The organism is Nocardia sp. NPDC047038 (assembly GCF_040644075.1).
GTDB classification, from domain to species: Bacteria; Actinomycetota; Actinomycetes; order Mycobacteriales; family Mycobacteriaceae; genus Nocardia; species Nocardia sichangensis.
Window position 1 is genome coordinate 1,211,505 of sequence record NZ_JBEYVQ010000001.1, and the last position, 113,765, is coordinate 1,325,269.

The following is a 113,765-nucleotide window of genomic DNA, read 5'->3' on the forward strand; positions in this document are numbered from 1 at the left end:
ACCAAGAACTTCCGGAACTACTGCGGACCCGCGGGAGATCCGAGCACCAGATCGGTGATCAACAACACGAACGTCGAGTTGCTGTTCAGCTCCGGTTCCAACTGTGGCGGCGGACAACCGTACCGTTACGTGGGGCCGGGTAAGCAGGTGGAGGATCTGGGGTTCGACGCGCTGTCCGTGACTTGGTGCCCCAGCTGCTGAGCAGCGCCTCTCGCGTCGCTCGCCGAAGGTGAGTGAAAGGCGGCGCATCGATCGAATGCCGACCGGCCGGTGGTGTCCTGCACACCACCGGCCGGTCCGCGTGATCGGGCTTCGTTTCGCGCTGTCATTGTGGCGTTTCACGAACGCGGCCGGGCTCGGATGGCGGTCGGACGAACGTGGCGGCCCGGTCGTTGCCTGCCGATTCGACCAGGTAGGTTGAACCCCATGTCGAACATCACATCCCGGTCGGTCCTGGTGACCGGCGGAAACCGCGGCATCGGACTCGCGGTCGCGCAGCGTCTGCTTGCCGACGGTCACAAGGTGGCCGTCACGCATCGTGGCTCGGGGGTGCCGGACGGCCTGTTCGGTGTGAAATGCGATGTGACCGACAGCGAATCGGTGGACGGCGCCTTCGCCGAGGTGGAGGCGCACCAGGGTCCGGTCGAGGTGCTGGTGGCCAACGCGGGCATCACCGACGACACGCTGCTCATGCGGATGAACGAGGAGCAGTTCACCCGGGTGCTCGACGCCAATCTGACCGGTGCGTTCCGGTGCGCCAAGCGCGCGAACCGCGCCATGCTGCGCGCGCGCTGGGGCCGGATGATCTTCCTCGGCTCGGTGGTCGGCATGAGCGGCCAAGCCGGTCAGATCAACTACGCCTCCTCCAAGGCCGGTGTGATCGGTCTGGCCCGCTCGATCACCCGCGAGCTCGGCTCGCGCTCGATCACCGCGAATGTCGTCGCCCCGGGTTTCATCGAGACCGACATGACCGCCGACCTGCCCGAGGACGTGCGCGACATGGCCAAGAAGTTCATCCCCTTGCAGCGGCTCGGCCAGCCGGAGGACATCGCGGCCGTGGTCAGCTTCCTGGCTTCCGAGGACTCCGCCTACGTCTCCGGCGCCGTCATCCCGGTCGATGGCGGCATGGGCATGGGCCACTGACCACACCGAACGCGTAGCGCGGCCGGTCCAGGCCGCCCGCAGCCAACCCCACATTCGAATTTCAGGAGAACCGAGAACTCATGGGCGGACTGCTCGAAGGCAAGACCATCCTGGTCACGGGCATCATCACCGACTCGTCGATCGCGTTCCACGCGGCGGCCGTCGCGCAGGAGCAGGGCGCGAAGGTGCTCATCACCGGCATCCCGGAGCGGCTGCGGCTGATCGACCGGATCGCCAAACGCCTGCCCCAGGAGGTCCCGCCGGCCATCGGGCTCGACGTGACCAGCGAAGAGGATCTCGCAGGCCTGGCCGACAAGCTGCGGGAACTGGCTCCGCAGGGGATCGACGGGGTGCTGCACTCGATCGCGTTCGCGCCACGCACCCTCATGGGGCCGGAGGCTCGGCCGTTCCTCGACGGCCCGGGCCCGGATGCCGCCAAGGCGTTCGAGATCTCGGCGTGGAGCTACGCGTCGCTGTCGCGCGCGGTGTTGCCGGTGATGAACGAGGGCGGCTCGATCGTCGGCATGGACTTCGATCCGCGCACCGCGATGCCGTTCTACAACTGGATGGGCGTAGCGAAGGCCGCGCTGGAGTCGGTGAACCGGTATGTCGCCCGCGAGGTGGGCGCGGCGAAGAAGATCCGGTCCAACCTCATCGCCGCGGGGCCGATCAAGACGCTGGCCGCCAAGGCGATCGCGGGCACCGCGACCGACGACGCCGCCAAGCTCAATCAGCTCAACGTCTACTGGGACGGCGCCTCGCCGATCGGCTGGGACGTCGACGACCCCACGGTGGTGGCGAAGTCGATCGTGGCGCTGCTGTCGGACTGGCTGCCTGGCACCACCGGGTCGATCATCTACGTCGACGGCGGAGCCAGCCACAACACCTGGTTCCCGGAGAACATGGCGATCAACTGAGCCGATCGGATGGGAGACACCGTGGTTCGAACCGCCGACGCGCTGCTGCTGCTGTCCTTCGGCGGTCCGGAGCGTCCCGAAGACGTGATGCCGTTCCTGGAGAACGTCACCCGGGGCAGAGGAGTGCCGCGTGAGCGCCTGGAAGCGGTCGCCGAGCACTATCTGCACTTCGGCGGTGTCTCGCCGATCAACGCGCTCAATCGCGACATCATCACGGCGGTCGAGGCCGAACTGGCCGCCGCGGGTATCGAGCTGCCGGTGTACTTCGGTAACCGGAACTGGCATCCCATGGTGGAGGACACCGTCGGGCGGATGGCCGCCGACGGTGTCGGCGCCGCACTGGTCTTCCCGACTTCGGCGTGGGGCGGCTACTCCGGATGCCTGCAGTACCACGAGGACATCGCCCGGGCGCGTGCGGCTTTCGGTGCGGGCGCGCCGGGACTGCTGAAGCTGCGTCAGTACTTCGATCACCCGCTGTTGATCGAGACGTTCGCCGATGCCATTCGCGCGGCGCGCGATCGGCTCCCGGCCGGGCAGCACGCCGCGGCAAGGCTGGTGTTCACCGCGCATTCCATTCCGGTGTCGGCCGATGCCGCCGCGGGTCCGCCTGCCGACGGCGGCCGGCTGTACAGTCGTCAGGTCGCCGACGCGGCCCGATTGTGCGCCGCGGCAACCGGTTTCACCGATTACGACCTCGTCTGGCAGTCGCGTTCGGGTCCGCCGCAGGTGCCGTGGCTTGAACCGGACATCGTCGACCACCTGGACGATCTCGCGGCCAAGGGGGTCGAGGCCGTGGTCGTCTGTCCGGTGGGCTTCGTCTCCGACCATCTCGAAGTCATCTGGGATCTGGACAACGAGGCCGCGCGGAAAGCCGCCGAACTCGGTATGGGCTTCGCGCGGGCCGCGACGCCGGGAAGCGATCCGCGTTTCGCGAAGCTGGTCGTCGAACTGGTGTCCGAGCAGTTGCGCGGAGCCGAACCCCGGCGGCTCGGCGCGGTGCCCGGCTACGGCTGCACGCGCGACGGCGCGCCGTGCGCCGTCGGCTGCTGTGCGGTCACGCGCCGTCCCACTGCTGGGAATTGAGGAGGAGCGGTCGCGGATAGCATCGCCTGCGACCGATCGCCGAATCTGACTTCTGGGGGGTACCTCTAGATGACCTATGCCGACATGCTGACCAATGCCGCCGCGCTCGATCCGCACGCCTGGTCCGACACGAACGTATGGACCGTGGCGCTCGACGTCACCGAGGCCAGGCGCCGTGGTCGCAGCGGTGGCGGCGGTGGTTTCTCGATCGGAGGTCTGCTGCTGTGCATCGGGGTCGTCGCCGTGGTCATCGGGCTCGTGATCTGGCTGAGCAAACGGAACAAGTCGAATCAATCGAACCAGCCCCAGCAATATCCGCAGCAGCAGTACCCCCAGCAGTATCTTCCGCAGCAGAATTTGCAGGGACAACCTCAGTATCCGGCGCCGCAGTACCAACAGCCCTATCCGCCGCAGGGGCAACAGCAGTATCAGCAATATCCGCCGCAGCACCAGTACCCGCCGCAGCAGCCGCCGTACCCGCCGCAGCAGTGAAACTCGCCGCAGCAGTAAAACTCGCCGCGCCTGCGACTCAGAAGCCCGGGCTGGTCAGGCGGGTGTAGACAGTGGGGAAGCCAGGGCGGGCCGCGCCTACGCCCCAGGATGTGAGACCGGCAAGTCGCCCGTCGACGAGAATCGGGCCGCCGCTGTCGTACTGGGCGGTGTCCGCGGTGGGAGTGCCCGCGCAGAGCATGGTGTACGGATCGAAGGCCGGACCGTAGGCGGTGGCGCACTCACCATCGGCGGCCAGTGGTACGTTCGCCGCGCGCAACCGGGTGTTGGTCTCGTCGGTTTCGGAGGTCGCGCCCCAGCCCAGGATGGTCGCGTTGCCCGAAGTGGGCGGGGCGACGGTGATCGTCGGACCGGGCTGCGGCTCGTCCAGGGTGAGGATCGCCACGTCGTTGCGATACGCGGTCGTCATGTCCAGAACGGTTGCCAGGAAACCCGGATGCATGCGAATGTTCTTGACATGCACGGTTTTTCCGTCGCTTCCGCGAAGGTCGTCACGGCCGAAGGTGACGGTGAGCGTTTGGGTCAGCGTCTGTGCCAGGGCCACGCAGTGCGCCGTCGTGATCACCTGGTCCGGTGCGACGAGCGCGCCGCCGCAGAACTGCCCGGAGGCGCGGGTGAGTAACAACGGCGTGCCGATGGCCGCCAGCCACGGATACTCCGATGTCGTCGCGTCGGCGCCGCCCACGATCGCCGAGGCCGGGGCGTGCAGAGTGAGACCGAACAGAACAGTCGCGATGGTGACGGCGGCCATGCGGCAACGATGGGAAAAAGGCATCTCACACCGCCCCGGCATGATGTCAGCGGCTTCCGCGCGCGGAGGCGTGCACGGCGACCAGGCGCGCGGCGCGGATCGCGTCCCACAGCGGCCGCAGCAGCGATTCCTGCGCACCGATCGCGCTGGCGGAGGTGGGCGCGGAAGCGGGCTCCCGCTGCGCCACCGTGAGGATGGCCGCGACATGATCGGCGGTGTCGAGAATGCGCCTGGCGCGCAATGAAATCGACTCGGGATAGTCGTGCCGCGAATAGTCGGCCAGTTCGGCTTCGATGAGCTCGCGGGGATCGGAGTCGGGCGCGCCCAGCGATGTGGTGTGCAGCTTCATCAGCGCGTCGGCGGCATCGCGAACCGCTTCGCGCATCGCGTATTCGGCTTCGCCGAGGGACATGTCGGGGCCGGGCGCCGAGGGGATGGGCGCACTGTAGACGGTCCACTGCAGCGTGTCGTCCTCGGCCCAGCGCGGGATGAGGCCGGTGCCCTCGGTGCCGGGTACGCCGATCAGCATGCCCTCGCCCGCCTCGATCGCGTCGGCGGCGAACGCCGTGCCCGCGGGGACGCCGCGGATGTCTCCTGGGACCGGGAGCACCAACCGCAGTTGCGCGCCGGGTTGCGCCATCGTCTCGCGAATCACCTTGAGCAGTGCCATGACTCCGCTCCCCGGCAGGTTGCCGTGGGCGGACCAGGGTAGGTCGGTGCGGCCGCCGGTGAGCGGATCACCAGCCGCGATGGTGTGCTTCGGCGCCCACGCGTGCAAGGCGGCCAAAACGTCGTCGGGCGCACTGCAGCCGGCCAGCCAGGAGCTCGCCCACACCGTCAGCGTCGCACTTGGAGAGCACATAATTATCGAGCATAAAGGGTGGGCGCTACCGGTGGGCATCCATACGCAAGGGCATTGGTGAGCAGCACGGAAACCGTGGGCGCCGCGCTGCCCGCGCCGAGCGAGTCCGTGCGGATACCGTCCGGCATCGGAGCGGGGCGCTCATCCTCCGCCGTCGCTAGTCCGGCTCGGTGACGAAATCTATGAGTCGTTCGACCGCGCCGATGAGTGGCGTCTCCAGGTCGCGGAAGGAGGACACCGCCTCGTACACCTTCCGCCAGCCGTCCTGCGGGGAGCCCCAGCGCAGGCGTCGGCAGACGCCGGTCTTCCAGTCCTCGTCGCGCGGCACCCGCGGCCACTCCGCGATGCCGAGGGTGGCCGGGCGCACGGCTTGCCAGACGTCGACGAACGGGTGCCCGGTCACCAGGACATGCGGCCCGAGCCCGGTGGTCAGCTGGGTCTCCTTCGATCCGGTCACCAGGTGGTCGACCAGCACGCCGACCCGCCTGCCCGGGCCCGGCCGGAAGTCCGCCAGCCGAGCGGCAAGATTGTCCAAGCCTTCCAACTGCTCGACGACGACGCCCTCGACGCGCAGATCGTGGCCCCACACCCGCTCGACCAGCGCGGCGTCGTGCACGCCCTCCACCCAGATCCGGCTGCCACGGGCGACCCGGGCGCGCAGGCCCTCCACCCTGGTGGAGCCGGAGGCCGAGCGGTTCGGCGTCTGCGGCGCGGCGGCCCGCGGCCGCACCAGCGTCACCGGCTCGCCGTCGATGAGGAACGCCGCCTCGCGCAGCGCGAACAGGCGCACCGTGCCGCGAGCGTCCTCCAGCTTCACGAACTCGCCGTCGTAGCTGCGATCGAATCCGACCACCGCGCCGCAGAATCCGGTGGCGGCATCCTCGACCACCAGGTCGCGTTCCGCGGTGACCGTCGGCACCGCCCTTTTCTTCGATCGAGGATGCCCGGAGAAGATGTCGCCATACCTGTCACGCCCGCTCACCTGCCTGAAGCTAGCACCGCCGCTGTGGCTTTCGGCGGACCAGGGGCACCGCGCGTCCACGCGTGGAATTCATCGGGAGTACTCGTCGATGATGCGCCCGAGATCATGATCCGCGCACTACAGTGGTCGTGTGGCCGCAATTTTTTGGCTGGTCGCGGGCATTCTGCTCGCGGCGGCGGAGATGCTCACCGGCGACCTCACCTTGCTGATGCTCGGTGTCGCCGCGCTGGGCACCGCGGGTGTCAGCGCGGCGGCGGATACCTCCATCGTGGCCGACGCCGTCGTCTTCGCGGTGATCTCGGCGGTGCTGCTGCTCGGTGTGCGCCCGATCATCCGGCGTCGCTACGGAACTCCTCCGCCCACGCCGACGAACGTGGACGCCCTGCCGGGCAAGACCGCTCTGGTGCTCGAGCAGGTGGCGGCGCACTCCGGCCAGGTGAAACTGAACGGCGAGGTGTGGACCGCGCGGCCGATGGACACGACCGAAGTCTATGAACCGGGTACGACCGTTTATGTCATGAAGATCGACGGCGCGACCGCCGTCGTCTGGAAGGGGCCTTGATGGCTGTACTGATCGTTGCCGCCGTCCTCATCTTGCTGGTCGTGGTGGTGGTCTTCAAGTCGATCGCGCTGGTGCCGCAGGCCGAGGCCGCGGTGATCGAGCGGCTGGGGCGGTATTCGCGGACGGTTTCCGGCCAACTCACGTTCCTCGTGCCGTTCGCCGACCGCGTCCGCGCCAAGGTGGATCTGCGGGAGCGGGTGGTGTCGTTCCCGCCGCAGCCGGTGATCACCGAGGACAACCTCACCCTGCACATCGACACGGTGGTCTATTTCCAGGTGACCAGCCCGCAGGCGGCGGTGTACGAGATCAGCAACTACATCGCCGCTGTCGAGCAGTTGACCGTCACCACACTGCGCAACGTCGTCGGCGGCATGACGCTCGAACAGACTCTCACCTCACGCGACTCGATCAACGGCCAGCTGCGCGGCGTGCTGGACGAGGCGACCGGGCGCTGGGGACTGCGCGTCGCGCGGGTCGAGCTGAAGAGCATCGATCCGCCGCCGTCGATCCAGGAGTCGATGGAGAAGCAGATGAAGGCCGATCGCGAGAAGCGCGCCATGATCCTCACCGCGGAGGGGCAGCGCGAATCGCAGATCAAGACGGCCGAGGGCTCGAAGCAGGCGCAGATCCTGTCCGCCGAGGGCGCCAAGCAGTCGGCGATCCTGTCGGCCGAAGGCGAACGGCAGAGCCGTATCCTGCGGGCACAAGGTGAGCGCGCCGCCTCCTACCTGCAGGCGCAAGGCCAGGCCAAGGCCATCGAAAAAGTCTTCGCCGCCATCAAATCCGGCAAGCCGACGCCGGAATTGCTTGCCTACCAGTACATGCAGACGCTGCCCATGGTCGCGCGCGGTGACGCCAACAAGGTGTGGCTGGTGCCGAGCGATTTCGGCAAGGCGCTGGAGGGGTTCGCGAAGAGCTTCGGCACGCAGGGCGAGGACGGTGTGTTCCGGTACGAGCCGCCCGCCTCCGACGGCGCGGAAGCAAAGCCCGAGGACGACTCCGATGTCGCGGACTGGTTCGACACCGCGCCCGACCCGACCATCGAGCGCGCCGTGCGCGCCGCCGAGGCCACGGCGCGGACCCCGGTCGAGGGACTGACCCCGACACCACCCCCGCCGGCGTTCGAACCTTCGCCGCACCAGCCGGTCATCCCTCCGCAGGAGGCTTTCCCGGCTCAGCAGCCGCCGCCGCAGCAACCTCCGGCCCAGCGCCCGGACGACCCGCACGGCCGTCCTTGGCAGCCGCCGGAGAACTTCACGAAATAACCTCGCGCCGACGCCGCCCCGGACTCCGCCCGAGTTCGGGGCGGTCGCGTCGGCGCGGCCGGATCACTCAGCCGGGCAGTCCGGCGGCGCGGATCGCCGGGACGACGACATCGGCGATGCCGCGCATGCCCTGCGGGTTGAGGTGGTAGGGCAGCAGCGTCTCGGTGGCGAGGACGGGCTCCATCCAGCGGACGCCGACGGGCGCGCACGCGTCGCGGCCCTCCGATGCGGCGCTGGTGTCCACATAGATCGCGCCGTGCGCGGTGGCGACGCGGGACACCACGGAATTGAGATGATCGAAGGCGGCTTGGATGGGCGCGGCGTCGGACGGGCGGAGACCTACCAGCGCCGGGCAGCCGCCGTCGCGCACGTAGCGCGGCCAGCCGTCGACGACGATCAGCGCGTGCGGCGCCCGGGCCGAGATCTGTTGCAATGCGGCCGCGTAAGGCGCCGCGATCGCATCGATGTCGACGTCCCAGTCCGGACCGGCGCAGGTACCGGCCCCGGAGAGGCCGTAGACGTGGCAGGCGACGATGTGTTCGGCCATCAACGCGTCGTTGGCGCCGATGTGCACGGTGACCAACCTGGTGGCGGGGCCGAGCGGATCGAACTGGGGCGGAATGCCCGGCTGCTGCGGGGCGGTGAGGTCCGCGATGAGGGCGGAGTTGCAGGTGCGGTCGTCGATCCGCAGGCCCAGGTCCCGGGCGACCAGTTGCGGTGTGTTCGCGGTCGAGCGAAGGCATCGGAACGGGGCCGAGATGTCGAAGTTCCGCACGCCCGTGGTGGCCGCCCCGGAATCGCCCACGGCGACGTATTCGGCCCCGCCGATGGGATCGGCCGCGGCGGGGAAGGTGGCGCCCACGGCGATCAGGCAGGCGGTGACCGCTGTGGCCCGCGCAAGATTCGTCATGTCGTTTCTGTCCGTCCATTCGTCGGCGCGCTCACGAAACATGTACGTCTCTCCGTGCCGAACGCTACTCGCCGGAGGCGTGCCCGCGGGTGGAATCGGGTGGCAGACTGCGAGGTATGACGACATCTGGATGGGCCGATGTGGACAGCTACCTGGTGGAGACACTGGTGGCGGATCCCGATTCCGACGCGGCGCTGGAGGCGAACAAGGCGGCCGGCCTGCCCGCGATCGACGTGTCACCGCCGCAGGGGAAGTTTCTCCATCTGCTGGCCAGGACGGTCGGCGCGCGACGCGTGCTGGAGATCGGCACGCTCGGCGGATACAGCACGATCTGGCTGGCCCGCGCGGTCGGCCCCAAAGGGCGGGTGGTCACGCTCGAGTTCGCCGCCCGGCACGCCGAGGTGGCGCGGGCGAATCTGGACCGTGCGGGCGTCGGCGACCGAGTGGAGATCCGGGTCGGCGCCGCGCTGGACAGCCTGCCCGTGCTCGCGCAGGAGGATCCGGAACCGTTCGACTTGGTCTTCATCGACGCCGACAAGGTGAACAACGCGAATTACGTACTGTGGGCGCTGCGGCTGACCCGGCCGGGCTCGGTGATCATCGTCGACAACGTTGTGCGCGGCGGCACGATCGCCGACGAGCGGTCCGAGGACCCGAACGCGCAGGCCAGTCGCGAACTCGTCGAATTGCTCACCGCCGAACCGAGCCTGGACGCGACCGTGGTGCAGACCGTCGGTGCGAAGGGCTGGGACGGCTTCGCCTATGCCGTGGTGAACGGCGACGACGTGGAGTGAGTCAGGGCTCCAGCACCACTTTGCCGGTCGTCCCGCGCGTTTCCAGCGCGCGGTGCGCGGCGGCCGCGTCGGCGAGCGCGAAGCGCTGGATGCCGGGTCGCAGCCGTCCGGCGATCGCCTCGGCCATGGCGAGGTTCTCCAGGACGCGCAGATCGCCGCCCGCGCGCGCCAGCATCGGCGGACCGATCACCGTCTCGGAGGTGATACCTCGTTCGGTCAGTTCTGCAGCGGAGAGCCGGACCGGCCCTTCGTCGTTCGATGTGCCGGACCAGCCATAGACCAGATGTTGGCCGCCCGGTGCGAGCAGATCGATTCCGGCGCGGGCGACCGCGCCGCCCACCGAGTCGAACAGCACGTGCGCCCCGCGGTCGCCGATTCGAGCGCGGACCCGGTCCGGCCAATCCGGCAACAGATAGTCGACCGCCAGGTCGGCGCCATTGTGTCGCACCTGATCGACCTTCGCGGGGCCACCGGCCAACCCGATCACCGTGGCTCCGGCATTCTTCGCGAATTGCACCAGCAGCGTGCCGATGCCGCCCGCCGCGGCCGTCACCAGGACGACACTGCCGGGCTTCAGTTCGGTGAACTGCAGGATGCCCATGGTCGTTCGCCCGGTGCCGATCATCGCCACCGCCTCCGCCGCATCGAGGTTCGCCGGAATCTCGTGCAGCCGGGCCGCGTCCGTCACGGCGAATTCGGCGTAACCGCCGGGCACCGGGCCGAGATGGGCCACCACCTGCGCGCCCAGCAGGCCCGCATCCACATCGGCGCCCACGCGGTCCACGGTGCCCGCGACTTCGCGCCCGGGGATGGTCGGCAACTGCGGCAGGGGAAACGGCCCGGGCTCGCCCTTGCGCAGGGCGGTATCGACCAGGTGCACACCGGCCGCCGCCACCGCGATGCGGACTTCGCCGGGGCCAGGCACCGGATCGGGAACGATTTCGTAGCGCAGGTTCTCGGCCGGGCCGAAAGCGTGGAGGAGGACGGCGTGCACGGTGGCTCCTGTTCGTTGGCGTCGCCGGTCAGCCTCCAGCATCAAGTTAGGTTGAGGTCAACCGGTCGCGCCGGGCCGCCCTGGCCTGGAAGCCGTCGCAGAGCGCGTCGAGCCCGTCGTAGAGCAGCTCCTCCTGGGTCAGATCGCGTACGCCGCTGCCGGCGAGATCGGCCAACGCGGAGGGGACCGGTCCCTCTGCTGTGCCGTGCAGCAGCGTCCGCAGCCCGTTGTCGCCCGCGGGATCCATGCCTTTGCGCGCCATCAGCTCGGCGCTGATCTCGGGCAGCGTCGCGCCGGAGATGTAGTTCCAGACGGTGAAGGACATGCCGGTCGCCTCGCGGGTGGACACGCCGAGTTCCAGGAACCCGTCGACCAACCAGGCCAGGCAGGCCAAGCTCTGCGGCCCGAAGCTGTAGCGCGGAGTGGCGAAGGTGAGCAGCACCCACGGATGTTGCCGGTACAGGGCCCAGTCGATCTCGGCGGCGATGCGGACCCGGTCGCGCCAGGTCCACCGCTGTCCCTCGGGGGAGGGGTACGGGTTGCGCCGGGCCACTTCGTCGGTCATCAGCGCGAGCAGTTCGTCTTTGTTCGCGACGTGGCGATATAGCGACATGGCTCCCACCCCGAGCCGATCGGCGATGCGCCGCATGGACAGCGCGTCCAAGCCTTCGGTGTCGGCGAGCTCGATCGCGGTGTCGATGATGGCGGCGCGGTGCAGCATGCGTACACTGTACCCGGAATCATGCGTACGACGTACGCGTCATGGAGAGGATGTTCGGTGATGACAGACGTGCAGCCGGTCCGGACCGAGCCGGCCACGACGGGCTCGCGGCGGGCCTGGCTGGGCTTGGCGGTCCTGCTGCTGCCGGTGCTGCTGGTTTCGATGGACATCTCGGTGCTGTTCCTCGCGCTGCCGACACTGACCCTCGATCTGGATCCGTCCGCGGACCAGCAACTGTGGATTCTGGACATCTACGGCTTCCTGATCGCGGGCCTGCTGATCACCATGGGGAATCTCGGCGACCGGATCGGGCGGCGCAACATCTTGCTGACCGGCGCCGTGGTCTTCGGCATCGCGTCGGTGATCGCGGCGTTCGCGCCCAGCGCGGGCGTGCTGATCGCCGCGCGGGCGCTGATGGGCATCGGCGGCGCGACGTTGCTGCCGTCCAGCCTGGCGCTGATCTCGAGCCTGTTCCCGGACGCGCGGGAGCGAGCGGCCGCGATCGGCGTCTGGACGGCGTTCTTCGCGGGCGGCTCTGCTGTCGGACCGATCATCGGAGGCATGCTGCTGCACCAGTTCTGGTGGGGCTCGGTGTTCCTCATCAACATCCCGGTGCTGCTGGTCCTGCTCGCGTTCGGCCCGTTCGTGCTGCCGGAGCATCGGGCGGGAGTGCGGGGACCGCTGGATCTGCCGAGTGTCGTCCTGTCGATCGGCGGCATCCTGCCGGTGGTGTACGGGATCAAACACGCCGCCACCAAGGGCATCGATGCGCAAGCGATCGTCGTCGCGCTGGTCGGCGCGGTGATCCTGACCGTTTTCGTGCGCAGGCAGCGACAGCTGCGTGAGCCCCTGCTCGATCTGCGGCTGTTCGCCAGGCCCCAGTTCTCGGTGGCGATCGGCGCCAGCCTGACCGGCATGATGTCGCTGGCCGGCCTCAGCTATCTGACCAGCGTCTATCTGCAATCGGTGACCGGGCGCACGCCGCTGGCGGCGGCGCTGCTCGGCATCCCCATGGCGATCGCGGTCTTCGTCTGCTCGGTGGGCGGCGCCCGGGTCGGGCATCGCTTCGGCGCCCGCGCGACCTTCGTGTTCGCCTTGCTCGCCTCCGCGGCGGGCAACCTGATGCTGCTCGGTGTCGGCGCGCACGACGGACTCGGCTGGTACCTCGCCGGTTCCACGATCGCCGGAATCGGCTACGGTCTGGCCTTCACGCTGGTGTCGGAGGTCTCGGTGTCCTCGGTGCCGCCGGAGCGGGCCGGGTCGGCGGTAGGTATCTCGGAAACCAGCTTCGAACTCGGCAATGCGCTGGGTCTCGCGCTGCTCGGTTCGCTCGCGGCGCTCATCTTCCGGTCCGGGGGCGACTACGCGGCGACGCTCGGCGAGACCATCCAGCAGGCCGGCGGGAACGCGGCGCTGATCGAGGCGGCGCGCGGATCCTTCGTCGACGGCATGCACGTCGCGGTGGCCGTCGGCGCGACGGTGCTCACGGCGATGGCGCTGATCGCCCGCTTCGCCGCTCCACGTTCGCGCTGAGTTGTGCGGCCGGGATCAGTGGCCGAAGACGGACGTCATGATCTCGGCCGCCCAGCGGTTCATCGGCCGGACGATCGTGCCGTGCACCCAGCGGACCGGGCGCACCACCACAGCGAGCCAGACGACGGCGAAGGCGGCGAACACCGGGCGCAGCACGTAGCGGTACAGCGCGCGGCACGGCAGCACCACGAGCACACCCACGATGAGCGTGGCCACACGCCACCCGTAGCGCGCGGTCACGCGCACCGCTTTCCAGAGCGGGTGCAGCACCCAACGCCACAATTGCGACAGGGGCCAGACGATCAGCCATTTGACGGTCTGGTGGCAGACCCAGGCGATGGCATATGCGATCGGATACACGACCCAGCGCAGCAACCAGGCCCCAGCGGGACGAATCACTTTGCGCCACAGGAAGACCTCCACCGCACGCCGCAGTGGTCGCAACAGGTGTTCCAGCAGGAGCGACAGCAGCGGCGTGAGCACCAAGCCCCACAGCAGATGCTGCACCACCCAGCCCCACAGGAAATCCTTCACGACGATCCACGCGGGCCGCAGCACCCAGTGCCGGATCAGCTCGGCTGCCGGGACCAGCAGATGTCGCGCGATGTACCCGAGCGCCGCCGCCGTGGCGCGGCACAGAAGCAGAACGCCCTCCCACAGCAGACGGATCGGAACCAGCACCACGATCGCGATCGCGCGCGCGATCCACTGTGCGGCAGATACTCGCGTGTCCGGCGTCGACACCTCGTTTCCCCCTCGGTAGATGCACCGGGCGTAGCCCAGGTGAAGAAGTTTGTGCGCCCGCAATATTCGAACACATGACGCAAGTGCCGCCGCGTCCGATTTCGACACCTTGCCAACCTATTTCGATCCGCAGATCCTTGTGGTCACGCCCACGACCAGCCGGTGCGTCACCAGGGAGGAATTCATCGCCGCCGCTCGCGCCAGGGCGCACGGACTCGCCGCACCGCGCGCGACGCTGGCCACCCAGTCCACCATCGCGCTCGGCGGGCACTGCTGGCTCAGCTCGGCACACTGGACGATGGCCCTAGGCGACGCGCCCACCCTCGACCTCTACAGCGATTTCCTGGTCCGGCGCGCCGAGGGTGAGCTGAGCATCGCCGCCTACCTCGCCCGCCAAGACCTGCCGCGGCTCGTGCGGGACATGTCCGGCGCGGACCGGAACCTCCGCGAAACGACCGGGACATCCATCCGACACGCCGGGACATAGGATCGACGGATGCGCGAATCCGCTGCGATCGGTCCGGCCGCCTCCGGTCTCACGACGGTGCTCGCGCTCGCCGACTCACGGTTGCCGATCGGCGGCCACGTGCACTCCGGCGGTGTGGAAGAAGCCGTCGCGTCCGGCTTGGTTCGCGACGTCGTGACGGTCGAGCTGTATCTGCGCCGCCGCATCCGGACCTCGGGGCTGGTGACCGCGTCGCTGGCCGCGGCGGTCTGCGCGGGCGAACTGGATCCGGCGCGGGCCGAAGCGGAAGCCGACGCGCGCACGCCCGCACCCGCGGCGCGGGCCGCTTCCCGTGCCCAGGGCCGCGGTCTGTTGCGCCTGGCGAAACAGCTGTGGCCCCGGCACGATTGGTCGCCGCTCGCCGCGACACCGCATCTGTCCACGGTCTTCGGAATGGTCGGCGCGGCCGCCGCGGTGCCGCCCCGGGAGATCGCCGGTGTGGTCGTCTACACGACCCTCACCGGCGCCGCCACCGCGGCCCAGCGTCTGCTGGCTCTGGACCCCGCCGCGATCGCCGCGTGCACGGTCCGGCTGGCCGACCTGTGCGATCGCGTCGCCGCCGAGGCCGTGACCGGTCTCGCCGCGATGTCGGACCCGCTGCAGGACGTGCTCGCCGAGCGGCATCGGCAGCGGGACATGCCCCTGTTCGCGAGTTGACGCCCCGGAAGAAGGAGACCGCCCCATGCCCCCGCATCTGATCGACGGTGAGCCGCACGACCACGGGCAGGAGCGGCCGAAACGGGCCCGCACGCCCGGGGAGGCGCTGCGCATCGGCATCGGCGGCCCGGTCGGTTCGGGCAAGACCGCACTGGTGGCCGCGCTGTGCAGGCAGTTGCGCGACGAGTTGTCGCTGGCGGTACTGACCAACGACATCTACACCACCGAGGACGCCGACTTCCTGCGCAGGCACGCGGTCCTGCCGGACGAGCGGATCACCGCCGTGCAGACCGGCGGCTGCCCGCACACCGCCATTCGCGACGACATCACCGCCAATCTCGACGCGATCGACGATCTGGTCGCCGCCAATCCGCCGCTGGACCTCATCCTGGTGGAATCCGGCGGCGACAATCTGACCGCGACGTTCTCCTCCGGCCTGATCGACGTGCAGATCTTCGTGGTGGACGTGGCGGGTGGCGACAAAGTGCCGCGCAAAGGCGGTCCCGGCGTGACGTTCTCGGATCTGCTTGTGGTCAACAAGACCGATCTGGCGCCGTTGGTCGGCGCGGACCTCGGTGTGATGGAGCGTGATGCGGCGCGGGTGCGTGCGGACCGGCCGACAGTGCTCGTCTCGCTCACCGAGGATCCCGCGGCGACGCCGGTGCTGGCCTGGGTACGCGAGCAATTGCGCGCGGTCGCCGAGCAGGACCGGGCGGGCGCCGGCGAATCCGCCGCCGCGCACTGAGTGTCGCCGGTGCGCACGCAGCTACGCATCGTCGCTCGCCCAGGGACGCTTCCGGAGATTCATGCCAGCGGCGGGTTGTCGGCCCGCCGCACCGGACCGCGTGCGGTCCATCTGATCGGCACCTCCGCCACGCCGCTGGGCGGCGACGAACTCGACATCGCGATCGTGGTCGCGCCGGGTGCCGAACTGGTGGTCCGCTCGGTCGCGGCGACACTGGCACTGCCGGGCGCGGCGACGCCGCAATCGTGCGGACGCTGGCAGCTCGAGGTCGGTAGTGGCGGAGTATTGGATTTCGATCCCGAGCCGATGATCGTCGCGGGCGGTGCGCGGCACCACACCGTCACCACGATCCGGCTGGATTCCGGCGCCCGGCTGCGCATGCGCGAACGCGTGCAGATCGGCCGCGCGGGCGAGGACGGCGGCGTATGGCGCGGTGACCTGATCGCCGATGTCGACGACACGCCTCTACTGCGCCACCGGCTGGCGCTGGGCGCGGACACAGCGGCCGATGACGCGCTGTCCGCGCCTCGCGCCCTGGAGAGCGAACTCGTCTATCCGGACGAATGTGCCGCGGCGACAACGGGTTTGACGCAGACTCGGCTGCCGCTGGCGGCGGGTGGCAGTTTGTTCACCCGCACCGGGGCGCTGTTGGGCGTCTCCGGGGTGGAGCATGCCGAGCCGCGGCGCTGATCAATCGTTTCGTTCGACACAGGTGTAATCCGGCCGAGAGCTGGAGATAGAAAGGGTGGGAGCCCGACAGCGTCGTCGGGTTCCCACCCTTTCCGGCTCGCTCGTCGGAAGCCCCATCCGATCAGCCGTTGGCCGTCTCCGGGGCCGTGTCTGCGGCCTCCGGAGCTGTGTCGGTGGCTTCCGAAGCCGGGGCGGTGTTCTCCGGGGCCGGATCGACCGCCTCCGGCGCGCCCTGCGCCCGGGGAGGTGCGCTCAGCGCGTGCACCGCACCGAGTCCCGCGCCGATCCCCGCACCGATGGCAGCCAACGGGGCGGCCATCAGGGCCGCGCCGTAAGCGGCCCCGATCGGGCCCGCGGCGAGACCGATCGGCGCGAACGGCAGACCGATGGCCAGGGCGAGACCTCCGCCGACGGCCGCTCCGAACAGCGCGAACGGACTCGCGAACGCGGCGCCCGCCGCGGCGCCGATGGCGGCGGCGCCCACGGTCTGGCCCGCCACCCGATCGGACCTCGTGCGTTCCATCCCGATCGAGTCGAGGTACGTCGCGATATTCGCCTCGGCCATCGCGGCGCCGTCGTTGAGCTGGATCGCCTGCTCCCGGTAGAGCCAATCCGGTGCGTCGACCTGCACGTCTCCGAAGCGGAGCTTGTGCGGCGGCGGCGCGATCGGCGGCACGGGGGCGACGGGAACGGGGCCGTGCAGCCCTTCCAGCGGGGCCAGATACTTCGGATTCGGCAACGGACGCGCCCACTGCAACGAACTCAGCGTGTCGTCCGGAATCCGCACACCTTCGTACGGGCGCACGTTCGGCGCCTCGGCCGCGGGCCACTGGGCCGGCTGATCGGTGGGATCCGTCCGGGTCACCGGAACCCGATCGGGTGCCGCGTTCGCGGCGCCGGTTCCCACCAGCGCGAGAACGAGAGGAACCGTTCCCACGGCGACGAGAGGACCCAACTTCGCCCGGTGCGGTTTGGGTGCTCGGTGCTTGCCTGTGCCCATAGATCACCTTTCATCCGAAGGAGACGTCGACGCCCCACATTCGGATCTGCCGGTGACCTGGATTGGTCGAACGCGCAATTACGGCGGGATCAGCCGGCTTTCGCGTCGGTATGCGCCTTGTCCACCGCGACCCGGCTGTTGGTGGAAGCGCCGAGAGCGGCGGCCAGTTGTTCGGCGTCCTCATCGTCGCCGTTGCTGATCGCCTCCAAGGCCAATCGTGCGAACACCCACTGCTCGGTGGCCGCCATCTGTCCGCGGCTGCGGCCGAGGAAGGTGACGAACCACTGGATGACGGTGATGATCCGGCTGCGGTAGCCGACCAGGTAGTACAGGTGCAGCGCCAGCCAGGCCAGCCACGCGATGAACCCGCCGAACTCCAGCTTCCCCACCTGGCAGACGGCGCTGAATCGCGAGATCGTGGCCATGCTGCCCTTGTTGAAGTACTTGAACGGCTTGCGCTCCTGCGGCGTCTGGCCTTTCAGCCCCGCGGTGATCTGCCGGGCGGCGTAGGTCGCGCCCTGGATCGCGCCCTGCGCCTGCCCCGGCACGTTCGGCACCGACATCAGATCGCCGACCACGAAGACGTTCGGGTGGCCCTTGACGGTGAGGTCCGGCTCGACCACGACCCGGCCCGCGCGGTCGACCTCCGTACCGTCGGACTGGTCGGCGATCAGCTTGCCCAGCGGGCTGGCCTGCACGCCCGCCGACCACACCTTGCACGCCGACTCGATGCGGCGGATCGTGCCGTCGGAGTCCTTCACCGTGACGCCGAACGCGTCGACATCGATCACCATGGCGTTGAGCTGGATCTCCACGCCCATCTTCTCCAGGCGCCGCTCGGCCTTGCCGCCCAGCTTCGGGCCCATCGGGCCGAGCACCGCGCCCGCGCCCTCGATCAGCACCACCCGCGCGTCGCGCGGATCGATGTTGTGGAAGGTGCCCTCCAGCGTGCGGTCGGACAGCTCGGCGATCTGTCCGGCCAGCTCGACGCCGGTCGGGCCCGCGCCGACGATGACGAAGGTCAGCAGCCGGTCGCGCTCCTCCTGAGTGGTCGCGAGCTCGGCCTGCTCGAAGGCGCCGAGGATCCGGCCGCGTAGCTCGAGCGCGTCATCGATCGTCTTCATGCCCGGCGCGTAGGTGGCGAACCGGTCGTTGCCGAAGTAGGACTGCTGCGCGCCGGTCGCGACGATCAGGCTGTCGAAGGGGGTGACGGTGTCCTGGTCGAGCAGGCGCGAGGTGACCGTCTTGGCGGTCAGGTCGATGTCGGTGACCTCGCCGAGCAGCACCTGCGCGTTCTTCTGCTTGCGCAGCACCAGCCGCGTGGCGGGCGCGATCTCGCCGACCGAGAGGATGCCGGTGGCGACCTGGTAGAGCAGCGGCTGGAACAGGTGGGTCGAGGTCTTCGAGATCAGCGTGATGTCGACGTCGGCGCGCTTGAGGTGCTTGGTGCCGAACAGGCCGCCGAAGCCCGAGCCGATCACCACCACCCGGTGCCGGCCGTTCTCGACAGTCTGAGTGCTCATCGTCCTGCTCCTCGATGGACCTGGGGGTCGTCCCCGGCGGGGGTTCCTGACAGCTAAACCGTAGCCGTCGAGTCGGGCACCGTCACGACGAGATGTCCGTTCCTGGCGTGTTGCGGTGCGATATCTCACTGCCGCCGGGCCGGGGCGGGGAGGATCGTCGCGACCGAACCGGCCGAGCGGGCGAGGTCGAGAGCCTACGATGGTAACTGTCGCTCAGGGAGGATTGCCATGGTCGCCGGTGACCGTGCGATCGGCCGGAAGCCCAGCGTGCGGGCCGATTCGGAGAACATCGCGCTGATCGAGGTACCGCACGGCCATCTGATCGATCGGGCGCTGGGATTGTTGCCGGAACGGCGCCAAGTGCTGGCCACCCCGCCGCGGGGCAGCGACACCGTCGCGGTGCGCGGCGATGCCGGGCTGCCCTACCTGGGCCGGGCGTTGCACTACATGCGCTGGGGCCCGGCCGAGATGATGGAGCGTTACCGCAGGTACGGACCCGTCTCGCTGAACACATCGCTCGGTGTCGACCGGGTGCTGGTCGCGGGACCGGACGCACTCGACGAAGTACTCGGGCACCGGCGCCGTGACTTCGGCCAGGGCTGGGACTACTTCATCGGCCCGTTCTTCCGGCGCGGCTTGCTGCTGCTGGAATTCGACGAGCACAAATTCCACCGCAAGATCATGCAGCAGGCGTTCACCAGGGACCGGCTGGAAGCGCACCTGGCGGCGCTGACGCCGGTGGCGCGGGAGTACATCGCACGCTGGGTGCCGGTAGGGCGCGACGCCGAACGCACGGTGCGGCTGTATCCGGCGATCAAGGAGCTGACCCTCGAGATCGCCGGCGAGACGTTCATGGCAGTCGATGTCGGCCCGCGGCGCGGCCAGCTCATCGACGCGTTCGTCGACTGCACGCACGCGGGGCTGGCGATCATCCGGCATTCGGTGCCGGGCGGCAACTGGCGGGCCGGGCTGCGCGGCAGGAGAGTGCTCGAGGACTACTTCACCGCGATGCTGCCGGAGAAGCGCCGCGTCGAGACGGCGGACTTCTTCTCCGGGTTGTGCCACGCGCGCAGCGAGGACGGCGGCGTCTTCGGTGACGCCGACGTGGTGAACCACATGATCTTCCTGATCATGGCGGCGCACGACACCACGACGACGACCGCCACCGCCGTCGCGTACTACCTGGGCAAGCACCCGGAGTGGCAGCAGCGGGTGCGCGCCGAGGTGCTCGACATGGACGCGCGCCTCGGCGACGGGCCGCCCGCCATCGCGGACCTGGAGGCGCTGCACGATCTGGATCTGGTGGTCCGGGAAAGCCTACGGCTGATGCCGCCGGTTCCTGGACTGTCGCGCCGCGCCGTGCGTGACACCGAGATCGCAGGCCACTACATTCCGGCCGGCGCCCCGGTGGACCTCGCCTACCAGGTGAATCACTTGCTGCCCGAACTGTGGACCCACCCCGAACGCTTCGATCCGGAACGATTCGGCGAACAGCGGCGCGAGGACAAGTCGCACCGCCTCGCGTGGATGCCGTTCGGAGCGGGCGCGCACAAGTGCATCGGGATGCACTTCGGCACGTTCGAGGTGAAGACGGTGACCGCCGCCCTGGTGCGTGCATACGAGTGGCGGATACCCGAGAAATACCGCATGCCCTGGGGATTCACCACGATTCCCTTCCCCAGGGACGGTGCGCCGATGACGTTGCGCAGGCGCGCGGCCGCCTGAGCGGCCGGGCGGTCAGCGGCCCGCGAGCAGGATCTCCGCGAGCTTGGTGTCGGTCTCGGCGCCTTCGGTGTAGCCGCCCGCGTCACCCAGCGAGCTCATTATGGCCAGGGTGTAGCGCTCGCCCGGTCCCGCGAAGCCGACCGAGTTGACCACCCAGCCGCCCTGTTCGGCCGACCAGCCGTTCTTCAGTCCGGGACGCATGCTCGCGCCCGCGCCCCACACGCCCCAGTGCTGGTTGGAGTCCACCGCGCGCATCCGGTCGACGAGGTAGTTGCGGTCGTCGGGATGCATGCGGTTGAGGACGTTGTCCATCAGGCGGTCGAGGTCGGCGGCGGTGCACTTCTGGAACGACCAGTCCGGGAACAGCGCGGTATTGGTCGGCTGGGGAACCAGCGAAGTCATCCCGTTGGCGCGGAAGGCGTTGTTGAACGCCATCCGGTCGATACCCGAGTACTTGGTCCAGAGCAGGTCGGCGGCGCCGTCGTTCGAGGTCGCGAGCATGCCCTCCATCAGACCGCGGTCCTCGGGAGTCAGGTTGATGGCGCCGGTCCGCGCCCGGTTGAGCAGGTCCGCGGCGATCGCGAGCTTGATCGTGGAAGCGGTCCAGACCGCGTTCTCGGCGTTGGCGTTGGCGTAGACCCCGCCGGACACCCGGTCGCGCAGGACGTAGCCGGTGACACCGGGACGGTTGTTGAGGTAGGCGTCGGCCTTCGCGACGCGGCTGCTCAGATCGCAGTCGAAGCCGGGCAGGCAGCCCTGCGTGTGCGCGAGCGGCACCGCGCCCGCGGTCGGGAGCGCGGCGGGCAGGCTGGGAGCGATGATCGCCGCTGCGGCGAGGACACAGGCGGAAGCGGCCACGCGGGGAACGGTTCGGGTGGCGGGGGACGGATAACGCACGAGGGATGACGATCGCACATCGCGGGTCCGGACGCACGTCTTGAGCTCGGATCCAGGGTGTGCTAGCGCCCGTTCCGGCTGCTTGCGCCGCAGTGGAATTCGATCGTCACCGCCGGCCAGGCACGTCAGCGGAAGGCGGCGCGCAGTTCCTCGACGGTGCGTCCGTTGAGCCGGTAGCAGTGCTCGAAGGCCTCGGTGTGCCGGTCCCTCGGCCAGGAATGCAGGACTACGGTGCGACCGTAGTGGCGCGAGTTGATCAGGTCCCAGCGGTCACCGATCCGGCGGACCGTGAATCCGCCTTTCGGAAGCAGGGGAATCACCATCGCATCCATAGAACGCGAACCAGCCTTTCGGTGCAGCTCTCTCGTTCCGCCCCGGTGCAAGCTCTCCTCCCCGGTGCAGCACTGTCGCACATCGCCGCGGCGGCGCCCGCGTGACACGTCGGAGTAATCCGTTCTGGTGTGGTCTATTTCACTGGACTCCGGATGGGGCGGTGCGATTGCACGTCGGTCGCTGGGCGTATAAACGTGCACGAAGTCCGAGGCCGGGCAGCCGGACACCACCGATCGAGAGGGCGCAGATGCCGCTGCACATCCACCGTGCCGAGCGCGCCGACGTCCTCGCCCGTGCGCTCGCCGGGGTGCTGGCGTCGCCGCAGGAAGACCCGTTCGCGGCCGAGGTGGTCGCGGTGCCGGCGAAAGGCGTGGAGCGCTGGCTGACGCAGACGCTCTCGGGAGTGCTCGGCGCGGGCGGAGCGGCCGACGGTGTGTGCGCCAACATCGCCTTCCCCTCGCCTTCCGCGCTGGTCGCGGAGGCGCTGGCCGCGGCGAGCGGGGTGGCGCAGGCGGAGGATCCGTGGGCGCAGGAGCGGGCGGTGTGGACGCTGCTGCGGGTGATCGACGCCTCGCTGTCCGAGCCCTGGTGCGCGGTGCCCGCCAGGCATCTCGGCGCAGGAGACGCCACGGGCGGCGAGCACCGCGCCGGACGGCGTTACGCGACCGCGGCACAGGTCGCCGCGCTGTTCGACAGTTACGCCGCTCAGCGTCCGGCGCTGATCACCGAGTGGGCGGCGGGCCTCGACACCGATGGCGCGGGCGCTCCGGTACCCGACGACCTGCTCTGGCAGCCGATGCTCTGGCGCGGGCTGCGCGCCGAGATCGGGGCGCCGAGCCCGGCCGAGCGGCTCGACGCCGCCTGTGCCCGGTTGCGTGCGCGTCCGGATCTGGTCGCGCTGCCGCCGCGATTGTCGCTGTTCGGCGTGACCCGGTTGGCCGGCGACCAGTTGGCCGTGCTGTCGGCGCTGGCCGCCGGCCGCGACGTGCACCTGTGGCTCGTGCATCCGAGTCCGGTCCTCTGGTCGACCCTGAGCGAGCTGCCCCCTGCCCGCACGCGCGCCGAGGACCGCAGCGCCACGGCGGTCACCCATCCGCTGCTGGCGGGACTGGGGCGCGACGTCCGGGAGTTGCAGCAGCGGTTGGCCGCGTCCGCCGTCACCGGAACCGACACCTATCATCCGATCAGCGAACTCGATGACGTTGCGGCACAGCATGATTCGTCCATGACCTTGCTGCGTGCGCTACAACGGGGTATCCGGGACGACCAGTGGCCCCCGGCGGCGGGGCAGGTCGGCGCCGACGGCACCGTGCAGGTGCACGCTTGTCACGGCCCCGCACGGCAGGTGGAGGTCCTGCGGGAAAGCCTGCTCGGGCTGTTCGCGGCCGACGAGACGCTGGAGCCGCGTGACGTGCTGATCATGTGCCCGGAGGTGGAGGCGTACGCGCCGCTGGTGCGCGCGGCATTCGGGCAGCGCGCGCCGGGATCGCCGGAGACGCAGAGCGATTCGGAGCATCCGGCGCACCGCTTGCGGGTGCGCCTGGCCGACCGGGGACGCGGGGTGACCAATCCGCTGCTCGCGGTCATCGCAGTGCTGCTCGAGCTGGCCGACGGCCGCGTGACGGTGACCCAGGTGCTCGATCTCGCCGCCGCCGAGACGGTCAGGCGCCGTTGCGGGTTCGATGACGACGACATCGAGCGATTGCGCGAGTGGGCGGCCGAGTCCGGGGCGAGGTGGGGCATCGGGCAGCGTCAGCGCCAAGCGTTCGGGCTCGCCGATTTCGCGCAGAACACGCTGAACAGCGCGGTGGACCGGATCCTGCTCGGGGTCACCGCTGGCGAGACCTCCGACGATTGGCTCGATCTCGCGCTGCCCTTGGACGACGTGGACAGCAACGACGTCGATCTGGCCGGACGCTTCGCGGAGTTCGTCGACCGGCTCGCGGTGTGCCTGCGCGACCTGCGCGGCCCCCGTCCCGCGCACGAATGGGCGGCCGCGCTCGGCCGCGCGCTGGATCTGCTGACCGACGTGCCGGACGCGCAGGCCTGGGTGCGTACCGAGGCCAGGCAGGAACTCGCCGCCGCCACCGACCACGCGGGCGAGGTGTCGTTGCGGCTGGCCGACGTCGGTGTGCTGCTGCGTTCGCGGCTGGCGGCGCGCCCCACGCGGGCCAACTTCCGCACCGGCGAGCTGACCGTCTGCACGATGGTGCCGATGCGGTCGGTGCCGCACCGGGTGGTGGCGCTGCTCGGCCTGGACGACGAGATGTTCCCGCGGGCGAGCGCCGCGGACGGAGACGACGTGCTGGCCCGCGAACCCCTACTGGGCGAACGCGATCCGCGCAGCGAGGACCGGCAGCTGCTGCTGGACGCCGTGCTCGCGGCGCGGGACACGCTGCTGGTGTTCCACACCGGCGCCGACCCGGTCAGCGGGGCGCACCGGCCGCCCGCCGTTCCGGTCGCCGAGCTGCTGGACGCGCTGCGGGCCCACGTCGGCGCCGCGGCGATGCGCTCGGTGGTGACGCGGCATCCGCTGCAATCCTTCGATCGCCGGAATTTCCGGGCCGAGCAGCCGTTCAGTTTCGACACGGTGGCCCTGGCCGGCGCGCACGCGGCCGATGGACCCGCGCTGCCGCGTCCCGGATTCTTGGCCGCGCCGCTGCCCGCCGCGCAAACGGCGGATGTCGCGCTGGCCGATCTGATCTCGTTCGTGGAGCACCCGGTGCGCGCTTTCCTGTGGCAGCGGCTCGGTCTGCGGGTTCCTGAGCACGACGAGGACATCGCCGACCGGCTGCCCATCGAGCTGGACGGCCTGGCCAAGTGGGAGCTGGGCGAACGCCTGCTCGCGGCCCGCCTGACCGGCGCGGATCCGGCCGGGCTGCGGGCGGCGGAGTGGCGGCGCGGCACGCTGCCGCCGTTCGGATTCGGCGCCGCCGTGCTCGACGAGGTGGAGCACACCGTGGACCGGTTGGTGCGCGCCGCACAAGCGGACTACGCGGGCCCGGCGCGCGCGGTGGACATCGCGGTCGACCTGGGCAACGGGCGGCGGCTCACCGGCACCGTGCCCGAGGTGCGCGGCGACACCCTGGTCCGCACCACCTTCTCCCGGCTGGCCCCCAAACACCGGATCGGAGCGTGGGTTTCGCTGCTGGCGCTGACCGTCACCGAGGACCGTTCCTGGCGGGCGGTGAGCACCGGCCGCGGCCAATTCGGCCGTCCGACCTGGCGCTGCGAGCTCACCGCACCCGACGCGCCCGCGGCCGGGGAGATCTTGCGCAGGCTCGTCTCGCTGCGCGACGAGGGCCTGACCGAACCGCTGCCCGTCGCGCCCGCCGCCACCGCGGTATACGCCGAACGTCGTTTCCGCGGCGCGAGCACCGACGACGCGATCGCGGCGGCGGAGCGCGAATTCAACGGCGGCCCCAACGGTCCGGGGCCCTTCGGCGATCACACCGACCGCCACCTTCGCTACGTCTGGGGCCCGGCGCCCCGGCTCGAAGACCTCATGGCCGCGCCCGCCGCGGCGGGCGAACCCGGCGAGAGCACCCGCTTCGGCGCGCTGGCCCGGCGGATGTGGGCCCCGTTGCTGGCCGCGGAAAGCCAGGGCCAGCCGTGACCGATCGCGAACCGACGCGGCACGTGACACCGGAATACGCCGCCGCGGCGCGTGTCGGTCGCCGGTGGGCGGCCGGGGGCGCGGCAGAATGTCAGCCCGGACAGTCGTTTCGGGTCCGTGTGACGTGGCCGGTCACCAGGACGAGCGCGACGTCCGCCGAGTGTGTGACCACCGGCCGCGCAAGAGGGAGGCGCACATGACCGTGCAGGAAACCTCCTTCCCGGCAAACGATTTCGATGCGGCCGCGTTCGAACCGTACGGACCGCTGCCAACCGGCACGACCGTGCTGGAGGCCAGCGCGGGCACCGGCAAGACCCACGCCATCGTCGGTCTCGCCGTGCGCTATGTCGCCGAAGCGGGTGTCGAGGTGTCCCAGCTGCTGCTGGTGACCTTCAGCCGCGCGGCGACCCAGGAGCTGCGGGAACGCACCCGCGACCGATTCGTCGCCGTCGCCGCGGGATTGACCGACCCGGTCGCGGCCAGGGCGCACGCCGACGAACTGGTCCGGCACCTCGCGCAGGCCGGCGAAGACGAGGTGCGTTCGCGGCGGCGACGGTTGCTGACCGCCCTGTCGGATTTCGACGCGGGCACCATCGCCACCACGCACAGCTTCTGCCAGCGCATGCTCGACGAACTCGGCCTCGCGGGTGAACACGACCCGGGCACCAGGCTGGTGGAGACCGTCGACGATCTCGTCGGCACCGTCGTCGACGATCTGTATCTCAACCGCTACGCGCGCGGGGAACCGCCGTTCTCGGTGAAGGAGGCCCGCACGCTCGCGCTGGCCGCCGTGCGGGACCGGCATGCGGCGCTCGAGCCCGACGGCGAGACCGGCGAGCGGGTGGCGTTCGCCCGCGCCGTACGCGCGGAGACCGAGCGCCGCAAGCGGCTGGCCGGGCTGCGCGACTTCGACGACCTGCTGGTACTGCTGCACGATGTGCTCGCCGACCCGGAGCACGGCCCGCGCGCGTGCCGTCGCATCCGGGCGCGCTACCGCGTCGCCCTGGTCGACGAATTCCAGGACACCGACCCGCTGCAATGGGACATCTTGCGCAGATCGTTCCACGGGCATGCCACGTTGGTGCTGGTCGGTGATCCCAAACAGGCGATCTACGCCTTCCGCGGCGCGGAGGTGCTCAGCTACCTGGACGCGGTGGCGCACGCCGACGTCCGCAAAGAACTCACCACGAACTGGCGCAGCGACGCCGGACTGCTCGCCGCGCTGGATCACCTGCACGGCGCGGCGGCCCTGGGGCACGAGGAGATCCGCGTCTATCCGGTCGCCCCGACCAGACCATGGTCCCGGTTGTCCGGACCTTCCGAACTCACCACGCCGCTGCGGGTCCGGTGCCTACCGCGCACCGGCGCGGGACCGCTGAACAAATCCGGCTTCCCGGCCGTCGGGCGCATGCGGGCCAAGGTCGCCGACGATCTCGCCACCGATATCGTGCGCCTGCTCGAATCCGGTGTACAGCTGGATGGGAAAGCGGAAACGGTACTGTCCGAAACCGATTCGATCGCGGCGGTCGACACGGCGCGCAGGCCGATCGGACCGGGCGACATCGCGGTACTGGTGCGGACCCGCTCGCAGATCGATGTGGTGCGTGCGGCGCTGGACCGCGTCGGCGTCGCCTCCGTGCTCGCGGGCGGTATCAGCGTCTTCGCGACCGACAGCGCCACCGACTGGCTGTGGGTGCTGCGGGCGCTGGAACAGCCGCATCGCGGCGACCGGGTGCGGCTGGCCGCGTGCACACCGCTGTTCGGTGTGACCGCGGCCGAGATCGACAGTGAGGGAGCCGATCTGGTCGGCCGGGTGAGCGCTCAGTTGCGTGAGGCGGCGCGGCTGTTCACCCGCGCGGGATTCGCGGCCGTGTTCGAGAAGATCGCCACCGAAACCCGCCTGGCGCCGCGGCTGCTCGCCGTGGAGAACGGGGAGCGGCAGCTCACCGACCTGCGGCACCTCGCGCAATTGCTCGACCAAGTCGCGCTCACCGAGGGACTCGGGCTTACCGCGCTGACCCGGTGGCTGGCCGACCGCGTGCGCGATCCCGCCTCCGGCGCCGTCGCCGACCGCAGCCGCAGGCTCGACCGGGACGCCGCCGCCGTCCAGATCGCCACCGTGCACGCGAGCAAGGGACTCGAATTCCCGGTGGTGTACCTGCCGTTCGCCTGGGACAGCGCGAAGAACCCCTATCCGGCGACGTTGCTGTTCCACGCCGACGACGGTGCGCGCGTGCTGGATGTCGGCGGCGCGGACGCTCCCGGATACGCCGAACGCAAGGCGCGCAGCGAAGCCGAGGAGGCGGGGGAGGAACTCCGGCTGCTGTACGTCGCGCTCACCCGCGCCATGTGCCAGATCGTCGCGTGGTGGGCGCCCGCGATCACCACCGCGGCGTCGCCGTTGCACCGCATGGTGTTCGGCCGCGCCGATCGTGGCGCGGCCGTCGCCGCCCGAGCCGCGGTACCCGCGGACACCGTTGCCGCGCAAATGCTTACGACGTGGGCGCAGGACGCGGGCGCGGCGATCTCGGTGACGGCGGTGGCCGGGACCGACGGCGTCGCGATCCGGCGAGCGCGCACCGGGCCCGCGCCCGGCGCACTGGCCGCGGCCCGCTTCGACCGGGCGCTGGACCAGCAGTGGCGGCGCACCTCGTACTCGGCGCTGACCGCCTCCGCGCACGGCCCGGCGGCGCCCGAACCCGACAGCGAACCGGAGGGCGCGCCGGGGCCGGGCGACGAGCCCGCGGGCGCCTCCCTCATCGGCGCGGCGGAGCCGGAACCGTCGGGCGCGGCGTCGCTGATGAACGCGCTGCCCTACGGCGCGGAGTTCGGCACTTTGGTGCACGGCGTCCTGGAGCGGATCGACACCGGTCGTCCGGATCTGGCGGCCGAGGTGCGCGATCGGTGCCGCGAGGCGGTGGGCGAACTGATGGCCGATGTGGATACCGAAGTGCTCGCGATGGCGCTGCTGGCGGTGCTGCGTACTCCGCTCGAGGGTGGCTGCCTGGCCGGCATCGCCCCTGGCGACCGTCTCAGCGAACTCGAGTTCGAATTGCCACTGGCGGGCGGGGACCGCGTCGGCGCCACCGCGGCGACCCTGCGGCGCGTCGCCGAGTTGCTGCGTGAGCACCTTTCGGTCGACGACGACTTGTTCCCCTACGCCGAACAGCTGGCGGCGCTCGAAGACATACCGCTGCGCGGTTACCTGACCGGCAGCATCGACGCCGTGCTCCGCGTCGCGGGCGACGCGCACCCGCGATTCGTCGTCGTCGACTACAAGACCAACCGGCTCGGCACGGGTGATCTCACCGTCGCGCACTACACCCGCGACCGCATGGCCGCGGAGATGCTGCGTTCCCACTATCCGCTGCAAGCGCTGTTGTACTCGGTCGCGTTGCATCGATATCTGCGCTGGCGGTTGCCCGGCTACGACCCGGCCCGGCATCTCGGCGGAGTCCGATACCTGTTCGTGCGCGGCATGATCGGACCGGAGACGCCTGCGGGCTGTGGCGTCTTCGACTGGCATCCGCCCGCCGATCTGGTCGTGGCGCTGTCGGCGCTGCTGGCAGGGGAGGCGGGGCGGTGACCTCGATCCAGGTGGCGCAGCGCGGAACCGGTCTGCTGCGCACGTTCAACGAGGCCGGTGTGCTCTCGGCCGCCGACGTGCACGTGGCGCTGCGGTTGGGTCGGCTGGGCCGGGAATCGTCGGAGCCGGTGCTGTTCGCCGCGGCGCTGGCCGTGCGGGCGGTGCGCTCCGGCTCGGTGTGCCTGGAACTGCACCGGATGCGGGAGATCGGCGTCGACGCCGACGAGAACTGGGACGCGGGCATCGATCCGGCGACGCTGCCGTGGCCGGACATCCCGGCCGTGGTCGCCGCGCTGCGGGTGAGTCCGCTGGTGCGCGGTGGACCGGCGGGTCCGTTGCGGCCGCTGCGACTCGTCGAATCCCAGGGGCCGGGCGATTCCGGTCCGCTGCTCTATCTCGATCGGTACTACCGGCAGGAGCAGACGATCCGGCGGGTGCTCACCGAGCGCTCCGCACACCATCCGGTGGTCGCTCCCGGCATCGTGCGCCGCGAACTGGACCGGTTGTTCGACGCGTCGGCGGGCACGGCGCCGGATCGCCAGCGCCTGGCCGCCGCGCTCGCCGCGACACATTGGACCACCGTGGTCGCGGGCGGGCCCGGCACCGGCAAGACCCACACCATCGCGCGGATCATCGCCTTGCTGTCCGCGCACCGCGAGACCGAGCCGAAGTTGCCCGCGCTGCGCATCGCGCTGGCCGCTCCCACCGGGAAAGCGGCGGCTCGCCTCCAGGAAGCCGTTCGCGAGCAAGCGATTTCGCTCGGATTGCCCGAACTCACCGCCGCCACCTTGCACCGGCTGCTCGGCTGGCAGCGCGGCCGCAGTACCCGGTTCAAGTACCACGAATTCAACCGGCTGCCCTACGACGTGATCGTGGTCGACGAGACCTCGATGGTCTCCTTGACCATGATGAGCAGGCTGCTGGCCGCGCTGCGCCCGGACACCCGCCTGGTCCTGGTGGGCGACCCCGACCAGCTCGCCTCGGTCGACGCGGGCGCGGTGCTCGCCGACCTGGTCGCCGGACCCGTCGCGGCCACCCCGAATCCCGTGCTCGACGAGATCCTCGGTCCGGAGGCGACCGGCGAGCACGCCGAGGCCCTGACCGCGCTGGAGCGCACCCGCCTGCGCGGCGGCATCGTCCGGCTGACCCGGGGCCGCAGGTTCGGCGGACGGATCGCCGACCTGGCCGTCGCGGTGCGGGCGGGGGACGCGGACGCCGCGCTCGAGCTGTTGCGCGCGGGCGGCGACGAATTGTCGCTCAGCGCGCCCGACGAGCTGACCGCGGTTCGCGCCGACGTGGTGCGGGCCGCGACGACGGTGACCGCCGCCGCCCTGGACGGCGACGCGACGGGCGCGCTGCACGCGCTGGAAACGCATCGCCTGCTGTGCGCGCACCGGCAGGGGCCGTTCGGCGTGGAGCGCTGGGACCGGATGGGCGCGGAGTGGGCCGCCGCCGCGGGGGCGGGCCCCGATTCGCAGCAGGCGCCGTGGTATCCCGGACAACCGCTGCTGGTCACCGCGAACGATCACGAGGCGCGGATCTACAACGGTGACACCGGCGTCGTCGTGCGGATGCCCGACGGCTCGCTGCGCGCGGCGCTGCAACGCGGCAGCGAACCGTACCTGGTGCATCCCACGCAGTTCCCCGCGGTCGTCACCGTCTTCGCCATGACCATCCACCGCAGCCAGGGCAGCCAGTACGACACCGTCTCCGTCGTCCTGCCCGAGCCCGAATCCACCTTGCTGACCAGGGAATTGCTGTACACCGCGATCACCAGGGCACGCCGCCACGTCCGGATCATCGGTACCGAGGAGTCCATCCGCGCTGGCATCGCGCGGCGGGTGCTGCGCGCCAGCGGACTGTCGCGCCGGGAAGGGCCCCGATGACGGGATCTCACATTCGCGGCGCCCGCGGCGTCTACCTGGTGTGAGCCTGCCCCCGTTCGAGGAAATAGTGGCCGAATACGGCCCGATGGTGTTGCGCGTCTGCCGGGCGGTGCTCGGCCCGTCCGACGCGGCCGACGCCTGGTCGGAAACGTTTCTCTCCGCGTTGCGGGCGTTTCCCGGCCTTTCCCCGGACACGAACATCGAGGCATGGCTGGTCACCGTCGCGCATCGCCGCGCGATCGACGTCGGCCGGGCGCTGACGCGCGCTCCCGTCCCGGCAGAGACGTTGCCGGAACGTCCCGCCACCGCCCCCGGACCCGCCGACTACGACCCCGACCTATGGGCCGCCCTGCGGGCACTGCCGACCAAGCAGCGCCAAGCGGTCGCCTACCACTATCTGGCCGGGCTTCCCCACGCGGAGATCGCCGAATTGCTCGGCAATTCTCCGGACGCCGCCCGCCGCGCCGCCGCGGACGGCCTGAAGACCCTGCGCAAGCTCTACCCGAAGGACGAATCATGATGGCCACCCTCGATCACGGTGACGGGTTGTCGCGCGCGCTGACCCCGGACGCCGACCTGCTCGCCACGCTGCGCGCGCGACTGACCGCCGAGGCCGACGCCGCGGGCCTGCTCGATGTCGCCTACCGCCTGCTGGAGACCCCGGTGGGGACGTTGCTGCTGGCCGCGACGCCCGCTGGACTGGTCCGCGTCGCCTACCCGACCGAAGACCACGACGCGGTACTCGCCACACTGGCCGCGCGGATCAGTCCGCGGATCCTCGCCGCGCCCGCCCGCTTGGACGTGGCGGCCCGGCAGATCGAGGAATACTTCGCGGGCCACCGGACGCATTTCGACCTGCCGCTGGATCTGCGGCTGGCCGCCGGGTTCCGCCGCCAGGTTATCGAGCACCTGCCCGCCATCGGCTACGGACAGCGCGCGAGTTACGGCGCGGTGGCGGCGGCCGTCGGGAACCCGCGCGCGGTGCGCGCCGTCGGCTCCGCCTGCGCGCGCAACCCGCTGCCGGTGGTGATCCCGTGCCACCGGGTGGTACGCGGGGACGGGTCCATCGGACAGTACGTCGGCGGCGTCATCGCCAAGCACGCGCTGTTGGATCTGGAGGCGGCGGCATGAGCGAGCCGAGCACCGGAACCGTTGGGGACGGTCACCGCGCGGAGCGTCGTGCCGGGCCCGCTCCCGTCCCGGGGCGGGCCGAAGCCGCCGCCCTGGCGGATCGCGTCGACGCCCAGCCTTGGCGGACGCTGCTCGCGGAAGTCGACGCGCACGGCTGCGCGGCGACCGGGCCGATTCTCACTCCGCAGGAGTGCGCCGAATTCACCGCCATGTGGGACGACCTGACCCGGTTCCGATCCACCGTCGACATGGCGCGCTATCGATTCGGCGAAGGCACTTACCGCTATTTCGCGCATCCGGTGCCCGATCCGATCATGGAACTGCGGGCGGCCTTCTACCGAAAACTGTTGCCGCTGGCACGTTCCTGGGCCGATCGCCTCGGCGACCCGGTTCCGTGGCCGGAGGAGTTCGGTGATTGGCTCGACATCTGTCACGCCGCGGGGCAGACCAAGCCGACTCCGATCCTGCTGCGTTACCACGCCGGTGACTGGAACGCCTTGCATCGCGACCTGTACGGCGAGCTGGTCTTCCCGCTGCAGGTCGTCATCGGGCTGGACCGGCCGGGGATCGACCACACCGGCGGGGAATTCCTGCTCGTGGAGCAACGCCCGCGCGCTCAGTCGAAAGCGACCGTGTCGGTGCTCGAACAGGGGCACGCGTTGGTTTTCACCACCCGCGATCGGCCGACGCCATCCAGTCGCGGCTGGTCCCGCGCCCCGATCCGCCACGGCGTCAGCCGCGTGCGCAGCGGTGTGCGGCACACTCTCGGTCTCGTGCTGCACGACGCGGAATAACCATCGTGTACACCTTGCTCGACGGCGACGGCCGACCCTATCGGAGCATCGTCCCCGCGCGATACGGCGGCCACCGTCGCAGCCGCATCTACGGCCGTCTGGACTGCCCTTCGGCGCTCCGTGCGCTCGCCAGGGGCGCCTACCGCACGCATCGCGTCTTCTTCGCGACCGAATCCGACGCGATCTCCGCTGGCTACCGGCCTTGTGCGGTCTGCATGCCCGGGCGGTACGCCGCGTGGAGGAAAACGCGCTGATCGCGGATCGCGCCAGAGCCCGCAGCGCCGATTCGAACAGGGGCCAGTTGCTGTGCGGGTCCTGCCGCCAGCAACCCCAGGATCTGGTGCCGCTGGGGCGGAGTAGCTACGCCTGTTCCGGTGCGCCGGTACGCGCGGGCTCGTCACGGACCCACGCGTCGGTCTGGGTGAGCCAGAACAGATAGGCCAGGGCGGGCAGGACCGTGACGGCAGCGACGGCGACGACGGCGAGCAGCCCCACCAGGGTTGCTCGTGCACCGGCGGCATCCGCGATGAGCACCTGATCGACGAGAATCCATGGTGTCTGCGCGACGGCCCACCCGATGACGATCGCGGCGACCGCTACCGTCGCGGGAACGCGCGCCCACCCGAATCGGCGGCGGTACACCAAGGTCAGGGTGAGCACCCCCGCGGCCGCTGAGACCGCGATGAGCGGAAGGGCGCGCCCGAGGAGTCCGGCACCGAGGGTAGGTGCGTCGTGACGGATCGGCGCGATCGCCGCGATCGCGACCGCCCCGGTCACGCCACCGACGATCAGTGTGCGCAGGCGCAGGTATCCGGCGAGGGCGTCGTCGCCCGAGCGCGCGGCGTCGGCGGTGAGGAAGACGCCGGCCAGGAATGCGGACGTCCCGACCGCCAGAACACCGCCGAGAATCGAGGTCGGATTCAGCCACGACCGCAACCGGTCGCCGTACCCGTCGGCGGGCACCCGGCCGGAGGCGATCGCGCCGACCGCGGTGCCGAAGAAGAACGGCGTGATGAGCGACGCGCCCGCGAACAAGGCGCCGAACAAGCGCGCCTGGCGCAGCGTCGCGGAGTACTTGCGGAACGCGAAATTCGCCCCGCGCAGCACTATTCCGAGCAGCGCCAGGCTCATCGGGATGAACAGGGTGGTCATGACGGCGGCGAACACCGCAGGGTAGGCGGTCCAGAGAAACACCAGAATATAGATCAGCCACACGTGGTTGGCTTCCCAGACCGGTCCGATGCTGTGGTCGATGAGCACTCGCAAGCGGCTGCCGCGCCGGGGTCCGCCCGCGGTCAGGTCCCAGAATCCGGAGCCGAAATCCGCGCCGCCGAACAGCGCGTAGAGCACCACCCCGGTGAACATCGCGGTCGCGACGACGTCCGAGAGATCCATCGGTCACGGCTTTCCGACGCTGCGGGCGCGCTGCGCCTGGTCGACCGGCGACGCGCCCGGTCCGTAGGGGGCGGTGATGGTCGCGGTGCCGGTGCGCCAGCGCCGCGCCATGGAACGCAGGACGACGATCGCGCCCACCGTCATCCCGGCATACACCAGCAACACGCTGACATAGGTCCACCACAAGCCGGTGCTCGTGCTGGCGGCGTCGGTGGTGCGAAGGACCCGCCAGACCGTCCACGGCTGACGGCCCACTTCGGTCGCGATCCAGCCGCATTCCAGCGCCAGGATCGCCAACGGTCCGGCGGCCACCGCCGCGCCCAGGAACCAACGTTCGGCCAACGGGTCGTGGCGCCGCCAGCGCAGCAGCCAGAACACGATCACCATGAGCGCGAGCAGGGTGCCGATGGCGACCATGGTCTGAAAGGCGAGGTGGGTGACGTTGACCGGCGGCCGATCCGCCACCGGTACCGAGTCCAATCCGGGTACCGGGGCGGTCAGCGAGTTGCGGGCGATGACGGAACCCAGCCGGGGGAGTTCGAGCGCTCCCCGCACCTCTCCATCGACGAGAACGCCGCCCAATCGCAGCGGGGCGGGCCCTTCGGTGGTGGCGGCCAGTTCGAACGCGGCCAGCTTCGACGGTTGCGTATCGTGCACCCGCATCCCCAGCACGTGCCCGAGGAGTGGTTGGGCGAGCGCGGCGACGGTCGCAAAGACGAACGGGACCGTGAACCCGAGCCGGTGATGAGGGTCGCGACGTCCACGCAGCAGACCGGCGGCATAGACGCCGGACACGAGGAATCCGACGACCATGAAGGCCCCGACCCACATGTGCGCGAACTGCAGGTACACCCCGCCGTTGAACATCGCACGCCACGGATTCACCTCGGTCACCTCACCGTCGGCGAGCCGGAATCCGGTCGGGTTGTTCATCCACGCGTTGACGCTGACCACACAGAAGGTGCCGACCACCCCGGCGGCCCCCATCGGCACGAGCATGGCAAGGTGGCGGCGCGGCGGCATGCGACCCCACCCGTAGAGGTAGATGCCCAAGAAGATCGCTTCGATGAAGAACGAAAGCCCTTCGAAGGCGAACGGCAAGCCCAGCACGTCGCCGAAGCGGCCCATCAGCCCCGGCCACAAGAGCCCCATTTCGAAACTGAGCACCGTTCCGGAGACCGCGCCGATGGCGAACAAGATCGCCGACACCGTCGCCCACCGCTTCGCCAAGCCCAGTGCCACGGGGTCGTCGTCAACGATGCCACGGCGATGCACGACGTAGATCATGGCGGGAAAGGCGACGCCGAAACAGGCCAGCACGATGTGCCAGCCCAGTGAGAACGCCATCTGCTGGCGTGCGGGCAGCAGGCCGGGCGGCCCTTCGCCCGACGCCTGGTAGAGCGCGACGAGCGTGCTCGACACGATGCGGGCCCCTTTCCCTCGGTCTCGACAGCCGCATGCCTGCGCCACGCACGCTCGGCTCTCAGCCGGGGTATCCCCTTCGCGCTGTATCAAGCCTGGATCACACCTACCGCCGATGACGACTACGATTGCCTCGCCTACTGACAGCAACGTCCATCCCGACCTGCACACCGGCGCCGCGGAACTGCCGCGCTGGCAGCACGGATGTGTGGCTACACCGCCATCCGCGCCCCCGGCTACAAGACACTCACCGCTGGGCAACCGGTCGTGTTCACGGCCGCCGACACCAACCGCGGACCCGAAGCCACCCAGGTGCTGACCTACACCCGCACCCACACCACCCCCGCGCCGCACGACCTGCCGCGACCGCATCGATCCAGCCGCCGATGCCGATTGCGGCTGCGGCCGGGGCGATAGCCACAAACCTTGTGGCTGCAGCGGGCCCGCCCGCACCGAAGATTTCGACGGTGCGGGCGGGTCGCTCCCAACCAGGTATCGCAGGATGGCGGCCCATGTAACCGCTTCGTCAGCCCAGCAGCGCCGGGTGTTCGCCCTCGGCGATCTGCTGAGCGGTGGCATATGCGAGGTGCAGGAAATCGGCGCCTGCCAAGGCGGCCGCGGCGTCGGTCAGCACGCGCGTCATCCGCGGCGCGAAAACGTGTCCGATGGTCAAACCGGTGATCGCCCATACGTCGAAACAGAACGGGCAGCTGAGCAACTCACCGATGCTGCGCCCGATGCCGTCGGTCGCCTTCGGCTCCTCGGCCACCTCTCCGGGCCCACCGTCAGCTGCGACCGGTCGCGTGAACGCTGCGCGTACCGGAGCCGTCACCGCGGCCTTCGTCCCCAAGCGGGACAGCTTGTGCGTGGCGAACGCGGTGACCACCAGATCACGGATGGTCATATCGCGCGGAAGCTTGCGACCTGTCGCGTTCCCGAGCAGTGCGACCACCGCCACTGCGGTCGCGTAGGCAACCATCGTGGCGGCATAGCCACCCACGGGACGAGAGTTGTCGGTCACCGCCGGAATTCCGCGGGCATATCGTGAACGATCAGAAGCGCGCGTCGCATCACAGCCTCCTCTTGGCACCCTGACGAATCTCTTCCGGCCTACCCTGGCCGCGGCCCGGCAAACCGCCGGGGGAGTCGGGGGAGGGGTCTGCGGTCCCTCCCCCGATCAGGAGAAGAGTGACGGGACTACGAGAGGTTGTTCCTGCGGCGAGCTGTCATCCCTGCGTGCCACATGGTGTGGCGGTGCGCGTGGAGCAGATGTTCGCTGGTGCTCGCAAGCGCCTGGTACAGGGGGCGACCGCCTCGCCGCGGAACCGGTTTCTCAGTGGAATGCTGGCATCACCTCCTTCTTCCGAACTCCGTCACTGTGCGGTGGCGGTTGCGCGGAGGACCGCGTTCGGTGGCAGGCCCCGCTTCGGGGTGCCACCCGTGCGTCCCGAGCGTGTCCCGGCCGGGACGGGGGCTCGAGGCGCGCCGCGGTCCCGGCGCGGGCATGGACGGGTGCGCCCGCCCGCGTAACCGGGCCCCTGCCTCGCACAGGATCGCGTCCACCTCGGCGAACAATCGTTCGAGGTCGGGATCCAGCAGCCAGGCGTCGCACTCGTCGAGTGACCGCGGACGTACAGCCGAATCGGGCATGACGACGTCTCCCGTCCCGGGTTCAGGCGTCGATCGCCTTGTGCCCGTTGCCACGAGCGACCTCGATCTTGCGCGGCTCGGGCCGGTCTGCCAGCGGGATCGTCAGACGGAGCACGCCATCGGCGTAGTCGGCGCGGACCTGGTCGACGTCGAGGTCGTCGCCGAGGAGCAGTTGGCGGCTGAACTCGCCGCGAGGCCGCTCGGTGGCCACCATCTCGCGACCGGCGTCGAGTTCCGGCCTGCGCGCGCGAACGGTCACGACGTCGCGCTCGACATTCAGGTCGAGAGAATCCCGATCGATGCCGGGCGCGTCGATCTCGACGACGAACTGGTCGCCCTCACGCCAGGCGTCCATGGGCAGGACCGCCGGGTGGGCCGCTGTGCCGAACACCTGCTGCGTCCAACGTTCCAAATCGCGGAACGGGTCAGTGCGCATCAGCATGGTCGTCACCTCCAACTCACTCTATTCTGCATAGAACGAATCAGATAAGTTGTGCCATTGGACACAGATTTCTTATAGCACTGATTTGAGTGTCGCGCAAGTACCCGGTCGAGAAACCCGGCAGACAGCCAGTTCCCGCCCGTTGTCGCACATCCGCAGGCGCGGCTCTGCGCCATCCCCGTCGGCGTGTCCGGCGTATGGGACCCGGAGCCGAAGCCGCCGTCCACCTCATGTCGGCCGAACGCGTGGCTGGCGCAACACACGATGTGATGCCGCGCTGCGACGGTCCTGCCTTGCGGATCCGGGGTCGGCGGCCGGCGAGGAATGTGTCGCCCTCGCCCCCGCCGGTCCGAGTCGATGTACCGACCTGATGCGGATCAGCTCGCGGCTCGGTCCGGGAAGCGGAGTACGAGACCAGCGTCCCAGGCGCGGTCGATGATGTCGGCGATATCGATGTCGCGTATGCCGCCGAACGCGGGGCCGGCGAACAGTTCGTCGATGTAGCGCAGGATGTGCTCGGCCACCGTGGATTCGACCCGGCCGACGCCTCCGGCGAGTCGGGATGTGAGGTCGCGAGCGCGCACCCTGATGGTGAGGTCTTCGGCGTGGACCTCGTCGGTCCGGAGGAACAGTCCGCAGGGTTCGCGGGGAATCAACGCGAGCCGGATCAGTACGCGGGCCGCGCCGATGTATCGCAGCGTTCGACCGGGCAGGCGGACGCGCAGGTGCAGCAGGATCGGCACCGCGATCGTCATATCCCAGGGTCCGCAGTCGCATCGCACGGCGTGTACGGGTCCGGCTTCGGCGATCGCGGTGGCGCGCACGAGTCCGTTCAAAGCTACCGGCACCGGCCCGATCTCGATGCGCTCACCCACGATCCGCGCGACGACGTCGGCGATTCGTTCCGGAGTTGCCGCGGCACGTAACACCCTGTCGGCGAAGTCCCTGCGCGACAGAACGTTTGCCGGCGCGCTGCCGGGTGCCGTGTCGTGATGTTCGGCCATGTCGCTACCTCCGTCGTGCGCGGTGACCGGAAGACGGGTGGATACACCGCAGGTACGTGGCATCTACCCCGTCGGCGCGATCTCAATCGAGCGAGCCGCCGCACCGGCTACGGCGGCTGACCAGCCGGTGCCCGATCGTTTGGGCATGTGCGAAGGGGGTACGGCCCGAACACATTTGCTCGCTCCGCCGACACACAGGTAGGCAAGTGGCCTGGGCGGATCACATCGGCGCGAGACGGGCCGCTACCACCGAGGAATACCGGCCGAAGTATCGAAGGGCGTGATCACGACCATGGACGACCATGTACCGACTGTCGGTGTCGAAGAGGAATTCCTGCTGACCGACCCCGAAACCGGCGCCCCCGCACCGGCCAACATCCGAGTTGCCGAAGCGGCGAAGAAGGCGGACATCGATCTGCAGTTGGAGCTGACCAGCTGTCAGGTGGAAACCAGTAGCGGGGTGCATTCCGATATCGGCGACCTGCTCACGGAATTGCGCACGCTGCGTAGGACCGTCGCCGAATGCGCGGCCGCCAATGACGCTCGGCTCCTCGCTGTCGCGGTGCCCCCGACCGTGCCCGAAGGGTTCCCGGTCACCGATACACCTCGATATCGGCGGATCGCCGACAGCTTCGGCATGATCGCCCATGAACAAGGGCTTTCCGGATGCCATGTGCATGTCGGTGTGCCCGATCGCGAGACCGCGATACTGGTCGGCAATCACGTGCGTCCGTGGTTGCCGGTATTCCTCGCGTTGACCGCCAATTCGGCGATCTACCGTGGCAGCGAGACCGGATACGCGAGTTGGCGCAGCATTCTGTGGCGCCGCTGGCCCAGCGCGGGACCGCCGCCGTACTTCGCCTCCGTCGAGGACTACGACGCGATCGTCGCGACAATGCTCGCCAGTGGCAGCATTCTCGACAACAAGATGGTGTACTGGGATATCCGGCCCTCGGAATCGTTTCCCACCGTCGAAGTGCGGGTCAGCGACGTACCCGCCACCGTGGAGGAAGCCGCGCTGCTCGCCGCCTTGATCAGGGCCACCGTCACCATGGGGGTGCGGGCGATCGAACAGGGTGAACCCGCCCCGCCCGTCCCTGCCGAAGTACTTCGCGCCGCCTACTGGAACGCCGCGCAGTCGGGTTTGGACGGCGACGGACTCGATCCCGTCGAAGGGCGTGTGGTTCCACACCGAGATTTGCTGGACGAACTCGTCGCGCACATCGAGCCCGCGCTGCGGGACTTCGGTGACCAAACCTTCGTCACCGAAGCGATCGCCGACCTCGGCAAGCGTGGCAACGGCGCCCGACGCCAGCTCGAAGCGCTGCGTAAGCGTCATGAGATCGGCGACGTGGTCGATGAACTGGCACACGCAACCCTGGAAGGGTGCGCCTGACGGCGCTGATCGCTGATCGCCCCAGAGCCGCTAGCGCAGAACGGATTCGAACAAGGGCCAGCTGTTGTGCAGGTCGTGCTGCCAGTAGCCCCAGGAATGGGTGCCGCTGGGCCGCAGATCGAAGGTGGCGGGGACGCCGAGTTCTGCGAAGCGGTCGCGCAGTGACCTGGTGCAGCGGTCGGAGACGGCTTCGAGCATGCCGCCGATGGCCAACTGGTCCGCCATCTTCGCGGGGTTGCCGTCGATTCCTGTGCTGTGCGGCTGGTCCAGCGGGCCCGCCTGCCCGTTTCCGGCGGCCACGTAGATCGTCGTGCCGCGCAGCCGATCCGCGTGCACGTAAGGATCGTTGGCCGCCCAGGCCGGATCGCCCGGCGGTCCCCACATGTTCGCCACCGTGCCGCCTTCCGCGGTGACGATCGTGGCCACCATGGCCTGTCCGGCGGGGTCGCTGGTGCGTACGCAGCCGCTGTAGGAACCGATGGCCTTGTACAAACCCGGTGCGGCCATGGCCAACTGGAACACCGAGGTGCCCGTCATCGAGACTCCGGCGATGGCGTTGGCGCCGGTGCCGCCGAAGGTGGCGTCGATGATCGGGGGAAGCTCGCGGGTGAGGAACGTGGTCCAGCGCGGACGGCCGAGGACCGGGTCGTCGGCGCGCCAGTCGGTGAAGTAGCTGCCCGCGCCTCCGACCGGGACCACCACGGTCACCTGCCGGTCGGCGAAGAATCGGTCGACGTCGGTCCGGTCGGTCCATCCGTCGCCCGCGGTGCCGCCGTCGATTCCGTTGAGCAGATACAGCACCGGAGCCGGACGGGACGGGTCCGGGCGTGGCAGCACGATAACCGATACCGATACGCCCATCGCGGGGGAGAAGACGGTCAGCTCGACGGCTCGCCCGTGTGCGGGTCGCAGCGGGGGTGGCTCGGCGACCGCCGAGCTTCCGGAGCAGATCAGCATCAGCAGTGCGAAGAGCATTGCGCGCCGGACTGTTCCGCGTGAGTCGCGGCACAGTCGAGGGAACGCCATGCGCTCGACGCTAGGTTCCGCCGCACCGGGATCGCAATGGTCGCGCGCCCGGTTTGGGAAATACGGCAAATAGTCTACGAATCGAATTGGTAGGAAACACAGGATAACTCGAAAATCCGGCGGGTGGGCCGCCCGATGTTATTGACTGCGAATTCGAGCCCTTCTACCCGGGGCCAGGAGTCGATATGCCCGGATATTCGCATCGAACAGGCGCGGTACTCGCCGCGGTCCTCATTTTCACCTGCGTGATGATCGCCGCACAGCCGGTGGCCCGCGCCGATCCATCGCGACCCGTCGCGGCGGACGGCTCGCGAATAGTGGAAAACCGGGTCGAATCCGACCGGCAATCCGAGCTCGAGGTGTACTCAGCGGCGATGAACAGCGCTACGCGAATTCGGGTGCTGCGCGCGGCCGATCCGGACACACCGGCGCCGACCTTCTATCTCCTCAACGGCGCCAACGGCGGTTCGGAGGGGAATTGGCTCGACGGCACCGATCTCGTCGACTTCTTTCGCGACAAGCAGGTGAACGTCGTGATCCCGTTCGGCGGTGCGGGAAGCTACTTCACCGACTGGCGCAGCGACGACCCGGTCCTCGGCAGGCAGCGCTGGTCGACCTTCCTCACCGAAGAGCTGCCACCGCTCATCGACGCCACCTTCAACGGCACCGGGACGAACGCCATCGCGGGCATCTCGATGGCAGGCACGTCGGTGTTCCAGTTGGCCATGGCCGCACCGGGTTTGTACAAGGCCATCGGTTCCTACAGCGGTTGCGTGCGCACCAGCGACCCCGCCGGGCAGGCGGTGGTTCAGGCGGTGGTCACGCAGCAGCGTGGCACCGTCGCCAACATGTGGGGGCCGCCGACCGATCCCGCATGGCGCGCCAACGATCCGTACCTGCACGCGGACCGGCTGCGCGGCACCGCCATCTACGTTTCCACCGGTACCGGGCTGCCCGGCCCGAAGGACGACTTCGAGGGCGCGCACGGCGACCTCGCGCACCTGCTCTACCAGCTGGTATTCGGGGCACCGTTGGAGGCGGTGGCGAACCTGTGCACGCACCAGTTGCAGGACCGGTTGCGTCAGCTGGGTGTCGCCGCGACCTTCGACTTCCGGCCCAACGGCACCCACTCCTGGGGTTACTGGCATCAGGACCTGCGCAATTCGTGGCCGATGATCGAAGCGGCGATCCGATGACCCGCAAAGAGGCTGCGGTGGCGCTCGGATCGTTCGGGGCGTGCCTGATCTCGGTCTTCATGCAGATGATCGATGTGACGATCGTCAACACCGCCCTCCCGGTCGTCACCGCGGAGCTGCGGGCGTCGCGGTCCGAGCAGTTGTGGGTGGTGGCCGGGTACTCGCTGGCGTTCGCCTGCGTGCTGCTCACCGCCGCTCGCGTCGGTGCGATCGTCGGCCGCCGCCGGATGTTCCTGTGGTCGGCGGTGGCCTTCACGGTGGCCTCGGTGTGGTGCGGGATGTCCACCACCGCGATGGAACTGGTGCTCGCCCGGATCGTCCAAGGCGTGGCGGGCGCGGGGATGGCGGCGCAGACCATCGCCATCATCACCGCGAGTTTCCGCCGTGAGCATCATCAGTACGCCTTCGCCGCGTACGGCGCGACAGCGGGTTTCGCGGGAATGCTCGGCCCGATCCTGGGCGGCGCGCTGATCACCCTTGATCCGTTCGGGCTCGGCTGGCACGCGATCTTCCTGATGAATTTGCCGTTGGGTGTGGTGGCGATCGCGCTGGCCGCGGGCTACCTGCGATCGGGCCCGGCGAGGGATCGGGAGCCATTGGATCTGCGCGGGGCCGTGGTGGCCACCGCGGCGCTGTTCGGGCTGCTGTTCGCGCTGTCGGACAGTCAACAGGCGGGCTGGCGGGCCCTGCACGGGGTGTACATCGCGGCCGCGGTGGTGCTCGGCGCGGTGTTCGTGGCACACGAGCGCGCGACGCGCCGCCGAGGCGGCCGCGCGCTGGTGCGGCTGGACCTTTTCGCCGACCGGGGATTCGCGATCGGATCGGCGCTGGTGGCGATCTTCTTCGGCCTGTTCACCGCGTTCGTGTTCGCCGTCTCGATCCTGTTGCAGGACGTGCTGCGGTTCTCCGCGCTGCGTACCGGGATCGCCATGACGCCGTTCGCCCTCGGTGCGGGCGCGGGTGCGCTGCTGTCACCGATCCTGATGCGCCGCTGGGGGACTCGAGCGCTGGCCGGCGGTATCGCCGTTTTCGGCGGCTGCGTCGCCGTGGGAGTGGGATACCTGTACGTAGGGGATGGCGCCGTGAACCTTCCGCTGGTGCTGGGGCCGACGTTTCTCGCGGGCCTCGGCGTCGGGGTCTTCGGCGTGCCGCTGCAACCGCTGATGCTGGCGGAATTGGACGAGCAGGCCATGGGCGAGGCGTCGGGCGTGCTGCCCACCATCGAGCAGATCGGCAATTCGGTCGGACTGGCGGTGCTCAGCGCGCTGTTCTTCCGCGCGCACACGCTGCCGGGCAGCATGATCATGCTCTCGGCCATCGCCGTCGCGGCTCTCGGCCTGGCCGCACTGGCGCTGGCGCTGCCGAACCGCGCGCGTGCGGCCACGAGTCCGTTCAGTTGGTCGATCGCGGGCTGACCGCGAGAACTCGGCGAGGCTCCCCCCGGGTGTCGGCCGCGCTCCACGCTGGGGGTGCCCCGGCCGTTCGAGAACTACGGGTGTTCGGCGCCGTGGACGGATTCGGTGCGTGGCTCCTCGGGTTCCGGAGACGTTCGGTGCGGGCCGCCGCGCCGCAGCCAGGACGGAGCCCACCAGCAGGCGTCGCCGAGCAGGCGCATGGTCGCGGGCACCAGCAGCATCCGCAGGATCGTCGCGTCGATGAACAGCGCCGCGACCATGCCGTAGGCGATGTACTGCATCATGACCAGATCCGACAGCGCGAAGGCTCCCGTCACCACCAACAGGATCAGGGCGGCGGCGGTGACGATCCAGCCGGTGCGGGCGATGCCCGTGCGCACCGCCTCGGTGGTCGTCGCGCCCGCGGCCCGCGCCTCCACGATGCGGGCGAGCAGGAATACCTCGTAGTCCGTGGACAGCCCGTAGATCACGGCGACGATCAGCACCAGTACCAGCGCCATGATCGGCTGCGGGGTGAACTCCAGCAGCCGCGCGCCGTGACCCTGAACGAAGATCCAGGTCAGGATGCCGAGCGTGGAGCCGAGCCCGAGCAGATTCAGCAGCGCGGCCTTGAGCGGCAGCACCAGGGAGCCGAAGGCCAGCACCATCAGCACGGTGGTGACCAGGAAGACGAGCGCGATCATCAGCGGCATCCGGCGCAGCAGCGCGTCGACGCTGTCGCGCTGAACCGCGGGCTGCCCGCCGACCAGCACCGTCGTTCCCTTCGGCACCGGCATGGAACGCAGATAGTCGATGGTCGCGTTCGCGTCGTGCGCGTCCCGCAGCACGGTCGAAGTGGTGAAGACGCTCGGATGCGCCGGTCCCTGCACCGCGCGCGGGAACGGCGCGATGAGTCCGGGGGCTCGTCCGGCCTGTGCGACCACCGCGTCGATATCGGCGGTGTTGTGGGTGATCAGTACCAGATCGACCGGATTGATCTGCCGCAGCGGAAAGACTTGATCGAAGTGCTCTTGCGCCGTGCGGGCCGGATGACGGGGCGGCAGGAAGCGCTCGGAGATGCCACCGAAGGCCACGTCGCGCACCGGGGCGATGAGCAGCACCAGGACGGCCACCACGGGAACCGCCACGGCCAGAGGCCGTTTCATCACCCATCCGGCGACGCGGCCCCACGGATTGTCCGCCTCTCGATCGCCGGCGCGGCGCGCGTGGAACCGGTTGAAACCCAACCAGTCCACGCGGCGGCCCAGCACGGCCAGCATGGCGGGCAGCAACGTGATCGAGATCAGCGCCGCCAGCGCCACCGTCACCATCGCACCGAGCGCGAACGAGCGCAGAAAACCTTGCGGGAACAGCAGAATGGCGCCCGCGGCGACGACCACGATGCTCGCGGAGAACACCACGGTGCGTCCGGCGGTCGCGACCGTTCGCCGCACGGCCTCGGGCACCTCGCGGCCGTCGGCCAGTTCTTCGCGGAACCGGCTCACGATGAACAGACCGTAGTCGATGGCCAGGCCGAGGCCGACCATCGAGACCACCGGCGAGACGAAGGAGTTCACCTCGACGACGGTGGTCATGGCCCGAATGACCCCCCACGCCCCCAGCACGGTCAGTCCGCCGACAATGAGCGGCAGCGCGGCCGCCACGACGCCGCCGAACAGGAAGAACAGCAGCACCGCCACGGCGGGAACGGCGAACAGTTCCATGCGACGCTGATCGTGGGCCATGGTGTCGTTGAGGGCGGCCGCGACGGGTTGCCCGCCCGCGACCTCCATGTCGATGCCAGGTATCCGGAACTGGTCGGCGACTTTTCGGTAGTTGCGCATGATCTCCGTGTCGTCGCTGCCGCGAATGGCGACGGAGGCGAAGGCGTAGTCGCGGGCTTCGGAGCCGAAGATGTCCGGTAGGTGCAGCCCGGTGTCGGTGGGCCAGTAGGTGGCGTTGATCTTGCCGATCCGGTCCGGAAAGCGTTGCGGCAGGCTGTTCAAGTGACCCACGACCGTCGCGGCGAAGGCGGGGTCATCGATCGTCTTGCCTGCCGGGGCGCGATACAACAAGAGCACATCGGCGATGTGGTCGTGGCCGAACGCCTCGTCTTTGAGCCGGACCGCCCGCGCGGATTCCGAAGTCGGATCGTTCCACCCGCTGACGCTGAGGTGCTCGTCCAACCCGAGGCCGTACGCACCGAGCGCGAGCAGTGCGGCGACGACGAACCCGATGACGGTGAACCGCCGCCGGACGAGCGTATCGGTCCAGTGCGTGAACTCGGCGAACAATGCCGCCTCCTAACCGGTGACATCGTATTTCGGCGAGGCCGGGAACGGTTGAAACCTAGCAATACCAAGGCATTTCACCGGCAGACGATCCGGAATTTCGAGATGCCACAACTCGGTTCGCAAGCGGATTGTGAAGTCTCCCTGAGCCCACGACGGCCGGTGTGGCGGCCGTTACGCTGGGCCGGACGCCAAGTGTGCACAGGCTGATTCGTGAATCGCCGGAAAAAGAATGGCGATCGAACTGGATCCGACCCGGAGGATGTGCATGTCGGATATTGCAATTGTCGGCATCGGCTGCAGGTTTGCGGGGGGCATCGACTCGCCCGAAACCTTTTGGGAATTCGTCCTGGACAAACGGGACGGCGTGGTCGAAATGCCAGCCGATCGCTGGGATTACCGCCGCTACTACGATCCGGAACCGCGTACGCCGGGGCGCAGCTACACCAAGCGCGCGGCGTTCATGACGATCGACCCGTGGGAATTCGACCCGGACTTCTTCGGCATCTCCCCTCGCGAGGCGACCGTGCTCGATCCGCAACAGCGGCTGATGCTCGAGGTGACCTGGGAGGCGCTCGACGACGCCGGGATCGCGCGCCGCGCGGCGGGCGGCTCGATCGGCGTCTACGTCGGCGGATTCGTGGTGGACCAGTCGGTGATCGGCGTGGTCGGCCCGGCTCTGTTCCACACCGACATGCACACCCCGGCCAGTGCGTCCTACACCATGCTGTCCAACCGGATCGCCTACGCGCTCAATCTGGTCGGACCCGCGCTCACGGTCGATACCGCGTGCTCGTCGTCGCTGGTCGCGTTTCATCTCGCCTGCCAGGCGCTGGAGAACGGCGACTGCGAGGTGGCACTCGCGGGCGGCGTGAACGTGATGCTGCAACCGGAGACCTTCGTCCTGATGTGCAAGGGCGGTTTCCTGGCCGCGGACGGCCGCTGCAAGTCTTTCGACGCCTCGGCCGACGGCTACGGGCGGGGCGAGGGCGCGGGCATGGTGGCGCTGAAGAAGCTCGACGACGCGGTCCGCGACGGCGACCGGATCTACGCGGTGGTGAAGGCGACCGGTTCGAATCAGGACGGCCGCACCACCGCGATCACCGTGCCCAGCGCCGAAGCCCAAGAGGCACTGGCGCGTTCGGTGTGCGGCCGCGCTGGCCTCGCGCCGGAGACGATCACCTACGTCGAGGCGCACGGCACCGGCACGCTGGTCGGCGATCCGGTCGAGTTGCGCGCGCTCGGCCGAGTGTTCGGCGCGCCCGCGGGGCGCACGGGCTCACTGGGCGTCGGCTCCGTGAAGTCGACACTCGGGCACACCGAGGCCGCGGCCGGTATCGCGAGCGTGATCAAGGCGGCGCTGGCGATCCGGCATCGCACCATCCCGCCGCAGGGCTGGCTGGACCAACCCAATCCGGACATCCCGTTCGACGAGTTGGGATTGCACGTCCAGCTCGAGGCGGAGCCGCTGCCCGCCGATGCCGAGCCGATGACGGTCGCGGTCAACGGTTTCGGCTACGGCGGCACCAACGCCCACACCATCCTGCAGGAGTTCCGGCCGAACGCCGCTGAACCTGTCTCGCCCCCGCGGCACTTCGGCGTCCTGCCGATCTCGGCGCGCAGCACCGGCGCGGCGCGGGCGCTGGCCGGTCGATTCGGCGATCTGATCGCCGCGGGCGCCGACCCGGAACAATTGGCCGAGGCCGCATGGACGCGCATGGCGCACCATCAGTACCGCACGGGCATGCTCCTCGGCGACACCGCCGACCTCGTCCGCGATCTGCGCTCGTTCGCCGCGGGCGAGGGCCGCGACGCCGCGCGGACGATCGTGGCGCGCACGGCCGAACCGGTGTTCGTGTTCTCCGGCATGGGTCCGCAGTGGTGGGGGATGGCACGCGAATCGCTCCGCAGCCGAGGTGTCTTCGCCGACACGGCCGAGGCGGTCGACGCCGAGTTCCGTTCGATCGCGGGCTGGTCGATCATCGAGGAGCTGCTGCGGCCCGAGCAGGAGTCCAGGGTCACCAGCACCGAGGTGGCGCAGCCGGCCAACTTCCTCGTGCAGGTGGCGCTGGCGCGGGAGCTGGCCGAGTACGGCATCCGGCCCGCGGCCGTGGTCGGGCACAGCGTGGGCGAGGTGTCGGCGGCCTACGTGAGCGGCATGCTGTCGCTGCGTGACGCGGTGCTGGTGGCCTACCACCGGGCCCGGTTGCAGGCGACGACCGCCGGATCGGGTGGCATGCTCGCGGTCGGGATGTCGCCCGAGCAGGCTCGCGAACTCGTCGGCGACGACCAGCGCGTGGATGTCGCCGCGATCAACAGTGCGAGTTCGCTGACCTTGTCCGGTGACGTCGACCGCCTCGACGAGATCGCCGAAAAGCTCACCGAAGACGGCATTTTCGCGCGCAGACTTCGCGTCGAGGTGCCGTACCACAGCCGGTTGATGGACCCCATCCTGGACGAACTGCGCGCGGCGCTGGCCGGGCTCACGCCGATGGCGCCGACCGTGCCGCTGTACTCCTCGGTCACCGGCGAACCAGTTGTCGACCCCGACTGGGACGCGGAGTACTGGTGCGCGAATGTGCGGCAGCCCGTCCGGTTCGCGGACGCGGTCGCGAAGCTGATCGGCGCGGACAGCCGGGTCTTCCTGGAGGTCGGCCCGCACCCGGTGCTCTCGGGCAACATCCGCGAAGCGCTGCTCGGCGCGGACGTCAACGGCACGACCGTGCCGACGCTGGATCGTAAGCAGCCGGATTCGGTGAGCATCCGCCGCACCCTCATCGGCCTCTACGGCGCGGGCGTGCTCGACCTGGACGAGCTGTTCCCGGCGCAGGCCACCCCGCACGTGCCGCTGCCGCGCTATCCGTGGCAACGGACCCGGCTGCACGCGGCGCTGCCGCTGTTCGAGCAGGCCCGGTTGGGCACTCCCGGCGCCTACGCCATGCTCGGTGATCCCGACGTCGAGGGCAGGCCGGACTGGCTGCTACAGGTCGGCACCGAGTTGCTGCCGTGGCTGGCCGATCATGTGGTGAACGGCGTCAAGATCATGCCGGGCGCGGCGTACCTGGATGCCGCCCTGAGCGCGACGGCCGCCCGTCTGGGCGTGGAACGCGTCGCGCTGGAACAGGTTCGGTTCGTGGCCCCGCTGATCATGGGCGCGCCGGACGTGCCGCTGGTGGCGCTCACCGTCGAGGAGGCCAGCGGCCGGTTCATGATCCGATCGCGCTCGGCGACCGGGACGGCCTGGACGGTGCACGCGTTCGGCCGCACGCTGACCGGCAGCCACAAGCCGACGAAGGTCACGGTGCCCACCCTGGACGTCGGTCTCGACATCGACCCGCAGATGTTCTACAGCGGTCTGGCCACGGCAGGACTGCAGTACGGACCGGCCTTCCGTCGCGTCACCTCCGTGCGCGTCGGCGCGGACGCGGTGGTGGCCACCGTCGACGGCGCCATCGCCGCGGATTCCGGACATCTCGCCCATCCCGCGGTGGTCGACGCCGCGATGCAGTCGGCGGCCCTGCTGTTCGCCGACGCCAGGATCGACGAGGGCACGCTGGTGCCGGTCGGTGTCGCGGCGGTGCGGCTGGTCGCGCCGCTGCCCGAGCGGATCACCGTGGTCGCGCGCCGCGATCCCCGGGCCCGGCTGCGCGCCGAGGTGGATCTGCTGGACGACGAAGGCAGCCTCGTGATGCGGTTGAGCGGCCTGCAGATCGGTGCGCTCGCGCCGGGCCAGGATCCGCTGCACCGGATGGTCGACTTCTACTACGCCGAGACGCTCGAACCGCGCGATGCCCTCGATCCCGCCGCGCTGCCGCGGGATTCGGTGTCCACGGTGATCGTCGCGCTGGGCGGCGACTGCCGAAGGGCGGGGCAGCTGGCCGCCGCGATCCCGGGCTCCCGGCTCTACGTGGCCGGGGTGGCGAGCCGCGAACTCGCCGCCGATTTGGCCGCGACCCTGGCCGCGGCCAAGGCGGAAGGCGCCGACCGGCTGCACGTCTGCGTGGTCGCGGGTGCCGTCGAGGACGATGTCGCCGATCTGTGGACACTGGAGCGGATCGCGGTCGCTCTCGACGAGTTCGTCCACCCGGAGGCCACCGAACAGGGGCCCCAGAGCGTCTTCGGTGACGGCTGGTGCCACGCCACGCTGGTGACCGAGGGCGCGTTCGCGCTGCCGGACAGCCCGATCCCGCCGAACTCGAATCATGCCGCGCTGGCCGGTGCGCGCCGGGTGCTGCTCAACGAGCAATCGGCGCTGCGCTGGCGGCTGATCGACGTGGAACCCGGCACCGAGATCGGCGAACTGCTCGGAGAAATGGCCGTGCCCGGCGCGTTCTGGAACGACAACCTCGACGAGGTGGTGCTGCGCGCGGGCACGCGCTGGGCCCCGCTGGTGACCAAGCCGCTGCAGGCGCGCCTGGACGCCCTCGACACCGCCGAACCCATGACCGACCCGGAAGCCAACTTCGCGCTGGACTTGCCCCGGACCCGCCTGCTGTCGGCGTTGGCGTGGCGGCAGTGCCCGCGGCCCCGACCCGGACCGGGACAGGTCGAGGTGCGGATGAAGATCATCGGTCTGAACTACAAGGATCCGCTCAAGGTCATCGGCCTGCTCGGTGAGCGCGAGTTGGCGCCGACCTATTTCGGCACCGTGCCCGGAATGGAGGGCGTCGGCGAGGTGGTGCGGGTCGGCGAGGAGATCACCGACCTCGCGGTGGGCGATCTGGTCGCGGTCGCCGCCAAGGGCATGATGCGGCGCTACGTCGTCGTCGACCGGCAACTGACCATCCCGCTGCCCGCCGACGCCGATCCCGCCTACTGCACCAGCACCATCGCCTTCGGCACGGCCGAGTACGCGCTGCTGGATCTGGCCCGGCTGGAACCGGGGGAGACGGTGCTGATCCACGGCGCCGCGGGCGGCGTCGGCACTGCCGCGATCCAGGTGGCCAAGGATCGTGGGGCACGCATCATCGGCACCGCCGGTACCGACGAGCGCCGCGCCCACGTGCTCGCCCTCGGTGCCGATCACGCGATCGACTCGCGCTCGCTCAACTTCGTCGACGACGTGCTCGAGCTGACCGGCGGCAAGGGCGTCGAGGTGGTGCTCAGCAGCGCGCCGGGTGAGATCCTGCGCCAGAACTTCAACGCCGTAGCGGAATTCGGGCGCATCGTCGAGGTCGGCAAGGCCGACATCTACACCGGCGGCCTGCTGGAGATGTCCAACTTCGACAAGAACCTGGCGTACTTCTCGATGGATCTGGACCGCCTGGTCGCCGTCGACGCGCAGCGGCTGGCTCGTTTGTTGCAGCGGGTCTACGAGAAGGTGCTCGCGGGCACCTACAAACCGTTGCCCTACCGGCTGTTCGAGACCGACGAGGTGGCCAGGGCGTTCGAGGAGACCATCCGCTCGACCGGTCTGTCCCGGATCGCGCTGCGCCTGGATTCACCCACCCCGGCGGTGCGGCCTTACCTACCGGATCTCGAGATCCGCAGCGCGGCGACCTATTTGGTCACCGGCGGATTCGGCGGGTTCGGGATGGCCATCGGGCGCTGGCTGGTGTTGCGCGGGGCGCGGCGGCTGGTACTGCTCGGCCGCGGCGGCGCGAGTACGGAGGAGGCACGCCGCCAGCTCGAGGCGTGGCGCACCGTAGGCGTCGAGGTGATCGAGGAGCGGGCCGACGTCACCGACCCGGAGGCGGTCGCCGCGATCGTCGCGCGGTCCCACGGCGCCGAGCACCCGCTGCGCGGAGTGTTCCACGCGGCGGGCGCGGTGGCCGACAATCGCCTGGACGCGATGCGATTCGAGGAATTGGACAAGGTGTATCGCCCGAAGGTGCACGGTGCCCGGGTACTGCATCGAGCCGTGGCCGACGCCGGGATCGGGTTGGACATGTTCGTGCTGTGCTCCTCGGGCGGCTCGATGTACGGCATCTACGGGCAGTACAACTACTGCGCTGCCAATGTGGCGGTGGAGTCGCTGGCCGAGGAATGGTCCCGGGCCGGCGAGCGGGCGCTGTGCGTCGGCTGGGGTCACCTGTCGGGCGCGACGGGCGGCATGGCCGCCGACGAGACGGCCCTGAAGTACCTCGATCTGGTCGGCTTCGATCCGATCGACATGGCCGACGCCACCGCCTATCTCGAGCAGACACTGCGCTTGGGCGTGGCCCGCGCGGCGATCATCCCGACCGACTGGGCCAAGCTGACCGGCACCTTCCCGCAGCTGACCCGCACGGGCCGCACCACCGCGCTCGCGCAGGCCTCCGCCAAGGACACCTCCGAGCTGGCTCGGCTGCGCGCGGAGGTGGCCGCGATCGAGGAGGGCAAGCGCGGGGCCTTCGTCGCCCGCAAGATGGCCGAGGAACTCGCCGTCGTCATGGGCGTGCCGGTCGAGTCCATCGACATGACCGTTCCGGTGCCGGAACTCGGGCTGGATTCGCTGATGGCGGTGGAACTCGGCGCGCGGGTCACCAAGACCCTCGGTATCGACCTGATGTCACTGCAGATGGGCCGTTCGTTCAGCCTGGAGCAGGCCGGACCGAAGGTGGCGGAACTGATCCTGGCAGCCGATTCCGGTCAGGCGCAGCCGGTCACGGATCCGGTCGCGCCGACCGCTTCGAATGACGCTGCGGCCGAGCGCGTTCCGGCGCTGATGACGGCTGGGGCCAGGCCGTGACCGACCGCCGTCGAAACGAGGTGTCCCCGTGGTCCGTTTCGGGCTGATCGATGAATGGGAGCCGGGGCCGGGCCGGCTGGTCGGCTGGTCGGCGTCGCCGGAGTCGGTGGCGCGCGCCCGCAGGGCGCCGGTGCACCCGGCTCCGCCCTCGCACCAGCAGGAGCAGTATCTGCGGCTCGCCGATCGGCACGCCGACGCGGATTTCCGGTACTCGGGCCTGTGCCTGGTGACCGCGGAGATCCCGACCGGCGGCCTCGACCTGGCCGCGATGACGCGGGCGGTCAACGCGTTCCTGTTGCGCCACGACACCTTCCGAACCTGGTTCCGGGTCGACGCCGCCGGTGCGATCGAGCGTCACCTGGTGCCCGCGGAGGACGTCGATTTCGTGCCGGTCGACTACGGCCACGTGGACGAGGCAAGGGCGATCCGCGATCACGTCCAGAAGACGACGCCGGGGCCCTTCGACTGGGACTGCTTCACCTTCGGGGCGATCGAACGCGAGGATTCGACGACGGTCTACCTGGCGGTCGATCATCTGCACACCGACGGATTCGGCCAGTACCTGTCCGGGTTCGACCTCGCGCTGCTGTATCTGCGCGAGGTGTGGGAAGACGTCGGCATGCTGCATCCCGCGGCCAGCTATCTCGACTACTGCACTGCCGAACGGGAGTACACCGGCCGGATGACGCTCGCCTCGCCCGGCGTCCAGAAGTGGCTGGAGCTCATTCGCGGGAACGACGGCGAACTGCCCTCCTTCCCACTGGATCTGGGCAGGCGGACCGATGTGTACAACCGCAGCGCGCACCGCACGGTCACGCTGTTCGACGAGCACACCGCGCTACGGTTCGAGCGGGTCTGCCGTGACAACGGCGCGGAATTCGTCGGCGGCATCTTCGCCGCGGCGGCGCTGGCCGAGCGCGAGCTCATCGACAGCGACTATTACTTCGGCATGACACCGGTCAGCACCCGCGGTTCCGCCGCCGAACGCGCGTCGGTCGGCTGGTATGTGACTTTGCTGCCGGTGGCCTTTCCGATCGCGCCGACCACCACCTTCGCCCGGGCCGCGGCCATCGCGCAGCACGCCTACGAGAACGGCCTGCGCCTGGCTCCCACCTCGTTCCAGCGCGTGGTGGAACTGTTGCCCGCCGACTCCGATCTCGACCTGGAACCGGGCTGGTCCACGCCGATGATCTCCTACGTCGACGCCCGAGAACTGCTCGGCAACGAGGTGTTCGACCTGGCGTCGTGCGGGTTGTACGCCAATCGCGCCGCGTCCGAACAGGTGCTGATCTGGATCAACCGGCTCGCGTCGGAGACCACGCTGAGCGTCATCTACCCGGACACGCCGGTGGCGCACGGTTCCGTCGAGCGCTACGTGGCCACCCTCGAAGCGGTGTTCGCGGCGGCGGCCGAGGACACAGTGTGAGGAGGACATGTGCGCACCGCTTTTCGTGACCCGGGGATACCCGACGGAGAGAAGTCCGTCTACACCGTCAGCGTGACCGATCGGCCGCCGAAGCTCGATCTGATCAGCGTGGTATCGCACGACGGCGACGGTTACCGCTCGATGCTCGAGGTCGGCCTCGGACACGCGAATTTCGCGATGACCATCGAGCAGCGATTCCAGCGCTCCGGAGATCGGTTGTCGGCCGAGCGCTATCGCGCCGAGACACGTTCGGGCACCACGGTCGTCAGCCGCGAAGAGGCCAACTTCGTCGGCACCACCCATCTTCAGTTCGGCGGCGGGATCGCGCCGTTTCCGGCCAATGTTATGCCGCTCGCCGGCGGCCTGACGCTGCTGCGCGGTCTAGATTTCGCCGAGGGCGCCGAGGAGTGCGTCGACCTGTGGCTCGCCTTCTCGGTGCACGTCCCGCTCGCGGCGAAAGTGGAGCAGCGCACCGTCGTCGACGTACCCGCCGGTCGCATCACCAGCTGGCAGGTACGGCTGCGGCCGCGGTTGTCCGGGTTGAACACGATGGTGGAGAAAGTGATCGGCGGGTTCCTGCCACCCGCGGTGGCGCACTTCGACGCGGTCGCCCCGCACCGACTGGTCCGGATGAGTTTCCCGACCGGGCCGATGCCGTGGGATCCACGCGGCCTGCTCGAACTGGTCGCTTAGCACCGTTGGACTCCGTCAGCCCGCGGACGTGCGTTCCCGGATGCGGCCGACGGTGGCCGGGATGATGCGGCGGCGCGGTGACCACCAGTTGGCCGGGCCCATCAGCTGGACCAGCGCGGGCACCAAGAGCATGCGCACGAGGGTGGCGTCCACGACGAGTGCGATGATCATGCCCAGACCGAGGAAGCGCATCGGGGTCAGCGGGGAGAGGGTGAACGCCCCGGTGACGATCACCAGCAAGGTCGCCGCGGCGGTGATCACGCGCGCGGTCTTGACCGTGCCGGCGCGCACCGACGCCGCGGTGTCGGCGCCCGCGTCGTGCGCTTCGACCATGCGCGACAGCAGGAACACCTCATAGTCGGTGGACAGGCCGAAGACGACCGCGATGATCAGCACGAGCATGCCCGCGGTGATCGGGCCGGTGCTCACGCCGAGTACGCCGGACAGATGCCCGCCGCAAAAGATCCAGGTGAGCACGCCGAAGGTCGCGGCGAGGCTCAGGAAGGCGAGGGCGACGGCTTTGAGCGGCAGGACGACCGAGCGGAACGCGGTCGACAGCAGCACCAGCGTCGCGCCGACCATTACGAGGATCATCCACGGCATCCCGGCGACGATGGACCGCACGCTGTCCACGGTGGCTGCGGTGTCGCCGCCGACCCACAGCGCGGTGCCGTCCGGCGGCGTCAGGGCACGGATGCCGCGCACCGAGGCGCTCGCCGCTTCGGTGCGGTCGGTATCGCGCAGGAACGCGTGGAAGACGACGAAATCCTCGGCGCGACCCACTTGGACGACCTGCCGCACACCGTCGACCTTGCCCAGTGCCGCCGCGGCGGCATCCACCGCGGCCGCCTGCGGTGGCCCGTTCGTGCCGTGCAGCACGGCGGTGGCTCCGCTGCCCGCCGCGGGAAACTGCGCGGTGAGTTCTTCGATGGTGACGCGCATGGCGTTGTCCGGGGGCAACGCGTGGTGGTCGATGTCGCCCAGCCGCAGCCCGGCCAACGGCGCCGCGAAGACCAGCAGGACGGCGCCGACGACCACGGTCACCAGCCCCGGCCGCCGCAGCACGCGGTCGACCAGGCCGCGCCAGAACCGGTCGGTGCGATCGATCGCGCGCGCGGTGCCGATGCGCGCGCCGAACAGGGCGAGCAGGGCGGGCAGCACGGTGAGCGAGAGTCCGGCGGCCAGGGCGACCGCGGTGATCGCGCCGATGCCGAGCGAGCGCAGCACCGCCTGCGGGAAGACGAACGTACCCGCGAACGCGCAAACCAGCAGCAGTGCCGAGAACGCGATGGTGCGTCCCGCGGTCGAGTAGGTGCGGGTGATCGCGGCGCGCACGTCGTGCCCCTCGGCGACCTCCTCGCGGAATCGGGTGACCAGGAACAGCCCGTAGTCGATGGCCATCCCGAGGCCGAGCAGGGAGGCGATGTTCACCGCGAACGTGCTCACCTCGGTGAGTTCGGCGAGCACGCGGATGGCGCCCAGCGCGCCGAGCACGGTCAGGCCGCCGACCACGACCGGGAAGGACGCGGCGACCAGACCGCCGAACACCAGCACCAGGATGAGCAGCGTCAGCGGCAGCGAGAGCGCTTCCGCCCGGACCAGATCATGCTGGGACTGCGCGTTGATCTCCGTGGAGACCGCGCTGTAGCCGGACAGATCGGCCGGAACACCCGGAACGCGAAGCAGCGGTTCGATGTCGGGATACACGGCGACACGCTGGTTGGCGTCACCGGCGAGATAGACCACGGCGAGCGCGCGCCGTCCGTCCGCCGCGCGCAGGAACTGCTTTCGCGCGAACCCAGCGTTCCAATAGGTTTCGATCGGCCGTTGCAGCATCGCCGGATCGATCCGCGCCAGCGCCTCCTGCACCAAGGGGCCGATGTCGTCGAGCGTCTGTCCCTCCGGAGCGGTGTAGCGCACGACCACGTCGGGATTCTGCGGTCCGAAGTGCTCGCTCACGAGTTGATCCACGTGCGCGGACTCGCTGCCGGGATCGATGAACCCGGCAGCGGTGACCTTGTCCGACGCTCCGATGCCCAGGAGGCCGGACAGCAGCATCACCCCGGTCACGACGGCGAGCACCATCCGTGGCCGGGCGAGGACGACCCGGGCGATGGCGGTCATGCCACGGCCACATCGTGCGGCGCGAGCTCGGCCTCGAGCCGCGCGGTGATCTTGTCCAGCAGCGCATCCAGCCGGGGCTCGATGCCCGCGCCGTTGCGGCAGGAGACGGTCAGCTCCAGCTTCCCGCGCGATTCGACCATGGCGAACAGCAGCGGCATCGCGCCGCTGTGCTGCGGCAGCAACCGCATGGAGGTCGGTGTCCAGCCGGGCACGGCCATCTCGTCGAGATCGCAGGCGCCCATATAGGAGACGGTGGCCGACACCATGTTCCGGTTCAGCCGTGCCCCCAGCCAGTTGCTCCCGCGCAGCGCCGTGCGAATGACGGCGTCGGGGAACTTCGACAGCTTGCCGTTGTCCAACTCGTTCAGTTCGCGTTTCTCCCGCAGACCGACCCGCATCCGCTCCCTGACCGCCTCCCAGTCTTCGCCTGGCGCCACGTCGAGAAACAGGGGCAGCGCCAGGTTCGCGGTGGACCGCAAGCCGGGATCGTGCCTGCGCAGATCGACCGGAATCATGAAGCGCGACTTCGTCTCCGACTCTTCGGCGAGGATCGCCGCCACGCGCGCGACGATGCCCCTGCCGGTCGCCTCGATCGTGCGGTGGCGCAGCAGCCAGCGCGGGGCCGCCGGATCCTGGCGGCCGCGTCCGGACGGCGCCTGGAATGTGGGCAGCACCAAAGTCGGTCTGCCCGCAGCGCCGACCCGCGCGACCAGTTCGGCGTCCGCGACCGGGTCGGGAGCGCCGAGCGGCCGCTGGCCCCGCAGGGCGCGCAACACGTCGTCCACCCACATGCGCATGCCCATGCCGTCCATCACGCCGTGGAAGGCGCGGAACAGCACGGTGGTCTGCGCACCCGTGAGCAGCAGCACCTCGGTGGTGCGGTCAGGCGTGGGACCGATCGGGCTGTTGAGCACCGCGTCGTGCTCCAGTGCGTCGTAGTTCAGCGACCATCCCGGCACTACGCGCACGGTGGCGGCCAGACCGCTGTCCACCCAGTCGCGGCCGTCGCGGGCGAGGCGGGCGCCGGGAGCAGCCGCCGAGGCCACGTCGACGGCGGCCTGCACGGCGGCCGGATCGAGGCTGCCCTCGCCGTGGACGGCGATGTGCATCACGAACGGCGGAGTGACCTGTCGCGTGGAGAAATAGAGGCGTTCGGTGGGGGTGATCTTCCTGCGGAAGACGGGGGCGTTGCTCATGCTGGTCTCCGGTAACGGGGAAGTGCTCAGCGCAGATCGCGGGTGAGTTCGACCGCTCCGCCCTGGCCTTCCAGCCAGGTGAGGAAGGCGGTCAGCCCGCTGTCGCGGTCCACGACCGGCCGGTAGCCGAAATCGCGCGCGGCGGCGCTGGTGTCGTAGGTGGCGCTGCGGGTGAGCAGAGCGACGGCGTAGCGCGAGAGCGGAGGCGACCAGCGCGTCGCGACGGCGGGGATGCGCCAGATCGTCTCGATGACGCGCACCGCCGCGTCGATCACCTTGGGGTTGGGTTTCCTGGTCGGCGGCTGGTATCCGAGCTGGGCGGCCACCTGGCCGAGAAAACCCCAGACGTCGGTCTTCTCGGCGTCGGCGATGAAATACGCTTTGCCGCCCACCGTGTCCGAGGCGGCTGCTCGAACACAGGCCTCGACGATGTTGTCGACGTGGCACAGCGAGGCGTACACGGTGCGGCCGAACGACAAATCCGGCAACGTTCCCGCGCCGGCCCGCCCGAGCATCCGCACGATGGGACCGGACCGGTCGCCCGCACCCCAGATCGCGCGCGGGCGCAGCGCGCAGGTGCGGAATCCCTCGGTGTCGGCGGCCAGCACCGCCCGCTCGGCCGCGGCTTTGGTCTCCGAGTACAGGTTCAGGTAGCGCCGCGGATACGGCACGGACTCGTCGACGTCGATCTGGTCGCCGCCGTAGTAGTCCATCAGCGCGCTCGGGCTGGAGATGAACACGAACCGCGCGGCCCCGCCGCGCCGGGCCGCCTCGAGCAACCGCTCGGTGGCCCGGACGTTCTCGTTCCAGAACTGCTCCCGGGTGCCGCGCTCGTCCACCCGTGCCGCGCTGTGGAACACGATGTCGACGCCGCGGGTCGCTCGCTCGAGCGACGCCGGATCGGTCAGGTCGCCGTAGACCAGCTGGATCTTGTCGAGGTCGGCGCTAAGGTCGGACAGATCGCTGGTGCGGCGCACCAGGATGGATACATGGTGCTCGCCGTCGCGCACCAGCCTGCGCACCAGCGCTCCGCCCAGAAAACCGGACGCGCCGGTCACCAGAACTTTGCTCATTGCCTTTTCTCCTTGCCGGGCTGGGTCCGCCACCAGGTCAGGCCGAAGATCTGCGTCAATATCGCCGTACGGAGGCGACCGCTGCCGGATCCCTCGGCGGCGCGCAAGGCCACCGGGATCTGGGCCGCGTGCACGACGACGCTGAGGAACGCGTCGATCCACCAGACGGTGCGCAGGATCCGGCTGTCGGGGGCACGGCCGGTGGTCGCGGCGAGCGCGCCGCCCGCCAGATACAGCCATCCCAGGACGGGAACCGCCCGCAGTGCGGTTGTTTTCATGATCAGGTGTCCGTTCCGAGGCGCTCGGCCGCCCACCCGGTGAGCTCTTCGCGCCCGATCTTGGCGTTGTGTCGGATGTCCACCGGGAACGACGGATGGACAAGGAAGTCGGCGATCGTCCTGGTGAGGTCGAACTGCGCCCCGTGGGCCCGCAGCGCCGGCTCGACGACGGCCGGGTCGGCGCCCGGCTTCACCTCGACGCAGAGCACCGGTCGCTGCGCGCCGCGCCGACCGATCCCGACCAGCGCCGTGCGGGCCACACCCGCGACGGTGTTGAAGATCTGCTCCACCTGGACGGTGAACATCGGTCCCTGCGCCGTGACCACGCGCTGACTCTTGCGGCCGCAGAACCAGATCCGCCCTTGTTCGTCGATCCACGCGAGATCGCCGGTGCGATGCCAGACCTGATCGCCGTCGACGATCTTGCCCAACGCGTTCGCCTGTTCCGGCCAGTAATACTTGGTGCTGACGTTCGGCCCGCTCACCACCAGTTCGCCGATGCCACGAGTGTCCGCCAGGCCGCCCGCGAGTTCTTCGGCCCGCGCCCACGTCGGTATGGGGTCGTCGGTGATGGCGACGACGCGCGCCTGCACCTGGTAGGAGGGCCTGCCGATACAGGTTCCCGCGCCGCGGTGCGCCCGTTCGACCAGACCGTCCAGCAGTTCCCTGGACTCGATGGTGGACATCGGCAGCGCCTCGGTGGACCCGTATCCCGCCACCACCTTCGCGTCCTCGCCCAGCACCGCCCGCAGTCCGGCGATGCACCAGTCCGGCACCGGCGCGCCACCGGAATAGATGCTCTCCAGCGACGCGAGCGGAGTCGGGTGGGCACGCAGGTATTCCAGTAGCGGGATGAGTACGGCGGGGGAGGCGAACATGGTACTCACCCCGAACTTCTCGATCGCGTCGGCCACATGCGCCGGATCGGTCGCGCCCACCTTGCTCGGGATGAGCGGCGGCAGCACGCACCGCGAGCCGAGCAGCAGATCCAGCACGCCGACCAGCGGAAGGGTGATCAAGGAGGCTTCCGGCGCCACCTCCCCGCGTGCTACGTGCACCTGCTCCACCATCGCGGCCAGGTTGCCGTGTGTCAGCTGCACGGCTTTGGCCGGGCCGGTGCTGCCGGTGGTGAAAGCGATGAGCAGCAAATCGTCCGCGGTGGCCGGGCGGCCCACGGGCATCGAGCCGGTGGGCGTGCGGCCCCAGTCCCGCAGCGACTCGCCGCGCCAGAACCAGCGTCTGCCGACCGTCACCACCGTGTGGACGGTGCGGAAGCCGCGCCGGAACAACACGCGCAGCGCATGCGCCTGCGGGATGCCGATGAACGCCTCGGCGTCCACGGCGCGCAAGCAGCGCAACATCTTTCGCACGCCCATGCCCGGGTCGATCACCACGGCCACCGCGCCGATCTTGAGCAGCCCGAACATGATCGCGTACAGCTCCGGGCTCGGCAGCACCAGCACGATGGTGCGCGTCCCGGTGCCGACACCCGACGCGGCGAGCCGCTGGGCGATCGTGTCCGACCACGCGTCCAGCTCGCGATAGGTCAGGTGCCGGTAGGCCGGCAGGCCATCGGGGCCGACCCCGTCCGCGTAGCGCACGGCCACCCGGGTGGGGTCGGTGCGGACGACCGCACGAAACCGATCGATGGCCTGCCAGTAGGTACCCGTTGTCACGCAGGCGCCCCGGCGAAGACGGGCAGCCGGTAGAGCACCGCCGCCGCGGAGGGACCCGCGCCCGCCGCGACGAACAGCAGTTGGCGATGAGCGGCGAGGGTGTCGTCCGCTACCGCTTGGTCGTAGGCCGCGGTGAGCGCGGCCGTGTGCGGGTCGCCGTCGCGCAGATCCGGTGTGCGGACCGAGCTTTCGTCGATGCCGAGCGCGGCGGCCAGCTTCTTCGGGAACTCCGGGCTCGGCGTCGAGGCGATCAGCGCGATCTCGTCGAGCGAGGCGTGGTCGGATTCGGCGAGCGCCAAGCGCGCGGCGTCGACGGCCACCTCCAGCAGGCGGTCCTCGAAGCCGGGCTCGCGTTCCACCGTCATGGCGCCGCGGCCGGTGTTGCCCATGGTCGTCACGTCGACGTAGGCCTCGATCGCGGGCGTGCCCTCGCCCGCGACGGTGTGCACCCTGCCGAAGCCGGTCGGCTCGTCGGTGTGTTCGAGCAGCAGCGCCGCGCCGCAGGTGGCGTACGGGAACCGGTCGTCGCCGACGGAACGCAGCAGGGACGGATGGGTGTCGCCGGAGACGACGAGCACGTGCTCGGCGCTGCCGGTCTCCAGGACCGACGTGGCCACCTGCACCGCGTTGAGCACGCCGATCGCGCCGTTCATCAGATCGAACGAGAACGTCCTCGGGTCGTCCTTGGCGTACTCCAGGCCGATTCCGGCCGCTTTCTGGATCAGCGCCGACACCGCGGGCTCGACGGTGTTGGAATCCCGGAAGATACCCGCGTTGATCAGCAGGCCGACCTGGTCGGGACGGATGCCGGCACGCTCGAGGCACCGCTTGGCCGCGCGCCCGTTGTGCTCCACGATGCTGTTGGTGTCGCCGCCGCGGCTGATCGCGGCGGACTTGATACGCACACTCATGACCGGCCTCAGACCTTCAGTGACGAGATGGTGGTGGACAGGAACCCGGTGACGATGCCGGAAGCCGCGGGCACCAGCAGCAACTTCGAGCCCGCGGGGATGCTCTGCTCGCTGAGCTGATCGTGCAGCACGATGAAATGCGAAGTGGTGGAAGTATTTCCGTACTTCTCGATGACCCGCAGGTCCGGCGGCATCGGACTGCCGAACTCGCGCTCGGCGATCGCGTTCATCCACGGGATGGCGGTGGCGCCGAACTGATGGTGGATGACGTAGTCGAACTTCTCGTCGGCGAAGGTCTTGCCCTGCGCCTCGAGGAATTTCCGCTGGGTATTGGTGCCGAGCAGGAAGCGATCCTCGTTGTGCATCCTGCGGTTGTCGGTGTACATCGCGATGCCTTGCGTCTTGCCGCTCGGCATGCCCAGACACAACTGTGCGTATTCCGCGGCGGTCATCATTTCGATGTAGTGGATCATGTCGTTTTCATCGACCGCGCGATCCAGCACGATCGCGCATCCGGAGTCGCCGACGGACAGCGAAGCGAATTGCGGATCGTATTTCTGGGAAATCTCGGCAACTGCGGTCTCGGCGATCGGGGTAATGGCTTCACCACTGACCACGAGGCCATTGCGAACGGCGCCGGACCGGATCATCCGATCCAGGATGTACGTGCCGGTGAGCATTCCTGCACAGGCATTGGTGATATCGAATGTGATCGCGTTCTTGGCACCGATAAGGCGGCTTATCGAACCGGCGAACGACGGCTCCATGTACACCCTGGTCGCGTGCTTGCTCCGCGTGATCGAGGCGGAGATGATGACGTCGATCTCCTCCGGCGCATACTGTGACCTGGACAGACAGTCTTCCACAGCTTTCATGGCCAGTGTGAACGAGTCCTCGTGACTTTCCGGCCTGGTATCGCGGACCCGGCGCTCACGGACGCCGGTTATTTTCTCAAGATCGAATGAAGGCGGTTCTTTCAGCCCGGAAAGAAGCTCCTCCGTGGTGACGACTCTGGAAGGCAGATAGGCGCCGATGGATTCGAAACGAGAATGGGGAGACACGAGCGCTCCTGAAATCGTGGGGAAATACGGTTCCGGATCGACTCTGATCGTCGGTGCAGTGAACACTACCCGACAGTAACAACGAATGGCTATATCACCTTCGGGCCTTCCGTCTGAGACGGAAATCACTGCCGACGGTATCTGTTTCGTGAGGTATCACCAACCGGTGATCGGCTGGCTATGGCGTTCGCAGTATTGCGATGTGAGCTGCCGTTTCGGCTTGTCACGGTGTTTCGCGTCGCGGGCAGTACGTGGCGCCCCGGGTGGGCGAATGCGTCGCTTTCGGAATGGCAACCGATCGGCTATTGCCGAATGGTGGCAATGCGCGAGTGCTCGGGGAGGCGTCTCTCTCGTCGGATGTGAGTGACTTCACTGCGAACCGTGCGTCCGGTGCGGGATCGGAGCGATGCGGCCAGTGCCCCGATGCGCGCCGAACATCGCTGTGGCGCAGAAGGTTTGCTCGTTACTGGACGCACCGAACGATCCGAGCGACGCCGCGGTGTGGGCGGTCGCTGCTCGGTGGGGGTTGTAGCTCGACGGTGGAGATGGTCAGGGCGCGATCCCGGTGAGGGAGAAGAACTCCTGGCGAGAGCGGGCGTCGTCACGCAGTGTGCCGAGCATGGTGGAAGTGACCGTGGTCGTGCCGACCGCCTGCACGCCGCGCAGGGTCATGCAGGTGTGTTCGGCTTCGATGACGACCCCGACCCCTTTGGGGCTCAGATTCGTCGCCAGCCAGTCGGCTATCTGTTTGGTCAGTCGTTCCTGTACCTGGGGGCGGCAGGAGAAGTGCTCGACTATGCGGGCGAGCTTGGACAGTCCGAGGATGCGGTCGCCCGGTAGGTAACCGACGTGGGCGACCCCGACGAACGGCAGCAGGTGGTGCTCGCATACCGACCGCAACGGGATGCGGCGGGCCAGTACGAGCTCGTCGTAGCCCTCGCCGTTGGGGAAAGTGGTCAGGTCGAACGGACGGGGAGTGAACAGTTCGGCGTAGGCGCGTGCCATGCGGCCCGGGGTGGCCTTCAGGTGTTCGTCGTCGAGGCCGACGCCGAGCGCGGAGAGGAACTCGCCGGCCGCACGCTCGGCGGCGGTCAGGTCGACGGTGGCGCCGGAGTCGTGGACGACTCGTAACGCGGAATGGGACATGAACGCTGGCTCCCCATGTCGAGGGCGGCTCGTGGCACACCGCCGTGGCTGGTCCGAATGCGGTCGGCTGATTACGACAATTATTATTGGTTAAATTGACCGATGTGGTCAAGAGCTTGCCATATATCGCCTCGGAACGTATTTCGGCCAGTGTGGTGAGTGCTATCGTGATCCTGTGACCAGCGATGCGGCGATCGGTGCAGTGGCCGCCCTCGACGACGAACTGCGGCGCGGGATGTATCGGTTCATCCGGCGCGCCCGTCGCCCGGTGACCCGGGACGAGGCCGCCGAGCAGGTGGGGATATCCCGCAAGCTGGCCGCGTTCCACCTGGACAAGCTCGTCGACGCCGGGTTGTTGCGGGCCCGCTACGAGCAGGTCGGCGGCGTCCGGCGGGTCGGGCGCACGCCGAAGGTCTACGAGCCCGCCGACACCGAGGTCCAGGTCAGCATTCCCGAACGCCGCCACCAGGTGCTCGCGGAGATACTCGCCGACGCCGTCCTCGCCGAGTCGGCCGACGAGACCTCGCGGGAGGCCGCGATGCGGATAGCCCGCGATCGCGGCGCCGAACACGGACAGGCGTTACGGCAACAGCTCCGGCCGGGACGCCTCGGCGCCGAACGTGCGCTGACCCTGCTGCAGTCGACGCTCACCGATCAAGGCTTCGAACCCGGCCGGGAAAGCGCGGGATGTCTGCGCCTGCGGAACTGCCCGTTCCATCCACTCGCGGCCAAGGCTCCGGACCTGGTGTGCGGAATCAACCACGCCTACCTGCGTGGCTTTTTGAACGGCCTGGAAGCCGACACGGTGACGGCGACGCTCGCGCCGACAGCGGGCGAATGCTGCGTCGAGCTGCGTTCGACCGGCGGCCGCGTGTGATCGATCATCGGCCCGGGGTGGCCGGCCGACCACGTTCACGTGGTGCCCGTCGAGCCGCATGGTCCGATCGCGCGCTCGGCGTCCGGAGCTAGGCTTCGGTGCTCAGCGAGGAGCGCACTGTGGCGATCCGTTCGAGCACGTCGGACGTGTGCGCGTCGAAACGCTCCCGCGAGACCGGGATCTCGCCGTCGAGCCAGGGGCGATAGAGGTAGGCGAGCGCGCCGAAGATGGCGCTGGCGTTGAGCTCGTGATCGTGCTCGTCGGGCATCGGCTCGGTGTAGTCGCCCGCGCTGATGACCAACGCGATCGGCGCGGTGAAAAGGCCGATGAGTTCATAGGCGCGCGGCAAGAGCACGGGCGTGGCCTGCGACTCGACGAACATGATCCGCCCGCGGCGGCGGTCCTCCAGCAGATAGTCGGTGAAGACGGCGACCATGTGGCGGAACATCGAGTCGCGTTCGACGGGTGCGTTGGGCAGTTCGTCCAGCAACCGGTCGCGCGCGCCCAGTACCACGGTGTCCAGCACGGTGGTCAGCAGCGCGTCGAGGTTCGGAAAGCTCTCGTAGAAGTAGCGCTCGGTGAGTCCGGCCTGGCGGCAGACACCTCGCATGGACGTCTCGGCCGCGCCCACGGTGGCCATCAGTTCCGTGCACGCCTCGATCAGCTGTTCCCGGCGCGCGGCGACGCGATCGGCGGGGGATTGCCCGCGCCAGCGGCGCATGCCCGGAATCGACCCGTCGGCTTCGTCCATGGCCGTCATCCTCTCATAGCGGCCGAATTGACATCATGTGATGTTGACAGCATGTGATGTCACCAATACATTGCGAAGACCACCGATCGATCACGAGGGGTGCGAGATGGGTTCTGCCGTATATGCCGACCAGACACACGCCATCAACGCGCGGGCCGTGGAGTTCGACTTCGCCACGGTGCCGATGCATTACATCCCCGGCGAGGCGATGGCCACCCACATCATCAACGTGATGCACCTGGTGCTGCCCGAAGGCGAGCGCGCGATGGCGCAGGCGCTGGCCGAGGCACTGCCGCTGATCGACGACGAGCGGTTACGCGAGGAAGTCCGCGGCTTCATCGGCCAGGAATCCATGCATGCCAGTTCGCACGAGAAGGCGCGCGAGCAGTTGGAGCGGCTCGGTCTGGAGGTCGGCCCGATGGTCGACCGGGTCACCTGGCTGGTCGACCGGATACTCGGCGACCACGGGCTGTCCGGCCGGGCCAAGCGGGAGTGGTTGTGCGAGCGGCTGGCGTTGTTCGCGGGCATGGAGCACTACACCGCGGTCATCGGGGAGTGGCTGCTCACCAACGACAAGCTCGAGGCCAAGGGCATGCACCCGGCGATGCTGGATCTGATCCGCTGGCACGGCGCGGAGGAGGTCGAGCATCGCAGCGTCGTCTACGACGCGTACATGCACGTCGACGGCGGATACGCGCGCAAGGCGCGGCAGGCGCTGCTGGCCAGCGCGGGCTTGCTCGTCTTGTTCGTCATCTCCGGGGGCTACCTGTTCCACAAGGACCCGTCGAAGCACAAAGGCCGATTCTGGCCACTCCAAATGGCCAGCGCCTCGGTGCGCGGTGTGGTGCCGAGCTTCACGACCTTCTTCACCGAGATTCCGCGTTACCTGCGGCCGGGCTTCCACCCGTCGCAGCTCGGCCCGATGGACAACGCCCTGCGTTACCTCGCGCAGTCGCCCGCGGCACGGGCGGCGCGCGGGTGACCGCCGTCGAGCGGTTCCAGCCAGGGCCCGCACTGCGCCTGATCGGCTCGGCGGCCGACGCCTACAAGCGGCTGTTCGTGGAAGGCGACGCCGCGCGATTGCTCTCGCGCCCGGATCCGGTCCGCCGCACCGGCTACGAATTCGAGGTGGTCGTCGACCGGATCGGCCAGGAGGCCGACGGTGTGGTGAGCTTGTGGCTGCGCCACCCCGAGGGCGGCCCGCTGCCCGCGTGGACGCCCGGCGCGCATCTGGATGTCTTCCTGCCCTCCGGTCGCCAGCGGCAGTATTCGCTCACCAACGACCCCGCCGACCGCGGGTTCTACCGCATCGCGGTCCGTTTCATCGCCGACGGCGAGGGCGGCTCCGCGGAGATCCATCGGGATCTGCGGGTGGGTGATCGCCTGGGCGTGCGCGGGCCGCGCAACGCGTTCCCCCTCGTCGCCGCGCCGTGTTATCTGTTCGTCGCGGGCGGCATCGGGATCACGCCGATCCTGCCCATGGTCGCCGCGGCCGAGCATGCCGGGGTGCCGTGGCGGTTGATGTACCTGGGCCGCTCCAGGACGCGCATGCCGTTCCTGTACGACCTGGCCCGCTACACCGGCGGTGACGTGGTGGTGCGGCCGGACGACGAGTTCGGCGTACCCGACGCGCGGATGATCTTCGAGCAGACGCCGCCCGGGGCCGCGGTCTACGTCTGCGGGCCGCCGCCGCTGGCCGAGGCCGCGCGCGGGGTGCTCGCGCTGCACGATCCCTCGGCCTCGCTGCACACCGAGCGGTTCTCGCCGCTGCCTGTGCGGGACGGGGAGCCGTTCCGGATCAGGTTGCGTCGCAGCGGGTTCGACGTGGAGGTCGCCGCCGACGAGTCCGCGCTCAGCGCGATCCGCCGCGTGCTGCCCGGCGTGGCCTACTCCTGCGGGCAGGGCTTCTGTGGCACCTGCAAGACCCGGGTGCTCGCGGGCGCGGTGGAACACCGAGACCGGTCGCTGCTCGAGTCCGAGCGCGCCGAGGCGATGCTGACCTGCGTCTCCCGCGCGCACGGCGGCGAACTCGAACTGGATCTGTGAGCTCGGCGGGCAACGTCGCCCGCGGGTGGGAGGAGGACATGGCAGTGGCTGCGCATCCGGAGCACGTCCCGATCGCGGTGATCGGAGCCGGGATAGCCGGAATCGGTCTGGCGGTCGCGCTGCGCGAGGCGGGTATCGAGGATTTCGTGCTGCTCGAGCGCGCGGACGATCTCGGTGGCACCTGGCGGGCGAACACCTATCCGGGCTGTGCCTGCGACGTGCCCTCGCATCTGTATTCGTACTCCTTCGCGCCCAATCCGAATTGGTCGCGCACCTACGGGTCGCAGCCGGAGATTCTCGCCTACCTCCGCTCGGTCGCGACGCGCCACGACGTGGTGCGCCACATGCGGTTCGGCGTCGAACTGCTCGAGGCGCGCTGGGACGAAGCAGGCACGCGGTGGCGGCTGCGCACCGATCGCGGCGATCTGACCGCGGACGTACTGGTCTCCGCCGTCGGGCCGTTCAGCGAGGCGCGGATCCCGCGGCTGCCGGGCGCGGAGACCTTCGAAGGGGCGCAATTCCATTCACTGCACTGGGACCACGAGCACGATCTCACCGGCGAGCGCGTCGCGGTGATCGGCACGGGCGCGTCGGCCGTGCAATTCATCCCCGAGATCCAACCGCTGGTGGGCGAGTTGACCGTGTTCCAGCGTTCGGCGCCGTGGATCGTGTCGCGGTTGGATCGCCGCACGCTGCCCGCCGAACGCGCGCTGCTGCGCCGGGTGCCCGCGCTCGGCCGCGCGCTGCGCGGCCTGTACTACACCGGCATCGAAGGGTTCGGTCTGGTCGGCTTCGTGGACAAGCGATTCCGCCATCCGTACGAGGCGCTCGGCAGACTCCAGCTGCTGCGTCAGGTGCGCGATCCCGAGCTGCGCCGCAAACTCACCCCTGACTACGTGATCGGATGCAAGCGTGCGATCTTCTCCGACGCCTACTATCCGGCGCTGACCCAACCGAACGTCGAGGTGGTGACCGAGGGCATCCGAGAGATCCGCGCCGGGTCGATCGTCACCGCCGACGGCGCGGAGCACCCTGTGGACACGATCATCTGGGGTACCGGATTCAGTGTTCCCCCCGCCGTTTTCGATCGGGTGCACGGAATCGGCGGGCGCTCCATCGGTGAGCGGTACCGGGAGCGGCCGAGCAGTTACCTCGGCACGGCCATGGCCGGGTTCCCGAACTTCTTCTGCACGCTGGGTCCGTTCGGGGCGGCGGGCAATCAGTCCGCCATCTATATGATCGAGGCGCAGGTGCGCTATATCGTCGATGCCGTGACCACCATGCGTGCGCAGAACATCCAGCGGATCGATGTGCGCGAGGAGGTGCAGCGTGCCTTCCTCGACGAGGTGACCGAGCGCAGTCGCGACACCGCTTGGCTGACCGGCGGTTGCCGCAGCTACTACCAGACCGCCGACGGCGGCAACGCGGGGCTGTACCCGAACTGGAGCTTCGAGTATCGCAGGCGCACAAGTCGTTTCGATCACGAGTCCTACCGGCTGCGGGCGGGGTGAGCGCCGTGGTCGTCGACCTGCTGCGTCAGCTTCTCTCCCCGCCCGCCGAGCACCTGGATGTCCGCGACCGGGTGGTGGTGATCACCGGCGCGGGCACCGGCATCGGCCGGGCACTGGCCGAAAAGCTCTACGCCTCTGGCGCTTCGGTGGCGCTGATCGACATCGACGAGGCCGCCGCCGCGGCCGTCGGGCGCTCGATGGGGGAGCGGGCGCTGGTCGTGCGCGCGGACGTCTCCGATCGAATCGGGATGCGCGAAGCCATCTCCCGAGTGCGCGAGCGGTTCGGACGGATCGATGTCGTGGTGGCCAACGCGGGTGTGGTGCCCGAGCCCGCGACCATCCGGACGATGAATCCCGGCGACTTCGATCGGGTCATCGGCATCAACGTGACCGGCGTGTTCAACACTGTGCATCCGGCGCTGGACGACATCGTCGCCGCGAAAGGGCACGTGGTGGTGGTCTCCTCCGCCGCGGCGTTCGCGCCGGGCATGGCCGGTTCGCCCTACATGGTCAGCAAGGCCGCCGTCGAGCAGTTCGGGCGGGCGCTGCGGGTGGAGCTGGCCGCGGTCGGCGCGACCGCGGGCGTGGCGTACTTCGGCATCGTCGACACCGCGATGACCCACGGCACCCTCGACGAAGACGATCTGGGCGCCGATCTGGGCGCGTTGCTGCCGTGGCCGCTCAACCTGCGCATCACCGTGCGCGACGCGGCGGAATCCATCGCCGACGGCATCGCCCGTCGCGCCGCGCGCACCATCGCGCCGCCACAGTGGGAGCCCTACGCGTTGTTCCGCGGCGCGATCAACGTGGTGCTGGACAGCAGGCTGGCCCGGGACCCGCGCGTGCACGACCTGATCCACCGGGTCGAACAGCGCGTCCTCGACAGCCGCCCCGTCACCCCGGTTCCGCGCTGACGCGCGGGCCGGGCTATGGCTCGGCGGGGAAGATCGTGGGCAGCGTCAGCGCGTATTCCACATCGGCTCGCGTGCCGAGCGTCGTGAGCAGCACCCGGATCATGGTCAGGCGTGCCGCCGCGACGGTGTCCGCGTCCGGCTCGGCACCGGGTGCGGTACCGGCGGAGATCCGGTAGACGACGTACTCGCACAGGTGCAGCGCGGCGTCCAGGTCCAGCGGGCTCGGCACCGGACGGCCCAGCCCGGCGAACGTCTCGCGTACCAGCGCGCGGATGTCGTCGAGCGCGCGCTCCCGGTATACCGACACCGGCGAGCCCGGATCGTGCAGCTCGGCGAACAGCGGCCGCAGCATGGGGCCGTGCCCGCGCGCCCAGTCCAGGTAGGCGTCGATCAATCGGATGCCCAGCTCGACCGGCTCGTCGGTGCCCGTCAGCGCCGTGCGGATGCCGCCGACCAACCCGTCGTTGGAACTGTCGAGCACCGCGAGCAGGGGTTCGTTCGCGTTGGCGAAGTAGCGGTAGAAGGTCGGCCGTGCCAACCCAGCCTGCTCGATGATCTGCGCGACGCTCAGCCCGCGGGAACCGCCGCGGGTGAACACTTCCGCTGTGGCCAGCACGATCCGCGCGCGCACCTCTTCGGCCTGTTCCGGAGTCTGCGGCGGTCTGCCGCGCCGCGCGGCCGTCGACTCAGCGGGCATGGTGCCACCTCACAAAGCGGCCTCCGGGATACCTGTGCGCCACGACGAACAGCTTGACACGAGCAGTGACATAGACATTAATCTAACACCACTGTTCATTTAATAGGGCGCGCACGCGGCCCACCGTCCTCGAGAGGGCCGAACATGACCACCGCCTCCCACCCGGTCACCGCCGACGCGCTGCCCTCCGCGCTGGTGCGGCCGTTACTCGCGCACGCCGTCGCGGGCGGCGCCCCCGCGGTCGAAGTATTCGCGCCCGCGACCGGCGCGAAGATCATCGACCTGCCGCAGTCCTCCACCGCCGATATCGAGACCGCGTTCGCCACCGCCCGCGAAGCGCAGCGCCAGTGGGCGCGGCGTCCGGTGCGGGAAAGGGTCGCGGTGCTGCGCCGGTTCCACGACATCGTGCTGGCCGAGCAGGACACCATCCTGGACATCGTGCAGACCGAGACCGGCAAGGCACGGGCGCACGCCTTCGACGAGGTCGGCGACGTGGCCGTGAACGCCAGGTACTACGCCTCGGTGGCCGGCCGGCTGCTGGCCACCCGCAAGCCGCGCGGAGTGCTTCCCGTGCTCACCCAGGTCGACGTGCTGCACCGGCCCAAGGGCGTGGTGGCGGTGATCTCGCCCTGGAACTACCCGCTGGCCCTGGCCGTTTCCGACGCGCTGCCCGCCCTCGTCGCGGGCAACGCGGTGGTGGCGCGCCCGGACAACCAGACCGCGCTGACCGCGTTGTGGGCCATCGATGCCGCCGTGCGCGCCGGACTGCCGCGTGGGCTCTGGCAGGCGGTGCTCGGCCGCGGTTCGGTGATCGGCGGCGACGTGATCGCCCGCGCCGACTACGTCGACTACACCGGCTCCAGCGCCACCGGGCGCACCATCGCCCAGCAGGCGGGGGAGCGGCTGATCGGCTACTCCCTCGAACTGGGTGGCAAGAACCCGCTGCTGGTGCTCGCCGACGCGGACGTCTCCCGTGCCGCCAAGATCGCCATCCGCGCCTGCTTCGCCTCGGCCGGGCAGCTGTGCGAGTCGATGGAACGGATCTACGTACACGACAGCGTGTATGACCGCTTCGTCGCCGAATTCGTCGGGCACGTCGAGGCCATCGAACTCGGCGGCGGGCTGAACTACGACAGCGACATGGGTTCGCTGACCTTCCAGCGTCAGCTGGACACGGTGCTGGCGCACGTGAACGACGCGGTGGCCAAGGGCGCCACGGTGCTGGCGGGCGGTCGCGCGCGCCCGGACCTCGGCCCGTACTTCTACGAGCCCACGGTGCTGGCGGGCGTGCGGCCGGGCATGACGGTGCATCGCGAGGAGACCTTCGGCCCCGTGGTCTCGATCTACCGTGTGAGCAGCGACGACGATGCCGTTGCGCAGGCCAATGACACCGCCTACGGCCTCAACGCCAGCGTGTGGACCAAGGACACCGCCCGCGGCCGTGCGGTGGCGGCGCGGATCAACGCGGGCTCGGTGAACGTCAACGAGGGCTTCATCGCCGCGTGGGGCAGCGCCGACGCGCCATCGGGCGGGCTCGGCATCTCCGGCACGGGGCGCAGGCACGGTCCCGAAGGCCTGCTCAAGTACATCGACACCCAGACCATCGCGGTGCAGCGGGTGCTGCCCATCGCGCCGCTGCCCGGCATGTCCGAAGCGCTCTGGGCCAAGACCATGACGCTGTACTTCGGCGTCATGAAATCGCTTCGGCAGAAGTAACTCGCAGGACTCACGGATCAGGAAGCGGTACGGATGAAACTGGACACGGTGGCGGGCAAGAGGGTCCTGGTCACGGGGGCCGCGATGGGCCTCGGCAAGCTGTTCGCCGAGCGTGCGGTGCGCGAAGGCGCCGCGGCGGTGGTGCTGTGGGACATCAACGAGGCCGCGCTGAAGGAGACCGCAGCCGAGCTGACCGGCCGCGGCAGCGCCGTGCATCATCACGTGGTCGACGTGGCCTCGGCCGAGTCGATCACCGAGGCGGCGGCAAGCGTGCGCGAGCAGGTCGGCGGCATCGACATCCTGGTCAACAACGCGGGCATCGTGCGCGGCAACAGCTACTTCTGGGAAACCGACAACCGCGCCGACATCGACAAGACGATGGCGATCAACTCGCTCGGACCGATGTACGTCACGCTCGAATTCCTGCCCGCGATGGTCGCCGGATCCACCGAGGCGCGAGTGCTGACCATCGCTTCCTCGGCGGGCCTGGTGTCCAACCCGCGCATGAGCGTCTACGCCGCGTCCAAGTGGGCGGCGCTGGGCTGGTCGGACTCCGTGCGGATCGAGCTGGAACAGGCCGGCCACGACCACGTGAAGATCACCACGGTCTGCCCGACCTACATCAACACCGGAATGTTCGAGGGCGCCAAGGGATTCCTGTTCACGCCGATCCTGGATCAGCAGAAGGTGGTCGACACCTCGTGGCGGGAGATGAAGAACGGAACCCCGCTGCTCGTACTGCCCTGGACCTCGCGCTTGAACAAGGCGCTCTCCGGCCTGCTGCCGATCAAGCTGCGCGACCTGTTCCTCGACACGGTCGGGGTCTACCGCTCGATGGACGAGTTCACCGGCCGCGAGAAGTAGCGCGGCGTCCGGGTCGGAGCCGGGCGGTGCGCCCTCGTCACCTGGGGCGGGTGCCGATGACCACGGTCGCGTAGTGCTCGTCCGACTCCGCGACGCGCCCGGCGAGGCCGTGCTCGGCCAGCACGCCGAGCGCGATCGGCGCTTGGTCCTCGCTGGACTCCACGAGCAGATGTCCGCCCGGGGCCAGCCACTCGGCAGCATCGGCCGCGACCCGGCGGAAGACATCCAATCCGTCCGGGCCGCCGTCGAGGGCGGTGCGTGGCTCGTGATCGCGTGCCTCCGGCGGCATCCGCGCGATCATCTCCGAGGGGACGTAGGGGGTGTTGCAGAGCAGGACGTCGACGCAGCCGCGCAATTCCTCCGGCAAGGGCTCGAAGAGGTCCCCTTCGTAGACCGGGGCGCCGAGCGGGGTGAGGTTGCGGCGGGCGCACGCGACCGCGACCGGATCGATGTCGGCGGCCGCCAGCGTGATCGCGCGGCCCGCGTCGGCGGCGGCCCGCGCCGCAGCGAGGCCGAGGGCGCCCGAGCCACAGCACAGATCGACCACCACCGGATGGCCGGTGCGGTCGCGGATCAACTCGACCGCGAGATCGACGAGGAACGCGGTGCGCTGCCGTGGCACGAAGACGCCGGGCGACACCGCGACCCGCAGTCCGTGGAACTCCGCCCAGCCGAGCAGGTGCTCGAGCGGACTGCCGGCGACGCGCCGGGCGACCAGCGATTCGAGGGGCACACCGGTCTCCGCGGCGGCGGCCGTGAGCAGCCGCGCCTCGTCCTCGGCGAAAACGCAGCCCGCCGCCCGGAGCCGAGCCACCACGTCGGTACTTCCCGCTGACGTCACCGGGCCATCCTGCCGCGCGCACGCGTGACGCCGCCAACGGATTTCCCCGGGCGATCGGGACCGGCGTTTCGGACGCGGGTCCCGATCTGCCCGGAGTCAGCGTGCCGTGTCGAGCTGGAAGGTGCGGGTGGCGTCGAGGTAGATGCCGCGCTGGCCCGCTCGGCCCGGCGGCGGCAGCTGCGAGACCAGCTGTTCGAGCGAGGTCGTCGCGCCGACGACCCTGGTGCCCGCGACGATGAAATCCGCCACGGCGCGGCGGATGTGATTGGGCGAGGTGACCACGATCGCGCTCGTCGCGCCCACGTCCCGCAGCAGCCTCGTGCTGAACAGGGCGTTCTGCACGGTCGAGCCCGCGCGGCTCTCCACGTGGACGCGCGTGGGCGGCACGCCGTGGGTGACCAGCCAGTCGCGCATGGCCTCGGCCTCGGTGATGCCGTTCTGCGGATTGCCGCCGGTGACGACGATCGGCGACAACGGCGCGGCGATCGACTGCAACCAGGCCGCGGTGAGCCGGTTCACCAGTTCGGGACGCAGCGCCCCGTCCGGGAGCAGGCCGTAGCCGAGCACGACGATGCCGGTCTGCGGCCCCGCCAGCGCGGGCAGCGGGTTCGGCAGGGTGCCCACCGCGGCGCGGATGGCGCCGAGCACGTTGTCGGTGCCCTGTGCCAAGCCCGGATCGACCGCGTGCAGCCGGGCCATGGCGTCCACCAGCGCGGGCAGGTCACCGGCGTAGTCCGACCAGATCGCCTGCAGGGCCAGTGCTTCGGCGTCGGCGGGGTCGGCGCCGATCAGATTGCGCAGGTCGGCGCGGCCCGCGTTGTCGTCGCCGTTGGCGAAGTGCCGCTGGGCGGAGTTGTAGAGGGCGTCCGTTTCCGGCGCGGCGTGCGCGGGGACACCGGCGAGCCCGGTGAGCGAGAACGCGGCGAACGACGCCGCGACGAGAGATTTCCAATGCCTCGAGATCATCACTACAGTCGTCACCTTTCCGCTGCGGAACGGGTTGGCACGTGCTAGCAGTTAGCTGGGGCAAGCAGGAATTACCATACGGCCGAAGTTCCCGGCGATCCGGCAATTGGCGAACGGGTCATGCGCCGCCGTCACGGCTACGTACCAACCCGAGGCGTACATCGCGCAGACCGACACCTACATCGAGAAGGACAGCTCGATCAACGGCGACGTGGAGCGGCTGCGTCATTCGGCGACCTCGAGCCTGCTGCCCCGGCGCGATGTGGTGGTGGTCGCCAGAACGACAGGTCGCGAAATCCGCTGTCGGCGATCTTCGATGCGAGTCGGCACGATCTTTCGCTCGGTACCACGAAGACGTTCAGTTCGGCGCAAGGCGGGCTGCCATGGACAATGCTCGTCCATGTCGCTCCGCTCGGCCCTGGCGGCCCGGTGGTGGACGAGCCTTCCGGCGTGTCGGAACGGTCTTCGTTCGGTTCGCCGAGCGTCCGCCCGCGGTTCGGCGTTCGATTGCCTTGCATTAGCTCAACTCGACGTGGGCGCGGGAGGGATTCGTCAGGCCGCGCCCGTTAGGCTGTGTCAACGTGGATACCGTTTCGCTGTCCGGCAAGGAACTCGCCGCCGCCATCAACGCCGACACCAAGGCCCGCGCCGCCGCGCGCACCGAAGGCGGCGCCGCTCCGCGTCTTGCTCTGGTCGTTGCGAACGACGACCCCGCGAGCGCCTGGTATGTGAACTCACTTCGCAAAGCGGCCGAACGACTCGGAATCGCTTGCGACACGGTCGATCTGGGTGCAGCGGCCGGTGCGGCGGAGATCCGTGCCGAGCTCGCCGCGCGCGGTGCGGATCCGGCGACCGACGCGATCATGCTGCAGACCCCCCTCCCGAAGGGCGTCACCCTCGACGACGTGAGTTCCGCGATCGTCGCGTCCAAGGACGTCGACGGCGTCAGCCCGTTGTCGCTCGGCCTGCTGGCGGCCGGGCTGGACGGCTTCGTCCCCGCCACCTCCGAGGCCGTGGTCGAACTGCTCGAGCACCACCAGATCCCGCTGGCAGGCCGCCACGTCGCGGTCGTCGGCCGGTCGAACGTCGTCGGGAAGCCGCTCGCTCAGCTGCTGCTGGCGAAGGACGCGACCGTCACGGTGTGCCATTCCCGCACCGCCGACCTCGCCGCCGTCACCGCCGCCGCCGACATCGTCGTCGCCGCGGCGGGCCGCATCGGCCTGATCTCCGGCAAGCACGTCCGGGAGGGCGCGGTGGTCATCGACGTCGGCACCAACGAGGCCCCCGACGGCAAGATCGTCGGCGATGTCGACGCGGACTCGGTACGCGGCAAGGCCGCCGGGCTCAGTCCCGTCCCCGGTGGCGTGGGCCCGGTCACCACAGCCCTCCTCATGCGCCACGTGGTCACCGCCGCCGAATCCGACTGACCGGGCGCTCTCGCCCCTGCGGAGAGCTGCCTAATGGGTGCGGTCGGACGTAGTCCGTCCTCAGCTCGCGCATGGCCGGAGCGAAGGCGGAGGTACGCAGTTCGCGCATGGCCGGAGCGAAGGCGGAGGTACGCAGTTCGCGCATGGCCGGAGCGAATGCGGAGGTACGCAGTTCGCGCATGGCCGGAGCGAATGCGGAGGTACGCAGTTCGCGCATGGCCGGAGCGAATGCGGAGGTACGCAGTTCGCGCATGGCCGGAGCGAATGCGGAGGTACGCCTAACCGCGGGCGATGGCGCTGATGAGAGTGCGCTCGCCGTCCTTGGTGGTGGTGACGATCTGCGGATTGTAGGTCACCGGTTGCTGTCCTGGGCGGTGCTCGGTGATCACCACGATGTACTGGCCCGCGAAGGCGCCGGGACTGATCGCGACACAGTGGGTGGTGCCCGTCGGAATGCTGTCGATGCCGCGCTGGATCGCGTCGGCTGCTTGTACGGCGGCGTCCGCGGTGGTGGTGGCGCGGACCTGCTCGCCGGACCGGTCCACGTAATAGGCGTGCTGAAAAGCGAAGATCACCGCGGGACCGGAGTCGAATCCGCCGACGCCGTTGCCCTGGATCCGGTTGCCCACCCGCTCGGCGGGGCACTGCGCGGTCGGTGCGGCGGGCGTGGTGGCCTGCGCGGACGGAACCGGTGCGGCGGCCTGCCGATCGGGGCCGCCGGTCCCGACCAGCACATAGGCCACTAGGGCCAGCGCGGCGATACCGAGTATGCCGAGCAGTGGCACCACCCATCGCCGTGAACGCGGCGCGGGCGAGCGGTCGATCAGCCCGGCGAATTGGTCCTCGTAGAGCTCCGGTTCGGGTTCCGGCGGCTGCGCGGGTTCGGACGGCGGCACGGGCGGCCGATCCACCCACGCGGCCCACTCGCCGCGGTAGTCCTCGCCGGACGGCGCCTGTACCGGCCGCTCGGCGCCGTAGGGATGCCCCCGGTCGTATCCGGGTCGTGCGCTCATCTCCGGTCGATCCATCGCCCCACCCTTCATCAGGTCCCCGTCAGATTAACCGCATCGTCCCGAGCCGGGAACGCCCTGCCGCGTTCACAATTGAGCCGTCCCGCCCCTCGGAGGGTACCGCCCGGTACGTCGATCCGGCGCACGTGTGCCGCGCCGTCCCCGCCCGGCTCGCTGATTCGCGCCGACCGCCACCGAGTCGCACGACGCCGTTTCGCGGCGCTGAGAGTGCGAGCGCCGTTGCCCGAGAAGCATTTCGGGAAGCGGTACTACCGCAGTAGATCCATCCATTCGTGCTCGGGATAGTGGTCGGTCACGTAGGTCCGCACCACCGCGCGCTGTGCGGCGCTCAGCTCCGGCCAGGTCCGCTCGAGATCCACGCGGTCTTTCGGCCTGCGCTGCTTGGCCTTGAAGATCAGCACCAGCTCCGGGTTGAGGTATCGGATGCCGTCGTCGGCGATCCAGGTCACCTCGTCGAGCGGTGCGACCATGGAGCGATCGCGCCGGTTGACCCATGCCCCGTCCTGTCCCGGATTCAGCAGAAGGTCGATCAGCCACGGGGATCGAGCGTTCGCGCGCAGCCACACCTGATCGGCGCTCTCGGCTACGTCGGGGCAGCGCTCGTCGACGGGGCGGATGCCGTCCGGGCCCGCCGACCAGATGTGCAGGCGGCCGCGCGCGGCGGTGCGCAGGGCGGGCAGATCGGCACGGAACATCGCCACGTCCACGTCGCTGTGCCGCCGCCGGGTGCCGGTGCAGGCGTCGATCGCCCAGCCTCCCGCGATCCACCAGGGAGCGTCGATGTCGCCGAGTATCTCGCCGACATCGCCCGGCGTGACGAGTGCCCACGGGCCCCAAAGATTCTGGAAATCGGCTTCTTTCGTGTCACGAGGCGGCGGGATCGGAAACTCGCGCAACGGTGGCCCTCCATCGGGTACGTCTTCCGAACGCTACTCGGAGGAGGACGCCGTTCACCAGTGCGTGACGACCGGGTCGCCGACGCCGATCGTGTGATAGACCCATTCGGCGTCGTCGGGAGCGAGGTTGATGCAGCCGTGGCTGACGTTCGAGTAACCTTGCTGGTCCACCGACCACGGAGCCGAGTGGATGAAAACACCGCCCCACGTGAGCCGTTCGGCGAACTCGCCGTTGATGATGTAGCCCTCCGGCGAACTCAGCGGAATGCCGATGGTGCGGGAGTCGAACACGACGGACCGGAATTTCTCCAGAACCGGCCATGTGCCGGTGGGCGTTTCGTATCCGGGCTTGCCCATCGAGGCGGGCATCGTCCGGGCGACGGTGCCGCCGACGGTGAGCGTGAACGTGTGCGCCGACATGTTCGCTTCGCCGAAAACGCCTGCGTTGGTGGTGAATTCCGTGCGCACGCCGCCGACCGAGACGAGGATGTTCGAACCGGCGGGCAGGAACCCGGTGGGCGTCCACGTCACTTCGCGATCGTCGGTCCACGCGAATGTGCCCGGCAGTGGCCGGGTCGTTCTGATGTCGATGGATTGTTCCGTCTGCGCGCGATTCGCGACAGGTGCGGCGAAACGAACGGTCACGGGCTGGGCCACGCCCACCACCTGGCCGTTCGAGGGTCCGATCGCCGCCACCGCGGGCGTCGACGGCTTTCCGATCATCGTCGCTGTCGCCGCGCCCGACCCGAACGCGGCCAGTGCCACGATCACGGTCGCGAGGAACAGGTACCGAATGGCGCTCCTCATGGCGTCCACCCCTTCGAGCTGGTGTGGTAGGCAAGAGACAGTCTAAGCCCCCATGATCAACTCGGCCACGGATAGAACTTGGTCCGTGGTCCAGTTGTGATCGGGGACACGCCCACCACTGAGCGCTTACCCCGCGCGGTCGCGTCGAAACGGGCACACGTACCGGTACCGGGGCCTCCGGCGAGGGTCAGCGCGCGCCGCCGACGGGCAGCGGTTCCGGCGCGGCCGCCGCTCGCGCGTCGAAATCCGCTCGGGCGGCGAGGATCCGGTCCTGGTGCTCGACGGCCCAGATGCCCATGGCATGCGTGATCGCGCCGATGCTCGCGCCGAGTTCGGTGAGCGAGTACTCCACGCGGGGCGGCACCGTGGGGTAGACCGCGCGGTGCACCAGCCCCTCGCGCTCCAGGGCGCGCAGCGTGCGGGTGAGCATCTTCTGGGTGATGCCGTCCAGGCGGCGGCGCAGCTCGTTGAAGCGGATCGGCCCGCCGTGGCCTCGCAGCACGCCGAGCACGAGCATCACCCATTTGTCGGCGAGCACGGTCAGCACTTCTCGTGCGGGGCAGTGGTGCAAGTAGTTGTCGACCAGGCTGCCTGCCGCGGGCCGGTCACGGGCAGTATCCATTGGGTACCTCGGTATCAAGAAGGTGCCTTCTTTCCGAAAGGTACCACGGGTGGCCAGAATCGGTGCATGCTCGCAATCACGCAATACGCGTTCGGTGGCCCGGAAGTGCTCCAAGTGGTCGAGGTGGATCGGCCGCGGCCAGGTCCGGGGGAGGTGCTGGTGCGGGTCGCCGCGACCAGCGTCAACGCCGCCGACTGGAAGGTGCGCGCCGGACTGGTCGGGAGGCTCGGCGATCCACCGCTGACGCTGGGGCTCGACGTGTCGGGTGTCGTGGCCGAACTCGGACCCGGTGTGGACCGGTTCGCGGTCGGTGATCCGGTATACGGCATGGTCTTCGGCGGCGCGAACGCGGAATACGTTGTGGCGCAAGCGCACGCCCTGGCGCCGAAGCCGAGGAACCTCGACCTGGTGCACGCCGCGGCACTGCCGACGGCGGCGCTGACCGCGTGGCAGGCGCTGGCCGCGCTCGGAGCGGGGCAACGCCTGCTGGTGCACGCCGCCGCGGGAGGCGTCGGGCATCTGGCGGTGCAGATAGCCCGGCACCGGGGCGCCTACGTGATCGGCACCGCACGCGCGGTCAACCACGAATACCTGCGCGGACTCGGCGCCGACGAGGTGATCGACTACACCGCGGTCGATTTCGGCGCCGCGGTGCGCGACGTCGACGTCGTGCTCGACCTGGTCGGTGGAGCGTACGGTTCTCGCTCGGTCCCGGTGCTCCGGCCCGACGGCAGATTGATCGACACGCAGGGTTCGGATGCGGAAGCCGATCCGCGTTACGAGCGGTTCTATGTCGAGCCGTCCGGGGTATCGCTGCGCGAGATCACCACGATGGTCGAGCGCGGTCATCTGCGCGCGACCATCGACCAAGTGCTACCGCTCGCGGATGCCGCGAAGGCGCACGAACTCAGCGAGTCCGGACGGGTGCGCGGCAAGATCGTGCTGGTCGCTTGGAACCCGCCCGCCTGACGGGGCCGGGCCGCGGCCCGCGCGAGCGAGTCAGCGGCGAACGGCGTGCACGACGTCGGCGTGCAGGGCGTCCGCCCGCGCGGTGAGCTCGTCGATCCGCACCAGGACCGCGGCGAACCGGTCGCCCTCGGCGGCGGGCAGCGACGCCACGTTGATCTCGATGTTGAGCTGCGAGGAGGTCGCGGCGGCGCGGCAGGCGTCGGCGGCCGCGCCGATGTCGGTGACGACGTTCGGATTCCCGATCGGGAACAGCTCCGCCGCCAGCGACAGCACCTCGTCCGCCTCGTCGACGACGGCGGCGGGCACGCGGGCGGCCTCGATCAGCGCGTCGTTGATCGCCGCGGTGCGGGCGGCGAGATCCTCCGGGGTGTCCTTGGGCAGCTTGTAGGCGGCGCCGACAGCCGTGAACGCGGCCGCGTCGGCGTCGGCCAGCGCGAGAGCGCGCTCGCGGGCCGCGTCGGCGGCCTCGATGATCCGATCGACCACCGGCCGGTTTTCGGCGTCCTTGGCGCGGGTGGTGTAGCGCGCGACCATCGCGACGAGCGCGGCGGCCTGCGCGGCGTGCAGCGCGGCCACCGCGCCGCCGCCCGGTGCGGGAATCTTGGCGGCCAGATCGCTCAGGTACTGCGCCAGGGCGGCCCCGCCGAAGGACGGCGCAGTTTCCGTGGACGACGAGCTGGTCTGCGACACGAGGGTGTTGCCTTTCGTTTACGGCGAGGATGGTCTACGAGTAGACGCTACCCCGTGCCGCCGGTCGTACGGTCGTGACCACGCCTTGCCGGGCCTTCCCCTGTGGCCGGTGCGCGGCCCGAGCGTACCCGCCGTTATGTTGAGTGCCATGCGCATCGGATTGAGCATCAACTACTCGGGGGGCTTCAAAGAGGCGGCGGCCGAAGTCGCCGACCTCGAGCGGGCGGGCCTGGACATCGTGTTCGTGCCCGAGGCGTACTCGTTCGACGCGGTGAGCGCGCTCGGTTACCTGGCCGCGAAGACCACGCGCCTGCAGTTGGCCTCCGGCATCCTGCAGCTCTACACGCGTACCCCGAGCCTGACCGCCATGACCGCGGCGGGCCTGGACTTCGTCTCCGACGGACGCTACGTGCTCGGGCTGGGAGCGTCGGGCCCGCAGGTGATCGAGGGCTTCCACGGCGTGCCCTATGACGCGCCGATCGGCCGGACCAGGGAACTGGTCGAGATCTGCCGGAAGGTCTGGCGGCGCGAGCGCCTGGAATACCAGGGCAAGTACTACCAGATCCCGCTGCCCGCCGAACAGGGCACCGGTCTCGGCAAGCCGCTCAAGCTGATCAACCACCCGGTGCGTGAGCGCATTCCGGTGCTGCTGGCCGCGCTCGGGCCGAAGAACGTGGAACTGGCCGCCGAGATCGCCGAGGGCTGGCAGCCGATCTTCTTCCTGCCGGAGAAGGCGAAGGATGTGTGGGCGGACTCGCTCACCGCGGGTCTGGCCAAGCGCGACCCCGCCTTGGGCGACCTGGATGTGTACGCGGGTCCGGCCCTGGCCATCGGGGACAACGTCGAACCGCTGCTGCAGTTCGTGAAGCCGCATCTGGCGCTCTACATCGGCGGCATGGGCGCCAAGGGCAAGAACTTCTACCACACCCTGGCCACCAAGTACGGCTACGGCGCCGAGGCCGACCGCATCCAGGAGCTGTACCTGGCGGGGGAGAAGGAGGCCGCGACGAAGGCGGTCCCGGACCAGCTGGTCCGGGACATCTCCCTGGTCGGCTCGGCCGGATACGTCAAGGAGCGGGTCGCGGCCTTCAAGGAAGCCGGCGTGACGGTCCTGAACGTCGTTCCGATGGCGGCCACCGCCGCCGAGCGCGTCAAGCTGATCGAACAGCTGCGCGAACTGGTCTGAGCAAGGCGCTGCCGCCGTCGACGGGTGCGACGGCGGCAGCGGCACGCGTCATCTCTGCCGGAGCGCCGCCAGCGCGGCGTCCAACGTCGAATGCAGCGCGAAGACCTGATCCAAACTGGTCATCTTCAGTTGCCGACTGGTCGCCGGGCCCTCGGCGACGACGGCGATCGCGGTGGTCGAGCCGGCGCGCTGGTGGGCCGCGACGAGCGTCGCCATGCCCGCCGAGGCGAGGAAGCTGACCGCGGTGAGGTCGATGATCAGGGCCGCGGGCTTGCCGCTGAGAATGGCATCGATCGCATTCTCCAGTGCGGGCGCCGTCGCGAGATCGACTTCGCCGGCCACCGTCAGCACCGTGGCGCCGTCGTGGGCCGCGACCGTGGTGGTCATCGTGTCCGCGAGGGGGTACGCGTCTCCGGAAGTGTTGGTCACAACTTCACAACACACAAATCGCGGCGGATTCGCAACCTTTGGGTGTTCATAGAGCTAACCATACCCCGTTCCGCCGATCGGCCTGCCGAGGCGACGGCTACGGTGGCAGCGCTCGCACGCCATCAGCTGGGCAGCCCCAGCCGATCGGCGATCGTGCCGAGGATGCGATGCAGGTCGGCACGCTCGGCGGCGGTGAGATCCGCGGTGGTCTCGGCGTCGATCGCCCGCGCGGCGTCGAGGCATTTGCGCAGTAGTGCGCGGCCGTGCGGGGTCAGGTTCAGATTCTGACGGCGGCGATCCTTCGGGTCTCGCAACCGTTCGATGGCCCCGAGGGACTCGAGGTGGTCGGCCAGTGCGACGACCAGACTCGGCGCGACGCGCAGTAGCTGTGCCATCTCCATCTGCGATGTCGGTCCGTTGGCCGCCAACACATTCAACATCCCGGCATGCTTCGGCTTGAGCTCGAGACCCGACACATCGGCGCTGAAGCGGTCGGTCAGGAACGCGCCCAGCAGTCCGAGCCGGAAGCTGAGGGTCTCCGGCAGCTTTTCCGCCTTGACGTTCTTCATGGCGAGCATAATACTGAACCTAAATCAGTCACGATCTGAATGATTTTTGGAGTGAAAGATGCAGGACGAGAAGCTCAATCGAACCGCGGTCGTTGTCAATGCGATCGGCGCGGCCACCGCCGTGGCATTCAGCGTCGCGGCACTGGTCGATCCGACCGCCGCGATCTCGATCGGCGCGGACTCGCCCGGGATCGATCTGTATGCCCAGGCGTACGCGGCCCGGGCGATCCCGCTGGGTGCCGCGCTGCTGTTCAGCCTGGCAGGCCGCCGCAAGAGGGCACTCCTACCGCTGCTCACCGTGTCGGGCGCGGTACAGCTCGGTGACGTCGCCATCGGCGCCGCGCAGGGAATTCCGGGCATGATGGCGGGCGGCAGCGCGCTCGCGCTCGTTCACCTCGCCACCGCGGGGCATGTGGTTCTCCGCAGGAGCCGCTTCGCCACAGCCGCAGCCTGAGCTGAGACTTCGGCGTGAGTCGGACATGCTCGGCGAAGCCGAGGTCGGCGACGACGGAAATCTCGGTTCGGATGGCTCGTGTCAGCAATCTCCGAGGAAACTTCTGTGGCAGGGTGGTCGGCTGTGCAGACAATCCTGATCACGGGGGCGACATCGGGTATCGGGCTGGAGTCGGCTCAGCAGCTGGCGGCGCAAGGGAATCGGCTCGTGTTGGTGGGGCGGAGTCCGGAGAAGCTCTCCGCCGCGGCGAAGCTGGTCCGAGGCGCGGGGGCGGCGGGAGTCGACACGCTGGAGTGCGATTTCGCGTCGCAGTCGTCGGTCCGTCAGCTGGCGAAGGAGGTTTCGTCCGCCTACGACCGGCTGGATGTGCTGGCCAACAACGCAGGTGGCTACCACAAGGCCAGGAGCGAGACCGTGGACGGCATCGAGGCCACGTTCGCCGTCAACCATCTCGGTGGTTTCCTGCTCACCGAACTGCTGACGGATCTGATGGTGCGCAGCGCCCCGTCGCGCATCGTGTTCACCTCGTCGGTCATGCAATTCGGCGCCACCATGGATTTCGCCGATCTGGAGTTCCGGGAGAGTTATTCGGGAGAAAAGGCATACAGCCGGTCCAAGCTGGCGAACGTCCTGTACACCCGGGCGCTGGCGCGGCGTCTGGAGGGAACCGGCGTAACGGTCAACGCCTTTCACCCCGGTGCGGTGGCAACCGGGATCTGGGATTCGATGCCGTGGTTCGGGCAACCCTTCGTGGCGCTCGCCAAGCGATTGTTCATGATCTCCGCCGCGGAGGGAGGACGAGCGCTGACCTACCTGGCCGCCGACCCGGAAGTCGCCGCGGTCAGCGGCTGCTACTTCCAGAACAACCGCGTCAAGGCGCCGTCCCGCCTCGCGCAGGACGACGCACTCGGGCAGCAGCTGTGTGAAGTCAGCGCCGCTCTGGTCGGACTCACCGGGTAGGCGCACACGACCAGCGACACCGTTATCGCTGAGCAACACGACAATCGACGCCGACTGAAGCGGAAGGCAGGGGAGCATGATCCGTACTCGTTTCGAGTCGATCGGCGCGTACACGCCGGCGACTGTCCGCTCCACCGAGGATCTGATCGCCGAGCTGGCCGTGCCGCGGTCGCTGGACCTGGAGCGCATCACCGGGATCAAGAATCGTCGTGTCTACGACTCGGATCCGGACCGGTACGAATCTTCCTTCGAGCTGGCGTTGCACGCGATCGAGGACTGTCTGTGGCATTCCGGGTATCGGGCCGACGAATTGGACGTCGTCATCTCGGCCTCCATCACGCGTACTCGCGGCGCGGGAATCTTCTGCTACGCACCGTCTTTCGCGCTCATGCTCGGCAATGCGATCGGCGCGAACGCGGCTCGGCACTTCGATGTCTCCAACGCCTGCGCCGGGATGATCACCGGAGTGATGGTGCTCGATCGCATGATCAAGGCCGGTGCGGTGCGCAACGGCCTGGTGGTCAGCGGCGAGCAGATCACGCCGATCGCCGAGACGGCGCTGCGCGAGATCAGCCGCCCCTACGACCCGCAATTCGCGGCGTTGACGGTCGGTGACGCCGCGGTCGCGGTCGTGCTCGACGACCGGGGCGACGACGAGGACGAACTGCACTATGTCGAGCTGATGACCGCGGCCGACGGCGCCGAGCACTGCATCGGAATGCCCAGCGACCGCACCGGCGGCATCGCGATGTACACCGACAACCGCGCCATGCAGAACGAAGCCCGGTATCGGCAGGGCATCGACCGTATGGCCGACTTCCTCGCCGAGACCGGACGCACCTGGGAGAGCGAGAAATACGACTACTGGATCCATCATCAATTCAGCGCGCCGGCCATCGAGTACATCTCGGATCTGACCGAACGGCATTTCGGCACGCCGATGCCGCAGGCCCTCAACGTGCTGCACGACTACGGCAATACCGCTTCGACCTCTCACTTCCTGGTCCTGCACGAGCATCTCGCGCAACAGAAGGTCCCGAAGGGATCCAAGATTCTGATGATCCCCGCGGCATCGGGCATCGTCTCCGGGTACCTCGCCGCGACCATCTCGCGTTTGGCGGCATGAGCATGGCGACGACGATCGTCTCGGCCGCGACGAACCGCGACCTCGACACCGGCAGCTACCTCGAACTGGCCACTCGCGCGGCACTGGCCTGCGTCGAGCGCTCGGAGGTCGGCCTGCACGAGATCGGGATGCTGATCAACGGGGGCGTCTTCCGGGACAGCAATATCTCCGAGCCGGCGGTGTCGGCCCTCATCCAGAAGCGGATCGGCCTCGGGCTCACGTATGCGGCCGGGCGCGTCCCGGTTCTGTCCTTCGACCTGATGCACGGGGCCTGCGGCCTGCTGCACGCCATCGCGACCGCCGACACCTTCCTCGCCACCGGCACGGTTCGGTACGCGTTGCTCGTCGCGGGCGACACCCACCCCTCGACCGAGCGGCACGTCGCCGATTTCCCCTACAGCGCGAGCGGCGCCGCCCTGTTGCTCGGAACCTCGCCTGCCACAGGAGGATTCGGGCGGCTGCACACGCGCGACACCACCGGCCCGGTCGGCCCCATCGCCTGGGTGCCGCTGAACGATGTCGGCGCCGACGGTCGCAGCGCGATCCGCGTTCGTACCGGTGCGGAAGACCGGGTGGATTCGGCGGCCGAGGTGGTGCGTGCCTGTCTGGACTCCGAAGGGCTCGACGGCCGCCACTTCGCCGAAGGACACGCGCTGCTGCTGGCGCCCGACCAGGCCGCCGGCTTCCGCGTCCGCTTGGCCGGCGCGCTCGCCATTCCGTCGCGGTCGGTCGTCGGTTTCGACGCCTCGATCGGAGATCCCTACACCGCGGGGCCGGTACACGCCTACCTCCATGCGCGGGAAACGGGCCTGCTCGACACCGCGCGCATAGTGGTCTTCCTGGCAGTGGACGGAGCATCGGCAGCCTGTCTGACCTACAGACCGCGGTCGGCGTCGCCCACGTGCGGCGAATCGGGCGGTGGAACCGCACAGGCCGGGACACCGACCGGCTCCGGTACCGAGCCGGTTGTAGTCGCTCGGCAGTAGGACGCACGAGCGATGCGCGGGTGTCCATGCCGTGGGCGCGAGGGCGCGAACCGCTACATCCGAGGCTCGCGACGCTCGTGGGCCGCGACGGGCTCACGAATCCGCGATGCGGTGCGTCGGTGCGGCCGTCACCCCAGCCGACAGCAGTTTCTCGGCCAGCGCGCGGGCGCGGTGCGCGAGCTCGGGCGGGTCGAGTATCTCGAAGTCGTGCCCCAGCAACAGCACATGCATGAGCACGAAGTCCAGGCTGTGGTCGGCTCCGCTGCGGACCTCGCAGCGCCCGCTGCTGCACGGCCGTACGACGGCCGCCGACGCCGGAATCTGCGCGCGCACCGTGTCGGCGGAGGCGTGCACGAGGAATCGGGCCCGCAGCGGGTAGACCCGGTTCGCCACGCCTTCCTGCACGTAGGCCGCCGCCTCGGGCGCCGCGCGTGGTCGGAAGCGCCACGTCCGCGCGGCCACCTCGGTCATCCGGTCGACACGGAAGCTGCGCCAGTCCGCACGATCGAGGTCGAAGGCCAGCAGGTACCAGCGCCGGTCGGAGGCGACCAAGCGGTAGGGCTCGACCCGCCGCCGGCGCACCCGGTCTCCGGCGGGATAGTCGAAACCGGCCTCGACCTCGTCGCGGCAGGCTCTGGCCAGCGTCATCAGCACGTCGGGGTCGACCGGCGGGTGACCTCCGCCGAAGGACTCCACCGAGCCGGAGAGTGCCTGCACTTCGTGCCGCAAACGGGTGGGCAGCACCCGGTCGAGTTTGGCCAGCGCCCGGAGCGCGACATCCCCGGCGCCCGCGACCGCGGCGCCCGCGCCGCCGAGGAGCGAGACCGCGGTGACGATCGCTTCCTCGTCGTCGAGCAGCAGCGGCGGCAGCTCCTGTCCCCGGCCGAGCTGATAGCCGCCGCCGACGCCGTGACAGGCGTGCACCGGATAGCCGAGCGTGCGCAGGCGCTCGACATCGCGCCGTACCGTGCGCGGCGTGACGCCCAGCCGCTCCGCGAGCTCGCGCGCGGTCCAGACCTGGCGTTGCTGCAGCAGTCCGAGCAGGGTCAGCACCCGCTCGGTCGTGCCCCGCTCGGTACCGCTCGCCGCTTCCATGCCGCTCAGCCTGCCAGAAATAGCGGACCGATTCTGTCCGCTAGGGGTGCCAGGGTGGGCGGCATGAACGCAGACGCACTCGACTGGAACAGGACACTGCGCGAGCAGTGGGAAGCCCACTGGAACGATCAGCTACGCGACCGGCTCCACGGTCTCACCGACGACGAGTACTTCTGGTCTCCGGTACCGGACGCCTGGAGCGTGCGACCGCGCGGCAGTTCGACGGCGCCCGTGCAGGCAGGGGCCGGGGACTTCACGATCGACTACGCCTTCCCGAATCCGGTCCCCGCGCCGTTCACCACGATCGCCTGGCGGCTCGGTCACGTCATCGTCGGCGTGCTCGCCGCGCGCAACGCGACCCATTTCGGCGCGCCGGCGGCCGCGTACGAGACATGGGAATACGCGGGCGACGCGGCCACGGCGCTCGACCAGCTCGAAGCCCAGCTCGACATCTGGCTGACCGGAGTGCGTGGTCTCGGCGACGCCGGACTCCGGGTCCCCATGGGCCCGAACGAGCCTTTCCCCGAGGCGCCCATGGCCGATCTGGTGCTGCACATCCACCGTGAGCTGATCCACCACCTGTCCGAGGTCTGCCTGATCCGCGACCTCTATACGCACTCCGAGGCTGTCAGGAAACCCATGATCACGAAGACGACCCACCTCGACCCCGAAGAACTGCATCACAACCCGGCCTTCACACAGGGCGTGATCGCGCCCGCTGCCCAGACGGTCTATGTCGGCGGTCAGCTGGGCACCGACAGCACGGGAGGACTGCTGGACGGCTTGGAAGAGCAGACCATCCAGGCCATGCGCAACGTACTGACCGTGCTGGCGTCTGCGAATACCGGTCCCGAACACGTCGTCAAACTCACGATCTACCTTGTCGCCGGGGTCGACGCACAGGCGGGATACGCGGCGGCGCGAAAAGTGTGGGGCGACCACCGCACCGCCATCACGGTCGTCTCCACCGCGGGACACGCTCGCCCCGGCGCGCTGGTGGAGATCGATGCGATAGCGACCATCCCCGAATAGCCGCGCCTGTGGCCGATTCGCCGCGCGGTCGGGCATCGCCGCGCGGTCTCGGGTGCCGAACCGGGTCGGGCCGGTTCGGAGAGATGGGCGGCTTCGCGGACTCCGGCGTTCAGCGGTGCGCGGCGCGGTCGGCGCTGATCTGGGACGCGACGATGCGGACCAGATCGCCCAGTGCGATCTCCACGTCCGCGAGGTGCAGGCCCCAGCTCGCGTCCGGGACGGCGTACAGCTCGGCGCTGCCGGGTTCCGGCGTCGCCAGTAGCGCCGCCGCGTCGCCGTCGCGGACGCATTGGAGGCGGTACTTCTCGGCGGGGACCAGCCACGGAGTCGGCGCGGCGACGGCGGACGGCCCGTGGCGCAGCGCCAGTTCGGCGGCGAGTGGGCTGGGCACGGGACCGGTGCGGAGCACGGTGGCCGCGGTGCGGGACTCGTTGCCGCTCAACGAAGTCGGATTGGTGCAGGCGACCTCGTAGTCCGGGCCGTACGGACGCGGCAGCAGCTCAGGGGTCGTCGGATTGCGGCCGAAGCGGCTGTCCGGGGGCGGGGTCGCGCCGAAGGTCTGCCAGGCCAGGACGCACCGTGTCTGCTGTTCGCCGCGGCACAGCGGAAGGTGCTGGAAGTCGCCGCCGACGTCGCCGTTCTTCGGCACCACCACATTGCCACCCAGCAGGATCGCCGAAAGGATCCGCTCGCGCACCGCCTGCTGCGGGTCGATCTCCTCCCGGATCAGTTGGCGCAGCATGCGCGCACCCTGCGAATGCCCGAGAAGGACGATCGGCCTTCCGCTTTCGCGCTCCGCGAGGAACTGCCGCCACGCGCGCAGGACGTCCTCGTACGCGATCCGCGCCATCTCGGCGCGCTCGTCGGGGGAGTACGCCCGTTCCCGCGCCAGCGCGGTGAGGGTCCGCTGCCGGTACACCGGCGCGAAGACCTGACAGACCTGGGAGAATCGGGCGGCCTGCTGTTCGGCCACCGCCCGCACCTCTCGGGTCACCGCAGTGTCGGAGTTGGGCGTCGGCTCCAACGACACCGTCGGATACACATAGAAGCAGTCCACCCCGGAATCCCCAGCAGGCGTGGGGTCCTCCCGCACATCGGGTTGCCCCGCCTGCCGCACCGTGGTCGCCGAGCTGCCTCGGCAGGGGTCGTCCGCTCGATCCGGCCTGCACAACCACACGACACCGGTGTCGCCGGCCGGGTCCGCCCCCGCGCCGACCGACGATCCCGCCAGCACTCCGACTCCGCACACGACGGATGCGACCACCCGCCGCCACCGACTGTCCCGCATAGCGCATACCTCGCTTTTCCGCGCCCGACCGTTGAGGACGGCCTCGCCACACCGGGATCGGCCGTTCGGTCACCTTCGACGGCGTCAGCCTAATGGCGAACGCGCCGGTTCACGCACGCATCACCTCGGACGGCGGAGATCTCGCTCGCGGTGGCGGATGGCTCCGACAGCGGTCAGGCCCGCCGGGTGAGTCGGCCGCCGCCGTTGCGGAAACGTGCTCGGCCGTCACGGATGTCGTGGAAGGAGACGAGCAGCAGTCGCAGGTATCCGTCGAACGTCTCGAACGGGTATCCGGCGGGCGCGAAAAGGCCGGGCCGGATCGGCACGTACCGCTGCGGAGGGGCGGCGGTCGTGCCCCCGGCGAACTCGGTGAAGATCCGCTCCTGCGATGCGTCCGCCGGTTCGTAGGTCACGCGCTCCTCGAGTTGGCCGTCGACGACGCCGACCTCGACGCGCAGCTGATCGGAACGGTAGGTGCCCACGTAGGGTGTGAGATCGATGTCCTGCGCCGATTCGGTGATCAGGGTGGGGATCCGAACGCCGAGGTGTTCGCTCAGCAGCCAGCGCAGGATCTGGTCGTGCAGCATGATCGCCCCCGGGGTGTTGCCGAAGGCGGTGAACACGAGGTCGTGCTCGGGCACGACGCACAGGATGGACACGCCGCCGGGTGACGCTCCCGACATAGCGAGGACGATCGTGTCGCCGAACGGATACCGCACCCAACCCAGGCCCATCGGGGGGACGTTCGGGGTGGCCATGTCGTGCGAGACCTGTTGCATCAGTGCGGTCGACCCGGCCGAGAGGACGCGCGTTCCGGAGGGGGACACACCGCCCGCGAGATGGGTGCGTCCGAAGGCGAGCAGGTCGGCGACGGTGCCGATCGGCGTGCCGCCCGCCGGTCCCCAGGTGTCGGGCAGTGTGAACATTCCGGTGGGCTCGGCCGCCATGGTCTCGGGGTCCGGGAAGTGCCCGATGGCGGTGCTGCGCAGGATCGCCCGTTCGGCCGACGTGCTGGAGTCGGTCATGCCGACAGGTGCGTAGACATCGCGCTCGAGCAGGTCGGGGAAGGACAGACCGGTCACCACCTCCAGCAGGCGGCCCGCGACGATCATGCCGCCGTTGGAGTAGCTGAGCTGCTCGCCGGGCTCGAACAGGACACCGCAATTGCGCGCGAGACCCTCGACATAAGTTTTCAGGGAGTCGCGCCCTTTCGCATCGGGGAAGAACAAGTCCGCATCGATGCCGTTGGTATGCGAAATGAGGTGGCGAACCAGGATCTTCTCCGCGGCGCCCGGCGCGGTCAGGGCGAACTCGGGCAGGTACCGCATCACCGGCGCGTCCAGATCGAGCAGCCCCCGCTCGACCTGCTGGAGGACCAACGTGGTGGTCAGCACCTTGGTCACCGAGCCGAAGAGGAACCCGGTGTCCGCGCGCATCGGCGCCCCGGTGGCGACGTTCGCGGTGCCGTGGGCGACGACGAACTGCTCGCCCGCACGGTAGACGCCCGCGACGAATCCGGGGACTTCGTTGGACAGGCAGTAGGCGGCGATCTGCTCGCGAATCCGGGCTTCGGCGGTGTGCAGTGCGTTGTTGTTCATGCCGACCACCGTCCAACCTTGCCCCAGGGGCAAGGTCAAGCCCGTGCGACGGAGTCCATTCCCGCCTCGGCCTTACGTGGCGGCGTGGCGGGGTGCGCGGCGCAGATGGCGAGGCGCTCGCGCCGGTGGTCGACGTGATCGACGACATGTGCGCCGTGTCGAAACCGAACGCCGCCAACGTAGACGTGCGTGTCGTGGCGCATGTGGTGCGGGCGCAGTGTTGCACATCCAGAAGAATATCCATCAACATGATCCGGGCGACAGGCTGCTCATATGGAGCTATTACCTGCTTGTATCCAAGTTTCCGGTCCGAATCTCTCGATATCCCTTCCATAGATGAAAGAATGTCGACTAACATACGGTGCGGATCTCGTTGACTGGCGCGTGCGGCCGGACGCCTCTTCCGGTGGTGTCCGATGCGTGTGCGGCGGCGTGGATCGAAGCGAAAGGATGCATCGACGCATGCTCAAGAAGCTGGACCGAATACTCGGTTACGAGATGAAGGTCTCCGAGTTCCTCGGCACTCTCATCATCATCGGCGTTCCCTACGGCCTGGCCGGGGTGATCTGGACGCTCACGCACACCGGTCATCTGCGCGATTTGCACGGCATCGATCTGCTGATGTCGTTCCTGGGATCGATCGTGTGCTGGCCCGTGCTGACCTTCTCGAATGTGTGCATGACCTGATGATGGCTTTGGTGTGGCTCATCGACGTTCTCGTGATCGTGGTCAAGATCCTCGGTGGGCAGATGAAGGTCAATCCCGTGCTCCGCTTCGGGCTGTGGGTGGCCGTACTCGGTCTTTTCCTGGCCGGCTGCGCGGTGCTCGTCGCACTCGTGGTGCTGCTGCAACGTTGGCTGGAGGCCCTCGCCTAGCGGCTTCGCCGACTCGGCTCTGGTCGTCCGAGTGCAGAATAAATGATTACTTACTATCGGGATTTGCTTTCCGATGTGGTCGTCTATCTGCAGTGGCCGCACGTATACGCAGGACAAAAGCGGTATCTGCCGAGGTCCTTGACATGGACCGTGCGCTTCGGCGGATGTCGATGTTTGGAATAATGAATCACTTGCAACTTGTCTGACGTCTGTGAGGTGTGCAACACTTCACCCGCTCCGCGCCATCGAAGGGGCGGCCGCCGGCGCGGTGGACGAGAAATCGGAAAGGAACGGCTACCGGTGACTGCCTCGTTGCGAACGCCAGCCGACAAGCGACCGCCACTGGAACCGGGCGAGCTCGGGAAGATGATCGACAGCGCTTCGGGCTTGTGGCGGCGCCACCCCCAGCGGTCGCTGGAAACACTGGGCAGGCAGGTCACTCTGGGCCGCGAAGCCTTCGTCCAGCTGTTCGTCTCACTGGTGCGGGCACGATTCCCGTTCCGGGAATTCATCAAGCAGTGCGCCTTCATGGCCAACGTGTCGGCGGCGCCGACGGTATTCGTGGCCATCCCGATCGCCGTCGTGGTATCCATCCAGGTCGGCGCGCTCGTGAATCAAGTCGGCGCAACGACATTCATCGGCGCGGTCGCCGGATTGGGCATCATCCGCCAGGGCGCTCCGCTGGTGTCGGCGTTGATGGTCGCCGGTGCGGTCGGTTCGGCGATCTGTGCCGATCTGGGATCGCGAACCATCCGGGAAGAGATCGACGCGATGATGGTGATGGGCGTCGATCCGGTACGCCGCCTGGTCGCGCCCCGGCTCGCGGCGGCGGTGCTGGTGAGCGTCCTGCTCTGCGGATTCGTCGTGTTCGTCGGATTCGCCACCGCGTACATGTTCAACGTGTACGCCCAATCCGGTACGCCGGGCTCGTTCATCAGCTCGTTCGCGTCCTTCGCGGTGGCGAACGATCTGATCATCGCCTTGGTCAAGGCTGCGATCTTCGGGGTGCTGACCGCGGTCATCGCCTGTGATATCGGCTTACACGCGCACGGCGGCCCTGGCGGTGTCGCCAACGCGGTGAATTCGGCGGTGGTCAGCTCGGCGCTGATGTTGTTCGCCACCAACATCATTCTCACTCAGCTGTACAACACGCTCTTCCCGGCGAAGGTGGTGTGAGCATGGCGAGCAGCTACACACCTCCGGCGCTGCGGCCCCTGCATGCCGCCGGGAAAGTCGCGCTGGCGCCTGTGCACGCCAATCAGCGCGTGGGGCATCAGGCCATCACGTTCTTCCAGGCGCTGATCGCCATCCCGTTCGTCCTGAAGCACTATCGCCGTGAGGTGGCACGGCTGACGGCCGATGTCGGCTGGGGCAACGGCTCGCTCATCGTGGGCGGCGGCACGATCGGTGTGGTCGTCATCCTGTGCGCGTTCGGCGGCATCATCGTCGGCATGGAGTCGTTCACGGCTCTGAATCTGCTGACGATGTCTCCACTCACCGGAGCGATCTCCGGATTCGCGACCACTCGCGAACTCGCGCCGATCCTGGCGACCTTGGCTTTCGCCATCCAGGCGGGATGCCGGTTCACCGCTCAACTGGGCTCGATGCGCATCTCCGAGGAGATCGACGCGCTGGAATCCATCGCCATCCGCCCGCTGCCGTATCTGATCAGCACCCGCATGATCGCCGCGACCCTGACCATCATCCCGCTCTACAGCATCGGTCTCGCCACCGCCTACCTGGCCACCAAGATCACGGTGCTGTTCTTGGGCGGCACGGCGGCGGGCACCTACGATCACTACTTCTTCCAGTTCCTGATCGGCCCGGACGTCTTCTTCTCGCTGCTCAAAGTAGTGGTGTTCGTGCTGCTTTCGACGTTCATCCAGTGTTACCACGGCTACGTCGCCACCGGTGGCCCGGAAGGCGTCGGGGTCGCGGCCGGGCGCGCCATCAAGATGGTGATCGTCGTGATGGTGTTCGCGAATCTCTTTCTCACGCTGACGATCTGGGGCATCGATCCCGGATTCCGGATCTCGGGGTAAGGCCGACGATGATTCTTGACCCCAGTGGTCGCGGACCGACCGCGAGACAGCTGACCCTCGCCGGGTCGGCGGTGCTGACGACGGTAGCGGTCCTGCTGTACCTGCTCGCGCTGCGCTACACCGGCTACTTCGAGGACAAGGTCCCGGTGACCGTGGAGCTCACCAGCACCGGCGACGGCTTGCCCGGGCGGGCGGACGTCAAATTCCGCGGCATGGTCGTTGGCCGGGTGGCCGCGGTGGACGTGGTGGCCCGCGGCGCCCGGCAGCAGGCGCGCGTGGATCTGAAACCGGGTGTCGCCTCGACCATTCCGGTGAACGTGACGGCCAGGGTGATCCCGAACAACCTGTTCGGCGTCACGGCGATCGAATTCGTCGACAACGGCCCTGAACCGGAAACGCTGCGCGCAGGCGCCACCATCGCGGAGGACACCAGCAGCGAGACGGTGGCGTTGCAGACGACGTTGAATGTGCTGCGGAACGTGCTCGAGAACATCCAACCGGAGAAATTGGGCCGGGTGCTGGCCACTCTCGCGGCCGCGCTGGATCCCGCGGCGCGTGCGCCCGGCTCGACGGTGGAGCGCCTGGACAACTGGCTGACCGAAATTCGGGCGACGCCCGGCATCGACGCGCTGCTCGGCGATCTCGGGCGGGCATCGATCGCGTTGAGCCAGTCGGCTCCCGAACTGGTCGGGGTGCTGTCGGAGTCGGTGACCACCGCCCGCACGCTGGCCGAACGACGGTCGAAGCTCATCGACTTGCTGGCCACCGGTAACGCGACGGTCGACTCGGTCAACGCACTGTTCGCCCGCAACCCCGACGCGGGCAAGTTCCTCGTGTCCGGTCTGGACGATCTGTTCGGCGGGTTGGCCAAGGATCCCGAGGCCATCCCGTACACGGCCGCGAATCTGAACGTGGCCCTGCGACGGCTGGCGACCACGTTCCACTTCGGTCCGTCCAAACAGATGGTGTGGAAGATGGATGTCTCGTTCACGCCGTTCCAGCAGTACACGGCGAAGGACTGCCCGCACTACGGCGACCAGTACGGTCCCCGCTGCGGAGGCGCCACGGTGCCCGAGGTGGCGGCGGAGCAGAACTACCCGCCGCAGCTGATGCCGAAGTGGCTCGACGCGGCGGGGCCCGCGCCCGTGCCGGTCGCGCCCGCGCCGCTGGGCGCGATGGGGCTGGTGCTGCCGGGCCTGCCTGCGATTCCCGGTCTCCCGTTCATCCCGGGTCTGCCGTCCGTCCCCGGCCTTTCGCCGAGCGCCGTGGCACCCGGCGAGCCCGGCCCGCAGAGTCCGGGCCCCGAGGCGCGGCCCATCGCGCTGCGCGGTTCCGACGCCGTGGCGGCGATCGTGGGAGGGCGGCCGACCGTGGCCCAGTACCTGCTGCTGACTCCGGTGCTGGCGGGCGGATCGGTCACCGTGACCGCCGCCGACGAGGGAGGGGCGCGCCGATGAGATCAGGCAAGGCGCTGGCGGGATTCAGCTTGTTCGCGGTGCTGGCGATCGCGCTCACCGTCACCATCTGGTCCACGTTGCAGCGATCGGTCACCGGGGATACCCAGCGCTACTCGGCGGTCTTCTCCGACGTGCTCGGCCTGCGCGTCGGGGACGACGTACGCATGGCAGGCGTGCGGGTCGGTCGCGTGGACAAGATCGACTTCACCGACGGCTACCGCGCCGAGGTGGAGTTCCGGATCGATGCGCGCCAGCATCTCACCACCACGACGAAGGCACTGGTGCGCTACCAGAATCTGATCGGTCAGCGCTATATCGCCCTGGCGCCGGGCAAGGAAGCCGGCGCCGTCGTCGCGGCGGGCGCGCGGATTCCGCTGGAGCGAACCGAACCGTCGTTCGACGTGTCCGCGTTGTTGTCCGGCTTCGAGCCGTTGTTCAGCGTGCTGCAACCCGATCAGGTCAATTCCCTGTCCGAGACGTTGATCCAGGCCCTGCAAGGCAACCAGGTGTCGCTCAGCAGCCTGATCACCCAAGCCGCGGATCTGGCGGGCACTTTCGGGCAGCGGGACAAGATCCTGGGGGAGGTCCTGAGCAACCTGAGCTCCGTGATCGGCGGCCTGGCCAATCGCAGCGGCGAGCTGGAGACGCTGCTCACCCAGGCCAGGGCGCTGGTCGAGGCGCTCTACTCGCAAGGCGAGAGTCTGAAGCAGTCGGTGGACCGCGTCGCGCACACGACCGACTCGCTGACCCAGCTGATCATGCAGGTCAAGCCAGGTTTGTCGAAGGCGCAGAACGATGCCACCACAGGTGTGGCGTTGCTGCTGCTCAACGGCGCTTCCTTGGACCGGGCTGCGGTCGAACTGCCCGCCGTACTCAACGGCGTCGCGCGCTTCACCAGCAACGGCGCCTACGGCAACGCGTATTTGTGCAGCCTCGACGTGTCGTTGTGGGGCGTGCTGTTGCCTCCTGGACTGTTCTCCCAGGTGGGCGGCAACTCGCATTCGGAGGTGTGCCGATGAGCAAGCGCATTCCGTGGCCGGGATTCCTGCGGAACCGGTATCTGCGACTCGGCCTGATCGCCGCCGCGACGGTGGCCGCTCTGTTGATCGGCTCCAGTGTTCTGACCCAGGCCCGGTTGGGCGACAAGACGATTCACGCCGAATTCGCCCAGGCCGCAGGTTTGCGTCCCGGTGCGACGGTGGACGTGTCGGGAATCGAAGTGGGTGCGGTGCGCGCGGTACGTCTCGAAGGCACCAAGGTCGTGGTCGATCTCAAAGTGCGTCGCGATCTCCGTCTCGGCCCCGACGCGCGTGCGGCGATCAAGATGTCGACGATTCTGGGCCGCCTGCACGTGGACCTGGTGCCAGGAGACGGAAAGGGCCTGCCGGGCAATCGCATCCGCATCGAGAACACGTCGGTGCCGTACAACCTGAGCAAGGTCATCCAGGACCCGAAGTACAAGAACTCCTTCGAACGCATCGAACGCCTCGATCCGCAGAAGCTACGCCAGGCGCTCGACCTGGTCGACCAGCAGATGGGGGATTCCCCGCAGCTGGCGGTCCAGGCGCTCGACAGCATCGGCGCGCTCGCCAAGGTCGTGACCGATCGCCGCGACGAAGTGGACTCGCTGCTGAAGAGCATGGACCAGGTGTCCCAGCTGGTCTCGGACAACCAGAACAGCGTGCTGTTGCTGCTGACCCGCGGCGAGGCGATCGGCAACGCCGTCCAGCAGCGACAGGATCTGTTGAAACAGTTGCTCGACAACGTCGCGGCCCTGTCGAGATTGCTCCAGGAGATGGGTCTGGAGAACAACGGCCGGCTCGGGCCGCTGATCCACGACCTGAACACCATGTCCGAGGGATTGGTCAAGAACCGCGACAATCTGGACCGGCTCTACGAGAACATGCCGATCGCTCTGCGGCAGTTCAACAACGCCGTCGGCAACGGTCCGTACGGCGACGTCTGGGCGCCGTGGTTCTTCCCGGACAACTGGCTGTGCTTCGCTCGAGCCGTACAGGGGTGCAATTGATGAGAACACGACGATTCGCGCAGCTCGGCGTGCTGATCGTGGCCGCGCTGGTCACCGCGAGTTGCGCGCTCGTACCGGACAGCCTGACCGCGCTGCCGCGGCAGTACCTCGGCGAGCGCATCCGCATCAGCGCCGATTTCGAGAACGTCGCCGGGCTGTACGCGGGCAACGAGGTCGCGGTGCTGGGCGTTCCGGTCGGCCGGGTCGACACCGTGGAGGCCAAGGGCAGCTACGTCCAGGTCACCATGAGCCTGGAACAGGGAACCAAGGTCCCGGCCGATGCCATCGCCGCCTTGGTGTCTCCGCAGCTGATCACCAATCGGCATGTCGAACTCGCCCCCGCGTACAGCGGGGACGGGCCGCTGCTCACCGACGGGACGCACATCCCGCTGGCCAGGACGCGCACACCGGTCGAACTCGACCGCATCCTGCAGAATTTCGACCAGCTCGGCGCCGCGCTCAAAGGCGACGACCGGAACGGTCCGATGGCCAGCCGTGTCCTGTTCCCGCTCTTGGACGGCAACGGCGACAGACTGCGCGCGACCCTGGACGCGCTGTCCTCGGCGTTCGAGGTGACCTTCGCCAACAAGGACCAGATCTCGAACACGATCATCAAACTCAACGAGATCACGCAGATCATCGCCCAGAACGACCAGACGGTACGTGATTTCAGCGGCCGCCTCACCGAACTGGTGCAGCTGATGGGCGACCAGGCGCCCGGTCTGCAGGCGGTGCTGCGGCAGTTGGACCAGTTCGTCGCCAACACCGCCACGCTGGTCGGCGAGAACTCCGATCAGCTCGCCGGTGCGCTGGAGCGATTCACGACCATCACCGAACAGATGCGGGCCAACGCCCGCGGCCTCACCGAGATCGTCGACGTCGGGCCGTTGCTGTTCGAGAACTTGTCCAACGCGGTCAGCCGGGAGCACCAAGCGCTGCGCCTGCACGCGCTGACCGACAAGGTCCTGCTCGACAACGAGGTCGTGTCCCAGTTCTGCGAACGCGTCCAGATGCGCCTGGATGGCTGCCGCACCGGGAAGATCCAGGACTTCGGGCCCGACTTCGGCCTCACCGCGGCACTACTGGGGATTTCGAAATGATCGGAACGAACCCGCTTCGACGCACCGCGGTGGCGGCGGCGTTGGTCGCGGTCATGGGCACCGCGACCGGCTGCGGCGTGACGGTGGCGAATCCGCCGATGCCCAAACCGGGTATCGGAGCCCCCGGCTACACCATTCGCGCGGCCTTCCGTGACGCGCTCAATCTGCCCGATCACGCGCACGTGAAGATCGGTGGCACCGATATCGGCGTCGTCACCGCGATCAGCACGACCAACTTCATCGCGGAGGTGGAAATGCTGATCAGGGAGGACATCCAGCTGCCACGCGGTACCACCGCGGAGTTGCGTCAGGCGACGCCGCTCGGCGACATCTTCGTCGCGATGACGTTGCCCGCGGCCACATCCGGCGGCGAGAATCTGCGCGCCGGTGACGTCATCGGAACCGAGCACACGTCGGCCGCCGCGTCCGTCGAGCAGCTGATGATGTCGGTCTCGATGTTGATCAACGGCGGCGGCATCAACCAGGCCGCGAAGATCACCTCCGAGATGGATTCGATGTTCGCGGGCCGCGCGCCACAACTCGCGCACCTGCTCAGCGAACTGACCGGTGTCATCGCCGCGCTGAATCAGCGCACCGGCGACATCGACAGCGTCCTGACCGGCCTCAACGTGCTCACCGGTGAATTGGCCAGGCGGAAGGCCGAGTTGGGCGACGCCGCGGATACCTTCCCCGGGCTGCTGGCTCTGCTCGCGGAGAACAACCAGTCCATCGTGGACCTGCTCGACAAAGTCTCGACCACGATGACCGCGCTCGGCGATTTCACCGAGACGACCGGCCCGCAGGCGGTCAGCTTGTTCGACAGCATCCAGCGGTTGATGGCGGGTTTCACCCAGATGGGCGACGACCTGGACGGAACGTTGAACGGCCTGCACACCATCTATCCCTCGCTGATGGCGAGCCTCGACGGGCCCGCCCTGGCCGTCGCCGCGACGGTGTCCTACCTCAGCGTCGGGGCCTTGACCGATCCCAGCGGCAGCAGGCTGCCCGAGTTCGGCGACGTGCCCGCGTTCATCGGCAGCTTGGCGCAGGTGATCGAGAAGGTGATCGGCCGGGTCACCAGCCCGCCACAGCAACCTCAGCAGCCCCAGCAAGGAGGAGAGCGATGAATCCCCCCTTGTGGCGATGGCTGGTCCGCCGCCGTGTCGCGGTGGCGAACTTCGGATTGATCGTGGTGCTGATCCTCGGCGCGGCCTATCTCGGCGCCGAAGTCCTGCGGTTCGATCCGCTACGCGACGACTACACGGTGACTGTGGAGTTGCAGTCGTCCGGTGGCTTGTCGGCGGGCAACGACGTCACCTTCCGCGGCACCAGGGTCGGCAAGGTCCGCGAGGTGAAAGTCGCGGGCAGCGGCGTCGCGGCCGTGGCCGAGATCGACTCCGCTGCCGAGATTCCCGTGGGCGGCACGGTCGCCGTCGGCCGGTTGTCGGCGGCGGGCGAGCAGTACCTGGACTTCCGCCCGGATTCCGACACCGGCCCCTACCTCACCGACGGCGCGCTGGTGGAACGCTCCCAGACGACCGTGCCGGTGAGCGTGCAGTCGGTGCTGACCGATCTCAGCGGCTTCATCGGGGGATTGAACCCGGACCGGTTGAACGTGATAATCGACGAACTCGACAAGGCGCTGGCCGGAGGCCCCGACCAGTTGCGCAACATGGTGTCGGGCATCAGTCGCGCCATGGCCGGGCTGACCGACCTGCTGCCGCAGACACGTCAGCTGATCGAAAACCTCGAAGTGATCGCGGAGACGACCTCGCATGCGCAACCGGACCTCGCGACACTCACGCGCACGGGCGGCGTGCTGTTCGAGCAGCTGACCGCGGCGGATCTGGAAGTACGTCACCTCCTGGACGAAGGGCCCGCCCAGCTCAGCACGCTCGGCGGCTTCGTGTCCCGCACCCAGGATCCCATCACGAACCTGGTGACGAACTTCGTCGCGATCACCAAGGCGGCCAAGCTGCGCGCCCCGGCGATCGCGGCACTGTTCCCCGCTTTGCGGGTCGGCTCGGAGGCGCTGGGCATACCCGCCCACGACAACGCCTTCTACACCCTGGTCGACATCTGGCCCCGCCCCACATGCGAATACGACACCATCCCGGTGGTGCCCACGGACAAGATGACCGACACCCGAGTCCGGCTCTACAACTACTGCGTCACCAACGATCCCGCCCTGCAGGTGCGTGGTTCGGCGAACGCGCCGCGTCCCGGCATTCCGGACAACGGGGCCGCCCGGCCGCCCGGTGTCCGTGGCGACGAACTGTCCCGCCCGGTCCCCGGCAACTAGGAGATTTCCGATGAAGAATGAAGACGTCGATCCGCCCGCCGAAACCGGCTCGCCCGCAACGCAAGCGGATGAGAAGGACGCCGAGTCCGTGCGCACCGACTCCGCGGGCACGACTGCGCCGGACGCGAATCCCGCCGGAACCGGCACAGCGAAATCCGGTGATCGGTGGCGCCGGCTGCGCGGTCTGCCGATCCGCCGTCCCGGTCCGATCGTCCTGCGTTCGGCGGCCGCGATCCTCGTGGGTGTGTCGGTGGCGTCGGCCGGTTACTGGTACGTCCAGGATCACAACAGCAAGAATCTGCTGGCGGCACAGGAAGACGCGCGCGCCGCGGCGTGCCGGTACGCGCCCGTCCTGGCGAACTACGACTCGAAGAATCTCGACGCCTACTTCGCCGCCGTCAGCGACGGCGCCACCGGCGACTGGAAGAAACAATTCGAGTCCACCAGCACGGAGCTGCGTACGGTGCTCGGCGAAGGCCAGGTCACTTCGGCCACGCGCGACGTGCAGTGCGCGATTCGCGCCGGTGACGAACACTCCGCCGAAGCGATCGTGGTCATCGGCCAGACCATCACCAGTCTCGGCACCAAGGGCAAGCCCGCGCCGGGGCAATTGTCGATGGTGATGCGCTTGGAGAAGGTCGGGGACAGGTGGCTGGTGAACAAGGTCAACTCGCCGTTGACATTACCCGCGCAACCGTGACGCCGGTGCCGTGAAGAGCGCGAGAACAGAATCCGCCGAGCCCGGCTCGGAACGGGTGGTGCGCAGGCGCCCGCGCAACCGGCGGGCTCAGATCGCGGCCACGTCCGCCGCCGCGTTCGGGGCCCTCGGCTATCACGGCGTCAGCATGGAGGAGATCGCGGCCAAGGTCGGGATCAGCTCCGCGGCGCTGTATCGCCACTACCCCAGCAAGTATTCGCTGTTCCGCGAAGAGTTGCTCCGCTTGGGCCAGATCACCGTCGACGCGGTGACACTTCCCGCCGAGGCCGAGAGCTGGAGCGCCGAGGCTCGATTGCGATACGTCATCGATGCCTTGATCGCCCAGGCCGTCACCAATCGCCCGACCGTGACTCTGGCGCGCTGGGAAGGCCGCTATCTGGACGACGAAGACGGCAAGACCCTCACCGATCAATTCGCGACCTCGATCACCGCGCTTCGCCGGCTGATCGCTGCGGTGCGCCCAGGGTTGAGCAAGCGCGACGAATTCGTCCGTGCGGTGGCGATACTCAGCATCGTCAGCAGCATCGGTGATCACCACGCCGCCCTGCCGACGAAATCTCTCGCGGCCCTGCTGGCCTCCGCCTGTTGGACGGCGGTGCACGCGGTGTTGCCGACTTTCGCCGAACCCCTCGTCGCGCAGCCGTCGACGGACCCGCCGACCCCTTTCAAACATCAGTTGTTGCTGGCGAAAGCCGTGGAACTGTTCCATGAGCGCGGATATCCGAATGTCAGCGTCGAGGACATCGCCGCCGCGGCGGACCTGGCCGCCGCGTCCGCGGTCTACCGCTACTACCGCAGCAAAAGCGACCTGTTGACCGCCGCTTTCCGTCGCGCCGCCGACCGGGTGGCGGACGCCATCGGTCCCGTCATCGCGTCTTCGGCCACTCCTTCCGCGGCGCTGACGGAATTGATCGCACTCTACGTCGCGGGCTCCTTCGCCGAGCGGGAACTGACATTCGTCTACTACACGGAGTTCTCGCACGTCCCGGCCGAAGACCGAGTCGTGTTGCGCAACATTCAGCGTCTGTCGGTGGCCGAGTGGGGCAAACTGCTGGTCGCCGTGCGCTCCGATCTCTCCGAAGCGCAAGCGCGAATTCTCGTGCACGCCGCGTTCGGTCAGGTCGTCGACCTCGGCAGGGCTCTGGGCGACGGCAGGCGCGGCTGTCCGCAGGATGCCGTGGCGCGCTTGATGCGGGTCACCTTGTTCGATACGGCGACACAGCCGCCCGGCGTGCGGAAATGAGCGACCTGGCACGGCCATTCCGGCGGCCTGGCGATCGGTGTGAGACTCAGAACATAGGACAACATATGATGCTATGCGCTCAGTAAATATCGCCTTGGTTACTAGTTTTATTGCGTCAGCAACTCGGAGTCGAGTAGAATAGTCAGTAACATAAGCTACTGATGACCGGTCCAGGTCATCGAACGCAGGAGAGTCCGATGCCCGCCGATGTTCTCGTGGAGGAGCGGCCGAAGTGGGAACGCGCCGGAGTCGGGCGTACCCCGGCTTCGGAGTCCGCGGGGTGGCGCGACACGGTCGGGTCCGGACCGTCGACCGTCAGTCGGGTGCTGGGAGCGGAGTTGACCGTGTTCGAGTTCCTCGTCGTGCTCTCCGCCGCCGGGCTGGTGTTCGGCGGTGTCCGGCTGACGTCGGCGCGACTGGTTCGCCTGGTCGCGCGACGTATGAACGCAGATGGAAGGACATCCCGATGACCGCAGTCGCTCATCAACCCGATCGCGACCACAGTGCGCCGCTGACGAAGGACCGCACCCGCATCGGTATCAGCGTCACGCATCGGCCGTACACCAAGCGGCCGATCGAACTCACCGACGCTCTGGACTTCTGGTCCTTCGCCGGCGCCGCGGCCAACGTCGTCATGCAGATGGCCCGGCCGGGCGTCGGCTACGGCGTGGCCGAAAGCAAGGTGGAGTCCGGCTCGCTGATGAAGCACCCGTGGAAACGGGCGCGCACGACCACGCAATATCTCGCGGTCGCCATCCTCGGTACCGACGAAGAGCGCACGGCATATCGCGAAGCGGTGAATGTGGCGCACCGGCAGGTGCATTCGGCCCCGGGCGCCGCCGTGAAGTACAACGCCTTCGACCGCAACCTCCAACTGTGGGTCGCCGCCTGCCTTTACATCGGTTTCGAGGACACCTACCAGCTGTTACACGGGAGAATGAACGACGAGCAGGCCGAAGCGTTCTACACCTCGTCCTCCACTCTGGGCACCACCTTGCAGGTCACGGAGGACATGTGGCCCGCCACCCGCGCGGAATTCGACGAATATTGGAACACCGCGTGCGAGCAAGTCGTGCTGGACGACTACGTCCGGGGCTACCTCGAGAGCCTGCTGAATCTTCGCATGATCCACTGGTACCTGCGGCTGCCTTTCCGGAACCTGCTCCGGTTCCTCACCATCGGATTCCTGGCCCCGATTTTCCGGGAACAGCTCCGGGTCGAGTGGACCGACGCCGACCAGCGGAGGTTCGAGAACCTGTTCGTATTCGTTTCCTTTGTCAACCGCTTCATTCCGCGCTTCGTGCGGCACGGCGGATCGCACGCGCTGATGGTCGATCTGCGTCGGCGAATCCGCAAGCAGAAGAACCTCATATGAGTCCGAACAAGTTGCTCGTTGAACCATTCCGCCCCCGCGGAACCCGGGTTTGGTGATTTCGCGTACAGCCCGGTACATTCGTCTTGTCAAACTACCGAGCGATCGGTGGATAGGCGCGAATACCCCCGAGCGAGCCCCGAACCGATGTATACCGGTTCGGGGCTCGGTTGGTTTGTCCGCGCTTTCCCGTCAATCCGGCCGGAGTGCGGCCCCGCGGTCGTCGGCAAGAAAATCGCTGAGCAACGACACCAGTTCCGTCGGTGCGTGCAGCGGGATGATGTGCCCGCAACCCGGAATCTCCTGGTGGATCAGCACATCGGTGATGGGAGCCAATTGCCGGGCCAGCGCGTCACCCACCGGGTGTGCGCCGACGGCCATGGTCGGCGCCGTGAGCCGTACGGTGGCCGCCGCGTCGTGTATCTGCCGGGCGCTGGCCGGCATCGCACGGTAGTAGGAGAACGCGCATCGCAACGCCTCCGGGTTGCCGTAGGCCTCGACGAAGGCGTCCCGAATCGGCCCGGGAACACCGTGGCCCAAAGTGCCCGCGTCCAGAAACCAGTCGATATACGCCGCCTCGTTTCCGGCGACGACCTTCTCCGCGAGGCCCGGCACCGCATGGAACCCGAACCACCAGGGCGGCCCGGCGGACAGGAAATCCTCGGCGCCGGGCAGCGTGCCCAGCAGCGATTCCATCAGCACCAGTCGCCGCACCCGGTGCTGGTGCCGCATGGCCAGCAGAAAGGCGGGTGGCGTGCCCGCATCGATTCCGACCACCGCCGCGGTCGGCTCGCCGAGCGCGTCCAGCAGTCCTGCGGCGTCGACGGCCAGATTCCCCGCGTCGTAGCCGTCGGCCGCGCGCGTGCTCGCCCCGAGGCCGCGCAGGTCCGGTGCGATCACTCGGTGCCCTCGCGCGAGCGGCCCGATCACCTCGGACCACAGCTGCCAGGTGTGCGGGAACCCGTGCAACAACAGGACCGCGGGCCCACGCCCGGCGATCGCGACATTCACCTCGATGCCATTGGTCGCGATGCGGCGCAACAAGATCTCGGAAGACAAGGTGGTCATCACCTACTCCTGGTCACTATTGGTTATCAGGTGACCGTAGGTAAGCTGAGCGGCGCTGCCAAGACCGCACCTTCGAATCAGGTGGTGAGCCCGAGGTGACTACCGATCCCCTGCGTAAGCACGTCGAAGCCGCCGGTGACCTGTTCGATCCCGCCTGTCCGACCCGGCGGCTGCTCGACCGCATCGGCACGAAATGGGTCTCCATGGTGGTGAAACTGCTCGCCGAGGCCGCGCCCGGCGAGATTCGCTTCGCCGAACTCCAGCGCCGCATGCCCGGTGTCTCGCAGAAGATGCTCTCCGTAACACTCCGGAATCTGACCGGGGACGGGCTGGTCGCACGGCGCGTGGAACCCACCGTGCCGCCGCGCGTGTACTACCGGCTCACCGAACTCGGTCTGTCGCTGGAAGTTCCGCTGGCGGCGCTACGCGCGTGGGCCGAAGCGCACATGGCCGAGATCGACCACGGCCGTCCGGACAACCACTGACACGACGGGGGAGCCGAGACCCCGACGACATCGGGTCAAGGGCAGCCCTGCACACGACGTTCGTCCGTGGTGAGCAGCACGTGGTCGAAGCGCGTGCGGGTCTGCACATCCGCACCGCCGAAATCGATCAGCGCGGCCACGAGTTCCTCGGCCAGAACACGCAGTTTCGTATTCGTCTCTTGTGATCGCCAGGTGAGCACACGGAATGCCTGATCGGCCGAAATCCCGTACACCAGCATCAAGGCGCCCTTCGCCTGCTCGATCACTTCGCGGGCGGCGACCATCTCCGGCAGCGTAGCGTCGATGATCTCCTGGCGCTCCTCGTCGACGGTGTCGGTGACATCGATGTAGTACCCCGCCGTGCCGACCACCGCACCGGTGGCGTCACGCATCTGATCGCCGACGACCAGCACGTGGTGCGTCACTCCCATGGTATCGACGATGCGGTGGCGGCCGCTGAACGGCAGCCCGGTCCGCACCGCCGTCGCCAAAGTGTCGGCGACCTCCGCTCGGTCGTCCGGATGCTTGTGCGCCAGGACCAGTTCCGTCGTCGGTGTCACCTCACCCGGTGCGTACCCGTGCAGGGCCGCGACCTCCTCCGACCATTCCCAGCGTTGATCGGCGAACCAGAATTGGAAACTTCCCGTTCTTTTGGAGACGGGGACCGTGGGCACGGCCCCCGATGGCGCATTGTCGTTCACTGGTCCGGCATTCCCCGCCGCGTAATGGGTATGCGTGTGTACCGCGCAGGCGTGAACCGCCTCACGACGCCGCGACGCATCCGAGGGCGGTCGGGCGTCACAGCGGTGGAAGCGCCTGCGCGACCATCGTGCCCTCGTGCGGGAAGACCGACCATGCGCGTCGTGGCTCCGGCAGCAGGCACACTGTGCGAGGCATTCGCGAATGTCACAGTGGCGTGGTCTGCTCCGTTCCGTCTGCTCGGAGAGAACGCGGGGCGCGAGCGGCGAAGCGAGGAGCGGGAAGTGGACCATCTGCCGTCGCCGCTCCGGCTGGCCTGTATCGTGCCGGTCGCGGTGGCCGCGATGGTGTGGGTGATCATGCCGCTGCTGTCCCGGTGGTTCGCAGGGTGGTTGTCCCGCTGAGGATGTCGGTGCCCATCGTCCGAATGTGATCGGCACGCTTGTCGCTGCGGAATTATGCTGGGGCCGTGCGGATCAGACTGCGGCGTCGGGTGTACCTGGGCGCCGAGTACGCGACACTGTTCTTCGGCGGAGCGACCGTCTACAACGCGGTGTCGCGCGGCAAGTCGCCGATTCCCGCACTGCTCGCGCTGGCCGCGGGCGCGGCGGTCTATCTGCGGCGTTCCTCCGATTTCGATCGCGCCGCGTTCTGGCGCAGCGAGGCACTGCGCGCCCAGGCGCGGTCGATGGCGGCGGGCGCGGCAGCGAGCGCGGTGGCGCTCACCGCGGCGGTCGCGGTGGTGCGGCGGGAGGATCTGTTCGATCTGCCCCGGCGGAATCCCGGGATATGGCTCGCGGTGATGGTGCTGTATCCCGTGCTGAGCGTGTACCCGCAGGAATTGATCTTCCGATCGTTCCTGTTCCACCGGTACGCGCCCGTCTTCGGGGAAGGCGCGGGGTTGGTGATCGCGAGCGCGGCCGCGTTCGGCTTCGTGCACATCGCCTTCGGCAGCTGGTTCTCGGTCGCCGCCAGCGGCGTCGGTGGCTGGATCTTCGCCTCGCGGTACTCGCGGACCCGGTCGCTGTTCACCGCGTCGGTGGAGCACTCGGTGTACGGAATCGTCGTGTTCACGGTCGGTCTGGGCAGGCACTTCTATCACGGCGCCGCGCAGGCGGCCCCCAGCCGCATGATCGCGGCGACGCCGGCGTGACACGGCGCGAGCTTCGGCGTCGATGACGCGGGTATCCGCCGCCCTGTGGTGGATACTCTGCGACGGGCGGTGAGCACGCCCCTGCTGTACTTCTTCATTCTCGGTGACATCCTGGGCGCGGGCGTCTACGTGCTGGTCGGCAACATCGCGCGGGAGTCCGGTGGTGCGATCTGGTTACCGCTTCTGGTGGCCCTCGGTATGTCCTGCCTCACTGCCGGTTCCTATGCCGAGTTGGCGACGAAGTATCCCGAGGCGGGCGGCTCGGCCCACTACGCGCGCCGTGCGCTCGGGCCGGCCGCGGGATCGCTCGTCGGCTTCTGCATGCTCGCGGCCGGTGTGGTGTCGGTGGCCGCGCTGAGCAGGGCGTTCGCCGCGGACTACCTCCGCGCCTTGGTCACATTGCCGACCGCGCTGGTCGTGGTGGTGTTCATCGGCGCGTTGGCGCTGCTCAACATCTATGGCATCAAGGAGTCGCTTGGCGCCAACGTGGCCGCGACCGTGGTCGAACTCGGCGGGCTCGTCGTGGTCATCGGGCTCGGCGCGTGGGTGATCGTTCGGGGAGACGCCGAACCGGCCCGGCTCGCCGAGGTGGGGACCGAGCAGCACGGCGTCGTCGGCGCGACCCTGGCGGGCGCGGTGCTGGCCTTCTACTCTTTCGTCGGGTTCGAGACCTCGGTGAATCTGGCGGAGGAAGTCGCCGAGCCGCGCAGGTCCTATCCGCGCGCGCTGTTCGGGGCGCTGCTTACCGCCGGTGGCGTGTACCTGCTGATCGGCTTCGTGGCCGGTGCGGCGGTGCCCACCGATCGGCTGGCGAATTCGAGCGGTCCGCTGCTGGAGGTGGTGCGCCTGGCCGGTGGCGTCCCGGACGAGTTGTTCGCCGTGGTCGCCCTGGTGGCCGTCGCGAACGGGGCGCTGCTGACCGGCATCATGTCCTCGCGGCTGGCCTACGGCATGGCTCGCGAGGAGCTGCTTCCGCGCGCGCTGGGCCGGATTCTGCCGGGCCGCCGGACGCCGTGGGTGGCGATCGCCGTGACCGCGGCGGCGTCGTTGTCGCTCGCACTGACCGGCGAGGTTGCCTCCCTCGCCGAGACTTTGGTGTTGTTGCTGCTGGTCGTTTTCGCGGCGGTCAATGCGTCGGCGCTGATCCTGCGGCGGGAGCCCGACGTGGCCGAGCATTTTCGCGTGCCACGCGTCGTGCCTTGGCTGGGACTGGCCTCCTGTCTGTTCCTGTTCACCCGGATCGACGGGGTCGTGTGGTTGCGGGGTTGCGTTCTGATCGGCATCGGATTGCTGTTCGCCGCCGTGAACGCGGTTCGCGCGCATCGGTCCCAGCCGGACGGCCATAACACTTTCTCGGCCGGGCGCGGCGCATGACGATTCGCTCTCCATTGCGCGGCGACACGGACAGGTCGTTGCACCTGGATGCGCCCGGTGGTACTTCTTCACGGCGCCACAGCGCCGATCGCAGTACGGAGATCGGATCGGTACCCCCTGAACTCGCCCCTGTCCCGGAGGTTCCACGCGATGACTTATCCAGTGCACGGCGGCTCCTCGCTCCGCAGCAGACTCCGCGGCTACACCCCGCGGCGGTACAACCGGCTCCCGGCGGCGCATCGCGTTCTCGCCGTCCCGAATCGTCCCAGCGAATGGCATCCGGGGATGCTGTGGTGGGATGCGAGCACAGTGCGCGTGACGTACCCACGGCCGGAGGCCACAGGGCGTTGGAACACCGTGCCGCACCTCGTGTTGCCGGTCGACCACGGGCGTCTGGCCTTCTGTATCTCGTCGCATTCCAGCGAGGCTCGGCATCTGGCCCGCGAACCCCGGGTCATCGTGCAGGCCGCGGACTGGCGAGGTGCGCCGGCTCTCGGATCGCGGCAGCATCAGGGCACGGCCGAATTGCTCCGTACCGGGCCACTGTTCCACCAGGTGCGGGCCGGTATGCAGACCAAATACGGACGATGGCTCGGGCTGGCGCGTCTGGGCCACAGACTGGCCATGGGCGCGGCGCCCTACGGCGACATCGTGGTCGTCGTCACCGTGAGCGAGAACTCGCTGCTCGGTACGTGACCTCACCCCTCGGGAGTTCCGCTGTCCGGCGGTGACATCGAGCGAAGCCGATCCGAGCGCGGTTCGCTCGAACTGGACACCTGCACAGAGCGCTGTCCATACGATGGGGTCGTCGTGTCGCGGAAAGCGTGACGCACCGAGACCGGCGGAGGTCGGCGTGAAGGTTCATGTGCAGGTCACCGGAGCGCCACCGCACGTCGCGGCCGACGCGCGAGCGCTGGCCGAGACCGGGGCCGACGGCCTGTTCACCTTCGAGGGCCCGCACGACGTGTTCTTTCCCCTCGTCGTCGCAGCCGGAGTGACATCCCTGGAACTGATGACGAACGTGGCGATCGCCGGGCCGCGTAGCCCGATGCATCTGGCCCACGCTGCCTACGATCTGCGGCTCTACAGCGAGGGACGGTTCCGGCTCGGGTTGGGCTCGCAGATCCGCGCCCATATCGAGAAGCGTTACGGCAGCAGTTGGGGCGCGCCCGCGGAGCGCACCGCGGAGAGCGTGGCGGCGGTGAAAGCGATCCTCGCCGCGTGGGAAGGGGAGGGCCCGTTGAACTTTCGCGGCAAGTACTACACGCACACGCTGATGCCGCCCACCTTCGATCCCGGGCCGAACCCGTTCGGTCCGCCTCCGGTGCTGATGGGCGCGCTCGGACCGGTGATGACGCGCAAGGCCGCGGAGGTCGCCGACGGACTGCTGGTGATGCCGTTCAACAGCGGGCGCCATTTCACCGAGCGCACACTGCCCGCCGTCGCCGAGGGCCTGCGCCGGGCCGGGCGGACCGCGGACGGATTCCCCGTGATCGCTCAGGTCATGGTCGCGCTCGGGCGCACCGAGGAAGCTCTGACCGCTGCGATGGACGGCGTGGGCTCGCTGATCGCGTTCTACGGGTCCACGCCCGCGTATCGTCCGGTCCTCGAAGTCGAGGGATGGGCGGCGTTGCAATCCAAACTCAACGCGCTGTCCAAGACGGGCGATTTCGCCGAGATGCGGGCGGCGGTCACCGACGAGATGGTGCGCACGATCGGGGTGGCAGGCACACCGGAAGAGTGCGCGGCGCAGATCAGGGCCCGCTTCGGCGCCGGGATCGAAGAGGTGTGCTGCTACTTCCCCGGCTACGCACCGGATGCGGCGGACGTCGCAGACTTGGTGCAAGCATTGCACCGGAGCGGTGAGGTGCGCCCGTCGCTCGACGCGGCCCAGGGCCGACAGCGAAGTTAGCAACCGCGGACCACCGGGTCATCCGTTCGGCGCACGATGCGCGAAAGAATGGTGACCCGGGCGAAGGTGGCTTTGACTGCACGAATGCCTGTTCCACCCCATGCTCGCGGCTATGACGACTTCGGCGGCTCCGTCGGCCGCACCACGGCCGATTCGACACCGGAGTGGAGCTATCCGCCCACCGCTCCCGAGGGCGCTCCGAACATCGTCGTGGTGCTGATCGACGACATGGGGTATAGCGACATCGGCCCGTTCGGCTCCGAGATCGAGACGCCGACGCTGGACCGCCTGGCCGCCGACGGTCTCCGGCTGACCAACTACCACACCACTCCGCTGTGCTCGCCGTCGCGCGCGTCGCTGTTGACCGGCATCAACGCCCACCGCGCCGGCTTCGGCTTCGTCGCCAACGCCGATCCCGGATATCCGGGGCTGCGCCTGGAACTGGCGGACGACGTGCTGACACTGCCGGAGATCCTGCGCGGCAACGGTTACGCCACCTATGCCGTCGGCAAATGGCACCTGGTGCGCGACGCCACGATGAACCCGGCCGCGCACCGGGATTCCTGGCCGACCCAGCGCGGCTTCGACCGCTACTACGGCTCGCTCGAGGGCCTCAACTCCTTCTACTACCCGAACCAGCTGGTGTCGGACTCTTCGGTCGTCGACATCGAGGAGTACCCGGAGGGGTACTACCTCACCGACGATCTGACCGACAAGGCCATCGCCTACCTCAAGGATCTGCGCGCGCACGACGCCACCAAGCCGTTCTTCTTGTACTTCGCGCACGTCGCCATGCACGGTCCGTTGCAGGCCAAGCCCGCGGACCTGGCCAAATACCGCGGCCGCTACGCGAAGGGGTGGGACGATCTGCGCAGGAGCCGGTTCGCCGCCCAACTCGCCCAGGGCCTCTTTCCCGCGGGCACGCAGCAGAAGCCCCGCAACACCGAGCCGGGTTACGAAGCGGCGGAGTGGGATTCGCTGACTCCCGCGCAGCAGCGGCGATTCGCGCGGTACATGGAGGTGTACGCGGGCATGGTCGACAGCATCGACCAGAGCCTGGGGCGCCTCGTCGACACGCTCGAACAACTCGGCGAGCTCGACAACACCATCGTGGTGTTCACCTCGGACAACGGCGGCACCGCCGAGGGCGGGCCGGAAGGCACCCGCACCTACTTCGCGGAGTTCGCCCACATCACCGATCCGGACTGGATCGGCGACGTCCCGCACGACGAGGACCTGATCGGCACCGCGAAGCTGGG

The 113,765-nt window shown here is 69.0% G+C and carries 107 protein-coding genes and 1 pseudogene (2 of these 108 cut by a window edge); 65 read left to right on the forward strand and 43 right to left on the reverse strand.

Annotation, left to right across the window (positions count from 1 at the left end; all coding sequences use genetic code 11):
* The 5 genes from ABZ824_RS05865 to ABZ824_RS05885 all read left to right on the forward strand — a co-directional run.
* A protein-coding gene (locus tag ABZ824_RS05865) for a peptidase inhibitor family I36 protein (RefSeq protein WP_355070883.1) crosses the window boundary here: on the forward strand, positions 1-201 show its 3' portion. Its footprint begins 159 nt before the window's first position; the window shows 201 of its 360 coding nt (coding positions 160-360); its start codon lies beyond the left edge, outside the window; the stop codon is at positions 199-201.
* A gap of 225 nt (positions 202-426) precedes the next feature.
* Positions 427-1,143 carry a 3-oxoacyl-ACP reductase FabG1 gene (fabG1, locus tag ABZ824_RS05870; protein ID WP_356961866.1) on the forward strand — a complete coding sequence of 239 codons (717 nt, stop codon included), beginning with the start codon at positions 427-429 and terminating at the stop codon, positions 1,141-1,143.
* An 80-nt stretch (positions 1,144-1,223) separates the two neighbouring features.
* Positions 1,224-2,060 carry an NADH-dependent enoyl-ACP reductase InhA gene (gene inhA, locus ABZ824_RS05875; protein WP_355070887.1) on the forward strand — a complete coding sequence of 279 codons (837 nt, stop codon included), beginning with the start codon at positions 1,224-1,226 and terminating at the stop codon, positions 2,058-2,060.
* Between the two features lie 21 nt (positions 2,061-2,081).
* On the forward strand, positions 2,082-3,143 hold the full coding sequence (locus ABZ824_RS05880; RefSeq protein WP_356961867.1) for a ferrochelatase: 1,062 nt from the start codon (positions 2,082-2,084) through the stop codon (positions 3,141-3,143).
* 69 nt (positions 3,144-3,212) lie between these two features.
* Positions 3,213-3,635 (forward strand): hypothetical protein, encoded by a 423-nt coding sequence (locus ABZ824_RS05885; protein WP_356961868.1) that lies wholly within the window; start codon positions 3,213-3,215, stop codon positions 3,633-3,635.
* A gap of 37 nt (positions 3,636-3,672) precedes the next feature.
* On the opposite strand, the gene ABZ824_RS05890 is transcribed toward ABZ824_RS05885, so the two are convergent.
* The 3 genes from ABZ824_RS05890 to ABZ824_RS05900 all read right to left on the reverse strand — a co-directional run bounded on the left by ABZ824_RS05890 (position 3,673) and on the right by ABZ824_RS05900 (position 6,248).
* The gene (locus ABZ824_RS05890; RefSeq protein ID WP_356961870.1) at positions 3,673-4,404 is read right to left on the reverse strand and encodes a serine protease; all 732 of its coding nucleotides are present in this window, start codon (positions 4,402-4,404) and stop codon (positions 3,673-3,675) included.
* A 46-nt stretch (positions 4,405-4,450) separates the two neighbouring features.
* On the reverse strand, positions 4,451-5,266 hold the full coding sequence (locus ABZ824_RS05895) for a hypothetical protein (protein ID WP_355070895.1): 816 nt from the start codon (positions 5,264-5,266) through the stop codon (positions 4,451-4,453).
* Positions 5,267-5,423: 157 nt separating this feature from the next.
* A complete protein-coding gene (locus ABZ824_RS05900; protein ID WP_355070896.1) occupies positions 5,424-6,248 on the reverse strand; it encodes a DUF3097 domain-containing protein in 825 nt (274 codons plus the stop codon).
* Between the two features lie 130 nt (positions 6,249-6,378).
* Here ABZ824_RS05900 and ABZ824_RS05905 point away from each other — a divergent pair, with 130 nt between their 5' ends.
* Positions 6,379-6,810 (forward strand): NfeD family protein, encoded by a 432-nt coding sequence (locus ABZ824_RS05905; protein WP_356961872.1) that lies wholly within the window; start codon positions 6,379-6,381, stop codon positions 6,808-6,810.
* Positions 6,810-8,075 (forward strand): SPFH domain-containing protein, encoded by a 1,266-nt coding sequence (locus ABZ824_RS05910; RefSeq protein ID WP_356961874.1) that lies wholly within the window; start codon positions 6,810-6,812, stop codon positions 8,073-8,075. The genes ABZ824_RS05905 and ABZ824_RS05910 overlap by 1 nt, the downstream gene beginning before the upstream one ends.
* A gap of 67 nt (positions 8,076-8,142) precedes the next feature.
* On the opposite strand, the gene ABZ824_RS05915 is transcribed toward ABZ824_RS05910, so the two are convergent.
* Positions 8,143-8,985: an SGNH/GDSL hydrolase family protein gene (locus ABZ824_RS05915; protein ID WP_356961875.1), complete on the reverse strand. Its 843-nt coding sequence runs from the start codon at positions 8,983-8,985 to the stop codon at positions 8,143-8,145.
* Positions 8,986-9,101: 116 nt separating this feature from the next.
* Here ABZ824_RS05915 and ABZ824_RS05920 point away from each other — a divergent pair, with 116 nt between their 5' ends.
* Positions 9,102-9,779: an O-methyltransferase gene (locus ABZ824_RS05920; protein WP_356961876.1), complete on the forward strand. Its 678-nt coding sequence runs from the start codon at positions 9,102-9,104 to the stop codon at positions 9,777-9,779.
* Between the two features lies 1 nt (position 9,780).
* Here ABZ824_RS05920 and ABZ824_RS05925 read toward each other — a convergent pair whose 3' ends face one another.
* Entirely contained in the window at positions 9,781-10,773 is a 993-nt protein-coding gene (locus tag ABZ824_RS05925; RefSeq protein WP_356961877.1) for a zinc-binding dehydrogenase, read from the reverse strand.
* 46 nt (positions 10,774-10,819) lie between these two features.
* A complete protein-coding gene (locus ABZ824_RS05930) occupies positions 10,820-11,494 on the reverse strand; it encodes a helix-turn-helix domain-containing protein (RefSeq protein ID WP_356961879.1) in 675 nt (224 codons plus the stop codon).
* Between the two features lie 60 nt (positions 11,495-11,554).
* Here ABZ824_RS05930 and ABZ824_RS05935 point away from each other — a divergent pair, with 60 nt between their 5' ends.
* On the forward strand, positions 11,555-13,027 hold the full coding sequence (locus ABZ824_RS05935; protein WP_356961880.1) for an MFS transporter: 1,473 nt from the start codon (positions 11,555-11,557) through the stop codon (positions 13,025-13,027).
* 15 nt (positions 13,028-13,042) lie between these two features.
* Here the strand turns inward: ABZ824_RS05935 and ABZ824_RS05940 are convergent, their stop codons facing one another.
* Entirely contained in the window at positions 13,043-13,771 is a 729-nt protein-coding gene (locus tag ABZ824_RS05940) for a hypothetical protein (RefSeq protein ID WP_356961882.1), read from the reverse strand.
* A gap of 109 nt (positions 13,772-13,880) precedes the next feature.
* Here ABZ824_RS05940 and ABZ824_RS05945 point away from each other — a divergent pair, with 109 nt between their 5' ends.
* The 4 genes from ABZ824_RS05945 to ABZ824_RS05960 are packed head-to-tail and all read left to right on the forward strand — an operon-like array spanning position 13,881 to position 16,368.
* Entirely contained in the window at positions 13,881-14,258 is a 378-nt protein-coding gene (locus tag ABZ824_RS05945; RefSeq protein WP_356961883.1) for a hypothetical protein, read from the forward strand.
* 9 nt (positions 14,259-14,267) lie between these two features.
* Positions 14,268-14,933: an urease accessory UreF family protein gene (locus tag ABZ824_RS05950; protein ID WP_356961885.1), complete on the forward strand. Its 666-nt coding sequence runs from the start codon at positions 14,268-14,270 to the stop codon at positions 14,931-14,933.
* 25 nt (positions 14,934-14,958) lie between these two features.
* Positions 14,959-15,678, forward strand: coding sequence for an urease accessory protein UreG (gene ureG, locus ABZ824_RS05955; RefSeq protein WP_356961887.1), 720 nt, complete (start codon positions 14,959-14,961; stop codon positions 15,676-15,678).
* A gap of 9 nt (positions 15,679-15,687) precedes the next feature.
* Positions 15,688-16,368: an urease accessory protein UreD gene (locus ABZ824_RS05960; RefSeq protein ID WP_356961889.1), complete on the forward strand. Its 681-nt coding sequence runs from the start codon at positions 15,688-15,690 to the stop codon at positions 16,366-16,368.
* Positions 16,369-16,489: 121 nt separating this feature from the next.
* On the opposite strand, the gene ABZ824_RS05965 is transcribed toward ABZ824_RS05960, so the two are convergent.
* Together ABZ824_RS05965 and ABZ824_RS05970 are read right to left on the reverse strand one after the other, a co-directional pair.
* The gene (locus ABZ824_RS05965; protein WP_356961891.1) at positions 16,490-17,305 is read right to left on the reverse strand and encodes a hypothetical protein; all 816 of its coding nucleotides are present in this window, start codon (positions 17,303-17,305) and stop codon (positions 16,490-16,492) included.
* A gap of 152 nt (positions 17,306-17,457) precedes the next feature.
* Positions 17,458-18,891 (reverse strand): NAD(P)/FAD-dependent oxidoreductase, encoded by a 1,434-nt coding sequence (locus ABZ824_RS05970; RefSeq protein WP_355070924.1) that lies wholly within the window; start codon positions 18,889-18,891, stop codon positions 17,458-17,460.
* A 228-nt stretch (positions 18,892-19,119) separates the two neighbouring features.
* On the opposite strand from ABZ824_RS05970, the gene ABZ824_RS05975 reads away from it, so the two are divergent.
* A complete protein-coding gene (locus ABZ824_RS05975; protein ID WP_355070926.1) occupies positions 19,120-20,616 on the forward strand; it encodes a cytochrome P450 in 1,497 nt (498 codons plus the stop codon).
* Between the two features lie 12 nt (positions 20,617-20,628).
* On the opposite strand, the gene ABZ824_RS05980 is transcribed toward ABZ824_RS05975, so the two are convergent.
* Both ABZ824_RS05980 and ABZ824_RS05985 read right to left on the reverse strand, forming a co-directional pair.
* Entirely contained in the window at positions 20,629-21,474 is an 846-nt protein-coding gene (locus ABZ824_RS05980) for a tat pathway signal sequence (protein ID WP_356961893.1), read from the reverse strand.
* A gap of 164 nt (positions 21,475-21,638) precedes the next feature.
* Positions 21,639-21,836 carry a hypothetical protein gene (locus tag ABZ824_RS05985; RefSeq protein ID WP_355070929.1) on the reverse strand — a complete coding sequence of 66 codons (198 nt, stop codon included), beginning with the start codon at positions 21,834-21,836 and terminating at the stop codon, positions 21,639-21,641.
* 257 nt (positions 21,837-22,093) lie between these two features.
* Between ABZ824_RS05985 and recC the strand changes: the two genes are divergently transcribed.
* The 7 genes from recC to ABZ824_RS06020 all read left to right on the forward strand — a co-directional run bounded on the left by recC (position 22,094) and on the right by ABZ824_RS06020 (position 33,113).
* Positions 22,094-25,462, forward strand: a complete 3,369-nt coding sequence (gene recC, locus ABZ824_RS05990; protein ID WP_356961895.1) for an exodeoxyribonuclease V subunit gamma — start codon at positions 22,094-22,096, stop codon at positions 25,460-25,462.
* A gap of 196 nt (positions 25,463-25,658) precedes the next feature.
* Entirely contained in the window at positions 25,659-29,048 is a 3,390-nt protein-coding gene (locus ABZ824_RS05995) for a UvrD-helicase domain-containing protein (protein ID WP_356961897.1), read from the forward strand.
* Entirely contained in the window at positions 29,045-30,934 is a 1,890-nt protein-coding gene (gene recD / locus ABZ824_RS06000; protein ID WP_356961899.1) for an exodeoxyribonuclease V subunit alpha, read from the forward strand. The genes ABZ824_RS05995 and recD overlap by 4 nt, the downstream gene beginning before the upstream one ends.
* A gap of 46 nt (positions 30,935-30,980) precedes the next feature.
* A complete protein-coding gene (locus tag ABZ824_RS06005; protein ID WP_356962470.1) occupies positions 30,981-31,454 on the forward strand; it encodes a sigma-70 family RNA polymerase sigma factor in 474 nt (157 codons plus the stop codon).
* The gene (locus tag ABZ824_RS06010; protein WP_356962471.1) at positions 31,454-32,065 is read left to right on the forward strand and encodes a methylated-DNA--[protein]-cysteine S-methyltransferase; all 612 of its coding nucleotides are present in this window, start codon (positions 31,454-31,456) and stop codon (positions 32,063-32,065) included. The genes ABZ824_RS06005 and ABZ824_RS06010 overlap by 1 nt, the downstream gene beginning before the upstream one ends.
* The gene (locus ABZ824_RS06015; RefSeq protein WP_356961901.1) at positions 32,062-32,859 is read left to right on the forward strand and encodes a 2OG-Fe(II) oxygenase; all 798 of its coding nucleotides are present in this window, start codon (positions 32,062-32,064) and stop codon (positions 32,857-32,859) included. Before ABZ824_RS06010 ends, ABZ824_RS06015 begins: the two co-directional genes overlap by 4 nt.
* A 5-nt stretch (positions 32,860-32,864) precedes the next feature.
* Entirely contained in the window at positions 32,865-33,113 is a 249-nt protein-coding gene (locus ABZ824_RS06020) for an Ada metal-binding domain-containing protein (protein ID WP_356961902.1), read from the forward strand.
* A 106-nt stretch (positions 33,114-33,219) separates the two neighbouring features.
* Here the strand turns inward: ABZ824_RS06020 and ABZ824_RS06025 are convergent, their stop codons facing one another.
* Positions 33,220-34,254, reverse strand: a complete 1,035-nt coding sequence (locus ABZ824_RS06025; protein ID WP_356961904.1) for a cytochrome d ubiquinol oxidase subunit II — start codon at positions 34,252-34,254, stop codon at positions 33,220-33,222.
* A gap of 3 nt (positions 34,255-34,257) precedes the next feature.
* Positions 34,258-35,676, reverse strand: a complete 1,419-nt coding sequence (locus ABZ824_RS06030; RefSeq protein WP_356961905.1) for a cytochrome ubiquinol oxidase subunit I — start codon at positions 35,674-35,676, stop codon at positions 34,258-34,260.
* A 204-nt stretch (positions 35,677-35,880) separates the two neighbouring features.
* Here ABZ824_RS06030 and ABZ824_RS06035 point away from each other — a divergent pair, with 204 nt between their 5' ends.
* Entirely contained in the window at positions 35,881-36,093 is a 213-nt protein-coding gene (locus tag ABZ824_RS06035) for a hypothetical protein (RefSeq protein ID WP_356961907.1), read from the forward strand.
* A 109-nt stretch (positions 36,094-36,202) separates the two neighbouring features.
* On the opposite strand, the gene ABZ824_RS06040 is transcribed toward ABZ824_RS06035, so the two are convergent.
* The 4 genes from ABZ824_RS06040 to ABZ824_RS06055 all read right to left on the reverse strand — a co-directional run bounded on the left by ABZ824_RS06040 (position 36,203) and on the right by ABZ824_RS06055 (position 38,772).
* Positions 36,203-36,697 (reverse strand): DUF1360 domain-containing protein, encoded by a 495-nt coding sequence (locus tag ABZ824_RS06040; RefSeq protein WP_356961908.1) that lies wholly within the window; start codon positions 36,695-36,697, stop codon positions 36,203-36,205.
* A gap of 329 nt (positions 36,698-37,026) precedes the next feature.
* Positions 37,027-37,326 (reverse strand): hypothetical protein, encoded by a 300-nt coding sequence (locus ABZ824_RS06045; protein WP_356961910.1) that lies wholly within the window; start codon positions 37,324-37,326, stop codon positions 37,027-37,029.
* A 22-nt stretch (positions 37,327-37,348) separates the two neighbouring features.
* The gene (locus ABZ824_RS06050) at positions 37,349-37,768 is read right to left on the reverse strand and encodes an Hsp20 family protein (RefSeq protein WP_356961911.1); all 420 of its coding nucleotides are present in this window, start codon (positions 37,766-37,768) and stop codon (positions 37,349-37,351) included.
* 377 nt (positions 37,769-38,145) lie between these two features.
* A complete protein-coding gene (locus tag ABZ824_RS06055) occupies positions 38,146-38,772 on the reverse strand; it encodes a hypothetical protein (protein WP_356961912.1) in 627 nt (208 codons plus the stop codon).
* Between the two features lie 292 nt (positions 38,773-39,064).
* Here ABZ824_RS06055 and ABZ824_RS06060 point away from each other — a divergent pair, with 292 nt between their 5' ends.
* Positions 39,065-40,168: a glutamate--cysteine ligase gene (locus ABZ824_RS06060; RefSeq protein WP_356962473.1), complete on the forward strand. Its 1,104-nt coding sequence runs from the start codon at positions 39,065-39,067 to the stop codon at positions 40,166-40,168.
* 30 nt (positions 40,169-40,198) lie between these two features.
* On the opposite strand, the gene ABZ824_RS06065 is transcribed toward ABZ824_RS06060, so the two are convergent.
* Positions 40,199-41,143 (reverse strand): alpha/beta hydrolase family protein, encoded by a 945-nt coding sequence (locus tag ABZ824_RS06065; RefSeq protein ID WP_356961913.1) that lies wholly within the window; start codon positions 41,141-41,143, stop codon positions 40,199-40,201.
* A 236-nt stretch (positions 41,144-41,379) separates the two neighbouring features.
* On the opposite strand from ABZ824_RS06065, the gene ABZ824_RS06070 reads away from it, so the two are divergent.
* Both ABZ824_RS06070 and ABZ824_RS06075 read left to right on the forward strand, forming a co-directional pair.
* Complete coding sequence (locus tag ABZ824_RS06070; RefSeq protein ID WP_356961914.1) at positions 41,380-42,390, forward strand: alpha/beta hydrolase family protein; 1,011 nt, start codon at positions 41,380-41,382, stop codon at positions 42,388-42,390.
* Positions 42,387-43,805: an MFS transporter gene (locus ABZ824_RS06075; RefSeq protein ID WP_356961915.1), complete on the forward strand. Its 1,419-nt coding sequence runs from the start codon at positions 42,387-42,389 to the stop codon at positions 43,803-43,805. Before ABZ824_RS06070 ends, ABZ824_RS06075 begins: the two co-directional genes overlap by 4 nt.
* Positions 43,806-43,879: 74 nt before the next feature.
* Here the strand turns inward: ABZ824_RS06075 and ABZ824_RS06080 are convergent, their stop codons facing one another.
* Positions 43,880-46,078, reverse strand: a complete 2,199-nt coding sequence (locus ABZ824_RS06080) for an MMPL family transporter (protein WP_356961916.1) — start codon at positions 46,076-46,078, stop codon at positions 43,880-43,882.
* Between the two features lie 265 nt (positions 46,079-46,343).
* Between ABZ824_RS06080 and ABZ824_RS06085 the strand changes: the two genes are divergently transcribed.
* The 3 genes from ABZ824_RS06085 to ABZ824_RS06095 are packed head-to-tail and all read left to right on the forward strand — an operon-like array spanning position 46,344 to position 54,864.
* On the forward strand, positions 46,344-52,745 hold the full coding sequence (locus tag ABZ824_RS06085; protein ID WP_356961917.1) for a type I polyketide synthase: 6,402 nt from the start codon (positions 46,344-46,346) through the stop codon (positions 52,743-52,745).
* Positions 52,746-52,773: 28 nt separating this feature from the next.
* Positions 52,774-54,171, forward strand: a complete 1,398-nt coding sequence (locus ABZ824_RS06090) for a condensation domain-containing protein (protein ID WP_356961918.1) — start codon at positions 52,774-52,776, stop codon at positions 54,169-54,171.
* 9 nt (positions 54,172-54,180) lie between these two features.
* On the forward strand, positions 54,181-54,864 hold the full coding sequence (locus tag ABZ824_RS06095; protein WP_356961919.1) for a hypothetical protein: 684 nt from the start codon (positions 54,181-54,183) through the stop codon (positions 54,862-54,864).
* Positions 54,865-54,879: 15 nt separating this feature from the next.
* On the opposite strand, the gene ABZ824_RS06100 is transcribed toward ABZ824_RS06095, so the two are convergent.
* The 8 genes from ABZ824_RS06100 to folE all read right to left on the reverse strand — a co-directional run bounded on the left by ABZ824_RS06100 (position 54,880) and on the right by folE (position 64,329).
* The gene (locus ABZ824_RS06100) at positions 54,880-56,988 is read right to left on the reverse strand and encodes an MMPL family transporter (RefSeq protein WP_356961921.1); all 2,109 of its coding nucleotides are present in this window, start codon (positions 56,986-56,988) and stop codon (positions 54,880-54,882) included.
* Positions 56,985-58,184 (reverse strand): peptide synthetase, encoded by a 1,200-nt coding sequence (locus ABZ824_RS06105; protein ID WP_356961923.1) that lies wholly within the window; start codon positions 58,182-58,184, stop codon positions 56,985-56,987. Before ABZ824_RS06105 ends, ABZ824_RS06100 begins: the two co-directional genes overlap by 4 nt.
* Positions 58,185-58,210: 26 nt before the next feature.
* Positions 58,211-59,257, reverse strand: a complete 1,047-nt coding sequence (locus tag ABZ824_RS06110; protein ID WP_356961925.1) for an NAD-dependent epimerase/dehydratase family protein — start codon at positions 59,255-59,257, stop codon at positions 58,211-58,213.
* A complete protein-coding gene (locus ABZ824_RS06115; protein ID WP_356961926.1) occupies positions 59,254-59,535 on the reverse strand; it encodes a hypothetical protein in 282 nt (93 codons plus the stop codon). The genes ABZ824_RS06110 and ABZ824_RS06115 overlap by 4 nt, the downstream gene beginning before the upstream one ends.
* A gap of 2 nt (positions 59,536-59,537) precedes the next feature.
* A complete protein-coding gene (locus ABZ824_RS06120) occupies positions 59,538-61,211 on the reverse strand; it encodes a fatty acid CoA ligase family protein (protein ID WP_356961927.1) in 1,674 nt (557 codons plus the stop codon).
* Positions 61,208-62,122 carry a hypothetical protein gene (locus ABZ824_RS06125; RefSeq protein ID WP_356961928.1) on the reverse strand — a complete coding sequence of 305 codons (915 nt, stop codon included), beginning with the start codon at positions 62,120-62,122 and terminating at the stop codon, positions 61,208-61,210. Before ABZ824_RS06125 ends, ABZ824_RS06120 begins: the two co-directional genes overlap by 4 nt.
* A gap of 8 nt (positions 62,123-62,130) precedes the next feature.
* Positions 62,131-63,183 (reverse strand): 3-oxoacyl-[acyl-carrier-protein] synthase III C-terminal domain-containing protein, encoded by a 1,053-nt coding sequence (locus ABZ824_RS06130; protein WP_356962474.1) that lies wholly within the window; start codon positions 63,181-63,183, stop codon positions 62,131-62,133.
* A 549-nt stretch (positions 63,184-63,732) separates the two neighbouring features.
* A complete protein-coding gene (folE, locus tag ABZ824_RS06135; RefSeq protein WP_356961929.1) occupies positions 63,733-64,329 on the reverse strand; it encodes a GTP cyclohydrolase I FolE in 597 nt (198 codons plus the stop codon).
* Positions 64,330-64,504: 175 nt separating this feature from the next.
* On the opposite strand from folE, the gene ABZ824_RS06140 reads away from it, so the two are divergent.
* Complete coding sequence (locus ABZ824_RS06140) at positions 64,505-65,206, forward strand: helix-turn-helix domain-containing protein (RefSeq protein ID WP_356961931.1); 702 nt, start codon at positions 64,505-64,507, stop codon at positions 65,204-65,206.
* An 88-nt stretch (positions 65,207-65,294) separates the two neighbouring features.
* Here the strand turns inward: ABZ824_RS06140 and ABZ824_RS06145 are convergent, their stop codons facing one another.
* The gene (locus ABZ824_RS06145; protein WP_356961932.1) at positions 65,295-65,957 is read right to left on the reverse strand and encodes a TetR/AcrR family transcriptional regulator; all 663 of its coding nucleotides are present in this window, start codon (positions 65,955-65,957) and stop codon (positions 65,295-65,297) included.
* A gap of 106 nt (positions 65,958-66,063) precedes the next feature.
* Here ABZ824_RS06145 and ABZ824_RS06150 point away from each other — a divergent pair, with 106 nt between their 5' ends.
* Genes ABZ824_RS06150 through ABZ824_RS06165 form a run of 4 tightly spaced genes read left to right on the forward strand, consistent with a single transcriptional unit; the run spans position 66,064 to position 70,428 of the window.
* Positions 66,064-66,939, forward strand: coding sequence for a metal-dependent hydrolase (locus ABZ824_RS06150; RefSeq protein WP_356961934.1), 876 nt, complete (start codon positions 66,064-66,066; stop codon positions 66,937-66,939).
* Positions 66,936-68,003 (forward strand): PDR/VanB family oxidoreductase, encoded by a 1,068-nt coding sequence (locus tag ABZ824_RS06155; RefSeq protein ID WP_356961936.1) that lies wholly within the window; start codon positions 66,936-66,938, stop codon positions 68,001-68,003. Before ABZ824_RS06150 ends, ABZ824_RS06155 begins: the two co-directional genes overlap by 4 nt.
* A 38-nt stretch (positions 68,004-68,041) precedes the next feature.
* Positions 68,042-69,514 carry an NAD(P)/FAD-dependent oxidoreductase gene (locus tag ABZ824_RS06160; protein WP_356961938.1) on the forward strand — a complete coding sequence of 491 codons (1,473 nt, stop codon included), beginning with the start codon at positions 68,042-68,044 and terminating at the stop codon, positions 69,512-69,514.
* Between the two features lie 5 nt (positions 69,515-69,519).
* A complete protein-coding gene (locus ABZ824_RS06165; RefSeq protein WP_356961940.1) occupies positions 69,520-70,428 on the forward strand; it encodes a short-chain dehydrogenase/reductase in 909 nt (302 codons plus the stop codon).
* A 13-nt stretch (positions 70,429-70,441) separates the two neighbouring features.
* Here ABZ824_RS06165 and ABZ824_RS06170 read toward each other — a convergent pair whose 3' ends face one another.
* Entirely contained in the window at positions 70,442-71,125 is a 684-nt protein-coding gene (locus ABZ824_RS06170; protein WP_355077398.1) for a TetR/AcrR family transcriptional regulator, read from the reverse strand.
* Between the two features lie 144 nt (positions 71,126-71,269).
* On the opposite strand from ABZ824_RS06170, the gene ABZ824_RS06175 reads away from it, so the two are divergent.
* Positions 71,270-72,841 (forward strand): succinic semialdehyde dehydrogenase, encoded by a 1,572-nt coding sequence (locus tag ABZ824_RS06175; RefSeq protein ID WP_355077399.1) that lies wholly within the window; start codon positions 71,270-71,272, stop codon positions 72,839-72,841.
* Positions 72,842-72,874: 33 nt separating this feature from the next.
* Positions 72,875-73,705 carry an SDR family NAD(P)-dependent oxidoreductase gene (locus ABZ824_RS06180; RefSeq protein ID WP_356961942.1) on the forward strand — a complete coding sequence of 277 codons (831 nt, stop codon included), beginning with the start codon at positions 72,875-72,877 and terminating at the stop codon, positions 73,703-73,705.
* Positions 73,706-73,742: 37 nt separating this feature from the next.
* On the opposite strand, the gene ABZ824_RS06185 is transcribed toward ABZ824_RS06180, so the two are convergent.
* Together ABZ824_RS06185 and ABZ824_RS06190 are read right to left on the reverse strand one after the other, a co-directional pair.
* Positions 73,743-74,546, reverse strand: coding sequence for a putative protein N(5)-glutamine methyltransferase (locus ABZ824_RS06185; RefSeq protein ID WP_356961943.1), 804 nt, complete (start codon positions 74,544-74,546; stop codon positions 73,743-73,745).
* A gap of 96 nt (positions 74,547-74,642) precedes the next feature.
* Entirely contained in the window at positions 74,643-75,512 is an 870-nt protein-coding gene (locus tag ABZ824_RS06190) for a YdcF family protein (protein WP_356961944.1), read from the reverse strand.
* A gap of 581 nt (positions 75,513-76,093) precedes the next feature.
* On the opposite strand from ABZ824_RS06190, the gene ABZ824_RS06195 reads away from it, so the two are divergent.
* On the forward strand, positions 76,094-76,939 hold the full coding sequence (locus ABZ824_RS06195; RefSeq protein WP_356961946.1) for a bifunctional 5,10-methylenetetrahydrofolate dehydrogenase/5,10-methenyltetrahydrofolate cyclohydrolase: 846 nt from the start codon (positions 76,094-76,096) through the stop codon (positions 76,937-76,939).
* A 278-nt stretch (positions 76,940-77,217) separates the two neighbouring features.
* On the opposite strand, the gene ABZ824_RS06200 is transcribed toward ABZ824_RS06195, so the two are convergent.
* The 4 genes from ABZ824_RS06200 to ABZ824_RS06215 all read right to left on the reverse strand — a co-directional run bounded on the left by ABZ824_RS06200 (position 77,218) and on the right by ABZ824_RS06215 (position 80,295).
* Complete coding sequence (locus ABZ824_RS06200) at positions 77,218-77,952, reverse strand: hypothetical protein (RefSeq protein WP_356961947.1); 735 nt, start codon at positions 77,950-77,952, stop codon at positions 77,218-77,220.
* Between the two features lie 266 nt (positions 77,953-78,218).
* A complete protein-coding gene (locus ABZ824_RS06205) occupies positions 78,219-78,866 on the reverse strand; it encodes a hypothetical protein (RefSeq protein ID WP_356961948.1) in 648 nt (215 codons plus the stop codon).
* 54 nt (positions 78,867-78,920) lie between these two features.
* Positions 78,921-79,673, reverse strand: coding sequence for a L,D-transpeptidase (locus ABZ824_RS06210; RefSeq protein ID WP_356961950.1), 753 nt, complete (start codon positions 79,671-79,673; stop codon positions 78,921-78,923).
* A gap of 187 nt (positions 79,674-79,860) precedes the next feature.
* Positions 79,861-80,295 carry a helix-turn-helix domain-containing protein gene (locus ABZ824_RS06215; protein ID WP_356961952.1) on the reverse strand — a complete coding sequence of 145 codons (435 nt, stop codon included), beginning with the start codon at positions 80,293-80,295 and terminating at the stop codon, positions 79,861-79,863.
* Between the two features lie 66 nt (positions 80,296-80,361).
* Here ABZ824_RS06215 and ABZ824_RS06220 point away from each other — a divergent pair, with 66 nt between their 5' ends.
* Entirely contained in the window at positions 80,362-81,264 is a 903-nt protein-coding gene (locus tag ABZ824_RS06220) for an NADP-dependent oxidoreductase (RefSeq protein ID WP_355077414.1), read from the forward strand.
* Between the two features lie 30 nt (positions 81,265-81,294).
* Here the strand turns inward: ABZ824_RS06220 and ABZ824_RS06225 are convergent, their stop codons facing one another.
* On the reverse strand, positions 81,295-81,954 hold the full coding sequence (locus tag ABZ824_RS06225; RefSeq protein ID WP_355077416.1) for a cyclodeaminase/cyclohydrolase family protein: 660 nt from the start codon (positions 81,952-81,954) through the stop codon (positions 81,295-81,297).
* Positions 81,955-82,102: 148 nt separating this feature from the next.
* Here ABZ824_RS06225 and ABZ824_RS06230 point away from each other — a divergent pair, with 148 nt between their 5' ends.
* Positions 82,103-83,140: an LLM class F420-dependent oxidoreductase gene (locus ABZ824_RS06230; protein ID WP_356961954.1), complete on the forward strand. Its 1,038-nt coding sequence runs from the start codon at positions 82,103-82,105 to the stop codon at positions 83,138-83,140.
* Positions 83,141-83,188: 48 nt separating this feature from the next.
* Here ABZ824_RS06230 and ABZ824_RS06235 read toward each other — a convergent pair whose 3' ends face one another.
* Both ABZ824_RS06235 and ABZ824_RS06240 read right to left on the reverse strand, forming a co-directional pair.
* Positions 83,189-83,527 (reverse strand): STAS domain-containing protein, encoded by a 339-nt coding sequence (locus tag ABZ824_RS06235; RefSeq protein ID WP_355077676.1) that lies wholly within the window; start codon positions 83,525-83,527, stop codon positions 83,189-83,191.
* A 164-nt stretch (positions 83,528-83,691) separates the two neighbouring features.
* Positions 83,692-84,138, reverse strand: coding sequence for a MarR family transcriptional regulator (locus ABZ824_RS06240; protein WP_356961955.1), 447 nt, complete (start codon positions 84,136-84,138; stop codon positions 83,692-83,694).
* Between the two features lie 58 nt (positions 84,139-84,196).
* Here ABZ824_RS06240 and ABZ824_RS06245 point away from each other — a divergent pair, with 58 nt between their 5' ends.
* The 4 genes from ABZ824_RS06245 to ABZ824_RS06260 all read left to right on the forward strand — a co-directional run bounded on the left by ABZ824_RS06245 (position 84,197) and on the right by ABZ824_RS06260 (position 87,664).
* Positions 84,197-84,592: a hypothetical protein gene (locus ABZ824_RS06245; RefSeq protein WP_356961957.1), complete on the forward strand. Its 396-nt coding sequence runs from the start codon at positions 84,197-84,199 to the stop codon at positions 84,590-84,592.
* A gap of 123 nt (positions 84,593-84,715) precedes the next feature.
* The gene (locus tag ABZ824_RS06250) at positions 84,716-85,552 is read left to right on the forward strand and encodes an SDR family oxidoreductase (RefSeq protein ID WP_356961959.1); all 837 of its coding nucleotides are present in this window, start codon (positions 84,716-84,718) and stop codon (positions 85,550-85,552) included.
* A gap of 76 nt (positions 85,553-85,628) precedes the next feature.
* A complete protein-coding gene (locus tag ABZ824_RS06255; RefSeq protein WP_356961960.1) occupies positions 85,629-86,678 on the forward strand; it encodes a 3-oxoacyl-[acyl-carrier-protein] synthase III C-terminal domain-containing protein in 1,050 nt (349 codons plus the stop codon).
* Positions 86,675-87,664, forward strand: coding sequence for a hypothetical protein (locus ABZ824_RS06260; RefSeq protein ID WP_356961961.1), 990 nt, complete (start codon positions 86,675-86,677; stop codon positions 87,662-87,664). Before ABZ824_RS06255 ends, ABZ824_RS06260 begins: the two co-directional genes overlap by 4 nt.
* 93 nt (positions 87,665-87,757) lie before the next feature.
* On the opposite strand, the gene ABZ824_RS06265 is transcribed toward ABZ824_RS06260, so the two are convergent.
* Positions 87,758-88,759 carry a YafY family protein gene (locus ABZ824_RS06265; RefSeq protein WP_356961963.1) on the reverse strand — a complete coding sequence of 334 codons (1,002 nt, stop codon included), beginning with the start codon at positions 88,757-88,759 and terminating at the stop codon, positions 87,758-87,760.
* 63 nt (positions 88,760-88,822) lie between these two features.
* Between ABZ824_RS06265 and ABZ824_RS06270 the strand changes: the two are divergent.
* Both ABZ824_RS06270 and ABZ824_RS06275 read left to right on the forward strand, forming a co-directional pair.
* Positions 88,823-89,401: pseudogene (locus ABZ824_RS06270) on the forward strand (DinB family protein); the annotation flags it as partial.
* Entirely contained in the window at positions 89,399-89,791 is a 393-nt protein-coding gene (locus ABZ824_RS06275; protein WP_356962476.1) for a RidA family protein, read from the forward strand. The pseudogene ABZ824_RS06270 and the gene ABZ824_RS06275, both read left to right, overlap by 3 nt.
* 109 nt (positions 89,792-89,900) lie before the next feature.
* Here the strand turns inward: ABZ824_RS06275 and ABZ824_RS06280 are convergent, their stop codons facing one another.
* Both ABZ824_RS06280 and ABZ824_RS06285 read right to left on the reverse strand, forming a co-directional pair.
* Entirely contained in the window at positions 89,901-91,079 is a 1,179-nt protein-coding gene (locus tag ABZ824_RS06280) for a DUF3089 domain-containing protein (protein ID WP_356961964.1), read from the reverse strand.
* A gap of 173 nt (positions 91,080-91,252) precedes the next feature.
* Positions 91,253-92,677: a serine hydrolase domain-containing protein gene (locus ABZ824_RS06285; protein WP_356961966.1), complete on the reverse strand. Its 1,425-nt coding sequence runs from the start codon at positions 92,675-92,677 to the stop codon at positions 91,253-91,255.
* 462 nt (positions 92,678-93,139) lie between these two features.
* Between ABZ824_RS06285 and ABZ824_RS06290 the strand changes: the two genes are divergently transcribed.
* The 14 genes from ABZ824_RS06290 (at position 93,140) to ABZ824_RS06355 (ending at position 105,818) form a co-directional block, all read left to right on the forward strand.
* On the forward strand, positions 93,140-93,364 hold the full coding sequence (locus ABZ824_RS06290; protein ID WP_356961967.1) for a hypothetical protein: 225 nt from the start codon (positions 93,140-93,142) through the stop codon (positions 93,362-93,364).
* A complete protein-coding gene (locus ABZ824_RS06295) occupies positions 93,364-93,552 on the forward strand; it encodes a hypothetical protein (protein ID WP_356961969.1) in 189 nt (62 codons plus the stop codon). Before ABZ824_RS06290 ends, ABZ824_RS06295 begins: the two co-directional genes overlap by 1 nt.
* A gap of 366 nt (positions 93,553-93,918) precedes the next feature.
* Positions 93,919-94,728 carry an ABC transporter permease gene (locus ABZ824_RS06300; protein ID WP_356962478.1) on the forward strand — a complete coding sequence of 270 codons (810 nt, stop codon included), beginning with the start codon at positions 93,919-93,921 and terminating at the stop codon, positions 94,726-94,728.
* A 2-nt stretch (positions 94,729-94,730) separates the two neighbouring features.
* The gene (locus ABZ824_RS06305) at positions 94,731-95,594 is read left to right on the forward strand and encodes an ABC transporter permease (RefSeq protein WP_356961971.1); all 864 of its coding nucleotides are present in this window, start codon (positions 94,731-94,733) and stop codon (positions 95,592-95,594) included.
* A gap of 8 nt (positions 95,595-95,602) precedes the next feature.
* Positions 95,603-97,051, forward strand: coding sequence for an MCE family protein (locus ABZ824_RS06310; protein ID WP_356961973.1), 1,449 nt, complete (start codon positions 95,603-95,605; stop codon positions 97,049-97,051).
* Positions 97,048-98,070, forward strand: coding sequence for an MlaD family protein (locus tag ABZ824_RS06315; RefSeq protein WP_355077439.1), 1,023 nt, complete (start codon positions 97,048-97,050; stop codon positions 98,068-98,070). Before ABZ824_RS06310 ends, ABZ824_RS06315 begins: the two co-directional genes overlap by 4 nt.
* Positions 98,067-99,080: an MCE family protein gene (locus ABZ824_RS06320; RefSeq protein ID WP_356961974.1), complete on the forward strand. Its 1,014-nt coding sequence runs from the start codon at positions 98,067-98,069 to the stop codon at positions 99,078-99,080. Before ABZ824_RS06315 ends, ABZ824_RS06320 begins: the two co-directional genes overlap by 4 nt.
* On the forward strand, positions 99,080-100,180 hold the full coding sequence (locus ABZ824_RS06325) for an MCE family protein (RefSeq protein WP_355077443.1): 1,101 nt from the start codon (positions 99,080-99,082) through the stop codon (positions 100,178-100,180). Before ABZ824_RS06320 ends, ABZ824_RS06325 begins: the two co-directional genes overlap by 1 nt.
* Positions 100,177-101,307, forward strand: coding sequence for an MCE family protein (locus ABZ824_RS06330; RefSeq protein ID WP_356961976.1), 1,131 nt, complete (start codon positions 100,177-100,179; stop codon positions 101,305-101,307). The genes ABZ824_RS06325 and ABZ824_RS06330 overlap by 4 nt, the downstream gene beginning before the upstream one ends.
* Positions 101,304-102,482 (forward strand): MlaD family protein, encoded by a 1,179-nt coding sequence (locus ABZ824_RS06335; RefSeq protein WP_356961978.1) that lies wholly within the window; start codon positions 101,304-101,306, stop codon positions 102,480-102,482. Before ABZ824_RS06330 ends, ABZ824_RS06335 begins: the two co-directional genes overlap by 4 nt.
* Before the next feature lie 10 nt (positions 102,483-102,492).
* Positions 102,493-103,182: a hypothetical protein gene (locus ABZ824_RS06340; RefSeq protein WP_356961980.1), complete on the forward strand. Its 690-nt coding sequence runs from the start codon at positions 102,493-102,495 to the stop codon at positions 103,180-103,182.
* A gap of 10 nt (positions 103,183-103,192) precedes the next feature.
* Positions 103,193-104,443: a TetR/AcrR family transcriptional regulator gene (locus ABZ824_RS06345; RefSeq protein ID WP_356961982.1), complete on the forward strand. Its 1,251-nt coding sequence runs from the start codon at positions 103,193-103,195 to the stop codon at positions 104,441-104,443.
* Between the two features lie 197 nt (positions 104,444-104,640).
* Entirely contained in the window at positions 104,641-104,913 is a 273-nt protein-coding gene (locus tag ABZ824_RS06350) for a hypothetical protein (protein ID WP_356961984.1), read from the forward strand.
* Positions 104,910-105,818, forward strand: a complete 909-nt coding sequence (locus ABZ824_RS06355) for an oxygenase MpaB family protein (RefSeq protein ID WP_356961985.1) — start codon at positions 104,910-104,912, stop codon at positions 105,816-105,818. Before ABZ824_RS06350 ends, ABZ824_RS06355 begins: the two co-directional genes overlap by 4 nt.
* A 189-nt stretch (positions 105,819-106,007) precedes the next feature.
* Here ABZ824_RS06355 and ABZ824_RS06360 read toward each other — a convergent pair whose 3' ends face one another.
* Positions 106,008-106,883, reverse strand: a complete 876-nt coding sequence (locus ABZ824_RS06360; RefSeq protein ID WP_356961986.1) for an alpha/beta hydrolase — start codon at positions 106,881-106,883, stop codon at positions 106,008-106,010.
* Positions 106,884-106,978: 95 nt separating this feature from the next.
* On the opposite strand from ABZ824_RS06360, the gene ABZ824_RS06365 reads away from it, so the two are divergent.
* Entirely contained in the window at positions 106,979-107,368 is a 390-nt protein-coding gene (locus ABZ824_RS06365; RefSeq protein ID WP_356961988.1) for a helix-turn-helix domain-containing protein, read from the forward strand.
* A gap of 35 nt (positions 107,369-107,403) precedes the next feature.
* On the opposite strand, the gene ABZ824_RS06370 is transcribed toward ABZ824_RS06365, so the two are convergent.
* A complete protein-coding gene (locus ABZ824_RS06370; RefSeq protein ID WP_356961990.1) occupies positions 107,404-108,042 on the reverse strand; it encodes a PAS and ANTAR domain-containing protein in 639 nt (212 codons plus the stop codon).
* Positions 108,043-108,231: 189 nt separating this feature from the next.
* Here ABZ824_RS06370 and ABZ824_RS06375 point away from each other — a divergent pair, with 189 nt between their 5' ends.
* The 6 genes from ABZ824_RS06375 to ABZ824_RS06400 form a co-directional block, all read left to right on the forward strand.
* The gene (locus ABZ824_RS06375; protein ID WP_356961992.1) at positions 108,232-108,471 is read left to right on the forward strand and encodes a hypothetical protein; all 240 of its coding nucleotides are present in this window, start codon (positions 108,232-108,234) and stop codon (positions 108,469-108,471) included.
* A 65-nt stretch (positions 108,472-108,536) separates the two neighbouring features.
* Entirely contained in the window at positions 108,537-109,220 is a 684-nt protein-coding gene (locus ABZ824_RS06380) for a CPBP family intramembrane glutamic endopeptidase (RefSeq protein WP_356961994.1), read from the forward strand.
* Positions 109,221-109,289: 69 nt separating this feature from the next.
* Positions 109,290-110,594, forward strand: a complete 1,305-nt coding sequence (locus tag ABZ824_RS06385) for an APC family permease (RefSeq protein WP_356961996.1) — start codon at positions 109,290-109,292, stop codon at positions 110,592-110,594.
* A 150-nt stretch (positions 110,595-110,744) separates the two neighbouring features.
* Positions 110,745-111,290, forward strand: coding sequence for a hypothetical protein (locus ABZ824_RS06390; protein ID WP_356961998.1), 546 nt, complete (start codon positions 110,745-110,747; stop codon positions 111,288-111,290).
* Between the two features lie 157 nt (positions 111,291-111,447).
* On the forward strand, positions 111,448-112,506 hold the full coding sequence (locus ABZ824_RS06395) for a TIGR03617 family F420-dependent LLM class oxidoreductase (RefSeq protein ID WP_356962000.1): 1,059 nt from the start codon (positions 111,448-111,450) through the stop codon (positions 112,504-112,506).
* 84 nt (positions 112,507-112,590) lie between these two features.
* Positions 112,591-113,765, forward strand: the 5' portion of a protein-coding gene (locus ABZ824_RS06400) for an arylsulfatase (RefSeq protein ID WP_356962001.1). 1,138 nt of this gene lie beyond the right edge of the window; the window shows 1,175 of its 2,313 coding nt (coding positions 1-1,175); the start codon lies at positions 112,591-112,593; its stop codon lies off the right edge, out of view.

Excerpts from the sequence above, each read along its gene's own strand:
- fabG1 (WP_356961866.1), top strand. The coding sequence starts at position 427 with ATGTCGAACATCACATCCCGGTCGGTCCTGGTGACCGGCGGAAACCGC.
- inhA (WP_355070887.1), top strand. The coding sequence starts at position 1,224 with ATGGGCGGACTGCTCGAAGGCAAGACCATCCTGGTCACGGGCATCATC.
- ABZ824_RS05885 (WP_356961868.1), top strand. The coding sequence starts at position 3,213 with ATGACCTATGCCGACATGCTGACCAATGCCGCCGCGCTCGATCCGCAC.
- ABZ824_RS05890 (WP_356961870.1), bottom strand. The coding sequence starts at position 4,404 with ATGGCCGCCGTCACCATCGCGACTGTTCTGTTCGGTCTCACTCTGCAC.
- ABZ824_RS05895 (WP_355070895.1), bottom strand. The coding sequence starts at position 5,266 with ATGTGCTCTCCAAGTGCGACGCTGACGGTGTGGGCGAGCTCCTGGCTG.
- ABZ824_RS05910 (WP_356961874.1), top strand. The coding sequence starts at position 6,810 with ATGGCTGTACTGATCGTTGCCGCCGTCCTCATCTTGCTGGTCGTGGTG.
- ABZ824_RS05915 (WP_356961875.1), bottom strand. The coding sequence starts at position 8,985 with ATGACGAATCTTGCGCGGGCCACAGCGGTCACCGCCTGCCTGATCGCC.
- ABZ824_RS05920 (WP_356961876.1), top strand. The coding sequence starts at position 9,102 with ATGACGACATCTGGATGGGCCGATGTGGACAGCTACCTGGTGGAGACA.
- ABZ824_RS05930 (WP_356961879.1), bottom strand. The coding sequence starts at position 11,494 with ATGCTGCACCGCGCCGCCATCATCGACACCGCGATCGAGCTCGCCGAC.
- ABZ824_RS05935 (WP_356961880.1), top strand. The coding sequence starts at position 11,555 with ATGACAGACGTGCAGCCGGTCCGGACCGAGCCGGCCACGACGGGCTCG.
- ABZ824_RS05950 (WP_356961885.1), top strand. The coding sequence starts at position 14,268 with ATGCGCGAATCCGCTGCGATCGGTCCGGCCGCCTCCGGTCTCACGACG.
- ureG (WP_356961887.1), top strand. The coding sequence starts at position 14,959 with ATGCCCCCGCATCTGATCGACGGTGAGCCGCACGACCACGGGCAGGAG.
- ABZ824_RS05970 (WP_355070924.1), bottom strand. The coding sequence starts at position 18,891 with ATGAGCACTCAGACTGTCGAGAACGGCCGGCACCGGGTGGTGGTGATC.
- ABZ824_RS05975 (WP_355070926.1), top strand. The coding sequence starts at position 19,120 with ATGGTCGCCGGTGACCGTGCGATCGGCCGGAAGCCCAGCGTGCGGGCC.
- ABZ824_RS05985 (WP_355070929.1), bottom strand. The coding sequence starts at position 21,836 with ATGGTGATTCCCCTGCTTCCGAAAGGCGGATTCACGGTCCGCCGGATC.
- recC (WP_356961895.1), top strand. The coding sequence starts at position 22,094 with ATGCCGCTGCACATCCACCGTGCCGAGCGCGCCGACGTCCTCGCCCGT.
- ABZ824_RS05995 (WP_356961897.1), top strand. The coding sequence starts at position 25,659 with ATGACCGTGCAGGAAACCTCCTTCCCGGCAAACGATTTCGATGCGGCC.
- ABZ824_RS06010 (WP_356962471.1), top strand. The coding sequence starts at position 31,454 with ATGGCCACCCTCGATCACGGTGACGGGTTGTCGCGCGCGCTGACCCCG.
- ABZ824_RS06015 (WP_356961901.1), top strand. The coding sequence starts at position 32,062 with ATGAGCGAGCCGAGCACCGGAACCGTTGGGGACGGTCACCGCGCGGAG.
- ABZ824_RS06025 (WP_356961904.1), bottom strand. The coding sequence starts at position 34,254 with ATGGATCTCTCGGACGTCGTCGCGACCGCGATGTTCACCGGGGTGGTG.
- ABZ824_RS06035 (WP_356961907.1), top strand. The coding sequence starts at position 35,881 with ATGTGTGGCTACACCGCCATCCGCGCCCCCGGCTACAAGACACTCACC.
- ABZ824_RS06045 (WP_356961910.1), bottom strand. The coding sequence starts at position 37,326 with ATGCCCGATTCGGCTGTACGTCCGCGGTCACTCGACGAGTGCGACGCC.
- ABZ824_RS06050 (WP_356961911.1), bottom strand. The coding sequence starts at position 37,768 with ATGCTGATGCGCACTGACCCGTTCCGCGATTTGGAACGTTGGACGCAG.
- ABZ824_RS06055 (WP_356961912.1), bottom strand. The coding sequence starts at position 38,772 with ATGGCCGAACATCACGACACGGCACCCGGCAGCGCGCCGGCAAACGTT.
- ABZ824_RS06060 (WP_356962473.1), top strand. The coding sequence starts at position 39,065 with ATGGACGACCATGTACCGACTGTCGGTGTCGAAGAGGAATTCCTGCTG.
- ABZ824_RS06065 (WP_356961913.1), bottom strand. The coding sequence starts at position 41,143 with ATGCTCTTCGCACTGCTGATGCTGATCTGCTCCGGAAGCTCGGCGGTC.
- ABZ824_RS06070 (WP_356961914.1), top strand. The coding sequence starts at position 41,380 with ATGCCCGGATATTCGCATCGAACAGGCGCGGTACTCGCCGCGGTCCTC.
- ABZ824_RS06075 (WP_356961915.1), top strand. The coding sequence starts at position 42,387 with ATGACCCGCAAAGAGGCTGCGGTGGCGCTCGGATCGTTCGGGGCGTGC.
- ABZ824_RS06085 (WP_356961917.1), top strand. The coding sequence starts at position 46,344 with ATGTCGGATATTGCAATTGTCGGCATCGGCTGCAGGTTTGCGGGGGGC.
- ABZ824_RS06100 (WP_356961921.1), bottom strand. The coding sequence starts at position 56,988 with ATGACCGCCATCGCCCGGGTCGTCCTCGCCCGGCCACGGATGGTGCTC.
- ABZ824_RS06105 (WP_356961923.1), bottom strand. The coding sequence starts at position 58,184 with ATGAGCAACGCCCCCGTCTTCCGCAGGAAGATCACCCCCACCGAACGC.
- ABZ824_RS06110 (WP_356961925.1), bottom strand. The coding sequence starts at position 59,257 with ATGAGCAAAGTTCTGGTGACCGGCGCGTCCGGTTTTCTGGGCGGAGCG.
- ABZ824_RS06115 (WP_356961926.1), bottom strand. The coding sequence starts at position 59,535 with ATGAAAACAACCGCACTGCGGGCGGTTCCCGTCCTGGGATGGCTGTAT.
- ABZ824_RS06125 (WP_356961928.1), bottom strand. The coding sequence starts at position 62,122 with ATGAGTGTGCGTATCAAGTCCGCCGCGATCAGCCGCGGCGGCGACACC.
- folE (WP_356961929.1), bottom strand. The coding sequence starts at position 64,329 with ATGTCCCATTCCGCGTTACGAGTCGTCCACGACTCCGGCGCCACCGTC.
- ABZ824_RS06145 (WP_356961932.1), bottom strand. The coding sequence starts at position 65,957 with ATGGACGAAGCCGACGGGTCGATTCCGGGCATGCGCCGCTGGCGCGGG.
- ABZ824_RS06150 (WP_356961934.1), top strand. The coding sequence starts at position 66,064 with ATGGGTTCTGCCGTATATGCCGACCAGACACACGCCATCAACGCGCGG.
- ABZ824_RS06160 (WP_356961938.1), top strand. The coding sequence starts at position 68,042 with ATGGCAGTGGCTGCGCATCCGGAGCACGTCCCGATCGCGGTGATCGGA.
- ABZ824_RS06170 (WP_355077398.1), bottom strand. The coding sequence starts at position 71,125 with ATGCCCGCTGAGTCGACGGCCGCGCGGCGCGGCAGACCGCCGCAGACT.
- ABZ824_RS06175 (WP_355077399.1), top strand. The coding sequence starts at position 71,270 with ATGACCACCGCCTCCCACCCGGTCACCGCCGACGCGCTGCCCTCCGCG.
- ABZ824_RS06180 (WP_356961942.1), top strand. The coding sequence starts at position 72,875 with ATGAAACTGGACACGGTGGCGGGCAAGAGGGTCCTGGTCACGGGGGCC.
- ABZ824_RS06190 (WP_356961944.1), bottom strand. The coding sequence starts at position 75,512 with ATGATCTCGAGGCATTGGAAATCTCTCGTCGCGGCGTCGTTCGCCGCG.
- ABZ824_RS06200 (WP_356961947.1), bottom strand. The coding sequence starts at position 77,952 with ATGAGCGCACGACCCGGATACGACCGGGGGCATCCCTACGGCGCCGAG.
- ABZ824_RS06210 (WP_356961950.1), bottom strand. The coding sequence starts at position 79,673 with ATGAGGAGCGCCATTCGGTACCTGTTCCTCGCGACCGTGATCGTGGCA.
- ABZ824_RS06215 (WP_356961952.1), bottom strand. The coding sequence starts at position 80,295 with ATGGATACTGCCCGTGACCGGCCCGCGGCAGGCAGCCTGGTCGACAAC.
- ABZ824_RS06220 (WP_355077414.1), top strand. The coding sequence starts at position 80,362 with ATGCTCGCAATCACGCAATACGCGTTCGGTGGCCCGGAAGTGCTCCAA.
- ABZ824_RS06230 (WP_356961954.1), top strand. The coding sequence starts at position 82,103 with ATGCGCATCGGATTGAGCATCAACTACTCGGGGGGCTTCAAAGAGGCG.
- ABZ824_RS06235 (WP_355077676.1), bottom strand. The coding sequence starts at position 83,527 with ATGACCACCACGGTCGCGGCCCACGACGGCGCCACGGTGCTGACGGTG.
- ABZ824_RS06240 (WP_356961955.1), bottom strand. The coding sequence starts at position 84,138 with ATGAAGAACGTCAAGGCGGAAAAGCTGCCGGAGACCCTCAGCTTCCGG.
- ABZ824_RS06245 (WP_356961957.1), top strand. The coding sequence starts at position 84,197 with ATGCAGGACGAGAAGCTCAATCGAACCGCGGTCGTTGTCAATGCGATC.
- ABZ824_RS06255 (WP_356961960.1), top strand. The coding sequence starts at position 85,629 with ATGATCCGTACTCGTTTCGAGTCGATCGGCGCGTACACGCCGGCGACT.
- ABZ824_RS06260 (WP_356961961.1), top strand. The coding sequence starts at position 86,675 with ATGAGCATGGCGACGACGATCGTCTCGGCCGCGACGAACCGCGACCTC.
- ABZ824_RS06265 (WP_356961963.1), bottom strand. The coding sequence starts at position 88,759 with ATGGAAGCGGCGAGCGGTACCGAGCGGGGCACGACCGAGCGGGTGCTG.
- ABZ824_RS06275 (WP_356962476.1), top strand. The coding sequence starts at position 89,399 with ATGATCACGAAGACGACCCACCTCGACCCCGAAGAACTGCATCACAAC.
- ABZ824_RS06280 (WP_356961964.1), bottom strand. The coding sequence starts at position 91,079 with ATGCGGGACAGTCGGTGGCGGCGGGTGGTCGCATCCGTCGTGTGCGGA.
- ABZ824_RS06285 (WP_356961966.1), bottom strand. The coding sequence starts at position 92,677 with ATGAACAACAACGCACTGCACACCGCCGAAGCCCGGATTCGCGAGCAG.
- ABZ824_RS06290 (WP_356961967.1), top strand. The coding sequence starts at position 93,140 with ATGCTCAAGAAGCTGGACCGAATACTCGGTTACGAGATGAAGGTCTCC.
- ABZ824_RS06295 (WP_356961969.1), top strand. The coding sequence starts at position 93,364 with ATGATGGCTTTGGTGTGGCTCATCGACGTTCTCGTGATCGTGGTCAAG.
- ABZ824_RS06300 (WP_356962478.1), top strand. The coding sequence starts at position 93,919 with ATGATCGACAGCGCTTCGGGCTTGTGGCGGCGCCACCCCCAGCGGTCG.
- ABZ824_RS06305 (WP_356961971.1), top strand. The coding sequence starts at position 94,731 with ATGGCGAGCAGCTACACACCTCCGGCGCTGCGGCCCCTGCATGCCGCC.
- ABZ824_RS06310 (WP_356961973.1), top strand. The coding sequence starts at position 95,603 with ATGATTCTTGACCCCAGTGGTCGCGGACCGACCGCGAGACAGCTGACC.
- ABZ824_RS06315 (WP_355077439.1), top strand. The coding sequence starts at position 97,048 with ATGAGATCAGGCAAGGCGCTGGCGGGATTCAGCTTGTTCGCGGTGCTG.
- ABZ824_RS06320 (WP_356961974.1), top strand. The coding sequence starts at position 98,067 with ATGAGCAAGCGCATTCCGTGGCCGGGATTCCTGCGGAACCGGTATCTG.
- ABZ824_RS06325 (WP_355077443.1), top strand. The coding sequence starts at position 99,080 with ATGAGAACACGACGATTCGCGCAGCTCGGCGTGCTGATCGTGGCCGCG.
- ABZ824_RS06330 (WP_356961976.1), top strand. The coding sequence starts at position 100,177 with ATGATCGGAACGAACCCGCTTCGACGCACCGCGGTGGCGGCGGCGTTG.
- ABZ824_RS06335 (WP_356961978.1), top strand. The coding sequence starts at position 101,304 with ATGAATCCCCCCTTGTGGCGATGGCTGGTCCGCCGCCGTGTCGCGGTG.
- ABZ824_RS06340 (WP_356961980.1), top strand. The coding sequence starts at position 102,493 with ATGAAGAATGAAGACGTCGATCCGCCCGCCGAAACCGGCTCGCCCGCA.
- ABZ824_RS06350 (WP_356961984.1), top strand. The coding sequence starts at position 104,641 with ATGCCCGCCGATGTTCTCGTGGAGGAGCGGCCGAAGTGGGAACGCGCC.
- ABZ824_RS06355 (WP_356961985.1), top strand. The coding sequence starts at position 104,910 with ATGACCGCAGTCGCTCATCAACCCGATCGCGACCACAGTGCGCCGCTG.
- ABZ824_RS06360 (WP_356961986.1), bottom strand. The coding sequence starts at position 106,883 with ATGACCACCTTGTCTTCCGAGATCTTGTTGCGCCGCATCGCGACCAAT.
- ABZ824_RS06390 (WP_356961998.1), top strand. The coding sequence starts at position 110,745 with ATGACTTATCCAGTGCACGGCGGCTCCTCGCTCCGCAGCAGACTCCGC.